The sequence below is a fragment of the Janthinobacterium sp. TND4EL3 genome (genome assembly GCF_900156175.1).
Taxonomy (GTDB): Bacteria; Pseudomonadota; Gammaproteobacteria; order Burkholderiales; family Burkholderiaceae_D; genus Janthinobacterium.
The window spans coordinates 113,131-228,473 of record NZ_FTMV01000009.1; the positions used below are offsets into that span (position 1 = coordinate 113,131).

Genomic DNA, 115,343 nt, shown 5'->3' on the forward strand with positions numbered 1-115,343 from the left:
TCGTGGGCGAAAATGGCAGCGGCAAGTCGACCATGCTCGAAGCGCTGGCCGTGGGGCTGGGCTTCGGCAAGGATGGCGGCACGCGCAACGTGCGCATCGCCCTGCCGTCGGACGAGGAATCGGGCTTGCATGCGCACTTGCGCCTGAGCAAGAGCTACAAAAAGCCCGACGACAGCTATTTTTTGCGCGCCGAGAGCTTTTTCAATGTTGCCACCTATATGGACGACATGCCCGAATACCTGGAAAGCTATGGCGGCAAGTCGCTGCACGCGCAATCGCACGGCGAAGCGTTCATGGCGACCCTGATCAACAAGCTGCGGGGCAAGGGTTTGTATCTGCTGGACGAACCCGAGGCGGCCCTGTCGCCAAGCCGCCAGCTGGCGGCATTGTCCGTGATCCACCAGCTGGTGCAGGACGATTCGCAACTGATCATCGCCACCCACTCGCCGATACTGCTGGCCTATCCGAACGCGAAAATCCTCAGCTTTACGGGCGGCGGCATCCACGAGGTGGCGTATGAAGACACGGAGCACTATGCCGTGACGCGCGATTTTCTGAATAACTACCCGAGGAGGCTGGAGCAGTTGTTTGAGGAGGAGTGAGGTGGTGGCTTGCTGCTTTGGTGATGTCGGCTTACGCCCTGCGGGCTAAGCCGACCTACGCCGACCTGCGCCAATCAACGCAAACGGCGACCTATCATAGGTCGGATTAGCGCGGCGCGCGTAATCCGACGCCACCATCGGCGCATCAGCAAGCCGCGTGGTTGACGGTGATCACGTGGACGGCCAGGCCGCCCAGCGACGTTTCCTTGTACTTGTCTTGCATGTCCGCGCCCGTCTGGCGCATGGTTTCGATGACTTCGTCGAGGCTGACGAAGTGCGTGCCGTCGCCCTTCAGGGCCAGCGAGGCGGCCGTAATGGCTTTCACGGCGCCCATGCCGTTGCGCTCGATGCACGGAATCTGCACGAGGCCGCCGATGGGGTCGCACGTCATGCCCAGGTGGTGCTCGATGCCGATTTCGGCCGCGTTTTCGATCTGTTCGTTCGTGCCGCCCAGGGCCGCCACCAGGCCGGCCGCCGCCATGGCGCAGGCCACGCCCACTTCGCCCTGGCAGCCCACTTCGGCGCCCGAGATCGAGGCATTGCGTTTGCACAGCATGCCGATGGCCGCTGCCGTCAGCATGAAGCGGCGCACGCCGCCGACCGGGTCGCTGGGGCGGCAATCCTGCGCGTAGTAGCGCAGCACGGCCGGGATGATGCCGGCGGCGCCATTCGTCGGCGCCGTCACCACGCGCCCGCCGGCCGCGTTTTCCTCGTTGACGGCCATCGCGTACAGGCTGACCAGGTGCACGGCGTCGTGCGGCAAGTCGTTGGCGCGGTTGTCCGACGCCTTCGCTTCCTGCGCCAATCGCCACAGCTTGGCGGCGCGGCGCTTGACGTTCAGGCCGCCCGGCAGGTTGCCCGTCGTTTCCAGGCCGTGCGCGATGCAGTCGCGCATGACGTGCCAGATGCGGTCCAGGCCCGCATCGAGCTCCGCCTCGCTGCGCTTGACGCACTCGTTCGCGCGCAGCATTTCCGGGATCGACAGGCCGCTTTCCACGCCATGCGCCAGCAACTGCTCCATGGTGTCGAAGGGGAAGACGACGCGCGCGCTGGCCGCCGACTCCACGGCAGCTTCGGCTTGCGCCGCAGTGTGAACTTCTTCCGCTTCGCGGATAAAACCGCCGCCGATCGAGTAATACACCTTGTCGACGCGGCTGCCATCAAGCAGTTTCAGCGTAAAGCGCATGCCGTTCGGGTGCTCGGGCAAGGATTCGCTCTTGTGCCAGATCAAGCCCGTGGCGGCCGTAAACGGCACCACGTGCGTGCCCAGCAGCGCAATTTCTCCGGCCGCCTCGATGGCGGCCAGCTTGCTGTCGACTTCGTCGGGCGCCACGTCCTGCGGCGTTTCGCCCATCAGGCCCAGAATGACGGCCTTGTCCGTGGCATGGCCCACGCCCGTCAGCGCCAGCGAGCCATACAGGGCCGCCTCGACGCCCACTACCTGGCCCAGCGGACCGTATTCGACCAGAAAACGCCGCGCCGCCACCATCGGCCCCACCGTGTGGGAACTCGACGGCCCGATGCCGATCTTGAATAGGTCAAATACGCTCATGTCCATGTAGTGTCTCTTTATATTAGTATGTTTTTATCAATTCTTGTGTGTGGCTCAGGCTGCCTTGGCGGCATGGCCCACGTCGACATTGGCCAGCATGTCCGTGACCATCTGCTCGACGCCGATCCGCGCCTTCCAGCCCCAGTCCGTGCTGGCCTTGCTGTCGTCCAGGCTTTGCGGCCAGCTGTCGGCGATGGCCTGGCGGCTGTCCGGCTTGTAGCTGATCTTGAAGTCCGGCACCATGTGCACGATGGCTTTCGCCAGCTGCTCGGGGTTGAACGACACGCCGGCCACATTGTAGGACGAACGGATCTTGATCGATGCCGCTGGCGCATCCATCAGTTCGATGGTGGCGCGGATGGCGTCGGGCATGTAGATCATCGGCAAGGTGGTGTTCGCATCGAGGAAGCAGTCATAGCGCTCGCCGCGCAAGGCCGCATGGAAGATGGCGATGGCGTAATCGGTGGTGCCGCCGCCCGGAGGCGACTTGTAGCTGATGATGCCCGGGTAGCGGATGCTGCGCACGTCCACGCCATACTTGTTGAAATAGTATTCGCACAGGCGCTCGCCGGCCAACTTGCTGATGCCGTACATTGACGTCGGGTCCATCACCGTCATCTGCGGGGTGTTCACTTGCGGCGTGTTCGGGCCGAAGGCGGCAATCGACGATGGCCAGAAGATGCGCAGCGGCTTGCCCGCTTCGCCGCGCTCGCGCGCCAGCTCCAGGATATTGAGCAAGCCATCCATGTTCAGGCTCCACGCCTTCAGCGGGGCCGCTTCGCCCGTGGCCGACAGCATGGCCGCCAGCTGGTACACCTGGGTAATGTTCTCGTCGGCGATGATCTTCGCCAAGCCGTCCTTGTCCAGTACATTCAGCTGCGCGTAGCGCTTGGCCTGGTACAGATTGTTCGTGCCGATGTCGCTGGCGATGACATTGTCCGCGCCGTGCTGCAGCGCCAGCGCGCCCACCAGCTCACTGCCGATTTGGCCGTTTGCGCCGATAACTAAAATGCGTTCCATGGTCTTGTCCTGATATCTTGTTAGTTATTGTTAGTTATTATTGGTTACTGGTAGCGGTCGTCGGCAGCAGGCCCAGTTCCTTGCCCGCCTGCTCGAAGGCGGCCAGCACCTGCACCAGCTGTGCGCGGGTGTGCGCGGCGGACAGCTGCACGCGCACCCTGGCCTGGCCCATCGGCACGACCGGGTAGAAGAAGCCCGTCACCAGCACGCCCAGTTCATACAGGCGGGCGGCGAATTTCTGTGCCACGGGCGCGTCGAACAGCATCACGGGAACGACCGGATGGGTGCCCGGCTTGATGGTGAAGCCGATGCGTTCGATCTCGCTGCGGAAGAAGGCCGTGTTGTCATGCAGGCGGTCGCGCAGTTCCGTCGACTTGGCCAGGCGCTCGAGCACCGACAGCGAAGCGCCCGCAATCGATGGCGCCAGCGTGTTCGAGAACAGGTAGGGGCGCGATTTCTGGCGCAGGGTGTCGATGACTTCCTTGCGCGCCGAGGTAAAACCGCCCATGGCGCCGCCCAGGGCCTTGCCCAGGGTGCCCGTGATGATGTCGATGCGGCCCATCACATTGTGGTGCTCGTGCGTGCCGCGGCCCGTCGCGCCCATGAAGCCGGAAGCGTGGCATTCGTCGATCATCACCAGCGCGCCGTACTTGTCGGCCAGGTCGCAGATCTTGTCGAGTTGCGCAATCGTGCCATCCATCGAGAACACGCCGTCCGTGACGATGACTTTATGGCGCTTGCCGGCGGCAACCGCCGCCTGCAGCTGCACTTCCAGGTCGGCCATGTCGTTGTGCGCATAGCGGTAGCGGCCAGCCTTGCACAGGCGGATGCCGTCGATGATGGAAGCGTGGTTCAGCGCGTCCGAGATGATGGCGTCGTTTTCATCGAACAGCGGTTCGAATACGCCGCCGTTGGCGTCGAAGGCTGCCGCGTACAAAATCGTGTCTTCGGTGCCCAGGAAGGCGGAAATCGCCTGTTCCAGTTCTTTATGTACGGTTTGCGTGCCGCAGATGAAGCGCACGGACGACAGGCCGTAGCCGTATTTTTGCGTGGCGGCAATAGACGCTTCCTGCGTCTGCACGTCGCCGGACAGGCCCAGGTAGTTGTTCGCACACATATTGATCAGGGTGCGGCCATCGTCGCACACCACTTCGGCGCCCTGGCGCGAGGCGATCACGCGCTCGGGCTTGTACAAGCCCTGCTGGCGCAGTTGATCGAGATTCTGTTGCAGACCGCTGAAAAAGGTGTTCTTCGCTTGCTCGCTCATGATATTCCTTGTGTCCCTGTTGTATGCGTGTTGTATTGGCCGCCATAGGGGAAAAGCCGTCGCTTGACCGGTGCGCGCGGTATGCTGTACCGTGAAGCGCTGTTTGAAGTCTACACGTTTCCGTGATTTCCTTCAAAATCCACTATTTCGAACTGAAATTCAATATAGTGGATATTACCCAAGCCTATTGAACTTTGCAAGCCACCTGCCGATGAAAACCAGCGTTTCGACCAATTCTCCCCCTGAAGTGGGTGCCACCCTGCAACGGCTGCGCCTGGCGCGCGGCCTGACACTCGAGGATTTGTCGCGCATCGCGGGCGTCTCGAAGTCCATGCTGTCGCAGATCGAGCGCGAAAAAGCCAATCCCACCATCGCCATCACCTGGCGCCTGGCCAACGCCCTGGGCGTGCAGATCGGCGAATTGCTGTCGAGCGCGGAAAAAGCCGTGGAAACCATCCGCATCACGGATGCCCACGAAACCCCCACCCTGCCCGGCGACCACGCTGGCTACGTGCTGCGCATCCTGGGGCCGATGGAACTGGCGGGCAAATACGAATGGTATGAAGTCACGCTGGCGCCCGGTGGCGAACTGGCGTCGCAGCCGCACGACCCGGGCACCACCGAGCATTTGACGGTGATCCATGGCAACCTGGAACTGGAAGTGGGCACGGCGAAGAAAAAGGTCAAGAATGGCGGCACGGCCCGCTATCCGGCCGACTTGCCGCATATCATCCGCAATCTTGGAAAAACCGAGGGCAAGGCGCTGCTGGTGGTGATCCATCGCTAAGGCACGCCAGCAGTGCGCAATATGTCCATATGGCTATGCTAAGATTTTAGTATAGACAAGATTTCCAGGCCTGGATGTCTTCGCAGAGCGTCGCGGCACATCCCGGCTCGTCCCGGCTCCGCCACTGCGCGCGCGGCATCCAGGCTTCCACTGTTTTTATGGAGCCCACGCGATGACCATTTCCGACAGCACCACCACCTTCCACCACAAGAAAGTCGTCCAGTAAGACCCGGACCTGCCCTTCGACGCCTCGCCCGGCATCGTCTACCGCCTGTCGCTCGAATACGACGACAAGCGCAAGATGGACGAGCTGATCGCCGGCTTCCTCGCCAAGGCCGACAAGGGCGCGCTCGAAGCGCTGATCATCGGCATGTGGGGCGACCCGTACGAATCGGGCGCCGACGAAGTGATGGCCGCGCTGATCGCCCACGCCGCCGAACTGCCCAACTTGCGCGCCCTGTTCATCGGCGACATGACGTATGAGGAATGCGAAATCTCGTGGATCGTGCAGGGCAGCTACAAGCCCCTGCTGGACGCCTTCCCGCTGCTGGAAGAATTGCGCATCCGCGGCGGCAATGAACTCGTCATCGAACCGTTCGCGCACCAGCACCTGCGCCGCTTCACCATCGAAGCGGGCGGACTCGATCAAAAGATCGCCGAGGCACTGGCGCAATCGAGCATGCCGCAGCTGGAACACCTGGAACTGTGGCTGGGCACGGACGACTATGGCTTCTCGGGCGACGTGGACCTGTACCGCAAGGTGCTGGCGCAGCTGACCGTGCCGACGTTGAAATACCTGGGCCTGCGCGACGCGGAAATCGCCGACGACCTGGCCGTCTGGCTGGCGGAAGAACCGCTGGTGGCGCAGCTCGACACGCTGGACCTGTCGCTGGGCACCATCGGCGACCTGGGCGCCGTGGCCATCCTCAATCACACGCAGCTGGGCGGCTTGACGCGCCTGGACCTGTCGCACCACTACATCTCGGAAGAAAACCAGGCGAAACTGAAGGCGCTGCCTTTCGAGGTGGTGCTGGACGACCCGCAGGAAGCGGACGAAGACGACGGCGAAAGCTACCGCTACGTGGCAGTCGGAGAGTAAGCGGATTCCCCCTTTGCACATGCCTCTCACCCTGCTGGCGACACAGGGCAGCAAGCGCGTGCGCCTGATGCAGGCGGCGTGCGCGCAACTGCGCCTGCCGCCTGCGCAGGTGCTGGAATGGCGCGACTGGCTGGCGCAGCCGGCGCTGCTGCAGCACGCCCTGCGCCAGCCAGGCATACTCAAAATCGAACCACCCGGCGACGATCCCGCCGCCCACCTGCTGTTGCTGCAGGCGGGCTGCCGCCTGCTGGGCCGCCCGCCCGTGCGCGCGCCCGAACACGGCGAACTGCTGGCCATGGATGCGTGGTTTGCCGGCTTTACTTCCGCCATGACTGCCCTGGCGGCGCAACTGCTTGAGCTGCCGCACACGCGCGTGCTCAATGCGCCGGGCGACATCAGCCGCATGACGGACAAGCTGGCCTGCCAGCGCCACCTGGCCGCGCACGGCATCGCCATTCCCACCCTGCTCGGCCCCGTGCACGGCTACGAGCATCTGCAGGCGCTGCTGCATGAACACCAGCTGGACCGCGTCTACCTGAAACCGCGCTATGGCTCGTCCGCGTCCGGCGTCGTCGCCTACCGGCGCAACCGGGCCGGGCGCCAGCAAGCCACCACCTCGGCCGCCTTGTCGCGGGCGGAAGGCCGGACGCGCCTGTTCAATGTCAAGCGCATGGCCCGCTACGAGACCACCGCCGACATCGCGGCCCTCGTCGATGCGCTGGCCGCGCAGGAACTGTACGCGGAGGCGTGGCTGAACAAGCCGCGCTGCGGCGACAGCCATTACGACCTCAGAGTCGTGACCGTGGCGGGCCAGCCCGCGCACCGCGTCGCGCGCATCGGCGACCGCATGATGACGAATCTGCACCTCGACAACCGGCGCGGCGACGCGTCCGGCCTCTTGAACGCAGCCGACCTGGACGCGCTGGAGCAAACCGCCGCCCTGGCCGCGCGCGCCTTCCCCGCCAGCCACGTGACGGGCTACGACCTGGTCGTGCGCCACGGCCAGGCCCGCGTACTCGAAGCGAACGCCTTCGGCGACCTGCTGCCCGGCCTGCTCTGGCAAGGCATCGATACCTACACGGCGCAACTGACCCATGCTTGAAGAAACACCGGCCATTCCCGACATGCACGCCGTCGTCGGCAGCCACGACATCGTCTTCCTCACGCTCGACACCCTGCGCTTTGACGTGGCGCAAGCGCTGTACGAGGCGGGCGAATTGCCCGTGCTGGGGCGTTTTCTGCCGCCGGGCGGCTGGGAACGCCGCCACTCGCCCGCCACGTTCACCTACGCGGCGCACCAGGCCTTCTTCGCGGGCTTTCTGCCCACGCCGGCCGCGCCGGGCCGCCACCCGCGCCTGTTCGCCAGTGCGTTTGCGGGCAGCGAGACGACCTCGCCAAACACCTTTGCCTTCGAGCAGGCGGACCTGCCCGCCGCGCTGGCCGCGCGCGGCTACCGCACCCTCTGCATCGGCGGCGTGGGCTTCTTTAACAAACAGACGGCGCTGGGCACGGTGCTGCCGTCGCTGTTCCAGGAAAGCCACTGGAGCGCCGGCATGGGCGTGGCCAGCCGCCACTCGACCGAAAAACAGGTGGCGCTGGCCACCCGCCTGCTGGCCGACAACGCACAGCGCACCTTCTTGTTCATCAACGTGGCCGCGTTGCATACGCCGAACCGCGCCTACCTGCCAGGCTGCCGCGCCGATTGCCTGGACAGCCACGCGGCCGCCCTGCGCTATGTCGACGGCGCGCTGGCGCCCTTGTTTGCCGCCTGCGCCGCGCGCGCGCCCACGTTTGCCATCGTCTGCTCGGACCACGGCAGCGCCTACGGCGAAGACGGCTACCGGGGCCACAGGGTCGCCCACGACAGCGTGTGGAACGTCCCTTACGCGCATTTTTTCATTGAACCAGATTCGGCAGCCTCAAAACAGCCACCCCAGGAGTCCCCACCGTGAACCCATCCGAACAGCCGGGCACGCTGGCGCAGCGCATGCGCCACACGCCCTACCAGGCGTATTCCTATTCGTATCCGCACAAGGCGGCCTACCGCGCCCTGCCGCAGGCGGCGCCCCTGGCGCCGCTGTGGGCGCGGCAAGACCGCTCCGCCCTGTTCGCGTATATCCATATTCCGTTCTGCGAGATGCGCTGCGGCTTTTGCAACCTGTTCGCCATGGCCCGCCCCAGCGCCGACATGGTCGAGCGCTACGTGCAGCAAGTGCTGGTGCAGATGCGCGCACTCAACGGCGCACTGGGCGAACGGCGCTTCGCCCGCTTCGCGCTGGGCGGCGGCACGCCCACCTACCTGTCGCCCGCGCAACTGGACACCCTGCTGTGCGGCGCGCGCGACATCCTCGGCATCGACCTGCAGCACACGCCGGCCGGCATCGAAGCGTCGCCCGAAACCATCACGGCAGAACGGCTGGCCGTGTGCCGCGCGCACGGCATCGACCGGGTCAGCCTGGGCATCCAGAGCTTTGCCGCCGGCGAGATGCGCGCGCTGGCCCGCCCGCAGCAAAACGCCACCGTCCAGCACGCCATCGGCCTGATACGCGACGCCGGTTTCCCCACCCTGAACCTGGACCTGATCTACGGCATCGCGGGGCAGACCGTCGCCAGCCTGCTCGCCTCCATCGACAGCGCGCTGGCCTTCCGGCCCGAGGAGCTCTACCTGTATCCGCTGTACGTGCGCGAGCAGACGGGTCTGGGCAAGATCGCGCGCCGCCAGGGCGCGCAGTCGCTGTCCCCCATCATGCTGGCGCAGGACGGCGACAGCCGCCTGGCCCTGTACGCGGCCGCGCGCGACCATTTGCGCGCCCGGGGCTACGAACAGGTCTCGATGCGCATGTTCCGCGCCCCCCACGCGCCGGAACAGGACGGACCGTCGTACTGCTGCCAGAATGACGGCATGGTGGGCCTGGGCGCAGGCGCCCGCTCGTACACGGCCAGCCTCCATTATTCGAGCGAGTACGCCGTGGCGCGCCTTGACACCATCAACATCATCGACAACTACCTGGCACTGGACGAGGCGCGCTTTGCGCAGGCCGAACACGGCTACCAGCTCGATGACGAAGAACAGCGCCGGCGCTACGTGATCCAGTCGCTGCTGACGGAACCGGGCCTGGACCGCGACGCCTACGCGGCGCGCTTCGGCAGCCGCTGCGAAGCGGACTTGCCCCAGCTGGCCGAGCTGCACGCGCTGGAATTGGCGGAGGAAGACGGTCCGCTGCTGCGCCTGAATGACCGGGGCTACAGCTACGCCGACACCATCGGCCCCTGGCTGGCATCGGGCACGGTGCGCGCGCTGATGGCCGAAGGCGGCCAGGCGTGCTGACGGCGCAAGCGCCAATGCTGTCGCTGCTGTACCGGGGTACGCTGGCCAGCTGCAATTACGCCTGCGGCTACTGCCCGTTCGCCAAGAAGCGCGACAGCCGCGCCGCGCTGGCCCGCGACGCGCGCGAAGTGGCCCGATTTACCGGCTGGGTGGCGGCGCAAGCGCGCCCCATCGGCGTGCTGTTTACGCCCTGGGGCGAAGCGCTGGTGCGGCGCCACTACCGCGTGGCCATGCAGACACTGGCGACGCTGCCCCACGTGCGGCAAGTGGCGCTGCAGACGAATCTGTCCGGCCCCCTGGACTGGCTGGAAAACATGGACGGGCTGGAGAAAATCGGCCTGTGGTGCACCTACCACCCGGACCAGACGACCCTGGCCCGCTTTCTCGCCCGCTGCGCGAAACTCGATACCATGGGCGTGCGCTATTCCGTCGGCGTCGTGGCCATCAACGAGCATCTGGACGCCATCCGCGCCCTGCGCGCCGCGCTGCCCGCCCACGTCTACCTGTGGCTGAACGCCTACGACCGCCGAGGCCCCGGCTATTACGGCGAACCAGACCTGGCTGAACTGGACGCCATCGACCCGTGGTTCGCGCAGAACCGCCGCCCTTCGCCCTCGCGCAACAAACCGTGCCTGGCGGGCGAAGCATCGCTGTCCGTCGATGGCGACGGCGAACTGGCGCGTTGCCATTTCGTGCCCGAGCGGCTGGGGAATCTATATGCGGATGACCTGACCGACATGCTGCAGGAACGCAGCTGCCCGCGCTTCAAGTGCGATTGCTACATCGGCTACGCGCAGCGCAAGGATTTGCCGTTTCAGGCGGTGTTTGGGGAGGGGGTGCTGGCGAGGATTACGGAATCAGGCCAGCGTAGGTCGGATTAGCGGCGGCACGCCGCGTAATCCGACACTTTGTTGGCGCTGGCGGTGTCGGATCACGCGCTGCGCGCTAATCCGACCTACCCGGTTTTACTGCGCCGCCACCTTGGCCGGCTCCGCCACTACCGGCGCCATCTTCAGCGAACGGCTGAGGAAGCCCCAGCGGTCGGCCACTTCTTCGATCTGCTTGGTCGTCGGCTTGCCGGCGCCATGGCCCGCCTTGCTGTCGATGCGGATCAGCACGGGTGCCGGACCGCCTTGCGCTGCCTGGGCGGCGGCGGCGAACTTGAAGCTGTGGGCCGGCACGACGCGGTCGTCGTGGTCGGCCGTCGTGATCATGGTGGCCGGATAGCAGCCGCCCGCCTTCAGGTTGTGCAGCGGCGAGTATTTCACCAGCGCCTTGAACTGCTCGGCATCGTCCGACGAACCATAGTCAGGCACCCAGCCCCAGCCCACGGTGAACTTGTGGAAACGCAACATGTCGAGCACGCCCACCTGCGGGATGGCCGCGGCGAACAGGTCCGGACGCTGCGTCATGGCCGCACCGACCAGCAGGCCGCCATTGCTGCCGCCGCCGATCGCCAGCTTCGATGGCGAGGTGACTTTGTTGTCCACCAGCCATTGCGCCGCGCCAATAAAGTCGTCGAAGACGTTTTGCTTGTTCAGCTTGGTGCCAGCCTGATGCCAGGCTTCGCCGTATTCTCCGCCGCCGCGCAGGTTGGCCATCACATAGACGCCGCCCATTTCCACCCAGGCAAGATTTGCCACGGAGAAGCTCGGCGTCAGCGACACATTGAAGCCGCCATAGCCGTACAGATAGGTCGGGTTGGAGCCGTCGAGCTTCATGCCTTTTTTCGAGACGATGAACATCGGCACCTTGGTGCCGTCGCGGCTGGTGAAGAATTGCTGGCGCGTTTCAAAGGCGTTCGGGTCGAAATCGACCTTCGGCTGGCGGTACACCGTGCTCTTGCCCGATTTCATGTCGTAGCGGTAGATGGTGGCCGGCGTCGTGAAACTGGTGAACGAGTAGAACGTTTCCGTGTCGCCACGCTTGCCCGCGAAACCGCCGGCCGAACCGATGCCCGGCAAGGCCACTTCGCGCACCAGCTTGCCGTTCAGGTCGACGATCTTGATTTGCGTTTGCGCGTCTTTCAGGTAGTCGAGTACCAGCTGGTTGTTGATCAGGTTGACGGCGACGAGGGTTTCGGCCGCTTGCGGCACGATTTCCTTCCAGTCGGCGGGCGCAGGTTTGCGCGTGTCGATGGCGATCACGCGCGATTTCGGCGCCTTGTTGTCCGTCTTGAAGAAGAACACGGGGCCGTCATTGTCGATGAACGAGTACGATGCGTCGAACGCTTCCAGCAAGCCGACCACCTTGGCGTTCTTCTGGCGCAAGTCCTTGTAGAACACGCGGTTCTTGCGTTCCGTGCCCTGCGTGGCCGTGATGATCAGGTAATTGCCGTCGTCGCTGACGGTGCTGCCGCCGAACGCCCATTCCTTCTGGTCGGGACGGTCGAAGACGAGCACGTCGTCGCTTTGCGGCGTGCCGATCTTGTGGAAGTACAATTTCTGGAAGTAATTGATATCGGCCAGCTTGGTCGCTTCGTTCGGCGCATCATAGCGGCTGTAGAAGAAACCCTTGTTGTCCTTGGTCCACGAGGCGCCCGAGAACTTGGCCCACTTGATGTGGTCCGTCAAATCCTTGCCCGATTCGATGTCGCGCACTTTCCACTCGTTCCAGTCGGAACCGGAGGCGGACGTGGCGTAGGCCAGGTATTTGCCGTTCGGGCTGATCGAGGTGCCGGCCAGCGCCACCGTGCCGTCGGTGGACAGGGTGTTCGGGTCCAGCAGCAAACGCGGCTCGTCGGACAGTTTTTTCACCGTGTACAGCACGGCCTGGTTTTGCAAGCCATCGTTGCGGCTGTAGAAGTAACGGCCGCCCTGTTTCGTTGGCGTAGAGAAACGCTCATAGTTCCACAGCTTGGTCAGCCGCTGCTTGATCGCCGCGCGCTCGGGAATCGTGCCCAGGTACGACTGCGTCAGCCTGTTTTGCGCCGCCACCCATTCGCCCGTCTCGGCGCTGTTGGCGTCTTCCAGCCAGCGGTAGGGATCGGCAATCGTCGTGGCGAAATAGCTGTCTTGCTGGTCGACTTTTTTGCTGACCGGATAGGTCACGGGAGCGCCGTCGCCGGCCGGGCAGGATTGCGCCATGGCATTGCCACCGAAGGCGGCCAGCAGGCTGAATATGAGGGTTGCACTACGTAATTGCATGGGTTGTTTGTCTCATTGTTGGATGTCGAGGAAAGCAGGCGGCTCTGCCAGACGCCGCGCCTGCCCATGGTGACTTTCGCCAAGAGAAATCATAGCGCGGATTGCCACTTTTAAAACACAGTTATCCGCCACAATTGCCGTCTTTTATTTGGGTAATTCTTGGATCTAGCCGTGATAAATCGCGTTTTCCGCCATGATCGGCAAACCGGCGACGATTGACGGCCAGGCAAGGAACATTGTCAATAGCAAATACATTTCATCAAGCCGTCATATTTCCTCTTTATTATCGGCAACATGTTCATGGCCCGTCCAGCGGCCATGCCCCCCACGCCCGCCTATGCACACTCTCGCCCTCCCCACCGCCCCCGCCGCGCCGGCCGCCGCGACGCCATCGAATGTGGCTTATCTGAAACCGCCTGCCGCCACGACGGGCATCGAAGGGACGGACGCCCTGCACGAGATCCTGGCCGGACGCAAGCTCAGCGCCCTGTTCCAGCCCATCATCCATATGCACAGCGGCGAAATCATCGGTTACGAGGGCTTGATACGGGGGCCGTCCGACAGCCCACTGCATGCGCCGATGAATCTGTTCAAGGTGGCGCGCGCGCACGACCTGACCCTGGAAGTGGAACACCTGTGCCGCCAGGTGGTGCTCGAACGCTTTGCCGAGCTGAAACTGCCAGGCAAACTGTTTCTCAACGTCAGCCCGGAATGCTTGCTGCTGCGCAATGCACGCCATGGCGAAACCCTGGAATACATCGAACACATCGGCATCAATCCGGACCGCGTCATCATCGAGCTGACGGAGAACCAGCCCACCTACGACTACGAGCTGATGCGCGAAGCGGTGCTGCACTACCGCAACATGGGTTTCCAGATCGCCATCGACGACCTGGGCGAAGGCTTTTCCAGCCTGCGCCTGTGGTCGGAACTGCGGCCCGAATATGTCAAAATCGACATGCATTTCATCCAGGGCATCAATAATGACCCCGTGAAACTGCAATTCGTGCGTTCTATCCAGGAAATCGCGGAAAAATCGGGCACGCTGGTGATTGCCGAAGGCATCGAGGCGCAGACGGAATTGCTGGTGCTGCGCGACCTGGGCGTGGCGTTCGGCCAGGGCTATCACCTGGGCAGGCCGAACATGGTGCCGGCGCGCGCGCTGCCGGCCGAAGTGGTGCAGGCGCTGGGGCGCAATGGCGTGGCCGTGTATCCGCAGCGCAGCAGCCTGGAAAAGAACGGTGCCACCATCCGCAAGCTGCTGCACCGCGTGGCGGCCGTCTCGCCGGACAAGAACAATAACGAGGTGTACGACATCTTCCTGAAGGAACCGAAGCTGATGATCATCCCCGTCGTCGACGACGGCGTGCCGCTGGGCCTGATCAGCCGCTTCGAAATGATCGACCACTTCGCCCGCCCCTACCAGCGCGAACTGTACGGCAAGAAATCGTGCAGCCTGTTCATGGACGCCACGCCCCTGATCGCCGACCACGAAACGAGCTTGCAGGAACTCAGCTACACCATGGTGCAGTCCGACGCCCACCATTTGTTCAACGGCTTCATCATCACCGAGCACGGCCGCTACCTGGGCATGGGCACGGGACACGACCTGATGCGCGAAATCACGCAGATGCAGATCAATGCGGCCCGCTACGCCAACCCGCTCACGCAACTGCCCGGCAACGTCCCCATCAACGAGCATATCGACCGTTTATTGCACAGCGGCAGCCGCTTCTGGGTCTGCTATTGCGACCTCGACCACTTCAAGCCCTTCAACGACGTGTACGGCTACCGCAAGGGCGACGACGTGATCCAGTTGACGGGAGAAATCCTCAGCGGCCATTGCGACCCCAACCGCGACTTCATCGGCCACATCGGCGGCGACGATTTCATGATCCTGTTCCAGAGCGAGGACTGGGAAGCGCGCTGCCAGGCCATGCTGGAGCGCTTTGCCGGCGCCATCCTTGCCTACTACAGCACGGGCGACTGCGAACGGGGCGGCTACATCAGCGAAGACCGGCAGGGCAAGAAAGTGTTTTATTCTCTGATCAGCCTGTCGCTGGGCGTGATCAAGGTCGAGGCGCACCAGTACTACACGCACCACCAGATCGCCACGCAGGCGGCGGAAGCGAAGAAGCAGGCAAAGAAAATCCACGGCAACAGCCTGTTCCTGGACCGGCGCCAGGGCCCGTAGCGGGCGGCGGAACGGGGATCAGAGGCGCACGAGGCCGGCAAACGCATTGCGGCTGCGCGCATCGGGCAGGAATGCCAGGCTGATGCGCGCGCCGTCGCGCCGCGCCAGTACCCGGTAGCCGCCCGGGGGCAAGTCCATGAACCGGCCGCTGCAGGCCGCGTCCGGCTCCAGGCCGCCGCCCGTGACGTCCTCGCCGGCGCCGATGAAGACGCGGCCCGAGACGACGGCGATATGCACGCTCGCCTGCGGATCGGCCACTGTGGCCAGCACCTCCAGCGCATACGCGCCGTCGCCGCCCAGATTGAAAAACGCCGCCTGGCCGGCGTTGACAGCCGCCAGTTCCGCGCAGGGGATGCTCCACCAGTCGCAGTCATCGTCGAGCTTGTGGCGCAGGCCGGCAGGATCGAATACGCACAGGGTGGCCGTATCGGTAAAGAAAGTGAAGGCGTCAGGCGCCATGGCCGGCATCAGTCCTGCCGCGGCGCCGGTCCCAGCAGCGGCTGGCTGGCCACGTATGCGGCGCTGGCCCCCGCATCCCACGGGAAATGGCCGTCGCGCGACGGCCAGACGATCTGGTACACGGTGAAATCGTTGCCCTGGTAATACCAGCGCGCGTAGCCGACCCAGTCGCGGTAGCGCGCCTCGGGCACGCGCACGAAGGCGCAAGGGTGGCCGTCGAGCAAGGCATCCGTGGTCTGCGTAAAATCCGCGATGGCGCCGTTGCGCGCGGCATCGAGCGCCACGTCGATGATCTGGTGGGCCGTCGCCTGCGGCAAGCCCATGATGAGAAATTCGGGCAAGCCGAAGCTGTGATAAGCGCCTATCGTGAACGTGTAGCCGGGCCCTTCTTCATCGCCGCCGATATGTACGCAATGCCAGCCATAGGTCGCGATGTCATCGATGACCTTTTGTTCAGATGCATCTTCGCCTGCCTGCCTCACCATGCTCAACCTTTCACTGTGCCGTGTCACGCTCCATGCCCCGTCAACGGGCATGCTGAACGGCAATTATCGCATGACAGGCTGGCGCGCGGCGGCAGCGGGTGCGCCTGGCGCCATTGCCGCGCCAGTTCCCGCGCCTCGTGCAGGGCATCGGGCGCCAGCCTGCCGGCCGTGGCGTCCCTGGCGCCGCCCGCCGTGCCGTCGCCGCCGTCGGCCGACAGCGCCAGCCACATGTAGGCGCGCACGGCATCCTTGTCCACGCCCCGGCCGCCGTTGTACATGCCGCCCAGGTTGTACTGGGCCAGCGCATGGCCCTGCTCGGCCGCGCGCGCGTACCAGTGCACGGCCAGGCCGTCGTCCTGCGGCACGCCATGGCCGTTCGCGTACATCACGCCCAGGTTGTTCTGCGCGCTGGCGTCGCCCTGCTCGGCAGCCGTGCGGTACCAGCGCACGGCACAGGCCTCGTCGCGCGTCACGCCCTGGCCGTTGGCGTACATCACGCCCAGGTTGAACTGGGCATTCGACGCGCCCTGGGCGGCGGCGCGGGCGTACCATTCGAGGGCCTGGCGCAAGTCGCGGGCGATGCCGCGCCCGCCCGCATACATGCCGCCCAGATTGTATTGCGCCATGCAGTGGCCCTGCAGGGCGGCGCGCCGGTACCAGGCGACAGCGCGTGCCTCGTCCTTGTCCACGCCCTGGCCCCGCGCCAGCATCACGCCCAGGTTGAACTGGGCGTCCGCATCGTCCTGTTCGGCCGCGCGCTGCAGCCAGGCATAGGCGCGCATCTGGTCGGGCGCCACGCCACGCCCTTCCGCATACGCGACGCCCAGCTGCCGCTGCGCCACCGCCAGGCCTTGCGCGGCCGCCTGGCGAAACCAGGCCACTGCCTGCGCATCGCTTTGCGCCACGCCCTGGCCCCGCTTGTAGACGAGGCCCAGGTTCAGCTGCGCCTGGGCGTCACCCTGCAGGGCCGCCTTGCGGAACCAGGCCAGGGCCAGCGCATCGTTCTTTTTCGCGCCCAGCCCCTGCGCATACGCTTCGCCCAGCAGCGACTGCGCGCTGGCCACGCCCTGTTCGGAGGCGCGGTAAAACCACGCCAGGGCCAGCTCGTCGCTTTGCAGCACGCCGCGCCCCTTGCGGTACATCTGCCCCAGGTTCTGCTGCGCCGAGGCATCGCCCTGGGCCGCCGCGCGGCGGAACCACAGCACGGCCTCGTCGTCGCTCTGCGCCACGCCGCGCCCGTGGTAATACAGGGCGCCCAGGTGGTTCTGCGCGAAGGCCAGCCCCTGCAGCGCCGCCAGGCGCAGCCAGACGAAGGCGCGCGCATCGTCATGCGGCACGCCCTCGCCTTTCTTGTACATCAGGCCCAGGTTGAACTGGGCATAGGGATTGCCCTGCTCGGCCGCCGTGCGAAACCAGATATACGCCTCGTGGCTGTCTCTGGCAGTATGGTGCTTGTCCATGTGCGCCCCCATCCACATTGCGCTTGCCGTCAGCACGCGCAAAACGGCGGCCCAGGGCGGCGAAATCGTGTGTTGCTTAAATTTTAAATTCGCTGGGCGCGAAGGACTTGAGCGAACTCAAAGGAAATAACAAAATTATATCATTTTGATGAGCCCGCTTCTGGGCGAAGCGGGCGGTGGCGCGCCAGGACCGGCGCGCGGCGGGCGCTGGCGGGAAATCAGCGGCGCGACGGGTGCTTTTGCAGGAATTGCGGCACTTTCGCCGCCGCCAGCTTGTTCAGCGACACGAGCAGCTCGGCGTCCACGTCGGCGATGCCGTAGCTGCTGCGCAAATGCCGGCCGATATGGATCAATACTTGCGCCGCCACTTCCGCATCGGACTCGGCCCTGTGGGCGGCGCTCTTGAAGGCGATGCCCAGCTGGCCCGACAGCAAGCCCAGCTTGTAGCTGGACAGGCCGGGAAACACGCGGCGCGACAGTTTCAAGGAACACACGAGCGACGCGTGCGCCGGTGTCAGGTTCAGCCTGGCGCTTTCCGCGCGCAGGAATTTTTCATCGAAGCTGGCATTGTGCGCCGACAAGGCATCGCTGCCGATAAAATCGAGCAGCTGCGGCACGACTTCGGCCACGGGCGGCGCCTGGTCCACCATGGCCTGGGTGATGCCCGTCAAGCCCGTGATGAACGAAGGAATGCGCGCATTGCAGTTGATCAGGGTCACGTAGCGGTCCGTGATCTGCCCGCCCTCGATGCGCAGGGCCGCCACTTCCGTGATGCGGTCGCCCATGTCGGGAGACAGACCGGTCGTCTCGAAGTCGATCATGACGATCGGTTTGTCAAACACATGCATGGGGCGCTCTTTCGTGGGTGCAACAGTGGGTGTATCGATACCATGCGCAGGGCAAGACGCGGCAACGCCGCCATGCACATTGTATCAGCCGAACTTGCGCACGGCGTCCAGCGCGAGACCCGCACCGATACTGCCGAACAGATCGCCCTCGACCTTGCGCGCGGCCGGCACCAGGGCGGCGATCTTTTCGCGCAGCAAGCGCACACCGGAAGAGCCGCCCGTGAAGAACACGGTGTCGACGTCTTGCGGCGCCACGCCCGCGTCGCGCAGCAGCCGCAGCACGGTTTCTTCCACGGAACCGCACAGGTGGCCGATGGCGTCGTCGAATTGCGTACGTTTGAGCAACAGGCTTTGCGCGGGCGACAGACGGTCCAGCTCCAGCTGCACTTCGGCCGCGTCGGACAAGGCAATCTTGCCCTCTTCCACCTTCATGGCCAGCCAGTGGCCGGCCCGCTCGTCGATCAGCGTTTGCAGCCGTTTCACTTTGTCCTGTTCACGCGCATCGCGGCACACGTCGGCCAGCTGCACCCAGATCTTCTTGGTATAGGCCAGGTTGATCGTGTGCCAGGTGGCCAGGTTGAAATAATAGCTGGATGGCACTTCGCTGTTATTGTGCAGGCGGCTGCCATAGCCGAGCAGGGGCATGACGGAAGACAGGCTCAGGTATTTATCGAAGTCCGTGCCGCCGATGTGCACGCCGCCCGTGGCGAGGATGTCGTCGCGGCGCTCGGTCTTCTTCGCCCGCTCGGGCGACAGGCGCACGAGCGAAAAGTCGGACGTGCCGCCGCCGATGTCGGCGATCAGCACCAGCTCTTCCTTGGCTATCTGCGACTCGTAGTCGAAGGCGGCGGCGATCGGCTCGAACTGGAAGGCGACGTCCTTGAAGCCGACGGAGCGGGCCACTTCGGCCAGGGTGTCCTGTGCCAGCTGGTCGGCCTGCGCATTGTCGTCGATAAAGAAGACGGGACGGCCGAACACGGCGGACGTGAATTCGCGGCCGGCCGACTGCTCGGCGCGGCGCTTCACTTCGCCGATGAATTGCGCCAGCAACATGCGAAACGGCAAGGCGCGGCCGCCCACTTCCGTCTGGCCATCGATGAGACTCGTGCCCAGCAAGCTTTTCAGCGAGCGCATCAAGCGCCCCTCGTAGCCGGCCAGATAGCCGGCCAGCGCCGCGCGGCCAAAACTGACTTCCTCGTCTTCCGCATTGAAGAAGACGACGGACGGTAATGTCGTCTTGCCATCTTCCAGGCCGAGCATGGTGCTCTGCCCGGGACGCGCCCAGCCTACCGTGGAATTTGACGTGCCGAAATCGACGCCGCAAGCATTGGCCATGTCGACCCTTCCCTGAATAAAGGGGCGTTATGTTATCAGAACGGACGCCATTGCACCAGCAAAATACTTGCGCCGCCGTCCAGACAACAAGCTTGCTCTGCATCAAGTACCCGCCGCGCGCAAAAGCTACTCTTGGGATTGATGTCAAGCAACTCAACATGCTTCCGGAGACCCATCGTGCCCCTCGCCCCCTTGTGCCCACGTCCTCACCTGCCCGCCGCCTGGCTGGCGGCCCTTCTCGTGTCCCTGGCCGGCTGCGGCGGCGGGGGCGCCACCGATACGCAAGCGTCCGCCGGCTGCTCGCTGCACGGCACGGCCGGCTGCGGCGGCACCCTGCCCGACCCCGTCGTGCCGCCCGTCGTGCCGCCCGTGAAGCCGCCCGTGATCCCTCCCGTCACCCCGCCGGTGACGCCGCCCGAGCCGGCCAGCCTGGCCAGCGCCGTCAACCTCGTGTTTTCCAGCACGGAACTGGCGTCGGCCGGCTTGCCCGGCGGCGAAGTGGCCGTCACGGCCCTCGTCAAGGACGGCGCCAACCTGGCCTTGCCAAATGCCAGGATTGCCTTTGCCGCCGATTCCGGCATCCTCGGCAGCGTCGACGCCGTGACGGACAAGAACGGCCAGGCGCGCGCCCTGCTGGGCACGGGCGGCGCCAACGGCAACCGCCCCATCACGGTGACGGCCACGGTGGGCGCGCGCAGCGGCAGCGGCACGGTGCGCGTCACGGGCAGCAGCGTGGAACTGCAGGGACCGGCGGCGCTGATGCTGGGCCAGGGCGCCGACCTCACCGTCACCGTGCGCGATTCGGCGCGCAAACCCGTGGCCGGCGCGGCCATCACCTACGGCACGGGCGCCGGCAACAGCCTGCGCGTGCGCGACGGCGGCGCCGCCCTCAGCAATGCGCAAGGCCAGCTGGTGCTGCGCCTGACGGCAGGCAGCCTGGGCAAGGACGCCGTATCCGTCGGCGCGCTGGGCGCCAGCGCCGCGCAAGCGTATGCCGTGGCCGGCAGCGACCTGCGCCTGACGCCGGCCGTGGGCCAGGACGCCGGCGGTGCGGACGTGCTGCCGGAGATCGCCACGCTGGCTTGCCAGGCCATCGACGTGCGCTACGACAGGGCGGGCGTGGCGCAGTCCGGCAGCGCCAGCCTGTCCACCACGCGCGGCAGCCTGTTCGGCGACAGCGCCTGCAGCCAGGCCCTGCCCGCCAGCTTGATCTTTAACAATGGCAACTTGCCACGCAGCTACATCCAGTCCGCCAACACGGGCGTGGCCACCGTCACGGCGGCCGTGGCGGGCGGCCCCTCGGCGCAGACGCGGCTGGAATTCGTCGCGCCCCTGAGCGGCGCCAGCAAGCTGGCCGTGCAGGCGGAACCGGCCGTGCTGCGCGCCAATGGCGCGGGTGCCGGCGACAACGCCAGCACCAGCATGAGCACCATCGGCGCCGTGGTGCGCGATGGCCCGGCAAACAACCTCGTCAAGAATGCGCCCGTCGTATTTACCATCTTGAGCGACCCCAGCGGCGGCTACCTGCGGCAGGCGGGGGCCGTGCGCACGGGCAGCGACGGCCTGGCGCGCGCCAGCTACGTGGCGGGACCGGCCGACAGCGGCCGGGACGGCGTACTGATCCAGGCGCGCATCGAGGGCGCCACGCAGGCGGCCGCCGCGGCCCTCGTGCGCCTGACGGTGGCGCGCCAGGCCCTGTCGATCCGGCTGGGCACGGGCAATCAGGTGCGCGAATACTCGGCCAGCGTGCTGCAGCAGGAGTTTTCCGTGTTCGTCTCCGACAGCGCCGGCAACGCCGTGCCCGGCGTCGCCATCACGGCCGCCGCCTGGCCCAGCCGCTATGCCAAGGGATATTATGAGTGGCAGCCGGACAAGCCGGAATTCCCCGACACGGGCGTGTGGCGCCTGGCCCTGCCCCACTACAGCTGCGCCAACGAAGACGTGCTGCGCAACGGCATCTACGACCCGGCCTATGACAGCAACGGCAATGGCGTGCTCGACCCGGGCATCCCGCTGACCGTCAGCGCCAGCGGCGTGAGCGACGCCCTGGGCATGGCCACTGTCACCGTCAGCTATCCGCGCAACTACGGTTCCTGGGTGCAAGTGGCGCTGACGGTACGGGGCACGGTGAGCGGCACGGAAGCGAGCACCAGGGCGGACTTGCCGCTGGCCACCCTGGCCAAGGACTTCAGCGCGCGCCGCGTGCCGCCGCCGGGGCGCGACAGCCCCTACGGCAGCGGCCCGTGCGACAGTCCAGACTGAGTGGACGGCACGCCACTTGCCAATAAATCATATTTTTTGCAACATGAGCAAGAAAACAGTCTTGCCATACGGCAATCTTTTGCGCTATGCTCATTCCGCCCGCCCAGGCCGCCACAAGCGGCCGGGCCTGCAGGAATACTTTGAGACAGGTTGCTTGCCAGACCAATATGCGAAAAAAGAATACTGTAGCCCGCACGCCCGGCACCACCCCTGCCGCCGGCATCCCCCCCGGCGCCGGAAGGCGCGTCACCTCGTATGACGTGGCCCTGCTGGCCGGCGTATCGCAATCGGCCGTGTCGCGCTGCTTCAAGCCCGGCGCCAGCATTTCCCCTGCCACCCACGCCAAGGTCATGCGGGCGGCCATCGCCCTCGACTACATCCCCAACGCGGCCGCGCGCAGCCTGATCACGCGCCGCTCGAACCTGGTGGCCGTCATCATTTCCAACCTGGCCAATCTGTACTATCCGCAAGTGCTGTCCGACCTGAGCCAGCAGATCGCCCGCCAGGGCAAGCGCCTGCTGCTGTTCACCCTGGAACGCGAAGCCGATATCGGCCGGGTCCTCAGCGACGTGTGGCAGTACCAGGTGGACGGCGCCATCGTGGCCGCCGGCCTGTCCGACGAACAGATGGCCGAATTCGGCCGGCGCGAGGTGCCGCTGGTGCTGTTCAACCGCAGCCCCCGCGAGCACGCCGTGCACGCCGTGCTGTGCGACCAGGCGGAAGCGGCGCGCCTGCTCGTGTCGCGCCTGGCCGACGCCGGCCACCGCCAGTTCGCCGTCATCGACGGCCCCGGCGACTCGGCCGTCGCGCAGGAACGCAAGGCGGGCGTGCTGGACCGCCTGTTCATGCTGGGCTTGCCCGCGCCCATCGTTGTCAGCGGCAACTACGATTACGCCAGCGGCGGACGCGGCTTGCGCAAGGTCATCGACCGCCTGGGCCGCGTGCCGGACGCCGTCATCTGCGGCAACGACATCATGGCCATCGGCTGCCTGGACACGGCGCGCCACCAGATGGGCATCCAGGTGCCGCTGCAGATGTCCGTGGCCGGCTTCGACGCGCTGGAAGCGTCGGGCTGGCTCAGCTACGACATCACCACCCTGCGCCAGCCCGTGCAAAAGATGGCTACCGATGCCGTCGCCATGCTGGGGGAATTGATGGAGCGGCGCGGCGGCAGCGCCGAGCGGCGCCGCTATTGCTCGTATCTGGTCGAGGGCAGTACGGCGCGCCTGACCAGCGAACCTCAGCGTTTCGGCATGATGGCCGCCGCTTAGAACGCCTGAGAAAACGCCCAAGACGTGGTTGCCGGGCTTGCTCTTGTCCTTCGCCGTACGCGCGTGCTGTCTTCGGGGCGGCGCCTGGCCCAGGGCGTTTTTCAGACGTTCTATTATCTGGAGCATAAAAAAACCTCGCATCGCTGCGAGGTTTTTTGCGTTACGCGGCAATGCATATCAACCGAAGATCTTGCCCTTGAGCATATTCAAGCCCTGGCTGACGAGGTCATTGCCTTCCGGTACTTGACCGTTCGGCGTCAGCTTGTCGATCAACTGGGGCAGCAAGGCGGCCAGGCCGCCCGAGGCCGCGTCCGGGGCGACGCCCGTTTTTTCCGCGATCTGGCTGATCGTGTCGGCGCCCAGCGCATCCTTGATCTGCTCGCCGGAGACGGGCGCATTGGCGCCGGTGCCGATCCAGCTGGCCACCTGGTCGCCGAGTCCGCTTTCCTGGAATTTCTGCAGCAGGCCGGGCAAGCCGCCATGCTGGTTGACCAGTTCCATCACGCTGGCCATCAGCCCCGACTGGGCTTCCCCATCCGCACCCTTGTTGCCCAAAGCGCTCATCGCCTGTCCCGCAAGTTGGTCTAGCAAACTCATCGTATTCTCCTGAACGCTGTCGATTAGTGCCGCGCGCAGCGGCGTCCGGTTTTTGTCGGCGGCACTTCGCCGCCATACACAACAATTATACTATGAATAATTACAATGTCACTTTTACAATTTAACAAGGGGTCAAGAACAGGCTCGGCAGTAGCGCCACCCACCTCCATCATATTTAGTTCGGCACAACATGCAAGCGTAAATTGACGATATACAAAACCGTGTAGAATTAATTTTCCTACTTACTGAGGAGTATCAACACATGAACATCAATAAAGCGGTAGACAAGGCCTACGAAAAAAAGACGTTCAAGGAAATCGCCGATGCCCCTGTCGATGCGCTGCAAGGCGTGAGCGAGAAGGATGCGGAGCTGCTCAAGCAGGCATTCAATATCAAGACCGTGCGCGACCTGGCGAACCTGAAATACGCCAAATGGGCGCGCGCCATCGTCACCCTGGCCGATACGGAAGAATAAGACCGCCATGCCGCAGGCAAGCCCGTCAGTACAGCCCGCCCTCGCCGGCGGGCTTTTTTATGCCATGGCGCCTGGCCAGCCGGTCGCCGCGCGGAGGCGCGCTTGCCCACCCCGCTGACCCTGCCCGGCATTTGCTGGCCCCTGCAAGCGAGCACGGGCGACCTTGGCGCGGCCACGCCGCACATCACGGGCCACTTTCGCGCAGGCGCCGGCATGGATGCCGTCAGCGTTTGCGACATATTACCTGCTGGAAAGTTCCGCAATGGCGCGGCGCGCCACTGGTGCCGCACGCACCAGTGCTACTGGGGCGCCAGGGCCGACCTGGCCGGCTGGCAAGCCACGGGCCACATGCGTTGCCGCCAGCACGCCAGCCCCATGGGCTATCTGCTGTATCCGGAATTGTTCGATCCCATGCAGTTCCACGCCACCACCTTGCGCCTGGGCCCGGAAGGCTCGCTGCAGCTGCGCGCCCGCGCCGATGACGGCGGCGCCCTGTACGCGCGCGACGCGGCCGCCGTGGCCATCGATTGCCGCGCACTGCCCGGCCTGTTTCACCCCGACATCGTGCAACTGAACATCCCGCCGCCCGCCGCGCAGGCCTACGCCGCCGCCCTGCGGGCCGGCGCGCCGCTGGGCTGCAGCGACTGCGCCTGCTGCGGCCACCCGCACCTGGACCTGGGCAGCTTCGCGCTGGCGCCGCACCGCCGCCACAGTTGCGGCCACTGCGGCCACGACGCCAGCTACAGCCCCGTGGCCATCGTCTCGTCCCCCCTGTGGCGGCTGCGCGCGTTCGCCCTGCGTCAACCGCGCCGCATCGCGCAATGGTTCTGAACGTGCGCCCGCCCACAGTCGGCCGTGGCGCTTGTGCGTAGACTGGGCGGATTGCCACTGCCAGGAATGCCGCCATGCCGCACGCTCAACCCCGCGACGACGATAGCCAGCCAGGCGACGAAGGAGATCTGTCCGACCTGCTCAGCGAATTGCGCATCCTGCTGCCCGGCGCGCAGATGCTGACGGCCTTCCTCATTATCCTGCCCTTCAACGGCGGCTTCGCCAAGATCGTGCAGGCGGAAAAGATCGTCTTCCTGCTGACGTTCTTCCTGTCCATGACCAGCCTCGTGCTCCTCAGCGCGCCAGCCATCCAGCACCGCGTCATGCGCCCGCTGCAGGACCGCGAGCGCTTCAAGCGCGTGGCTGACCGCATCATGATGGCGGGGGCGCTGTCGCTGGCGCTGGCTTTTATCCTCGGCACGAATCTGGTGATGTCGGAAGTCTTCGGCCACGTCGCCGGCATCATCGCCTGCACGCTGATGGGCACGCTCATCGCCTGCATGTGGTGGTGGCTGCCCTTGCACTTAAAGCACAGCAAGAAAATCTAGGCGGGGCTGGCGGCGCCGCTGCGCTGTTAGCGGAAAGGCGATCTTGCCGTCGCCCGAACTCGCATGGTCCACCTGGCCGTGCCACGGCACTGGCAGGCTGGAGGCGCTGCAGCAAACCCGGCCTCACTCACTCGCCCAACTGCAGGCACGAACCATTTCCGCCACAGCCATGCATTTCTCGCCTGCCTGTGGCGCAATCGCCGGCGTTCCGTGTTATCGTTAACAACAAGCGCCATCGCTGTTGTGTGCAGTGCAGCAGATTTTAGCCGTCGCCCGGCAGAGTTGGCCCGAATCTTTTACAATGTTGTCTTTGGGCAGTACTTATCGCCCGAAAATACCGGCCAGCCGTCGACTCTGGTGGCGCATTGCCACTTCCGGCCGGGCCATGGCGCACCTCTCCACCCTGTCATTCTTTACCCAACCAACAAGAACATGCACGCCTCCGTAGACCCATTGATTCCGCGCGTCACCGCGCCTTTTGGCGCCGGCTATGCCGACCTGGCCCTGGCCATCGGCGGCCTCGCCATCGGCACGGGCGAATTCGCCTCCATGAGCATCCTGCCCGTGGTGGCCGACGACCTGGGCACGACCTTGCCCCAGATGAGCCACATGATCAGCGCCTACGCGCTGGGCGTGGTCATCGGCGCCCCCCTGATCACGATCTTCCTGGCGCGCATGCCGCGCCGGCTGATGCTGATCTGCCTGATGCTGATGTTCGCTGGTGGCAACTTGCTCAGCGCCATCGCCCCCAACTATGGCTTGCTCGTCGTGGCCCGCTTCGTGGCCGGCATCCCGCATGGCGCGTATTTCGGCGTGGCAGCCCTGGTGGCGGCCGCCCTGGCCGAACCGGACCGGCGCGGCCAGGCCGTCGCCCGCGTGCTGATGGGTTTGACGGTGGCAAATATCTTCGGCGTGCCGCTGGCCACCTACATCGGCCAGACCCTGGGCTGGCGCTCGGCCTTTTTGCTCGTCGCCGCGCTGGGCTTGCTGACCATGCTGATGGTGCGCATCTTCGTGCCCATGGTCGCTGCCGGCGATTCCAGCCCGCGCCGCGAACTGGGCGTGTTCCGCCGCCTGCAAGTGTGGCTGACCCTGCTGATGGTGGCGATCGGCTTCGGCGGCATGTTCGCCGTCTACACGTTTATCACGCCCACCTTGCTGGAAATCACGAAAGTATCGCCCCTGGTCATCTCGATCCTGCTGGCCATCATCGGTATCGGCATGACTGTAGGCAATTTGATCGGCGGCTGGCTGGCCGACCGCTCGCGCCTGTGGACCATCTTCGGCGTGCTGCTGTGGAACGTGGCCGCCCTGGCCGCCTTTACTTATACCAGCAGCAATGTCTGGCTGACGGCGATCAACCTGTTTGCCATCGGCGCCGGCATCGCCGTCGCCCCGGCCGTGCAGACGCGCCTGATGGACGTGGCCGGCGACGCGCAGACGGTGGCCGCCGCCCTCAACCATTCCGCCTTCAACATCGCCAACGCCCTGGGCGCCTGGGCCGGCGGCATCGCCATCGCCATGGGCATGGGCTTGCGCTCGACGGGCTGGGTGGGCGCCATGCTGGCCTGCGGCGGCATCGTCGTGCTCGGTATTTCCGTGCTGGTGGAAAACCGCAGCCGCAACGTGGGCGGTGTGCAGCCGGCTTGATGCTTGTACATAGGTGGGATAATTTTCTCTGTCTAGTTATCATTTCCGATATCATGACTATAGATCGGATTTCGCAACTCCTGCGCATCCGATTTCTTTACATGATGAAGCGTGCAGACATGAACGAAGCAGTCATCGCCAGGTACAAATCTGAAAGCTGGCATCTGTGAATACAGCCACCATCTTCATTGACGAGGTTCTCGGTCGGGCGCAGCAAGGCATAACCGAGCCATTTATTTGCCGAGGCGACGACGGAGCGATTTACTTTATCAAAGGCAAGGGGGCTGGTCGACGCAGCCAGATTTGCGAGTGGGTCTCGGCGCAGCTGGCGACTGCATTTGGCCTTCCGATCGCAGAATATGCATTGGCCGAAGTGGCTGTGGAGCTTATTGAAGCAAATGTATTTCCCAATATCAGCCAACTCGGTAGCGGGATAGTCTTTGCATCGAGAGAACTTCCACATCCACAAGAGCTGACGGCGATCACACGAGACCTTGTGCCAGATCTACTGGCAAGCGATGTGTTGGTTTTTGATTGGTGGTTGCATAACGAAGATCGTCATTTGACCGAACGTGGCGGCAATCCTAACTTGCTTTGGGACATGCAGAACTCAGAATTGGTCGTGATTGACCATAACCAAGCCTTTGATCGGCATTTTAATCCTTGCAACTTCCTGAAAACGCATGTGTTTGCGAGCAGGTGGAACGACATTTTCAGCGACCATCTTCAACGCGAGCACTACGCAAACAAGTTAGAGGCAATTTTGCCAAGATTGGCGGGCATCCGTGCTAACATACCCGACTCTTGGTGGTATGTTGATGATGGCGTACCAGCAGATGTGACGTGGGATGAAATCGAGACCTGCCTGCAGCGTTGCCGCCAAGAAGATTTTTGGAATACCCCATGAAAAAATTCGCCTGCCAATATGCTCTTTTGCGATTTCGTCCATTTGTGGAAACCGGCGAGTTCGCCAACGTCGGTATTGCACTGATCGCGCCCGAGGCGCGTTTCTTTGGCTTCCGCATACTGAAGCGGTATGGCCGTATCACGCAGTTCTTTCATCAGCTTGACCGTCAAATCTACCTCGATGGCCGCCAACTTTTTAAAGAAGAGATGGATCGCTTCGCTCTTGAGCTTCGTCGACTGGCATTGGATGGCCGAAAAACGCAACCCGATATAGTGCTCGCAAGAAATCTGTTTGCTGAAGTGGTTCGCCCACGAGAAGCAATGTTGCAGTTTGCCGATCAGCGCGTCGTCCTGGCCGAAGATCCCAAGGCCAAACTTCTGCAGCTATTTGATCATTATGTCGAACGCAACTTTGTAACCAAGGAATATCAAGAGCGCTTATTGGAAAACAATGTTCGAAAACTCCTGTTCAACGCGCAAGTTGGAGCGCGCTATCAACGTGAAAAGGTTGGAACGGAAGATTTCGCCGTAAACTTCCCCTTTGTCGACATGGTTGAAGGCAAAGCTGAGCGAGTGATCAAGCCCTTATACCTTGCCCAAGGCGATAGCACCAAAATCCTCACACATGGCGGTCAATGGGTTGATAAAGTACGGCGTCTACGCAAACGCAATGCACTACCACCAAAAGTACTGTTCCCGGTCACTCAACCGCCAGCCAACACCAAGCCTTACTATGCATTCCAGGAGATTCGACAAGATTTGCTGACTGAAAATGTACAGGTCGTGGCCGCAGACGATGAACGTCAAATTCTCAAATTCGCTACTGACAGAAGCTGACTATAGCGCCTGATCATCATAGTAATCGCGATCTTGAACGTGGCAGTACCGCTCAAAATGCCCATGAATGTCCAGGATCGCTACTCCGCAATGGCAAACGCGACCGCCGCCTCGCAATGAATCGCCGTGGTATTAAATAGCGGCAAGTCGACATCGCCGGGCTGGATCAGCAGCGGTATTTCCGTACAACCCAGGATCACGGCCTGCGCGCCTTGCCGCCGCAGTTTCCCGATGATGCCCAGGAAGATGTTCCGGCTGGCGTCGGTAAAGATATTCTGCACCAGCTCCGTATAGATAATGTCGTGCAGGATTTCCTGGTCGGCCGCATCGGGCGTCACCGTGGCGACGCCCTGCTGCTCCAGCGCATCGTGATAAAAGCGGCCCGCCATCGTCTGCTTGACGCCCAGCAAGCCGACTTTCTTCAAGCCGGATGCCCGTACCCTTTTCGCCGTTTCCTCGACGATGCTGATAAAAGGCAAGCCGATGCGCGGAACGACGGCCGGCGCGAAGCGGTGGGCGCCATTCGCGCACAACAGGAAGAAGTCCGCACCCATGCCTTGCAGGCGCTGTCCTTGCGCGACGAGGAATTGCTCGATGGCGCGGGAATCGGGCTGCGCCGCGTGCGCGACGAAATCGGCCTGGTCCATGCTGACCAGCAGGATGCGCGCGCTGTGCGCGGGTCCGATGCGCGCCACCAGCAGTTCGTTGAGCAAGCGGTAGTATTCCAGGGTGGAAGCCCAGCCGATGCCGCCGATGAGTCCTATCGTCTTGTTTTGCACATTATTCCCAGCGAAAAGAATTGCGCAAATTATACGATAGCGATCATCCGCCATGAGTATGCCGACATTACGCGTCGATCCACGCAAACAGCGCCTTGTCCGGTGTCACGGATTGATGCCAGGCCGACTGCAGCTCCATGAGAAATCCCGCCAGGTCGAAGGGATTGATATCCGCACCCGCCCAAGGAGCCGTCTTCGACCACGCCACGGCAATATCCGACAAGTCGTCGGCCGCCATGCCCCCGATCGCCTGCGCCATGGCGTCCGTCAACACATAAAGCTCCCGCCCCTGCATCGGCGCAGGCCGGAGGGCCGGCGCTGTCGAGCGGGTCAGCAATTACCCAAGTGACATAAAATCCAGTTCGCCGGGCAAGGTGATGTCGGTGACGGGGAAGGCCTCAACCGCCTCCGTCCAGCTGGCGCATGCGCGCATGTCCGACGGGGAACAGACAAAGAGATCGACTTTTTTCATATTATCTTCAAGCATCAGCCTACATCGTGCCCATTCGACGTCTCGCGGGAATATCGCTGCTCAAACTCGGCAGCACTACCGGCCTCGGACCATAAGCCCGCAACGTAATCGAACTCCCGCTCGAACGGCGCCTCAAAATCGGCCACGTCCGTCGCATACTCGCAATTGCGGCTCAGCATGACCAGCCAGTCCGGGTAACCGAGCACCGGGTACAGGCGGGTCAGGATGGCATCGAGCGACGCCACGCTTTCCCGGCCCGCCAGGTAGGCGGCGCGCAATTCGACGATGTATTTTCCCGCCAGGAACTGGTCACTGAGCCGCTGCGCGCCCCGGTAGCGCTCGATGATGGCCTCGGCCAGCGGCAGCACCTCATCGCGGCTGCGGGCGCTGGCCAGCAGCACGACGTCCAGGTCGTCGCCTTCCTGGTCCAGGCGCAATCGCTCCACGGCCCAGTCGACACAGCGGTCCGCCGTGCCAAAACCCATGCGCAGCTGGAAAACGGCGATTTCAAGTTCTGTCAGTTGTTCCATGTCGTTCATATACGAATGCCGGCCTCACCCTGCCTGCAGCATCTTCTGCAACACCGCATCGAGCTCATAAAAATCCACGGGCTTGGTGAGATGTAAATCAAAGCCCGCGTCGGACGCCAGTTGGCGGTCCTTGTCCTGGCCCCAGCCCGTCACGGCCACGAGGATGGCGTGCTGGCCGCAGGGCTCGCTGCGCAGCAGCCGCGCCACGTCATAGCCGTTCATGTGCGGCAAACCGATGTCGAGCAAGATCACTTGCGGCAGGAAGGTTTGCGCTGCCGCAACGCCGGCAGCGCCGTCGTAGGCCGTGCGCACGTCGTAGCCGAGGATGTCGAGCGCCAGCGCCAGGCTGTCGGCCGCGTCGGCGCTGTCGTCGATGACCAGCACCTTGCCCTCGCGCGTGCCGGCCAGCAGGCGGCGGTCCGGGGCCACGGCAGGCTCCAGTGGCACGGCGGGCAGCGGCAAACGCAGCTCGAAGGTGCTGCCCTGCCCCACGCCGTCGCTGCGGGCGCTGATGCTGCCGCCATGCAATTCGGCCAGGCCGCGCACGAGGGACAGGCCGATGCCCAGCCCGCCCTGGGCGCGCGACAGGGCCGGCTCCAGCTGCGAAAACATGTCGAAGACGGTATCCAGGTGTTCGGGCGCAATGCCGATGCCCGAATCGCGCACGCTGATGCGCACGTCGTCGTCCGTGCAGGCGACGGCCAGCCCGATGACGCCGTTGGCGGGCGTGTACTTGACGGCATTGGTCAGCAGGTTGGCGATCATTTGCCCCAGGCGCGTGGCGTCGGCGTCGAGCCAGATCGGCTGCGGCCATTGCGCCACGTGGACCTCGTGGCCGGACTGCGCGGCCAGGCTGGCCACGCCGTGCAGGGCCGCTTCCACCACGGGTGCCAGCTCTACGCTGGCGCGGCGCAATTCCAGGCGCCCCCGCGTGATGCGCGACACTTCCATCAGATCGTCGACCAGGTGCGTCATGTGCCCCACCTGCCGCCCCAGCACGTCGCGGGCCCAGCGCAGCTGCGGATCGTCCAGCTGCGCCAGGCGCAGCACTTCCAGCACATTGCGGATCGGCGCCAGCGGGTTGCGCAGCTCGTGCGCCAGGGTCGCCAGGAACGCGTCCTTGCGCCGGTCGGCCGCCGCCAGCTGGTCGTTGAGCTCGCCAGCCTCCCTGCGCGCCAGCTGCAGCTGCTGCTCGTATTTGCGCCGGTCGCTGGCGACAAACACGGCGATTTCGTCGTAGGCCACGCCGTCGTGCATGCGGCGCACGGCGTTGAACAGCATGGGCAACGCCTGCCCCTGGCGCTGGCGCATGTCGAGCAGCACTTCCGACACGCTGCCCTGCACCTGCATCAGCGGCAGCCAGTGCGTCTGGTGGAACACGCGCCCGCCGATGGTCAGCAAGTCCTGCAGTTTCTTTTTCCCGAGCAATTCCCCGGCGCCATAGCCGAGCCAGCCGCAAAAGGTGGCATTCGCCTGCACGATGGTGCCGTCGGCCGTGCACAGCAGCAGACCGCAGGCCGCATGCTGGAACAAGGTACGGGTATCAGGCAAGGAAGGCATCGTGTCGCGCATTACAGCTGCAGGCCGTCGAGAAAGCCCCGGATGGCGTGGTAACTGGCGTCCGGTGCGCTCATGTGCGGGCAATGGCCCGCATTCTCGACCACGCGCAGGCTGCTGCGCGGCAGCATCTCGCGCAAATACGCGCCCACGGGCGGCGGCGCGATGAAATCGTCGCTGCATTGCACGATCAGGGCCGGCGTCGTGTTGTGCGGCAGGATGGCGCGGTGGTCGGACAAAAACGTGGCTTGCGCGAAATGCCGGGCGATGGCGGGGTCCGTGCGGCAAAAGCTGCTTGCCAGGTCCTCGCCCAGCGCCGGCTGGCCGGGCGCGCCCATGATGGCCGGCGCCATGCTCGCGGACCAGCCCAGGTAATTGCTGTCCATGGCGGCCAGCAGGTCATCGATATCGGCACGGCTGAAGCCGCCCCGGTAGCCGGCCGCCGCATCGTCGACATAGCACGGCGACGGCGCCAGCATGACTTGCGCGGCGAACAGCTCCGGCTCGGCGATGCTGGCCAGCAAGGCGCTCATGGCGCTGACGGAATGGCCCACGCAAATGACGGGACCACCGCCGACCGCATGGATGATGGTCCGCAAATCGTCGCCATGGGCGTCCAGGCGCGCATAGCGGTCGAAATCATAGGCGGCGAGGTCGGAAGCGCCGCTGCCGACGAGGTCGAACAGCACCGTGCGGTAACGGGGGCGGAACAGCGGCTCCAGGTAGCGCCACATGGTCTGGTCGCAGCCAAAGCCGTGCATGAATACCATCGTGGTCGCCGCACCCGCCTGCGGCGCGGCGCTGGGTTCGCTCACGCGGATATTATTACGGTCTTCTATACGCATGTTCGTCCTGAGTATTGCCACATGGAACTCAAATTGGCATCTTGCTAGCATCTTAACATGCGCGATTTGACCCTGGGCAACACCATAGGCGCTGGACAAGCGCCGTGCTACGGCGGATAATGAGAACGATTCCCATTATCAAAATGCCGGGCGCGTGCCTGGCTTTTACCTGTGCGCCCCGGTGGCGCCCGCTGGCGGCAACAAGCCGGTTTCTGTTGAAGGTTTGTACCGCATGCGCGCTTTCTGGACTGTCATACACCGCTGGGCCGGCCTCACCATCGCCCTCTTCCTCATCGTTGCCGGACTCACGGGCGCCGTCACCTCGTGGGACCATGAACTCGATGAATGGCTCAATGCCGACATCATGGACACGCCGGGCCGCGGCCCCCTGCAGGCGCCGTTTGCGCTGGCGCAAACGGTGGCGGCCGCAGACCCGCGCGTGGCAGTCAATTACATGACCCTGGGCCTGGAAGCAGGCCACGCGGCCGCCTTCATGGTGCGCCCCCTGGCCGATCCGGCCACGGGCAAGCCCTTCGCGCTCGGCTACGACACCGTCTACATCGACGCTGTCACGGCGCGGATCACGGGCACGCGCGATTCGACGGCCATTTCCCTGTCGCGCCGCAGCCTGATGCCCTTCCTGCGCCACCTGCACTACAGCCTGCACGTGCCCGCCTTCTGGGGCACGGACCGCTGGGGCTACTGGCTGATGGGGACGGTGGCCCTCGTGTGGCTGCTCGACAGCATGGTGGCCTTCTACCTGACCACGCCGCGGCGCCTGCGCGAACGGGCGGATGCGCCGCGCCACCGCGACGCCGCCAGCTGGCGGCAGCGGTGGAAACCGTCGTGGGCGGTGCGCTGGGCGGCCGGGGGCTACAAGCTCAATTTCGACCTGCACCGCGCGGGCGGACTATGGGCGTGGGCTGTCATCATCGTGATCGCCTTCACCTCGTTCTCGCTGAACCTGTACCGCGAAGTCTTCTATCCCCTCATGTCGCTGGTCTCCACCACCACGCCGGGACCCTACGAAACGCAGACGCCGGCGCCGTACGGCAGCTATATCACGCCCGTGATCGGTTTTGAACAGGCAGTAGACATTGCGAAAAAGCAAGCCGTACAGCGCGGCATCACGGCGCCCATCGGCGGCATTTATTATGGCGGCAATTATTCGTTCTACAACGTCTCGTTCTTCGACCCGGCCGACGAATTCGGCGCGGCCGGCATGGGCCTGTCGAATATCTACGTGGACGGCATGGACGGCAAGGTCATCGGCCAGCACCAGCCCTGGGAAGGCACGGCCGCCGACGTCTTCGTGCAGCTGCAATTCCCCCTGCACTCGGGGCGCATCCTCGGCTTGCCGGGACGCATATTGATGTCATTCATGGGCCTCATGGTGGCCATGCTGTCGGTGACGGGGATTGTTATCTGGGAGAGGAAGCGCCGGGCGCGCCGGCTGCAGGCGCATAAAGCGAAGGCGGTGGACACCCGTTCCTAGCACAAACGACGGCTTTCATTCACCGCGCCCCCGCGCCTCCGCCAGGCGCTCCAGCGCCAGCCGATGGGCCGTCTCCAGCGCCGCGCCGGCCGGCACGCCGATATCGGGCGTGACGCCGCTGCCTTCCCAGTTGCTCTTGCTGACAGGATTGATGGCGCGCCCGTTCGGGATGAAGGCGGCGAAATGCGGCCCCAGTTCCCGCATGCGGCCGGGATTGGCGCCGCCGCCCGTCGTCTCGCCCACCAGGGTCGCGCGCTTGAGCTGCTGCAGGTTGTAGCTGAATTCTTCCGCGCCGGAGAAAGTACGGGGTCCCGTCAGCACATAGACGGGCTTGTGCTGGCCGTAGCGCTTGCCCGGCACGCCGGTGTCGGTCCAGAACTGCTGCGTGCGATTGCCTTCGCGCCAGTACAGGTCATTCAAATGGGTGCGCTGCTCGAACAGATAGCTGCTCAGGAAGGCGACGCCGGCCGGGTCGCCGCCGCCATTGGCGCGCATATCGAGTATCAGCGCATCGCAGTCGGCCAGCCGCGTCATCGCCGCCGTGATCGCGGGCGCCGCGTCCTCGACGGGGAAGAAACCCTGCATGTCCAGGTAGCCGATGTTGCCCCCGAGTATCTCGACCTTGGCCACGCCATAGCCGCGCGCGGCCATCTGCCTGCGCATCTCGTCCTGCCGCTCCGGCGACGGGACCAGCTTGTGCGGCAAGGCAGTCTCGCTGGCATGCACGCGCAAGTGCTTGTCGTGGCCGAACGCGCGCAGGTCGGCGCTCAGCACATTGGCAAAGATCGTCGCATCGGTGATGCCGTCATAACCGCCCTCGCGCTGCCTGGCGCGCAGCGCCGCATCCATCTTGGCCGCCACCTCCGGAAACACATAATAGTCATTGAGCTGCTGGCGCAGGGTGTCGATCAGCTGGCCCCGCATGGCGGCATCCAGAACTGGCATTTGCGCGCGCGCGGCCCCGCAGAACAGGGTAAAAGCAAGCAAGGCTGCGGCGGCGGGGCGTGGCAATGGCATGGCGGCTCCGAAGGATGCGGGTGGGCCGATTCTACCGGATAGCGCCGCAGCCCTGGATACCGCTCAGGCCCGCTTAAACCGCGCTATCCCAAGGCGCGGACAATCTCACGGCACAGTTGATCAGCCCCACCATCGAATACGTCTGCGGAAAGTTGCCCCACATCTCTCCCGTCACGGGGTGCGTGTCTTCCGACAGCAGGCCCAGGTGGTTGCGTGCCAGCAGCATGGTTTCGAAGATCTTGCGCGCTTCGTCCTTCCTGCCGATGCGCGCCAGGGCGTCGATGCGCCAGAAGGTGCAGATGTTGAAAGCCGTTTCCGGTTTGCCGAAGTCGTCGGGCGCTTCGTAGCGGCGCATGTAGGGGCCGTCGCACAGCGATGCTTCCAGCGCATCGACGGTGGCGATGAAACGGGGGTCCATGGGGTCGATGAAGTTGACTTCCGCCATCAGCAGGACGGAGGCGTCAAGGTCGCGCCCGCCCAGGCTTTCCGCGAATGCCAGACGCTCTTCGCTCCATGCTTCGCGCAGTAATCTCTCGCGGATCAGCACGGCGCGGCTGTTCCAGTGGTCGGCGCGGTCCGGCAAGCCCAGTTTATGGGCGACTTTCGCCAGGCGGTCGCAGGCGGCCCAGCTCATCAGCATGGACGAGGTGTGGACGCGCGCCCGCGTGCGCAGCTCCCACATGCCCGCGTCCGGTTCCGCATGCAGCCGGAATGCCTGGTCGCCCACGGCTTCCAGCGCGGCAAACTCGGCTTTTCCCGCCCGGTGGAACAAGCGGTGGTCAAGGAAGGCCTGTGCCGCGCCGAGGACGATATTGCCGTACACATCGTGCTGGAAGTGTTCCTGCGCCTGGTTGCCTACGCGCACGGGGCCGTTGCCCCGGTAGCCGGGCAAGTGGTCGAGTATCGATTCGGGCAGCTGCTCTTCCAGGCCGATGCCGTACAGGGGCTGGATGTGGCCGCCTTTCGAGCGGGCGACGATATTCGTCAGCCAGCGCAGATACTCTTCCATCGTGCCCACTTCGGACAGGCTGTTCAATGCCCGCACGACGAAGAAGGCGTCGCGCAGCCAGCAATAGCGGTAATCCCAGTTGCGGCTGCTGCCCGGCGCTTCGGGGATGCTGGTGGTCATGGCGGCGATGATGGCGCCCGTGTCTTCATACAGCGACAGTTTCAAGGTGATGGCCGCGCGGATGACCACGTCCTGCCATTCCAGCGGCACGGCCAGGCGGCGCGTGTAGGTGCGCCAGTAATTGATGGTGTCCTTTTCGAAGACGCGCGCCGTCTCGTCGATCCCGCCGGCCAGCGTCTCATCGGGACCCAGCAGGAAGTTGGCGGTGCCGCCCAGCACGAAATACGTTTCGCTCAGCACATAGTTCAGCGACACGTCCGTATTCAGGCGCAAGGTCTGTTCCGGCCCCACGTAGCGGATGTGGTGGCTGCCCTGGGTGATCTGCGGCGCCAGCCGGCCCCAGTCGTAGCGGGGGCGCAGGCGGACGCGGATGCGCACGGCGTGGTCGAGCGGACGGACGCGGCGGATCAGCATCAGCGGGCGGAACATGCGGTCGCGGCTGAGGAAACGGGGCGCGAAATCCGTGATTTCCACGCCGCGCCCCTGCGTGTCGTACAGCCGCGTGCGCAGCACGGCCGTGTTCGGTTCGTAGAATTGCTCGCTGCGGGCAAAGTTTTCGATGTCGATGGCCCACACGCTGCCGTTTTCCGTGCCGTCCAGCAAGCTATTAAAAACGGGGTCGCCATCGAAACGGGGCAGGCAGGACCAGACGACCTGTCCTGCCTGGTCGATCAGGGCGTTGAAGGCGCAATTGCCCACCACGCCGCAGTTCAGGGACGCTTGCGCGGACGGTGGGCTGGCGGCGGTGTCATGCGATGTCGTCATGGGCTACTCCTTCGATGTCGGGGATAGGGAAGCGGCCAGCAAGGCGGCGCGCAAGGCGCCGGGGCTGGCCAGGCGCAGGGTGGCGGCGCTGAGGCCGCTGCCCACCTTGACGCCCTGCCCGCCTGCTTGTTGTACAAAGGCAAAGCCTGCCTCGTCGGTGGTGTCGTCGCCCGCGAACACGGGGCGGCGGCCGGCGAAGGGACTTTCCTGCAGGAAGGCAGCGATGGCGCCGCCCTTGTCCGTGGCGGCCGGCTTGGCTTCCAGGACCATTTTGCCATGCAACAGCAATACCCCCGGGCACGCTTGCACGGCGACGGTCATTTCCTGCAGGCATAACGGTTCAAGCTCAGGCGCCAGCCGGTAATGCAGGGCCACGGCGCCCCGCTTCCGCTCCACCAGCAAGCCGGGGTACATCGCCGCCAGCGCCCGGGCGCGCGCCAGCACAGGCGCCACGTCGGGCGTGGCCGCCACGTGCAACTGGCCATCGGCGCCGCGCCGCTCCACGCCATGCACACCGGCAACCGGCAAGACCAGGGGCGCCAGCATGGCGTCGATCTGCGCCACGGGACGGCCGGAAATGAGGGCCAGCGCGCCCCCATGGCGTTCGGCCAGCAGCGCCAGCGCTTCGATGACGCCGGGCGCCACGCGCACGCCGTCGGGCGTGGGCGCCAGGTCGACCAGGGTGCCGTCGAAGTCGAGGAAGACGGCTGTTCCGGGTGCACTGAGCAGCTGCAACAGGGCCGCGCTATCGTCACGAATATTAGCCATCACATGCCCTTGCGCCGCTTGATGCGGCTGTGGGCGTCGATCTTGGTCATGACCTTGTCGCGCTGGCGCAAGCGGGCCGCGTCCAGCAGCATGCGCCCGGCCCAGCGGTAGACATTGAAATGTTTCACTCGGGCACGCATGCTCTTCATGCGCTCGCGCTGTTCCACGGGCGGCATCACGAGGGCGCGGTACAGGGCCTCGGCGCCCTGCTCGATGTGGTAGGGATTGATGATCAGCGCTTCATGCAGCTCGCGCGCCGCGCCCGTAAATTGCGACAGCACCAGCACGCCCAGCTCGTCGTCGCGCGCGGCGATGAATTCCTTGGCCACCAGATTCATGCCGTCATGCAAGCTTGTCACCATGCACACTTCCGAGGCGCGGAAATAGCGCTGCAGATCATCCTGGCCATGGTGCTCCGCTTTCAGCAGGATGGGCACGTAGTCTCCGCTGCCGAAGCGGCGGTTGATGCGCTCGACCATCTTGCGCACCCTGGCGTCAAAGCTTTGATATTCGTCAAGCGAAGCGCGGCTGGGGGCGGCAATCTGCACGAACGTAAAATTGCCCACCATGCCGGGCTGCAATTCGAACATGCGCTCGACGGCCTGGAAGCGCTCGACGATGCCTTTCGTGTAATCGAGGCGGTCCACGCCGATGCCCAGCAAGTGATCGTCTGCCACGCCCAGTTCGGCCCGGATCTGTGCGCGGCACGCGGCCACGTCGGGCTGGGCCGGGTCATCCTCGGGCCAGGCGATCGAGATCGGGTAATCCTCGACCTGCGTCATCTCGCCGCCATACGAAATCGTGGAAGCCTCCGGCTCGATGCGGGTTTCCAGGTAGCGGTCCACCGTTTCGAGGAAATTCTTGCGGTGGAACGGCGTATGGAAGCCGAGGATCGTGCTGCCCAGCAAGCCGTCGAGAATTTCCTCGCGCCAGGGGCAGATGCCGAACGATTCCGAATTCGGCCAGGGGATATGCCAGAAAGTAATAATGGTCGCCTTCGGCAAGGCTTCGCGCACCATGCGCGGCAGCAAGGCAAAGTGATAATCCTGCACCAGCACGACGGGATTGTCCGTCTTCGCCTCGGCGATCACGGCATCGGCGAAGCGGCGGTTGACCTTAACGTACTGCTCCCAGTCGGACGAGCGGAACACGGGGCGCACGTGGGCGATATGGCACAGCGGCCACATGCCTTCATTGGCAAAGCCATAATAATAGCCCTGCTCTTCCTCGTCCGTCAGCCACACGCGGCGCAGGGTGTAGCTGGGCTTCTCGGGCGGCACGGCCACGTGGTCGAACTTATCGACCGTTTCGCGGTCGGCGGAACCGGCGCCATGCGCGATCCACGTGCCGGAGCACGCCCGCATCACGGCTTCCACGGCCGTCACCAGGCCGCTGGCCGGGCGCTGCACGGCGATCCCGCTCTCTGTGTTGGTGTGGATATACGGTTCGCGGTTGGACACGACGAGCACTTGATCTCCCGCAAGGTCCGCTTCCAGCAAGCCGCGCAGCTTTTCCGGCGTCCATTCCGACGTCCAGCCGTTATCGCCCTGGCGTTCCAGATGGTATTCCTGCAGCAATTCGCGCAAGTCGCCGATCAGCGGCGCCATTTCCGGCGGCGGCGCGGGCGCGGCGGCGGGTGCGGCGGCGGCCACCGTACCATTGCTTTTCGGCAACAATTCGCCCCGCAAGATATCCTTCACGGCCGACAGCCAGCCGCGCCAGCTCAGGTGGGCCACGAACACGGTCATCAGCGAAATGAGCACGGCCAGCACGGCCAGGAAGGCAAAAATAAAACGCTTGGTATCGGTATTGCGGCGCTCGACAAAGCTCATGTCCTGCACCAGCACCAGGCGGCCCAGCTGCGACGCGTCCTGCATGACGGGCGTTTCGCTGAGGTGGACCTGGCCTTGCGGCAGCTGCGCCAGCGATTTGTACAGGCCGCCCGTCGATGGCGTGCTCCAGCAGCCGATCGAGGCCGGGTATTGCGCGGAACGGTACAGCAAGTGGCCCCCGTTGTCGCAAAAGCCGATGGCGATCAGGCGTTCGTCGCGCGTGGCGCCCTGGAACAGTTCCTCGATGCGCGTGGCGTCGTGGGCGGGCAGGTATTCCGTGAGCGAGGGGCGGAGGGTTCCAGCGAGCAATTCGGCGCGGCTGTCGAGGTCGCGCACATACCAGCGCAGGGTGATATTGTCGAGCAGGGGTACGACGATATAGGCAAACAGTCCCAGCACCAAAGCCAGCGGCAGGATGAAGCGCAAGGACATGCGGAGCGATCGTAAAATCATCTGTTTCCTTTGCAAATACAACGTGGCAAGTATGGCCATGTTTCCAGTGGGGCGCCGTTCCCTTGCTTTCTGTCGTGAAACTTCAAGCGGCGGGCCGGGCCAGGTAGCGGCTTCCAGTATCTACCTTGCTGGCAACCTTATCCGTTCGGCAACGCACGTCCCCGTGACGTCATCTGCCCGTAAAATAGCCGCTTCCGACATCCATTTCACTTATCAATAAGGAGTTTTCGCCTATGGATCTCAGCACGTTTCACTCGCTGATGGGAGGCCCGCTGCGCTCGGCGCTGACCGTGCTCGTTTCCGCCCTGCTCGTCACCGTGGTCGCCATCGGCGTGCACCGGGCCGGCATCGGCTTGCTGAAAAGACTGGCCCAGGGCCACGCGCTGGCCAGCAACGTCGCGCGCGTGGCCTTCCGCGCCAGCCAGCTGTGCCTGATCGTCTTCGGCCTGCGCATGGTGCTGGCCAGCGCGCCCGACGACACGCCGGGCCTCGTCGCCATGTCGCACCTGGCCAGCGTGGCGCTGATCATCGCGCTGACCTGGCTGGCCATGCAATGCATCGAGTCGCTCAGCATCACGATTTCCCAGATCAATCCCGTCGACGCGGCCGACAACCTGCGCGCGCGGCGCCGGATCACCCAGGCCCGCGTGCTCACGCGCAGCGCGCATGCCATCGTCGTCCTCCTGGGCGTGTCCTTCGTGCTGCTGACCTTGCCCGGCGCGCGGCAGATCGGCGCCAGCCTGCTGGCCTCGGCCGGCGTGGCGGGTCTGGTAGCCGGTATCGCCGCCCGCCCCGTGCTCGGCAATTTCATTGCAGGGCTGCAAATTGCGTTTTCTCAACCGATCCGCATCGATGACGTGCTGATCGTCAATGGCGAATGGGGCACGGTCGAGGAAATCAAGGGCACCTACGTGGTCGTGCGCGTGTGGGACGAACGCCGGCTGATCGTGCCGCTGCAGTGGTTCATCGAAAATCCGTTCGAGAACTGGACGCATACCTCCTCGGACATCCTGGGCACCGTGTTCCTGTGGCTCGATTTCAGCATCCCTATCGAGCCCCTGCGGGCGGAACTGACGCGCATCTGCGCATCGGCCAAGCAATGGGACGGCCGCGTCTGCACCGTGCAGGCGACGGATTCGAACGAGCGGGCCGTGCGCGTGCGTTTCCTGATCAGCGCGGTGGATTCAGGCACGGCGTTCGAATTGCGCTGCATCGTGCGCGAACAGATGCTGGCCTTTATCACGACCAATTATCCGCACGGCCTGCCCCGCTTGCGCGCCACGCACGACCCCATCGAGCTGCACGCCATGCAGGCGCAGAACGATACGGTACAGTTGTACAAGGCGTAAAAATAGCCTGCGGCGCGCTGCCTTGGCCCATGCACCGCTACAATGGTTGGCATGAGCACCACCGCCTGGTTCATCCTGATCGGCTGCCTGATGCTGGCGCGTGGCCTGGGCGCCGACGGCATCGCGCGCCTGCCATTGACCTCGGCCATGGCGTATCTGGGCGTGGGCCTGCTGCTGGGTCCGATGTTCCTCGGCCTGTTTGCCTTCGACCTGCTGCAGCAGGCGCCCCTGCTGGAAACCCTGACGGAAATCGCCGTCCTCATCTCCCTGTTTTCCGCCGGCGTCAAGATGCCCGTACCGTTCAGCCTGGCGCGCTGGCTGCCCTCGCTGCGCCTGGCGTGGCTGTCGATGGCCGTCTCCGTGGCCCTGGTGGCGGCCTTTTCCTGCCTGGTGCTGGGCCTGCCGTTGGGCGCGGGCATCCTGCTGGGCGCCATCCTCGCCCCCACCGACCCCGTGCTGGCCACCGACGTGCAGCTGCGCCATGCGGGCGACAGCGAGCAATTGCGCTTCATCTTGACCAGCGAGGCGGGCATGAACGATGGCAGCGGCTTCCCCTTCGTCATGCTGGGAATGGGCTTGCTGGGCCTGCATGAACTGGGGCCGCACGGCGCCACCTGGCTGTGGCGCGATCTGTTCTGGGCCAGCGCGGGCGCCATCGCCCTGGGCGTGGCCGGCGGCGCCTTGCTGGCCTGGCTGGGCTGGCAGCTGCGCGCCAAGGAGCCCAAGCACGAAGTGCTCGATGACTTGGCGGGCCTGGGCCTGATCGCCCTCGTGTACGGCCTGGCCAGCGCCATGCATGCCTGGGGCTTCCTCGCCGTGTTCTTCGCCGGCGTGGCCCTGCGCCAGACGGAACTGGTGCTGGCCGGTGCGCCGAAGGACCGGCAAGGCTTGCTGCAGGCCGAGGAAACCCACGCCGTGTCCGCCGCCAGGCCGCACGACAGCGCCGTGCCCCTGACCGTCAGCGGCGAAGCGCTCGTCTTCAAGGAACACCTGGAGCGCCTGTCGGAACTGACGCTGGTGCTGCTGCTGGGCGGCGCCGTCACGGCTGCCGCCTGGAGCTGGCAGGCGTGGAGCGTGGCCCTGTTCCTGCTGCTGGTGGCGCGCCCCGCCAGCGTGATGCTCGGCTTGCTGGCCTCGGGCACCGGCGTGCGCCTGCGCAGCCTGGCCGCCTGGTTCGGCGTGCGCGGCATCGGCTCCCTGTATTACCTCTGCTACGCCATCGCCCACGGCTTGCCGCTCGCGCTGGCGCGCGAGCTGGCCGATATCGCCATCGTCGTCATCATCGTCTCCATCGTCGCCCACGGCCTCACGGTCAAGCCCCTGCTGCAGCAGCTCTGGCGCAAATAAGGGCGGCACGGCGCGATTGTCATTGCTGCACAGCAATGATTGCTCAATTAGCCGTGGCAAAGCGGAAAATATTGTTAAGATAATTAAAAACGGCCAAGAGAGAATCGATGAAACGAAGAAGTGTGCTGGGACTGGGCGTATCGCTGGCCCTGCTGCAAACGGGCTGCGCCACCGATCCGGCCAGGCAGGCATGGGAGCAGCAATTCGACGCCTTCATGCACGATGGCCTGGCGCGCACGGAAACGCCGGGCATGGGGGTGGCCGTCGTGCGCGGCGAGCAAACCCTGTTCGCGCGCGGCTATGGCTGGGCCGACATCGATGCCGGCAGGAAGGCCGACGCCAATACGGCCTTCCACACCGCCTCCGTCAGCAAGCTCGTCACGGCCACGGCTGTCATGCTGCTGCTGGAACAGGGCGCCTTCCAGCTCGACGACAAGGTGGCGGCCTACCTGGACTTCCCCCTCATGCATCCGAAGTTTCCCGACGTGCCCATCACCTTCCGCCATCTGCTCAGCCACACCTCGGGCATTTCCGACGCCGTGTACGACAAGACGACGGCGTTTGCCGTGCAGGGCGACCCGCGCTTGCCGCTGCGCGACTTCCTCAAGGGCTATCTGTCGCGCGGCGGTGCCTGGTACGACGCGGAGCTGTCGTTCGCGGCCCGCCCCGGCACGGAATGGCGCTACAGCAACGTCGGCGTGGCCCTGCTCGGCTACCTCGTGGGGCGCTTGAATCCCGACAGCCTCGACGTGCTCACGCAGGAGCAGCTGTTCGAACCGCTGGGCATGGATCACACGTCCTGGAGCCTGGCAGGCTTGCCCCGGCGCACCGTCGTGGCCCAGCCGTATGCCCCCAGGGAAGCGGGCGTGCAGGTGCTGCCGCCCGTCGGCTATCCGGACTGGCCGGCCGGCCTGCTGCGCAGCTCGGCGCAGGACTTCGCCCGTTTCCTGGCCATTTTCAGCAATGGCGGACGGGTCGATGGCCACCGCTACCTGCAGGATTCCACCTTACAACTGTTTTTCGCGCCCCAGGAAGCCAGCCTGCCGCCGGCCGAACTGGCCGCCCGCCAGGCCTTGATGTGGATCATGCGCGACGTCGACGGCACGCCGCTGGCCACCATGAGCGGCAACGATCCCGGGGCCGCCTCCATCGTCTGCGTGGACCGCGCCAGCAAGACGGCCGTACTGGCCTTCGCCAACGTCAGCGCCGACAAGGAATTTCGTACTTTTCAGAAGGAAGTCGTGCGGCGCCTGCTGGCGCATGGCGGCAGCGGCGCGCCGGCGAAACGGGCGGCAGCCAGGCAGGCGTTTGTGTGAGCGGACGCACGGTGGCGCGCGGGCAGCCAGGTATGCTGTGCCGGTCGGACCTTACCACTACCGGGAGACCAGCATGACCAATCGCATCGGCAACAAGGACGTGGCGCAGCAGCACAGCAAGAGTGAAAAAGCCCGCATCAGGGCGCAGAACATCGCCAGCGAAGCCGTGAAGCAGGCTGCGGCCAGGGACAAGTACCGCAACGCCGTCAAGGGCCGGCCGGGCCAGCCAGCGTCCGCCGGCTAGGCGCCGAACCAGCCGCGCAGCTTCTCGGCCGCGCGTTGCTTGACCTCGGCCGTGATGTAGGTGGCGACCGTGGCGACGGCCGCGGCCAGCACGGCCAGGTCGTCCGCATAGCCGACCACGGGCGTGATGTCGGGAATCGCGTCGATGGGCGAAATGAAGTAACCGAGCGCGCCATAGATGGCCGTCCTGGCCCACAGCGGGGTATTCGGCTGCTGGGCCGCGTAGTACAGCCACAGGGCTTTTTCGATGACTTCGCGTCCCGCCGTCTTGGCGAACTTGACGACCTTGTCCCAGAAGCTGTCTTCCGTGTACTTTTTTTCATACTGTTTGTTGGCCTGGGGGGCGTGGTCTTCTTCCAGATTCTTTTTTCTGCCAAACATCTGCTGCTCCTGTCTGCCGCGCACGGCGTTACGAATGCGCACCTTAGCATAACGGCGCGCCAGGCGCGCGGCGCCCCGGCAACGCACTTTACATGGAAAAGCATGGATATCTCCGCCACCACCACCGCCCGCGCCGCCGGCCTGCGCTACACGGGCGACCACCAGGGCGGCATCGCCCGCCTCGGCACGCCGGGGAAATTCCGCTATGCCGATGCGGACGGCCAGCCCGTGCGCGACGACGCCACGCTGGAACGCATCCGCGCCCTGGCCATCCCGCCGGCCTGGACGGACGTGTGGATCTGTCCGCGCGCCAACGGCCACCTGCAGGCGACGGGCCGCGATGCGCGCGGCCGCAAGCAATACCGCTACCATGCGCGCTGGCGCCAGGTGCGCGACGAAGTCAAGTACGAACGCATGCTCAGCTTTGGCCGCGCACTGCCCGCCATCCGCGCCGCCGTCGCGCGCGGCATGCAGCTGCCCGGCTTGCCCCGTGAAAAGGTGCTGGCCACCATCGTGCACCTGCTGGAATTGACGATGATGCGTATCGGCAACGAAGAATATGCGCGCGCGAACAAATCGTTCGGCCTGACCACCCTGCGCACGCGCCATCTGCAGGTCGACGGCAGCGCCGTGGAATTCCACTTCAAGGGCAAGAGCGGCGTGCGCCACGACATCCGCCTCAGCGACCGCAAGCTGGCCAGGGTGCTTGCGCGCATGCGCGAGCTGCCGGGGCAGGAACTGTTTCAATATGTCGATGAGAACGGCGAGCGCCACGGTGTCGACTCGGGCGACGTCAATGACTACCTGCGCGAAGTGACGGGCGAAGACTACACGGCCAAGGATTTCCGCACCTGGTCCGGCACCCTGCTGGCCGCCCTGGCCTTGCAGGCGTTCGAACAGGTCGATTCCCAGGCGCAGGCAAAGAAGAATATCGTGCAGGCCATCGAGTCGGTGGCAAAAAAACTGGGCAATACGCCGACGATCTGCCGCAAATGCTATGTGCACCCGGCCGTGCTGGAATCGTATCTGGAGGGCAGTTTGCTGGAAGGCATGCGCGCACGGGCGCAGCAGCAATTGCGCGAAGAGCTGCCCGCGCTGGCGCCGGAAGAAGCGGCCGTGCTCGCCTTGCTGCAGCAGCGGCTGCAAGGCGCCCCTTCAATCAAGCCTGGCGTCCCGGCTGGCACTGGGCCGACAGCTTGAAGGCATCGCTATTGCACAGGGACGTGCCGCCATGTCCCGCATCGCGCGCCACGGGTGCCGGCACCGTGCCGGCCTGCTGTGCCTCGCCCGTATGCACGAGCGTGGCCGCCAGGGTCGAGAAGGTAAACAGGCAGATCAGCAGGAATGGCTTGTTCAACTGGCGGGACTTGACTGGCTTGTGCATCGCATACTCCATCGGTGGGTTGTTGCAGCGTTGACATCATCATTGCGTGTTTCCAACATGCACACAATCGGACGGCACCGGCGAGATGGGTAGGACAAAGCTGACAGGCTCGGCAATAGCGACGCGTGGGCGACAGCACCTTGTCGCCCACGCGGTTTGAACACGGATACTTATTCGCGCTGCAATTCCCCAAGGGCCAGTTGATCGAACCAATGTGCGTAAATCGAACAAAAGCGTGACGTTGTCGCAAGGATCAATGCGCGGCAGGCGTGCTCAAAGTCGGGATACTTGGCAAGATAACGTGGATCGAACTGGCTGCCCGCAGGGACGCTATCGCGCCAAAATGCCCACTCCTGGTCTTCTTCGATGAAACTGGCCTTGCGCACGTCCCTTCCCGCATGCATGCCGAAATTCCGGTCATCGCGGTCTGGCGCCGCATCGAGCTTGTCGGCGGGTGCAGCGTGCTGATCCGCGCGATTGAGCTCCAGCGGCCAGGCACGCAAATTGCCCAGCGAGCGATGCCAGTCGCGGATCGCGCCCGGCGCCTCATTGCAACGCAAGGCTTGCGGATGGATATGATCGTAGTCCCACGGGCGGTTCACGTCTTCCATCTGCCCGGGCAGCGTTGGATCGTAATCGGGAAACCATCGCATGAGCCAGCCACGCTGCGCGTAGTCGACGAGGGCGCGCTTGTCCCACAGGCGGTCAAAGAAGCGCTGCCAGGCAAGGTGGCGGCGCCCCGTGAGCGTTGCCGCATCTGTGTCATCGGTGTTTGTTCCGTCCAGCTTCTGCCCTTGCAGCCATTCGCGCAAACCGGATTCAAGCTGGCTGAAATTGTCAGGCACCAGTCGCGAATAGTAATGCGTCCACAGCGATTCGGATCGCCAGAAATCGGCATGGTTTGGCCCCGGAAATCCTTTTTGCCCCGCCGTGACGCGGCTACGTATCAGTTGTGCCAGCACAGCAGGCGGCACCAGGGGCAACATCACCAGCCCGCCATGATGTATTGGCAACAAAAGCTGATAGCGCTTGGCATTGAAAAAATCAGGCAACAACATATCATCCGCAATCGAGTGCAGTGCTTCCCACAGGCGCGCCACGCACTGTTCGGGCGACTCGGCAAATTCGGCCATTGCCACGAGAAATCCCAGCGAGCGTCGCTGCTGGCTTGCCGATAGCTGGCCTACGCCTATCCCCGCCTTTTCCAGGCGCAGTATCCAGGCAGCACTGATAAAGAGCAGATCCAAGCCCTTGCCACCCGAAAATATGCCTGCGGCCAACGTCGGTGGTAATTTCCACGCCGCCTTGTCGTCCGGGCCTGCCAGGCGCACGAGGTCGAATAACTGCGTGATGGTGCCAAGGCGCGCCCGCTCCACGACGAAGGCTTGAAAAGCCTCCAGCCTGGCGGGGTCTTTCAAGGCGGAACGAAAAGTGGCAACATCGGGCGTCAACGGCGCTTTATCATTATTGCGGTCTTCAGAAAATGCCAGGTGCAAACGATACAGGAAGGTCACCATATGTTCAGGCGCCACGATACGTTGCTTGCCTAACAGGCTTTCCAATGCCAGCGTCGCACCGGGCCACACCGCCTTGAGTGAAGAATAGATCAGGTCCTCGGTACTGAGCGGAACGCCGGCCGTATTAATACGCACGAATAAAGTTTCAACCGCATCGACGGATGGGTCGCTGCGCTCCTGGGAATTAATTTCCTGCATTGCCATTGGTAATGCACGCTCGCGCATAATAATGGCGGGGATCGTTCTCATCCGCAATTCTGCGCTCAATGCATCGATAATCCATTCCAGACGGGGGCGGAATTCACCCTCCAACGCTTTTTTCCATTGAGCAACTAGACTACTGCCGTCATTTACCACGGCATCGTCATGCCACATGGGCAATGCCGATAATAAGCGCAGCAATTCCGCATGCCAGTCCGTGTGCACGGCAGCCTTCAATAAAATTGAAACCGGCATGGGACACACCGCGTCCCACGGCCACGCCAATTGCAGCGGCAAGGTTGCTCCACGGGCAGTCGGGTCCTGGGCCACCTTGCGAAAGCATGCCAATGCTGAACGGATTTGCGCGTGTTTCAGGCGCGTTTCCGGATCCCGTGCGCTGTAGCCCCAGGGATGGGAACGGGTCAGCAAGCGAAAGAGGAAGGCACGATCACCGCCGGGGCTGTTATTCCCCAGATCGAGCCACAAGGCCGGCCCTTCGCTATATTGCGGATTTGCCCACACATCCAGAAAGCCGATCGCCACAGCAGTGGCGCGCTGTTGGCCATCGAGCAAATGAAAACGGCTCCCCTGATTAATTTGCGCGGTATTGTTTCCCAATTTATACTCGGCATGCCCGAGCCGCTCATCATAAGGAGACAGCAGCAGCGATCCTATCGGAAAACCACGGATCAGCGAGTCCCAGAATGCTTCGACTTTGGCCGCCTTCCAGACGGCTCCGCGTTGCAGTGCGGGCAATTCAGCGTATATAGGCGCATTGTTTTCATTGTCGCGCCGAGGCAAAGTATCGTTAATTTGCCAGGACATGATTTCTTCCAATGTCAACAGATAGTTTGATTGGCCATCCCGCCCTGTATCATTCAACTTCATTTCAATCCCTACCATCTGAAAAAACCACGAGAGTAAGGAAGGGCTAGCTATTAATCCATCTTTTTATTTATTTTTTTGAAAATAAATGCTCTGTCACCGTTAAGCAGGGGATTTCCAGGAAGCTTGCTCTGTCCCGGCTGTCTGACTGTATATGGCAACGCTTGTCACGGCCGCCTGCGCGCATGGCTGCAGCCCTTTCACGGCGTGGCGACGTGCTAGCTGCCGCATTACCTGGCATGGCGCTGGATACTCGACGCCAGGCCCATCCCTGCAGCGCCTGCCGCGCCCGGGGCCGGCAGACGCCGCCACGTGCAATCTGACCGAATGCGCTGCGTGGAATCAGGATGGCAGGTCGGCCAATTCCCGCTCCGAAAACCCGGCCCGGCGCCGCGCTTCGAGGTTGAACGGGCCGCGCAGCGTGGGCGCTTCGTAGCGCAGCGCCAGCTCGGCGTAGGTGGCGCGCAGTTCCAGGCCCCTTTGATCGCACAGGTAGCCGTACCAGCGGTTGCCGATCTCCACATGCCCTACTTCGTCGCGCAGGATGATGTCGAGGATGGCGGCGGCGGCCATGTCGCCCGCCTGCGCCAGCTTGGCGCGCAGCGGCGGAATCGCGTCCAGGCCCCGCGCTTCCAAGGTGCGCGGCACCAGCGCCATGCGCGCCAGCACGTCGCCGCGCGTCTTGTCGACCATTTCCCACAAGCTGTCGTGGCCCGGGAAGTCGCCATACGCGTGGCCCAGCACCTGCAAATGCGCCTGCAGCATGGCGAAGTGTGTCGCCTCTTCCTTGGCCACGCGCAGCCAGTCCGTGTAGTAGTCAAAGGGCAGGTCGGGGAAGCGCCACAGGGCGTCGAGCGCCAGGTTCATCGCGTTGAATTCGATATGCGCGAGCGCGTGGACCAGCATGGCGCGCCCTTCTGGCGTGATCATCGAGCGCCGCCCCACGAGGCGCGGCGGCACCAGTTCCGGGCGTTCGGGACGGCCCGGCACGGCGCCCGTGGGCGCCAAGGCCGCCTGCACGTCGAGCGCCAGCGGCGCCTCGGCCATGGCGGCCACCATCGCCACCTTGGTGGCCGGGTCCGGTTCCAGCAGGCAGGCGAGCGCACAGGCGCGCAATTCCTGCGGTACGGTGAAAGTCAGAGGGGATGATGCGTGCATGGTGTTTCCTTGGTGCGCTGATGCCGGTAAGGGGCGCAGTGTATCAAATAGCCTGCCCCAGCAGCCAGTCCAGCAGCGCCTGCACCCGCGCCGGCAGCGGCCGCGCGGCATGCACGAGGTAATATGCCTGCGGGCTGGGCAAGGCAAAACCGCCGAACGGCAGCACCAGCTGGCCGCTGGCTATCCACGGCTGCACCAGCTGGCGCCGGCCCATGGCCACGCCCGCATGGTGGATGGCCGCCTGCGCGCACAGGTCGGCGCGGTCGAAGCGCAGGCTGCGCGCGGGCAAGCTCACCTCGGGCGCCCGCCCTTCCAGCCACAGGCGCCACTCGGCATCGGGCGCGCAGGCGGGCCAAGCCAGGGTATCGTGCAGCACCGTCGCGCCGGACAAGTTGTGCGCTGCCTCCAGCAAACCGTGTTCGCGCGCATAGTGCGGGCTGCAGACAGGCGCCAGCCATTCGTCCATCAGCTTGCGCGATGCCAGGCCGGGAAAGTGGCCATCGCCATAGTGCAAGGCCAGGTCGACCTGGCCGGCGCGAAAGTCCACGCTATCATTTCCCACGCGCAAGTCGAGCGACACCTCCGGATACTGCGCCGCAAACCCCGCCAGGCGCGGCACCAGCCAGCACTGCGCCACCGAGGGGCGCGCATGCACGGTGACGCCACCGGCCAGCGCATCGCCGCCGGCCAGCGCCGCATGCAGGCTGTCCCAGCCGATTTGCAGGGCGGCAAAGATGCGCTCGCCGTCGGCCGTCAGCTTGACTTGCCGCGTCAGGCGCTGGAACAGCCGCAGGCCCAGGGCCGCTTCCAGCCGCGCGATGCGGTGGCTGACGGCGCTGGGCGTGAGCGCCAGTTCCTGCGCCGCCAGCGCGAAGCTGGCGTGGCGCGCCGCCACGCGAAACGTGTGCAGGTTGGCGAACTGGCCGGCCGCGAGCGCGGCCCCGGGCGCTGCCCTGCCCGGCGCACCGGGCGGCATCACGCGGCTCCGGCCGCCAGCAAGGCCCGGCCACGGGCCACGTAGGCCGCCATTTCCTGCGCCGGCACCATGCTGCCGCCCGTGCCCCACACCAGGTGCGTGGCCTGCGCCAGCGTCGCCTGGTATGGCGGCGCGGCCAGCACGGCGGGGATGCCGGCGAAACCGGCCACGGCCGACGGCTCCAGGCGCAAGCCTTGCGTTTGCTCAAGCAGCGCCAGCAGGCGGTACAGTTCTTCATCCGTGACAGTGACATAGCCGTCGATCAGCCGCTGCATGGCGCGTCCGACGAAGCCGGACGGCCGCCCGACGGCCAGGCCGTCGGCGGCCGTGACGTTGTCGATGCCGATCTCCTGCACGCTGATACCCTCGTGCAAGCCCGTGTGCACGCCCAGCAGCATGCACGGCGAATGGGTCGGCTCGACGAAGACGCAATGTACAAAGTCGCCAAAAGCCAGCTTCAGGCCGAAGGCCACGCCGCCGGGGCCGCCGCCCACGCCGCACGGCAGATAGACGAACAGGGGATGATCTGCGTCAACGGTGACCCCGGACGCGGCGAACTGGGCCTTCAGGCGCTGGCCCGCCACCGCGTAGCCGAGGAATAAGTCGTGCGAGTTTTCATCGTCGACGAAGTGGCAGCTGGGGTCGCCCTCGGCCTGCTTGCGCCCCTCTTCCACGGCCACGCTGTAATCGGTTGCGTATTCGACGACGGTGACGCCATGGCTGCGCAATGTATCCTTCTTCCACTGGCGCGCGTCGGCCGACATGTGCACGGTGGCACGAAAGCCCAGGCGCGCGCTCATGATGCCGATCGACAAGCCGAGGTTGCCCGTGGAGCCGACGGCGATCGCATACTGGCCAAAGAAGGCGCGCACGGCGTCGCTGGCCAGCAGGCTGTAGTCGTCGCCCTCCTTCAGCAAGCCGGCATCGAGCGCCAGCGTTTCCGCGTGTTTCAGCACTTCATAGATGCCGCCGCGCGCCTTGATCGAGCCGGAAATGGGCAGATGGCTGTCCTGCTTGAGCCACAGCTGACCGTTCGTCATGTCTAATGCCGAATCCAGCGCCGCCTGCATGGCGGGCAGCGGCACGACGGGCGACTCGATGACGCCGCCGCTGGCCGCCGTTTCCGGAAACGCTTTCGCCAGGTAGGGCGCAAAGCGCGCCAGGCGCGCGCTGGCATCGGCCACGTCAGCCGCCGTCAAGCCCACGTCGTTCAAGGCCTCGGCCGCCGGCGCGATGGCGGGATTGAACCAGCTCAAGGGCTGCAAAGCCGTCAGTTCATTAATCAGGGGAAATTTTTCGCGCAGCGCGGCGATGGCGGGAGTGGGCAGCATGGCAAGCTCGTCTAGGAACAAGCCATGATTAGACCGCATCCGGGCGCGGCTGGCAAACGATGGTTGTTCAGGCAATGGATGACGGCAGGTCATCTGTGATGCGCCGGATCAAGCCGTTCTTCCCTATTTCAGTTTGATGTACAGATGCATGGCGGGATTCTTGTCGCTTTGAACTTCCTTGATTTCCACGAAAGGAAGACGGCGCACCAGTTCGCTCAATTTCTGGCATCCATAGTGGCGCGGATCGAAGGCCGGGTTATTCTTCAAGATCAGACTGCCGACGCTACCCAAGGACGCAAAACCATCGTCCCGCGCTGCGGCGATGATGGCCTTACGCAATACTTCCCGCGTATCGGCGTCGAGGGAGACAGGCGCCAGCGCCTGCAACGCTTTTTGCGGCTTGCCGGCCAATGGCGGCGGTGTCACGGGCCGCAAAATCTCCGTATAAACAAACTTGTCGCAGGCGGCGACGAAGGCCGGTGGCGTCTTTCTTTCACCAAAGCCATATACGGCCAGTCCCGATTCACGAATACGCGTGGCAAGGCGCGTAAAGTCGCTGTCGGACGATACCAGGCAAAAGCCGTCCAGCTTTCCAGAGTGCAGCAAATCCATGGCGTCTATGATCAACGACGAATCCGTCGAATTCTTGCCTGTCGTGTAGCTGAATTGCTGGATCGGCTGGATGGCCATCAAATGCAGGATCTCCTTCCATCCTTTCAGATTCGGCGTCGTCCAGTCACCGTAGGCGCGCTTCACCGATGCGGTACCAAAGGTGGATATCTCCGTCAGCAATTCCTTGATAATCGACGCCTGCGCATTGTCCGCATCGATCAACACTGCCAGCTTGGCGTTACTTGTCATATTTTTGGGCTACGAAAAGTTGTGATTTCAACCGTGGCTCACCGACGATGCGCACAGCGTCAGGTATCCGCCTTTGTTTGCAGTGCCTACTATGCAGCCGAATGTTCCGTTAAGCAAGATCCACAGCGGGCAGCCGTGATCGCTGCCCATAGCTAAATTTAATTCTTGAATGCACTATCGATTAAAGAAAAATTTCCACAAAGTCACAAAAATAAGTTATCTTAAAGGCAAATAAAGGAGACATTTTTTCTCTTTTCTACCGAGGCAAAAATGCGCTCCAAGAACGACAAAGTCATTGCAACGAATATGGATATCATCGACTGCGCAAGGCAGGACGATTTGACGGCCCAAAAGGTCGAGGTCGGCATTATTTTCCAGGAAATGCTCGATACGGCCACGGCCGCCGCCTACCTGGCCCGGAACAAGGTGCCGATCGCCACTGCGCTGCGCGTGCTGACGGGGTCACGGAGAAAGAAGAACGGCGGCGGAAATTGATGGCGCTGCGGCCGGTGGCCTGGGGATAGCCTGCTTGCACTGCTCAGGTTTTCAGGGGAAGGACCGCCACTTCATACCACACCCGCAAACCTCGCTCGACCTGGCTGACCGCCATCGTGCCCCTCGTTTCCGTGATGGTTTCGATGTTGACGGGCCGAACGCCCGTTTTCAGCAGCCATTCATTGGCCAGTACCAGCGAGCGGTCGATGCCATCGGAAAGAGGACTGCCCGTGGTCGCCGAGCGAAAATCTTTAAATGCGATCATGTACACCCTTATATCAGTCTGCCTGCCTTGCTGCGACGGCAACCGCCCTCGCTATCGCGCAACAGAACGCCATGCAGGATAACAAATTACCGGGAAGAAACATGCGCACATTGTCACGCCCGCCTGGCGCTCCCGGTCTGTTGCCAGGAGACGCCAGGCGGGCGCCATCGCTTGCGTGCCGGCCCTAGAACGTCAGCTGCAAGCCCACATCAATCGACCTGCCCTCGGCCGGCAAGGCTTGCAGCGCCCCGCCGTTCGCCTTCAGGCCGGACAAGTACACGCCGCCCAGCGGATCCGCATACGCGCGGTTGAACAGATTGCTGACACCGGCGCTCAGGCTGGCCATCTTGTTCAATGCCACGCTGCTGCGCAGGTTGACGAGGGCATAGCCGCCCGTTTCCGGTTCGAAGCGGCGCGCATCGACCTTGTCCTTGCGGGCCACGATCTTCGTTTCGATGCGGCTGTTCCAGGCGCCCAGCCTGTGCTCGACGGCCAGCAAGGCGTTGAACGGCATCATGCGGTACAGGTCGCCGCCATCGCTGCGCTTGCCCCGCGTGTATGCGGCATTGCCCGTCGCCATGAAGCGCCCCCAGCGCGCGCTGCTGGCCAGCGGCAACTGCCAGGCCACATTCGCGCCGTACAATTTGGCGTCGTGGTTGGCAAAGCGCAGCAGGTTGCCGTTGGCCCCCATTTTCATATACGGGTGGAAAGACGCCAGCACGTCGACGTCGATGTAATTGTCGACCTTGCTGTAATACGGGTTGACGCGCAGGAACCAGCCCTCTTCGCCGCCGCCATGCCAGTCGGCCGTGAACGCCGCCGTGTACGCCGTCTCGGGTTTCAGGTCGATACTGCCCACATAGCCGTTGCCGTCGCCAAACCAGTTGGTCATGGTCATGGCCATCGAGCCGCGGCCCCACGAGTAGCGCTCGTACAGGTTGGGCGAGCGCACCTTGCGCGCCAGCGCGAATGCGTAGCTGCTGGCAAGGTCCGGCGTGAAGGTGGCTTGCGCCGTGGCATCGATATTCGTGTCGCGCCGGCTGCGGCTGCGCGCATTGAAGGCCCTGGCCGCCATCAGGTCCGGCATGTTCATCATGTTGGTGCCATACGCCTGCACGTCGCCCGCATCCATGCGCACGGATTCGCCGCGCACGCCCAGCACGCTCGTCCAGCGACCATCGTGGCGCGTTTCCAGCTCGCCGAACAGCACGGTGCGGTCGCGCTTGCCATCATTGATGTTCAGGTAGGTGCGCGGCCCCATCATCATGGAACCGGGCACGGCCGGCCAGTGGTCGTCAAGGCGGAAGCCGTGCCATTCCTGGCCCAGGCGCAACTCGCCCGCCGCCGTCGGCAGGCTGGCCATCAGCGCATAGCCCGTGTTGCGGCCATGCGTAATCATCGGCATCGCCCCCTTGCGCTCGGGCGAGAAAAAGCCCATCTCGTGGTCCGTCTGCTGCCAGTAGGCACGCGCATCGAACACGCCCCAGGCAAACGTGCCCTGGTAAGCGAGGTTGGCGAACTGGCCGTGGTTGTCCGTCATGTCCATGTACTGGTTGGGGAAACCCTGGTACGGGATGTGCTGCACGCCGGCACGCAGGGTCAGCTGCTGGCCATCGCCCTTGGCCGCCAGCACGATGGCCTGGTTGATGCTTTCGTACATGCTGGCCAGCACTTTATTGCCGTGGCCATCTTCATAGCTGTGGCCGCGCGTGGTGGCGCCGCTGTAGCCGATGCTCAGCGTGTCGCTGGCGGCCGAGGCGTTCACGCTGGTCGCCACGCTGTTGTTGACGCTGCGCCCCGACACGGCAAGGCTGCCTTGCGTGAGCAGCCCTGCGCCCGGCTGGGCAAACACGGGCGCGTTCGATTGCACCTCGATGGTGCCGCCGATGCTGTCGCCGCCCGCGCTGACGGGGGTCACGCCCGCGATCAGGCGGATGCGCTGCACTTGTTGCGGATCAATGTAGGACAGCGGCGCATTCATATGATTGGCACAGGCGGACGTCAACTCCATGCCATCGATGCGAATCTTGAGGCGGTCATCGGCAAAACCATTGACGACAGGCAAGCCCGACACGCCACCGCCTGCCGCCACGCTGTAGCCGGGCGTGCTGGAGAGCATCTGCGCCGTGTCGGCGGCGGGACGGTAGCCCTCCCTGACGCCCGCGACGATGACTTTCATTTCAGGCATAACCTCTTCAGGGCGCGTTTGCGCCACGGCGGGCATGGCGATGGCGAGGGAAATCAAGAACGGTAAATGTTTCATGGTGCTGCTTTCAGTTTCTGTATGGGTAAGGCGAACGGACGCAAGCGCACGGCACGCGCGCGCAAGGCAGTTCAGGGAAAGGACAGATCAGAAAGCGGCGGGCGGGCCACGGGGCTGGACGGGCGTCCAGGCGAACAGCGGCGTGGCGGACTGGTAGAACAGCACGGGCAGCAAGCCCGTAATGAGCTCGCCGGAAGCGAGCACGAGAGAGGTGGGCGGAAGCGACAAGGTGTCCGCATGCATGCTGCAGCAAGGGCAATCGCCCATGCGCATGCTGCTCTTGGAAGTATCAGGCGCGTCCGTGGACAATGTTGCGGGCAACATGTTCATGCCGCCCGCCACCGAGCAGATTTCCAGGCTGGGCACGGCCAGGCCGCTGGCGACCGTCAGCGCGCGCGACACCGTAGGGGCGAGCGTGGCCAGGAAGATGGCGATACACGCGATCCACAGGACGATGCCGGCCTTGCCTTTGCTGATGAACATGGCAACATTGTATCAGGGCAAGGCCCTTGCGCACAGGGTCCAAGTCAAGCCTGGCTTACAAATCCAACTTCACGCTCAGCTTGATGGCGCGCGGCGCGCCCGAGGCCAGCCGCGTGCCCGCGCCGGCCCAGTAACGCTTGTCGGCAAGGTTTTCCACGTTCAGCTGCCACACGACGGCCTTGTCCAGCACGCGGCTCGCATAGCGGGCACCCGCGCTGAACAGGCTCACGCCGCCGAGAAAAGCCTGGTTCAGGTCGTTGACGGGACGGGCGCTGTAGTAATACGCGCCGCCGTTGACGGACAGGCCCGGCACGGCGTCAAACGCGTAGGCAAGAAAGGCGCTGGCCGTGCGCTTCGACGCGTTTTCCGGCGCCTTGCCATTGTAGTCGGCGTTGATGCGGGCAAAGCTTGGGTCGAGCAGCTGGGCCGACGTCTGCCAGGACAGCTGGCGCGTCAATTTTCCCTGCGTCGAGAGTTCCAGGCCGCGGTAGCGCTGTTCGCCATCCGACGTAAAGACATTGCTGCTATTCGTGTAATAGCCGGGGCGCGTGATGTCGAACAGCGCGGCGGAAACCAGGGTGCCGGCCGGCGTCAGCCAGCGCGCACCGAGCTCCTTCTGCTTGCTCACGCCGGGCGCCATCTTGACGCCCTGGTTGACGGTGCCCGTCGGGCCCGTCTCGCCCTCTTCCAGCCCCCGCGCCGTGGACGCGTACAACGACAGTTCGGGCGTGGCCTTGTAGATCAATGAGGCCATCGGCGTCGTCTTGCTGACATCGTAGTGGCTGGCGCCCTGGTCGCTCTGATAACTGCTGCGGCGCACGCCGATGACGCTTTGCCATTGCGGGCCGAAGACCATGCGGTCGAGCGCGTACAGGCCCGTGTCGCGCGTCTCCAGCGCGGCCGTCGTGGGCGCCGTCGGCTTGGGACCGAACACGACAGTCGTCACGGGCACGGGCTGGTACAGGTTTTGCGACGCGATCGTGTAATTGCTCTGGTAGATAGGATCTTGCGACTTGTCCGTGCGCGAGGCGCCCAGGGTCAGTTCATGGGCAACCGATCCGGTGTGGAAATTGCCGGCCAGTTCCGCGCGCAGCAGATCCGACGCCGTCACGCTGTGCTGGATATTGCCCGTGATGCGTCCCGCGCCCGTGGCCAGGGCCGCCGCGTTGTTCAGGCGAAAGATCGCCAGGCGGCGGTCGCGCGCCGTTTCCGAGTGGCCCGCCTCCACCGTCAAGGCCCAGCCGTCCGAGATGGCGTAGTCGGCGCGCAATTGGGCGTTTTTCGTCTGCGCCTCGAAATGCGACCAGTCGGGGCCGATCAAGTTGCGCGGGTCGACGGCGCGCGGCAGGCTGATCACGCCCTTCACGGTGGCCGGCAAGGCCACGCCCGCCTGCTCCGTCACCTTGCGGCGGTCGTATTCGAGGTCCGCCTTGAGCAGCAGTTTATTTGTCACGCGCCAGTCCAGCGCCGTGGAAACAAAGCTGCGGTTGCCGTTGCCGACATGATCGAGGTAGGAGCCCAGGGTGCCGCCGGCGGCGTTCACGCGCACGCCGAATTCCTGCTGCGCGCCGAAGCGGCGGCCCACGTCGACATGCGCTACGGCACTGCCACTGTCATCGAGGCTCAAGCCCATGCTGGTGACGGGCTTGCTGCCGGCCCGCTTCGTGACGAAGTTGACGACGCCGGCCGGCGACGTAAAACCGTAGTACAGGGCCGAGGCGCCCTTCAGCACTTCCACCCTCTCCTTGTTTTCCATGGGTACTTGCGAGAAATTCATGATGGGCATGGAACCGTTGAGGCGGTAATTCGTGCGGTTTTCCACGGCGATGCCGCGGATGACCAGCTGATCCCACGTGTCGCCGCCGTTTTGCTGGCGCGTCACGCCGGCAGTGTTGCGCACGGCATCGTACAGGCCGGACACGGCTTGCTGCTCCAGCAATTCGCGCGTGATCACGTTGACGGTCGACGGCACGTCCATGATGTTGGCGCCGCGAAAGCTGCCCGCCTCCGTCGTGACGGGCACCAGGCCGCGCGCGCGGGCGCCCGTCACCTGCACGGCTTGCATGACTTTCTCATCGCCAGCCGTCAGGTCGTCCTGGCCGCTGGCGCCATGGGCCGCGTGGGTGGCGAAGGCCAGCGACAAGGCGGCAGCCACTGGAAGTAGTTGCAAAAAAGGAAATACGACGCGCATAAAGACGGGACTTTCAACAGACAACATTAATAAAAGGAAACTTCAGGTTACGCGGCATGATATCCGTAACGAGAATCATTCGCAATGAATGAATGGCAATCCGTGCGATTGTGGGAGTTTCATGGGATAAACAGGTGCTTAAGGCGCCTGTTGTCACTTGAACACGTTTGAATTTTGCAGATGAGCTCGCAAAGAGGCATACTGACAGTCACGGCGCGCAGGACGCGCCGCCCAACAAGATACTAAAGGTAAGTTCGTGAACACAATCGACAAGAAAAGCGTGCAGACGAAAACATTTCGCTGGAAACGCTGGCAGCGCTGGGCCGTCGGCACCGGCTGCGCCCTCGCCGCCTACAGCGCGGCCGGCTTCTGGCTGGTGCCCTACGTCATTAAAGACCAACTGCCCAAATTTGCCGAGAAAGAACTCGCGCGCCAGGCCAGCATCGCCGACGTGCGCTTCAATCCGTTTACCCTGCGCCTGGAAGCGGAGCAGATCGCCTTCAGGGAAGCGCCTGGCGACCAGGCTGCGCCGCTGCTGTCCATCGGCGCCCTGGCCGTGCAGCTGGAATGGAAATCCATCGTGCGCCGCGCCTGGAGCCTGGCCGAAATCCGCATCACGGCGCCGCAGGCACATCTGACGATCACGCCGGACGGCAAGTTCAACCTGGCCGAAGTGCTTGCCACCTGGCAACGCAAGCATCCGGAAAAGAGCGAAGGCGGCATGCCGCGCCTCGTCATTGGGCACTTTGCGCTGGAACAAGGCAAAGTGGAATGGCAAGACCAGAAGGCGGGCTATACGGACAACTTCACCCCCATCGCCTTTTCGCTCGACAATATTTCGACCCTGCCAGACGCCAACGGCAGCTACACCTTCAGCGCCGATGCGGCGCGCGGCGGCAAGCTGCACTGGCGCGGCACGGCTTCGCTAAACCCCATCCGTGGCGATGGCGAACTGATCCTGACCGACGCCTCCCTGCCCGGCCTGGCCGCCTATTTGAAAGCGTACACGCGGGCGACGGTGGCCAGCGGCAAGCTGTCGGCGCGCCTGCCCTACGCCTTTTCCTATGCGGACGGCACGCTGGAAGCGACGCTCAAGGGCGCAGGCCTGGCCCTGCGCGACCTGGCCCTGGTGCGGGACGGCAAGGGAGAACCATTCACGGCGATGACCACCCTGGCCGTCACGGGCGCCGACGTGGACCTGGCGCGCCAGAGCGTCACGGTGGGCAAGATCAGCCTCGACGGCGGCAAGGTGGCCGTGCGCCGCGACAGCAAGGGCGAGATCGACGTGGCAAACCTGATGCTGCCTGGCACCCCTGCACCGGCAGCTTCCGCCGCGCCCGCCAAGCCGGGCAAGTGGAAAGTGGACTTGAAACAAGTGGCCCTGGCCAACGTGGACGTGTCCGCCATCGATGAAACCGTCTCCCCGGCCCTGCAGTTGAGCGCCAGACAGTTGCAACTGCAATTGCAATTGGGCCTGCAGCAGGGGCCAGCGGGCATGGCTACCGTGATCGACGGCGCCAGCTTTGCACTGGCCGATCTGGCCATGCAACGGGGCACGCAAACCCCGTTCAAGCTGGCCCAGCTGGGTTTTACTGAGGGCAAGATTGACCTGGCCGCGCATACCGTCCACCTGGGCGCCGTGACGGCCAGCGGCGCGCAGATCGACCTGGCGCGCAACCGCCACGGCGAGTTTGCGATTGCGCAAAAGCTGCCCGTATTTGCTGACAGCAAGGCCGACGCGGGCAAGGACGCCCCGTCCACACCGTGGACCACGACGGTGGACAAGGTCGAGCTGAGCAAGTTTGGCGCCCGTGTCGACGATGCGGGCACGGGCATCAAGGTCAATGTGCAGGATGCGCGTCTGTCGCTGCACAACGCCAGCAACGACATGAAGCAGGCGCTGCCGTTCGAACTGGGCGTGGGCCTGCGCGAGGGCGGACTGCTGACGGCCAGCGGCAAGTTCGTGCCGGGCACGGGCGCCGTCGATGCGCAGCTGAACCTGAAGCAGCTGGCCCTGGCGCCCGTGCAACCGCTGCTGGCGCAGCATCTGAAACTGAAGCTGGCGGGCGGCGCCGTGTCCGGCAGCGGCCGCCTGACGACGGGCGGCGGCGCGCCGAAGGCGCCCAAGCTGCGCTATGTGGGCGGCGTGGACATCGCCGGCCTCGTGCTCAATGAAACGGATGGCAAGCGCTTTGCTTCATGGAAGAGCGTGCGCGCCGACAAGCTGACGGCCAGCGTCGGCCCCGATTTTGTCGACATCCCCGAACTGCGCGTGGTGGAACCGAATGCCCAGCTGATCATCGAAAACGACCGCAGCCTGAACGCGCAGCGCCTGCTGGTGAAGGCGCCGGAGCCGGCCACGGCACCCGCTCCTGCTACCGCCACCGCCACCGCGCCAGCGGCCGACGCCGGTTTCCCCGTGCGCGTGCGCCGCGTGCGCCTGCAGAATGCCAAGCTGGACTTTGCCGACCTGAGCCTGCGGCCCCAGTTTGCGGCGAAGATCTATGAACTCAATGGCGTCGTCACGGGCCTGTCGACGAGGCGCGATGCGCGCAGCCAGATCGAACTGGACGGCCGCATCGACGAATTCGGCCTGGCGCGCGTGCGGGGACAGCTCAATCCCTTCGCCCCGACCGACAACACGGACTTGAACGTCGTCTTCAAGAATGTCGACATGGTCTCCGCCTCGCCGTACACGATGAAGTTCGCCGGATACAAAGTGGCCGAAGGCAAGATTTCGCTGGACTTGCAGTACAAGGTACGCAACCGCCAGCTCGACGGCACCAACCAGATCGTGCTCGACAAGCTGACCCTGGGCGAGCGCATCGACAGCCCGGACGCCCTGAAACTGCCGCTGGAACTGGCGCTGGCCATCCTCAAGGACAGCGACGGGCGCATCGACCTGGGCTTGCCCGTGTCGGGCGACATGAACGACCCGCAATTCAGCTATGGCGCCCTGATCTGGAAAGCCGTCGGCAATGTGCTGACGAAGATCGTCACGGCGCCGTTCCGCGCCCTGGGCAACCTGCTGGGCATCAGCGCCGACAAGCTCGAAGCCATCGATTTCGACGCGGGCAGCGCCGTGCTGCTGCCGCCCGAGCGGGAAAAGCTCAAGCAGGTGGCGCACATCCTGGCCAAGCGCGAACAGCTGAAGCTGGCCGTGCCGGGCCAGTACAGCGACACGGACGGGGCCGCCCTGCGCGCCCAGGCCGTGCGCCGCGCCGTCGCCGCCAAGGCCGGCATCAAGCTGGAAGCGGGCGAAGAAGCGGGACCGTTGAACCTGGGCGAACGCAAGATACGGGGCGCCCTGCGCGAGCTGTACGCGGAGCGCTTCGGCAAGGCCGAGCTGGACAAGCAAAAGAAAGCGGCGGAGTCGGCCGTACCAGCCACTGCGGCGGCATCCAGCGCCTCCGCGCCGGCGGCGGCCAAAATCCCCGTCCTGCAGCGCCTGGGGAAATTGATCGAGGGCGAGCCGCAAGTGGCCGACACGGGCGCCTTCTACAGCGGCTTGCGCGAGCAGCTGGAAGCCAAACAGCCCCTGCCTGCCGATGCCTTGAGCAAGCTGGGCGCCCAGCGCAGCGCAGCCATCCTGGCGGCTCTGCAGCAGGACGGCACGCCGCCGGCCAGGGTCAGCGCCGGTGCGCCGGAAAAAACAGACGCGGCACCGGGCAAGCTGGTGGGAGTGAAACTGGGATTGGCGGCGCAATAAAATAAGGAAACCATCTGACGCATGAAAAACCTCGACAAGGTAGCACCCTATACATGGTCTGTCGCGCAAGGCGACTGGGGCACAATGACAAGGTTACTCGCTGAAACAGCAATATCGGCCAAAGACAGCATCTCCTTTGCTGACAAGACGCTGCTGGCTAATTACGTCTACAAAAAAAATGGCACCTACAAGCTGATATATACGACTGTCGCGATGGATGGCAGTATTGAAAACTACGCCGAGGATGACGGCATTTTGCCGACACTGTTCCTGAGTCCGGATCAGGAAAATTATGTTTCCGTCATTCCCTATCATCCTGATAAAGAACTGGAAATCAGCATTCCCGTCTTTCATCGTGACGATGTGGAAATGCCAAAGGGCAACCGTCCATTTACCGGACACTTCATTGGAACGACGGGCTCACATTCGATATTTCACGATGTGGATTTTAACGATAAGAAACCGGACAAAATCCTGGCCATCGAGTTTATCAATGGGAAGCTGAAGAAGAAACACAATAGCAAGGTCCCCTTGCCCGCAAATAACCGCATTGCCATTTGCAACAAGGCGACCCACTTGCTGGCCAATGACGGCAGCATCCTGCTGCACCGGGAGGTCGATGAAAAAGGCAATGTCACGCGCTCGCGGGAGATTGAGGCGAAGGATATCCCAGTTTTGCAGATATTAAGCGCCTCCTTCGACAGGGATTCTTATCTGCTGGCGCAAGAAAACGATAAAATCATTATCGAAAAAATAGCTGCGTCCGGGGCAAGCGAGATCATTGAATTGGTGGACTTTGCCGATCCGCTGTTCAATACATGGCAGCCAGTCAACATCGCAGACGATACTTTTGTCACGCGGTTCAATACCGAGTTTGGAAACGGCTGGCTGACCACGCAAAATGATAAATTACTGGAAATATTCTATAGCAAAGGCGTGCAAGGCTACCGGAACCTGCTGACCAACGAGGTTCTGTCGATACCCGGTGACAAATTGATCATTTCCAGCATCAGCAAGACCACGGAGCGTGCCTATGCGGTCGTGCTCTACCCGCTGGCGGACGATACTGCGGAGAATGCCGAACTCATCGTCTTGAATCGCCGCTTGCCATAGCGTCGGGGCCCTCAATGGCAGCGCATCGGCGGCATGGCCAGTCCATGCCGCCGATGCGCTTCACTTACTTCTCCTCTTACTTCCCTTTCCCCGCCTCCTTCACCGCCTCGTCCGGCAAGGCAAACGCCACCAGGCTGTCGCCCATCTTGGTGCCCAAGGAACCATGGCCGCCGGCCATGACGACGACATATTGCTTGCCCGTCTTGTCGGAGACATAGCTCATCGGCGTGGCCTGGCCGCCGGCCGGCAAGCGGGCTTTCCACACGACCTTGCCATTGCGCACGTCATAGCCGCGGATGTAGTAGTCGAGCGTGCTGCTCAGAAACGCCACGCCGCCGCCCGTCGTGCTGATGCCGCCCAGGCTGGGCACGCCCAGCGGCAGCGGGATGGGCACGGGGGCGCTGTCCATGGTGGTGCCGTTCTTGTGCATCCACACTTTTTTCATGGTGCGCAAGTCGACGGCGGCCACGTAGCCCCAAGGCGGTGCCTGGCAAGGAAAACCCAGCGGCGACAGGAAAGGCTTGATTTCCACGGCGAACGGCGTGCCCGTCTGCGGCTGCAAGCCCATTTCCGTGCCGGAGCCACCCTGCACATTGGCCTGCGCGCGCGGCACCAGGCGCTCCAGGAAGCCCATGTAGTCGGGATTGACCAGTAGCAACTGACGGCCCGGATCGACGGCCGCGCCGCCCCACTCGAAGATGCCGAGCGGGCCAGGCGAGATGATGGCGCCCTTGATCTTGCCTTCGGCCACCGTCTGCGGCGTGAACGGCCCTTCATAGCGGTGCTGGCGGAAGATGATGCGGCAAGCCAGCTGGTCGAACGGCGTCGTGCCCCACATATCCGTCTCGCTGATGTGCTTTTTCGGCAGGAACGTCAGTTCCGAGAACGGCTGCGTGGGCGACAGGCGGTCGCCCGGAGCCGGGTTATTCGTCGGCACGGGTTTTTCCGGCGCCGGTACGACCAGGCTGCCGTCGCGGCGGTCGATCACGTAGATGTCGCCCCGCTTGGTGGTGGCGACGACCGACGGAATTTTACCTTTCGGCGTGTCGATGTCGACCAGGGTGGGCTGGCCGCCGATGTCCATGTCCCAGATATCGTGGTGCACGGTCTGGTAGACCCAGCGCACCTTGCCCGTGGCAAGATCGAGCGCGACGATGGCGCTGTTGTACTTTTCGCCGTTCGGATTGCGCCTGCCGCCCCAGGTGTCCGGGGTTTCATTGCCCATCGGCACGTACACCATGCCCAGCTTTTCATCGATGCTCGACACGCCCCAGGAATTGGGCGAGTTGTTGGTGTAGGTTTTTCCATCGGCAATCGGCGCCGTGTCGTCGGGGTTGGCGGCATCCCAGTTCCACAACAGCTTGCCCGTCACGGGGTCATAGCCGCGGATCACGCCCGATGGCTCCTCGGTGGAGTCGTTGTCCGTCACGCTGGCGGCCATCACCACCACGTTTTGCGCCACGGCCGGCGGCGAGGTGGGCATCAGAAAGCCCCGCTTCTTCATGGCCATGCCGTGATACAGCCCGATCACGCCGTTTTCTCCGAAGCTTTTGCACGCCTCGCCCGTATCGGCATTGACGGCGATCAAGGTCGCATCCATGGTGGGCGCGAAGATGCGGCGCGGGCACTCCATGCCGGCCGCCTCGGGCGCCGGATCGCCCTTGGCGCGGCCCGCGTTGACGTCCCAGTAGGCCACGCCGCGGCAGATCATGTGCTGGTAGCTCGACGCGTCGCGGTTGATCTTCGGATCGTGGCGCCAGATTTCCTTGCCCGTGTCCGGGTCCAGTGCGATGACGATGTTATGCGGCGTGCACAGGTACAGCATGCCGTTTACCTTCAGCGGCGTGACTTCGTTGGCGATCTCGCCCGGATCGTTCGGTCCCTTGAAGTCGCCCGTGTGGTAGACCCACGCCTGTTGCAGCTGCGCGGCGTTGGCCGGCGTGATCTGCGCGGCCGGCGCGTAGCGGTCGCCATAGCCGGAGCGGCCATACGCTGCCCAGTCGCCGGGCGCCACGCCGGGCGCATAGTCGCCCGCAGGCTTGCCCGCCATGTTCTCGGCCGGCACTTCGCCGTGCAGGGTGTAGTAATCCTGGAACAGCGAGAACACGCCCACGGCGGCCGTCAGCACCACGGCCGCCGTCAGGGCGCTCTTGCCCGCGTCGCGCGGCTTCGCGCCGGCGCTCAATGGGGGATCGAGGCGGCGGTCGACGAACGGCAGCAGCAGCCAGACGGCGGCGGCGAACCAGATGTCGAGACGGGGCAGCAATTGCCACCAGTCGAACTTCACTTCGATGACGGACCAGACCAGGGTGGCGAACAGCAGCAACGCAAGAAACAGCTGGGCGCTGCGCCGGCCCTGCCACACGAGCGCACCGGCAACGAGCATGCCGATGCCGGCCACGACGTAATACCAGGAACCGCCGAGGCTGACGAGCCAGGCGCCGCCGCCGGCAAGCGCCAGGCCCAGCAAGATGAAGATGACTGCGGTAAATACCAACAAGGGTCCAGGCCGGGCAGAGGCAGTCATGATGCTCCTTTACAAGAGTCAGTCGGCGGCACGCGCCTGCGCACCGTATTTGATGGCGATCAAGGCAATTCCATTTTTTCACTAATTGACAAAGCGTGGCACACGCGAGAGCGACAAGGCGCGCGGTGTTGCTTTTCCTCACCGATCCAGGCCCGCCCACTGCCTGCCGCGCGGCCAGGCGTACTCTTCTGTAGCGCGATTTTGACGAAGAACATAAAATAAAATAAATTCACAACAAATATCTCGAATAAAACAAATTTTTATCGTAAAATATAAATCAAGCACAACGGCACACCGGTTTTCCCGATTTTGACTTTTCCTGGAGCGGCGCCCATCATGACCATCGCTAAACGGCTGTACGCACTGATCCTCTCCGTCGTCCTGGGCCTGGCTGCCCTGACGGGCCTGGGCATCTATGAAATGGACCGCGTGTACACGGCGGCCAACTATGCCACCGTCAACACGGTGCCCAGCCTGCTGACCCTGAACCAGGCTTTCGTGCCGTTCACGCAAATGCGCACGGCCGTCTGGCAGCACATGGCCAGCAAGGATGCCGCCCAGCGCGACGCACTGGAAGCGGGCATCCGCGCGGCGCGCGCGGCAGTTGGCAAGGCGCTCGACAAGTATGAGCAGGAAAACCTGTCCGACGAGCAAGACAAGGCGCTGCTGGCCACGGACCGCGCCGTGCTGCTGCGCTACGACGCCATGCGCGAGAAGGTGCTGGCGCTGTCGAAGGCGGGCGAGCTGGACGCGGCGCGCGACCTGCTGATGCAAAACCAGCCCATCATCAAGGAACTGGTCGACGCCCTCGCCGCCCACCACCGCTACAACGAAAACCTGGCCAACAAGGGCGCGGCCGACGGCGCCGCCGCCATCGCCAGCGCGCGCTGGATTTCGCTCGGCCTGGCCCTGGCCGTGACGGCCCTGGTGGCAGGCATGGGCCTGCTGCTGGCGCGGCGCATCGGCGCCTCGCTGGCGGGCGCCGTCGGCGTGGCCCGCACCATCGCCGGCGGCGACCTCAGCGCGCGAATCCGCGCCACCTCGAACGACGAGGTGGGCCAGCTGATGACGGCACTGGCGGACATGAGCGACAGCCTGGTGCGCATCGTGGGCGAGGTGCGCGTCGGCACGGACACCATCAGCACGGCCTCGACCGAAATCGCGGCGGGCAACCTGGACCTGTCGGCGCGCACGGAACAGCAGGCCGGCTCGCTGGAGGAAACGGCTTCGGCCATGGAAGAACTGACGGCCACCGTGCGGCAGAACGCCGACAATGCGCGCCAGGCCCAGCAGATGGCCATCAGCGCCTCGGACAAGGCGGCGCACGGCGGCCAGGTGATGGGCGACGTGATACGCACGATGGAAGCGATCGACAGCGCCTCCAACAAGATCTCCGACATCATCGGCGTCATCGACGGCATCGCCTTCCAGACCAATATCCTGGCCCTGAACGCGGCCGTCGAGGCGGCGCGCGCCGGGGAGCAGGGGCGCGGCTTCGCCGTCGTCGCCTCCGAAGTGCGCAACCTGGCGCACCGCTCGGCCGCAGCGGCCAAGGAAATCAAGACGCTGATCAGCGACTCCGTGGAACAGGTGGGACAAGGCGGCAAGCTGGTGCAGCAGGCTGGCGCGGCCATGACGGAAGTGGTCGACACGGTGCGCAGCGTCACCGATATCGTCAGCGAAATCTCGGCCGCCAGCGTGGAGCAAAGCACGGGCATCGAGGAAATCAACCGCGCCATCACGCAGATGGATGAAGCCACGCAGCAGAATGCGGCCCTCGTCGAGGAAGCGGCGGCGGCCTCGCAATCGCTGCAGGAACAGGCGGGCAACCTGGCCGCCGTGGTGAGCACCTTCAGGCTGGCGCACGGCCAGGCCGGCGCACCGGCGCGCGCGGCGCCGCCTCAGGCACCCCGCGCACCGGCCGCCCGGCCGCCCGCAGCGCGCAAGCCGGCGCCGCTCAAGCTGGTCGCCACGCGCAAGCCGGCCCCGGCCAGAAGCACTGCCGCCGCCGACGACGGCGACTGGGAAGTCTTCTGAAGCAGCGGGCACGCCAGACGCAGAACCACATGCAGATACAGTACCGGAGCACCACCATGAACACCTTTTTCCTCACCTATCCCTTCATCCGCTGCGAAGACATTTCGCTGATGCGCCCGGCGCTGGCCATGGCGGGCCTGGCGCTCGTGCTGGCCGCCCTGCTCTGGCGCCGCATCCGCTGGCGCCAGGCCAGCCGGGGGCCGGATACCACGCAGGCCCATGTTGATCTGCATCAAGTGCTGCAAACGCGCAAAGCCACCCCGCCGGCCAAGGTGGCGGAATCGCCAGCGCCACAGCAGGAGCAGGAACGGCAGGAACGCGACGTGCCGCCCTTCGAGCAGGCGCGCCTGGACGCCATGTTCGGCCATGACCGGCGCCTGCAGGGCGAGATCCTGGCCCTGTTCGTGTCCGAGACGCGCGACCGCCTGGCCGGCATTGCCCATGCGCTGCGCTGCGAACGCGCCGCGCCGGCCCGCATCCTGGCGCAGGAAATCCTCGACGGCAGCCATGCCATGGGCCTGATGCCCTTGCAGGCGCTGGCCCGCCAAGCCGTGCATGCGGGGTTCTCCAACGATATCGCCGCGCAGCACCGCCTGCATGCCGACCTGCTGATGGCGCTCGACGCCCTGTCGCAGGCCGTCACGGCCCTGCAGACCAGCGCCGCCGAGACAAACGACAGCAGCGACATGGGGAGCCTGCCATGAGCGCGCACCTCGACCTGGCACTGCTGCGCGACGGCGCCATCCTGCCCTCGCCCGAATGGCGGCGCCAGCGGCTGGCGGCAATGTGCGCGCAGCAGGTGTCGCTCGACGAACTGGCCGAACAGATACGCTGCGACGCCCCCCTCAGCGGCCAGGTCATCGGCCTGGCCAACGGCGCCGTGCCGGCGGGCGGCCGCAAGCACGCTGCCGTCAGCGCGGCCATGCTGGCGGCAATCGGCCTGCCCGCCCTGCGGCAGGCGTTCGCCGCCCGGCCCGCGCCGCCGGACGCCTGTGCGCCATTCGACGGCGAGCGCCACGCGGCGCATGCGCTGGCCATGGCATGCGCGGCCCGCGTGGCGGGCGACGCACTGCAGCTGGCGCCCGCCGAAGACCTGTTCAGCTGCGGCCTGCTCGCCAATCTCGGCCAGCTGGCCCTGGCCACCTTGCGTCCGCAGGCATACGGGCAGCTCCTGGCCCAGCATGGCGGCGGCACGACCCGGCTGCTGTGCGAAGAGTCGCGCCGTTTCGGCCACCACCAGCTGGCCCTGTCGGCCATTCTCATGCGCGGCTGGGGCATGCCGGACATCCTCTGCGACGCGGTGCGCTGCCATGCCGCGCCGCCCGGCCTGGGCCAGGCAGGACGCATGACGGACCTGGCCTGGCTGCTGAAACTGGCCAGCGGCTTTGCCGACTTGATATTGATCAATGGCGCGGGTCCGCGCGGGCCGTCGCTGGCGGCCGCGCGGGCGCTGGGACTCGATGCGGAGCACATGGAAACACTGCTGCGCCACAGCGGCGCCGAGTGGAGCGAATGGCACGACATCCTCGCGCCAGCCGAACATGGCGTCCACATGCGCTTGCGCAGCCGGTCCCGGCCCGCCACCCGCATGGCCTTTAGTGAATTCATCTAATTTGTTGAAATTGATTTTTTGAGCGCGATTGCGTATCATTCCCTTCAACTACCCATTCGACCATAAAGCTCATCATGCACACAGCCGACGTTTGCACTACACAAAAGGCCGCCGAAATCCTCGGCATCTCGGTCACATCGGTGCAACAACTGGTCGAGGCCGGCGTTATCGAAGCCTGGAAGACCAAGGGCGGCCACCGGCGCATTCCCCTCGCGGCCGTGGAAGCCTACAAGGGCAATCCGGGCCAGCAGGAGCAGCGCACGGTGCGCGCGACCCGCCCGGGGCCGACGGGCCGCCCGCCGTCCATCCTCGTCATCGAGGACAATCCGATCGAACGCGCGCTGTACGAAAAACAGATCGGCTCCTGGGGCTTGCAGGCGGCATTGCGCTTTTGCGAGAACGGCTACCAGGCGCTGATGGAAATCGCCCGCGACCAGCCCGACATCCTGCTGGCCGACATCGTCATGGAGGGCATCGACGGCTACGAGGTGATCCGCACCATCCTGGCCGACCCGCTGCTGGCGGAGATGCACATCGCCATGCTGTCGAGCCTGACGTCGGAGGAACTCGAGGAACGGGGCGGCGTGCCGCCCGGCGTGGTGTTCTTTGCCAAACCCGTCAATTACGACGAGCTGCGCGGTTATCTGCGCGCCTGCTGCGCCGGCCATGCGCGGCGCAACAGCCTGGCCGCCTAATTCACCGCCTTTGTCCGGGAGTCCAGCATGCCAGCCTATCGCCACATCGATCCCGCCGTGCTGTTCCAGGCCACCGGCCATGACCTGGAGATGTTCCGCGCCCTGTCCCAGACCTATCTGGACACCTCGCCTGCCATGTACGCGCGCGTGGAGCAGGCCGTGCGCAGCGGCGCGGCGCAAGCCATCGTGCATGCCTGCCATACCTTGCGCGGCACCGTGGCCCTGCTGGGCGCCCGCGCGCTGACGGCGCGCCTGGCGGACCTGGAACAGCTGGTGCGCCACCAGGGCTTGGCCGCGCCCGGCTGGCTCGATGAAACGGCGGCGCTGCTGGACGCCGTGGAACAGGAGGTACGCCGCAGCATGCTTGACTACACGGGCGCGCCGGCATGAGCGCGCGCCGGGCCGTCCTGCGCCTGGTGCACCGCTATCCGCCGCGCGCCACGGCGGCCGTGGCAGGCCTGGTGCTGGTGGGCCTGCTGGCGGTGTGCATCGTCGTTTCCGGCGTGCTGCTGCACCGCGAAGCCGTCGAAGACTGGAAACGCGACCTGTCCAACCTGTCGCTGCTGCTGGCGGAAAACACGGCGCAAAGCATGACGGCGGCCCGCCTCGTGCTCGACAGCGTCAGCAACGAAGTACAGGCGGCCGCCCCGGCCGACGGGGCCGCGCTGGCCGCCGCCGTCGCCAACCCTGCCATGCATCAGTTGCTGCGGCACAAGATCGGCGGCGTGCCGCAAGTGGACGTGGTGTCGATCGCCGGCAGCGACGGCGCCGTGCTGGTCTTCAGCCGCGCCTACCCGGCGCCGCCCATCCGCCTCGACGAGCGCGATTATTTCGATTACCACCGCCGCCACCCGGACGGCGGCATGCACGTCAGCGCGCCCGTGCAAAACAAGGGCAACGGCGCCTGGACCTTCTATATCAGCCGGCGCATCAGCGGGCCGGACGGCCGCTTCCTGGGCGTGGTCCTGGTCGGCCTGTCGTGCGATTTCTTCAGCAAGTTCTTCCAGAACACGAGCATCGGCGAACACACGGCCTTTTCCCTGTACCGCAACGACTACACGCTGCTGGCGCGCTGGCCTGCCGCCCCCGCCATGATGGGCAAGCGCAACCTGACGGGCAGCACCTACCGCCTGCTGGAACAGGGCAAGACGCACGGCGTGCTGCAGGTGGACTTGCCGCGCGCGGCCGACCAGGGCCGCCCCGTCGACCGCCTGGCCGGCATCCGCCTCGTGCGCGACTATCCGCTGGCCGTCAACGTCACCGTCACGGACGAAGTCTATCTGGCGGGCTGGCGCCGCATGCTGCGCACCATGGGCGGCGCGGCGCTGGTCAGCCTGCTGGCGGTGGCGCTGGCCGTGGGGCTGATCATGGGCCTGCTGCGGCGGCGCGAGCGCGATACGGCCAAGGCGCTGGCGCTGCAGGCGCACGCGGAAGCGGCGAACGCCGCCAAGTCGCGCTTCCTGGCCATCATGAGCCATGAAATCCGCACGCCGATGGCCGGCATCGCCGGCATGGCCGAACTGCTGCTGGAAACCCCGCTCGATGCGACGCAGCGCCACTATGCCGGCAACGTCAGCAACGGCGTGCACGACCTCATGCACATACTCAACGACATCCTCGACCTGTCCAAGGCCGAAGCGGGCCAGATGGGCGTGGAACTGCGCGACTTCGATCCGCGCCTGCTGCTCGACGACCTGCTGGTGCTGCACCGCGCACAGGCGGACCGCAAAGGCTTGCAGCTGGTGGCCGAGGTGGACACGCGCGTGCCGCGGCAAGTCTGCTCGGACCGCACGCGCATCGCGCAGATACTGGGCAACCTGGTCGGCAACGCCATCAAGTTCACGGCGTCGGGACAGGTGACGGTGGACCTGCAGCTGGCGCCCGCAGCGCCGGACAGCCCGGACACGGCCACGCTGCTGTTCCAGGTCAGCGACGGCGGCATCGGCATGACGCCCGAACAGCTGGAACGCGTGTTCCAGCCGTATTGCCAGGCCGACGCCAGCATCAGCGGCGCATATGGCGGCACGGGACTGGGCCTGGCCATCTGCCAGCAGCTGGTCGGACTGCTGGGCGGCGAAATCGGCTGCGACAGCACGCCCGGCGCCGGCTCCCGCTTCACCGTGCGCATCCCGTGCGGCCTGGCCGCGGCAGCGCAGGCGGCTCCCCCGGACGAGACGCCCGCCGCGCCGCCCGCCGCGCCGCAAGCGGAGCCAGCTCCCGCCCCTGCCGCGGTGCAGGAGACGGAGCCCGTACCCGCGGCCCGCATCCTGCTGGTCGAGGACACGGCGCTGAACCGCCAACTCGTCTGCCTGCAGCTGGGCGGACGCGGCTACACCATCGATACGGCGGAAAACGGCGAGCTGGGCCTGCTGGCCCTGGCGGCACGACGCTACGACCTGGTGCTGATGGATTGCATGATGCCCGTCATGGATGGCTACCAGGCTTGCCAGGCGCTGCGCGCGCGCGAGCTGCGCAGCGGCGCCGCGCGCACGCCCGTCATCGCCCTGACGGCGGGCGTCACCGACGACGACCGGCAGCGCTGCATGGACGCCGGCATGGACGATTACCTGTCCAAACCCTTCACGGCGGCCCAGCTGCGCGACCTGGTGGAGCACTGGCTGGCGGGCCATGTTGCACCACCAATATCATGAGCAAATACAACACTTACAACGAATAATTCAATTTATTCGATAAAATCATTTATATTCGATATAATTGACCGCAGAGAAGTAATGCGGCCCCGGTCTACGCCCGCCATCGCGGCGGCGGTCAGGGGAGACATACTGTGGGAGGCGGCATGCGGCACGACATCACACCACGATTGAAATGGCAGGCCCTGCCCTGGGAGCGGCTCGACACGCGCATCGTCCTGTCCGTTTTCGTGGCCCTGCTGCTGGCCGGCCTGTGGGCCGTGACCCTGCTGCAGCTCGACCACGCCCGCGACCGTGCCATCGCCGACGCCCAGCGCGATGCGCGCAGCATGGCGCGGGTCTTCGACGAACACGCGATACGCACGATCGAGGGGGCGGACCAGGCAGTCACCTACCTGCGCGGCCGCTACAACGCGCTGGGCGACAAGCTCGACATCGTCACGGACCTGCAGCAGGGGCTCAATCCCGGCCCCCTGTACAACCTGTTCAGCATAGTCAACGAACGGGGCGACACTGTCCTGACAAGCAAGACGTTCAAGCCCATCAATCTGGCCGACCGCGAGCACTTCCAGGTGCACGTGCGCGGCGACAGCGGCGAACTCTACATCAGCAAGCCCGTGCTGGGCCGCGTCTCGAAAAAATGGTCGATCCAGCTGACGCGCCGCATCAACCACCCCGACGGCAGCTTCAAGGGCGTGGTGGTGGCGTCGATGGACCCGTATTACTTCACGCGCCTGTATGACGAGGTCGACCTGGGCAAGAACAGCTCCATCGCCCTCATCGGCACCGATGGCGTGATGCGGGCGCGCCGCGTCGGCAGCGTCAACACCATCGGCCAGGATGTCGGCGACAGCGAGCTGTTCGCGCAAATGCGCGGCAAGACACGCGGCAGCTTCCTGCAGCGCAGCCCCATCGACGGCACCCTGCGCTACTACGCATTTGAAAAACTGGCGCACTATCCGCTCTACATGCTGATCGGCCTGGACCGCGACACGGTGCTGGCCGACTACGCCTCGCGCCGCGAACAGGCGCTGCTGATGGCGGCCGTCACGAGCGCGCTGATCGTGCTGTCGTGGGCCGCGCTGGTGCTGCTGATCGGGCGCCTGATCGACAGCCGCGCCAGGGCCATCGCCGCCAGCGAAGCCAAGTCGCGCTTCCTGTCGAACATGTCGCACGAGCTGCGCACGCCGCTCAACGGCATCCTCGGCTTTTCCGAACTGCTGCTGGAACAGCTGCAGCAGCAGCCTGGGCTGGCCGGCCACGCACACGCCATCCGCGCCAGCGGCCGCCAGCTGCTGTCGCTGGTCGAGGCGACGATGGAACTGAGCGCCCTCGAAGGCGGCCAGCTCAGGCTCAAGAGTGCGCCGGAACCGCTGTCCGGCGTGCTGGCCCAGGCGCTGGCGCCATTCCGCCAGCGCGCCGCGGACCAGGGCATCGCCCTCGCGTGGAGCGCCACCGCCGATACGCCGTCGCACATCGTTTGCGACCGTCCCCGCCTGGTACGGCTGCTCGCCATCCTGCTCGACAACGCGCTGCACTTCACGCCGGCCGGACGCATCGACGTGCGCGTGGCGCGCCAGGACGGGCAGCTGCGCATCGCCGTGTGCGACACGGGCGTCGGCATCGCACAGGCGCACCAGGCCAGCATTTTCGAGAAATTCTCGCAGGCCGATGACGCCCCCAGCCGCGCGCACGGGGGCGCGGGCCTGGGGCTGGCCATCGCCAGCCACCTGGCGGTCCTGATGGGCGGAAGCATCATGGTGGTATCGGCGCCCGGCCAGGGCGCCGTGTTCAGCCTGTGCCTGCCGCTGACGGACACCGTGCAAGCGGCAACCCGCTTCGACAAATTGGCCACACTATCAGCTGAGTAGTCACCGGGAAAAGTTGTTCTTCTTCCATATCCGGTATAGCATCGTTACATTGATCCGATTACCAGGTGGCAACGCAGTGCACAGACGACTGATTGAGTGGCTTTTTCTTCTCCTCGGACTGCTGATCATCGGCGTCACCCTCGCTTATCTGCACCTGGCCGAAACGGCACGGCACGCGGCGGCGGAACGCGAGCGGCTGGACGTGCTGACGGCGCTGCTGGCAAAAAACATCGAAGTCGACCTGGCCGCCACCAACCTGGTGCTCGAAGGGGTGATCCGCGACTTTCTCGGCCCTGCGGCGGAGACGGGCGCCAGCCAGGCCCTGCCCCGGCGCCTGACCGCCCTGGTCGACGCCATGCCCGGCGTGCGCACCATGTTGGTGCTCGACGCCAGCGGCAAGCCGCTCGCCACGAACATCCCGGAACTGATGCAGCAGGATTTTTCGCGCCGCGGCTACTTCCAGACGGTGCGCGACGCGCCCGACGCGCACATGCTGTACCTGTCGCCGCCTTTCCGCTCGTTCAAGAACGACCTGGTGATGACGGCGGCGCGCATGGTGCCGGACCGGCAGGGCCGCTTCGCCGGGCTGGTGATGGCCACCTTCGACCCCGAATATTTCACGGGCAAGTTCCGCACGGCCATGTATGCGGCCGACGTGTGGGCCGTGGTGCTGCATGGCGACGGGCGCCAGTTCCTCAACTATCCGGCCAAGGGCGCCGTCGACGGCAGCAACCTGGACGTGCCCGGCAGCTTCCTGCGGCGCCTGCGCGACAGCGGCCAGCCATCGGCGGTGCTCGATGGCGTGCTGGTGCCCGGCCAGCCCGCCAGCCCGCCGCGCATGATGGCGATGGCCACGATCGCGCCGCCGGCGCTGCACATGGACCGCGCGCTGATCATCGGCCTGAGCCGCGAGGAGGCGGCCATCGCCGCCCCGCTGCAGCGCCAGGCGGCCGGCTATGCCATCTTCTTTGCCATCCTGGCTGCCACCGGCAGTGCGCTGCTGTACTGGAGCCAGCGGCGCCGGCGGCACCTGGCCGCCTGGCGCGCGCGGCAGGAAAGCGAGCGGCAGGCCATGCAGGCCGTGTCGGACAGCGAGACGCGCTTTCGCACGCTGATCGAGGATGCGCCGCTGGCCATCGCCATCCTGCGGCATGGCCGCTTCGTCTATTCGAACCCCCGCTACCGCCACCTGCACGGCTACGCCCTCGAAGATGACTTGAGCGGCCTGCCGTGGCGCAGCATGCTCACGGCAGAATCGCAGGCGGCGCTGGCGAGCAGCGAGGCGCTGATCGAGGCCGACTCCGCCAGCGAGCAGGTATTCGAAGCCGTCGGCCTGGACAAGCAGGGACGGCCCGTGCCCGTCTTCAAGACGACGGCGCGCGTCATGCTCAAGGATGGACCGGCAACGCTGATTTTTGTCCAGGACATATCGGCGCAAAAGCGGGCCGAGGAAGCCATGCTGCTGGCCCGCGACGGGGCCGAGGCGGCCAACCGCAGCAAAGCCGAATTCCTCGCCAACATGAGCCATGAAATCCGCTCGCCCCTCAATGCCATCCTCGGCATGGCCTGGCTGCTGGAAAGGGGCAGCCTCGATGGCGAGGCGCTGCTGATGGCGCGCAAGATCCGCGCCGCCGGCCAATCGCTGCTCGGCATCATCAACGATGTGCTGGACGTGTCGAAAATCGAAGCGGGCCATATGCACATCGAACAGGCGCCGTTCCGCCTGGCCGAGGTGATCGAGAAGATCGCCGCCAGCATGGGCGTGGCCGTGCATGACAAGCCCATCACCGTGCACATCGGCCCCCTGCCCGACGGCGTCGACCATATGCTGGGCGATGCGCTGCGTCTCGAGCAGGTGCTGGTCAACCTTACCAGCAACGCCATCAAGTTCACGCCGCAGGGTTCGGTCGAGCTGCATACGGCGCTGGAAAGCCGCGACGGCGACGCCGCCGTGTTGCGCTTCAGTGTGCGCGACACGGGCATCGGCATCGCCCCGGAAGTACAGGAAACCATCTTTTCCGCCTTCACCCAGGCCGACACCTCCACCACGCGCCGCTTCGGCGGCACGGGCCTGGGCCTGACCATCTGCCGCCAGCTGGTGCGCCTGATGGGCGGCGCCCTGAGCCTGAAAAGCGCCCTGGGCCAGGGCAGCGAATTCAGTTTCACGGCGCCGCTGCAACTGCTGCCCGCCCGTCCGCGCAACGTGCCCGACATGCAGGGCCTGCACGTGCTGCTGGCCGACGGCAACGCCGCCACGCGCGCAATGGTCAGCGCCGTGGCGCAGGGCCTGGGCTGGAGCGTGCATGCGGTCCCTGGCGGCGAGGCGGCACTCGACTACGCGCTCGACTGCGCCGAAGGCGCCCGGCCCGGCGTCGTCCTGCTGGCCGCGCACCTGCCGGACATGGATGGCGAAGCCGTCGCGCGCGCGCTGCGCGAGCACTTGCCGCCGCAGGATTGCCCCGTCGTCATCCTGGCAAACAGCGGCACGCCGGCCACGGCGCCGGCCCGGCGCCACACCGACCCGGACAATCCGGCCGATGCCATCCTCAACGAACCCGTGACGGCTTCGAGCCTGTACAACGCGACGATGGACGCGCGCCAGCGGCGCGCCGAACTGGCGGGCCTTGACGCCAGCGACGACGCCCCGGAAGAGCGCCAGCTCGCCGGCGTGCGCGTGCTGGTGGTCGACGACAGCGAAATCAACCGCGACGTGGTCAACCATATCCTGCGCGACCAGGGAGCCCTGCCCTCGTTCGCCTGCGATGGCAGGCAGGCGCTGGACTGGCTGCTGGCGCACCCCGCCGACGTCGACATCGTGCTGATGGACGTGCAGATGCCCGTCATGGATGGCTTGCAGGCCACGCGCGCGCTGCGCCAGCTGCCGCAATTCCACGACCTGCCCGTGGTGGCGCTGACGGCGGGCGCATTCCAGACGCAGCAGACGGCGGCGCTGGACGCGGGCATGAACCATTTCATCAGCAAACCGTTCGACGTGCCGCAGACCATCGCCCTGATCGCGCGCGTGCACCGGCGCCATGTGCAGGGCTTGCCGGCCCTGCCGCCGGCCATCAGCGCGCCAGCGATGCCCGTGCCGCCGTCCGGCGCGGCGCCCGTGATTGACCTGGCGCAAGGACTGGCGCAGTGGCTCGACGAAGCGCCGTACCGCCTGCACCTGTCGCGCTTTGGCGCCACGTACCACAACACGGTCGCCACCATGCGCGCCCTGCTGGCGGCCAATGCGCGCGGCGATGCCGCCGCCCTGGCGCACAAACTGGCGGGCGTGGCGGGCAGCCTGGCCCTGCCCGCCACCCTGCACGCGGCCCAGCGCGCGGAGCAGCTGCTCCATGCCGGCAACGATGCGGCGGCCGCGCTCGACACCCTGGAGCAGGCGCTGGCGCACGCCATCGATGCCGTCGCGGCATTCACGGCGCAGACGCCGCCGCCCGGCCAGCCGGCCACGGCCGCCAGCGCGCCGGCAGGCGTGCTGCTGGCCCGCTTGCTCGACGCGCTCGACCGCGACGATCCGGCACCGGCCGAAGCGCTGCTGCAGGAACTGGCGCAGGTGCTGCCATCGTCCCGCCTCGACGCCCTGCGCAGCCATCTTGCCGACTTTGATTTTCGCGGCGCCGAACGGGCCACGCGCCAGCTGGCCGACGGCCTGGCGGCGGGAGTGCCGGGATGAAGCTGCCGACCGTGCTGGTGGTCGACGACGAGCCGACCAATCTGAGCCTGCTGCGCTCCATCCTGGCCGATGCGTATCACCTGGTCTTCGCCTGCAATGGCAGGGATGCGCTGGCGGCCGTGCTCAAGCACCGTCCGGCGCTGGTGCTGCTCGACGTGGGCCTGCCGGACATCGACGGCTATGCGCTGTGCCCCCGGCTGCGCGAAATCGATCCCACGCAAGCGATGCAGGTGATCTTCGTCACGGCGTATGGCGGCGCGCAGCAGGAATCGGCCGGTTTCGAGGCGGGCGCCGTCGACTACATCGTCAAGCCCGTGTCCGCGCCCATCGTGCGCGCCCGCGTGGCGGCCCACCTGTCGCTGGTGCGCGCGACGGCGCTCGAGCGCAGCTACCGCGACGCCATCGAAATGCTGGGACATGCGGGCCACTACAACGATACGGACACGGGCGAGCATATCTGGCGCATGGCCGCCTATGCGGCGGCGCTGGCCCGCGCCGCCGGCTGGGATGCCGAACGCTGCGCCCGGCTCAAGCTGGCTGCCGCCATGCACGACATGGGCAAGCTGGGCATTCCCCAGGCCATCCTGCGCAAGCCGGGACCGCTCGACGATGCCGAATGGGTCATCATGCGCACGCATCCGAAAATCGGCTACGACATCCTGTCGCGCAGCGAAGCGCCCGTGTTCAAGCTGGCGGCCGAGGTGTCGCTGCGCCACCACGAGAAATGGGACGGCAGCGGCTACCCCGACGGCCTGCGCGGCGAGGAAATACCGCAGTCGGCCCGCATCGTCGCCCTGGCCGACGTCTTCGACGCGCTCAGCATGTGCCGCCCCTACAAGCCGGGCTGGGCCGTTGACGACATCATTGGCCACCTGAAGGCGGGCGCCGGCAGCCATTTCGACCCGTGGCTGGCGCAGCTGTTCGTCGAACTGATGCCGCAACTGCTGGCCATCAAGGAACAGTTCCACGACGTGGAGACGGTCGCATGACGCCGGTGCCATGCCAGAAAGTTACCCTGGCCGCGCACACCGATGGTAAACTTGCTAACAAGAAAACTTGGGGAACGCTATGATCTGGTGCAGGAATTTGCTGCTGAAAGCCTTCATGCTGGGCATGCTGCTGTTCGTCGTGGGCGAATCGCTGTCCTATTGGGCGCCGGAAATCAAGAAGCTGCTGGCCTGGCGCCCTTTCTGACGGCAGTTCAACCTTCCCGGCCGTCCACCCGGGCGCGCCACAGGTAAGGCGCATACACGACGGCGTACAGCACGAAGGCCAGCGTCCAGCACAGGCCCGCCGCCAGCAGCGCGGGCATGGCCAGCGCTGCTGGGCCGACAGCGGCCAGCAGGCGCGCCAGCGCACCCAGCTGTATCAGCCAGTACATCGCCGCCTCGGCCCTGCCGCCCTTCAGCGCACGCCCCGTGTGGCCCAGGGTGGTGCGGGTCATCATGCCGATGATCAATCCCGCCATCGAACCCACCGTCAGCGCGTGAAAGGCGGCGCTGGCCGGCAACAGGTGCAGGCTGGCGGCCGCCAGCAGCGCAAAACCGATGCCTATCCACGCATACGACAGGTGCAGGATCCACAGCAGCGGCACGCGCACGGTGCGCTGCGGCTGCCAGGCCAGCAGGTTGGCCAGCGACACGCCGCTTGCCGCCAAGGCCAGCGGCGCCGTCAGCCAGGCCGGCGCGCCCGCCAGCCACGCGATGGCGGCCGCCGCCATGCAGGCCACGGCGACCAAGGCCCGCTGCGGACTGGCCACGGGCGTGCTGCCAGGTGCGCCATTGCGGGTGAACATGGGGATGACGCGCGCGCCGATCACCGATTCGATCAGCACGATGATGAAAATGGCCGCCTGCACGGGCACAGACAGCGACAGCGGCAGAGCGCCCAGCACGGCCGCGTGGAACAGGCCATTGGCCAGCGCCAGCAAGGCCAGCAAGCCGACGAGGAACAGGTTGCGCGTATTGCCCGAGCGGCGCAGCACCTGGTACAGGGGCCATGCGGCCAGCGGCAGGAACGCCCAGTCGATCAGCGCCGCCGCCACGCCGGGAAAGCACAGCATGGCCACGCGCCCCGCCAGCCACAGCGCCACGAGCGCCATCAGCGGGGCGCCGTGCGGCGTGGGCAAGCCCGTCCAGTTGCGCCCCGCCGTGTACAGGAAACCGACCACGACGGCCAGCGCGAAGCCGAATACCATCTCGTGCATATGCCAGCCCAGGCCCACCTGCAGGCCGCCCGCCAGCAGGCCGAAATAGCTGGCCAGCCACAGGGGAACGCTGATGGCCGCAAACACGGCCGCCAGCAGGTAGAACGGACGGAAACCCAGCTGCCAGACGGCGTGGCCGGCCTGCCATGGCGCCGCGCCGGAGGCGGCGGCAGAGGAAGAAGGTTCGCTGATCGGGGTGATGGCCATGATGGAGTCGCCTTTAAAGATATATTCCATATACTACTTTAAAAGCGAGATACCCGCTATCGGCATAAAGGACTAGATGTGGGGGCCTGACCCGGCGGATCAGGCTCCACTACCGGGCTACTTGCCCTGGCGGTGCTCGACCGCGTACACGGCCGCCTGCACGCGGCTGGTGAGGTTGAGCTTTTTCAGCACATTCTGCACGTGGATCTTGACCGTGCTTTCGGCCAGGTCCAGGGCGCGCGCGATGCCCTTGTTGCTTTCGCCGCGCGACAGGCAGTCGATGATTTCCTTTTCGCGCGGCGTGAGCTTGTCGAGCTCCGACACGGGTTCCTCGCGCCGGGTGCCCGCCTGCAGCTGCGCCACCAGCTTGCCGGTCATCGCTTCGGCGATGACGACTTCGCCGGCGGCCGCGCGGCGGATGGCGCGCACCAGGTAGTCAGCGTCGATATTCTTGATCAGATAGCCGCAGGCGCCCGCGCGCAGGGCCGTGGCCAGGTCTTCCGCGTCTTCCGACACGGTCAGCATGACGATGGCCGTGTCGGGACAGTCGTGCTGCATCAGCTGCAGCGCTTCCACGCCGGACATGCCGGCCATGTTCAGGTCCAGCAGCACCACGTCGGGCTGCAGCTGGATGGCGCGCTTGATGCCTTCCACGCCGTCGGCGGCCTCGCCCACGACGGAAAACTCCGTGTGGCGCTGCAGCAGCGAGCGTATGCCGCTGCGGAACAGCGCGTGGTCGTCCACCAGCATGACGGTGATCGGTTTATCGGTAGTCTCCATTTTTTTTTGTACTTTCAGATAGTGGCTTAGGCGGCGCGCCGCTGCGCGCGCGACAAATGCAGTTCGACGGTCGTGCCGCCGCCGGGGCAGGCATGCACGTCGAACGTGGCGTCGATGCGCTGCGCGCGCTCGCGCATGATATGGATGCCGACATGGCTGTCGCCCTTTTCCAGCACGGCGCAAGCGTCGAAGCCGACGCCGTTGTCGCTGATCGTCAGGGTAAAGTCCTGGTGATCGGCGAGGCGCACCTCGACATGGCTGGCCTGGGCGTGCTTGCGGATGTTCGACAGCGCTTCCTGCACGATGAATAATAGCTGCAATTGCTGCTCGCGGGGGAATGGCGCGCCATCGACGTCGGCCAGCAGTTCGGCGTCGATGCCCGTCTGGCGGCGGAATTTATCCACCGCCGCGCGCAGGGAGCCGATCAGGTCGTCCTCCATCAAGCGGCTGCGGAAGTTCGCCAGCAGTTCGCGCACGTCCTCGTAGCTTTCCTTCACGCCCGCATGCAGGGCCGGCACGATGCCCGCCACCTCGTCGAAGCGCGCATTGCGCACGGAGTCGTCGAGCATCTGCACCTGCAGGTTGAGGAAATTGAGGCTTTGCGCAATGCTGTCGTGCAGACCCTGGGCCACCAGATTGCGCTCTTCGGAAATGGCCATTTCGCGTTCGCGCGCGGCCAGGCGCAGGTTTTCCAGCGCAATGCCCAGCAGCTGGCCCAGGGTTTCCAGCAAGGCCAGCTCGCGCGCGGAAAACACGCGCGCATGGCGGAAATGCAGGTTGAAGAAGCCCAGGTGCTGCTCGTGCGCGTGGATATGGAAGACGGAGACGGTGGCAAAGCCCTCGCGGTGGCAGCGCAGCTCGTGCGCCTTGTCGATGCGGCGCATGTCGTGCACCTTCGCCACCTTCATCTCGACGGCCGTGCCGCACAGGCAGTCGCCCACCTTCAGGCAGTGCTCGGACGCCACCAGCTCCTCGGACAGGCCCGTATGCACCACCATGTGCAGGTTGCCCCGCTCGGCGTCGAGCACGCGCACGGTGGAGCCGTCGGCCTCGAAATAATCGACGATGCGCTGCATGAAGCCGCCGCAGATGTCTTCCAGGGGCTGCGGGCGCTGCAAGAAGGCCGCGCTTTCATACAGCAGCGCCAGTTCGCGGTTGCGGTATTCGAGCGTGGCCGTCTTGCTGCGCACGCCCTCTTCCAGGTTGCCGTACAGGGCCTGCAGGCGGTCGGCCATCTGATTGAAGCCGCTGGCCAGCTGGCCGAATTCATCATTGCTCTCGACAGCCAGGCGCACGCTGAAATCGCGCTCCTTCATGCGCTGCATGCCCAGGCGCAGCCGCGTGACCGGTTCGATGATGAGCATGAACATCAGATAGATCATGCTGACCGTGCCGATGACGGCCATGCCGACGAGGATCAGCTGCGAGGCGCGCAGCCAGAAGGTGCGCTGTTCGCTGTCGTGCTCGATCAGGCGCACCAATTGATCGACCTGGCTCACGAAGGCATCGGCGTCATGCCCGAACTGGCGCGCGCGCACGGGCGTATCGGCCGCCAGCGCGGCCGGGCGAAGACTGCCGCGCCAGTCCTGGCCGATGCGTTCGAATTCCGCCTTGATGGCGGCGCTGGGGGGCAGGAACAGGGGGCGCTGCGGGTCGCCATGGGCGATCTTTGCCAGGGTCTCGTCGATCAGCAGCACCTGGCGCTGCGCCTGCTGGGAGGCGTCGCTGGCGATCAGCAAGGTCAAACGATAGGTCTGCATGCGCAGCCGGCCCGTCTCGTTGATGGCGGCCGAACTGCCTTCCAGCTGCCAAGACAGGAACAGGGTGCAGCCGATGGCGCTCAGGGCCAGCACCAGCATGAGCAGCAGCGCGCCGACGATCTTGGTCGACAGCTTCTGCCAGGAAGAAAACATCGCCTTGAATTTCATAGATCCTTTTGCTTTAACAAGCCCATTCTTAGCGCCACGACACCTGACAAAACCGTAGCGAGCGTCAGTGATTTGTGGCCGAGAAGCGCAACCGTACTCTAGTACGGTGAGCATCGCCGGCCGCAAAGCGCGACGCGCAGTAGGTTTGGTCAGGTGTCCATCCTAGCCACCGGTTTGGGCCATGAACCGGATAATCTTGTCCGGCTGCGTATTGAAATCATGCTGCTGCGGCTTCAGTTCGATGGCGGCGCGGATCGCCGCTTCCAGTTCCGCATCCGTGGCCCCGCCGCGCAGCATGGGGCCCAAGGCGAATTTTTCTTCCTGTCCCAGGCACAGGTACAGAGTACCATCGACGGACAGGCGCACGCGGTTACAGGTGGCGCAAAAATGCTGCGACATGGGCGTAATAAAACCGATGCTGGCGCGCCCGTCCGGCGTGGCCAGGTAGCGCGCCGGCCCGCCACCCAGCTCCATCGCCTGCGGCACCAGGCCGAAGCGGGCCGCCAGCTGCTCGCGCACGGGGCCCAGCGGCATGTAGCTGGCATTGCGGCCCGTGCTGCCCATCGGCATGGCTTCGATCAGGCGCAAAATAAACTGCTGCTCGATGCAGAAGGCCGCCATGGCCTCGATCTGGCCGTCATTGACGCCGCGCATGGCCACCATATTGATCTTGATCGGATCAAAACCGGCCGCCTTGCCCGCCACCAGGCCATCGAGAATGGGCTGCAGGCTGTCGCGCCCCGTGATCTGCTCCATGCAGGCGCGGTCGAGCGAGTCCAGGCTGACGTTGATGCGGTCCACGCCCGCCGCGCGCAAGGCCACGGCATGCTTGCCCAATTGGGTGGCGTTGGTCGACAGCGACAGGTCGTCCAAACCGGGCAGCGCGGACAGCTTTTGCGCCAGCTCCGGCAAGTTGCGCCGCAACAACGGTTCGCCGCCCGTCAGGCGCACGCGACGCGTGCCGAGCCGCACGAAGATGCCCAGCAGGCGTTCGATTTCGTCGAACGTCAGCCAGTCCTTCGGCTCCTCGAAGCCGCGAAATCCCTTGGGCATGCAATAACTGCAACGCAAATCGCATCGGTCGGTGACGGACAGCCGCACATAATCGATAGCACGGCCAAAACGGTCCTGCAACTTGACGCTACCCATGACGCTACTCCTGATTCTTCCGTGATTGTAAAGGCTGGGGCACGATCTGGCTGTGCCCCAGAAGGCCTAGCGGCCTACGCCTTCCGGTCTATTGCACTAATGGACTGGCTGTGCCTTCGAGCTCGATGCCGGCGATATCGGCCCGCCCCACCAGCAAATGCAGGTACTGGTGCACGCCGCGCTGCCACGCCGCCCGCGACAGGCGGTCGGCGATCTGCGCCTGCACGGCTTCGTAGGCGATGGCCTGGCCTTCGACCCGGCGCTGCACCTGCACGATGTGGTAGCCGAAGCGCGTTTCGAGCAAGTGGCCTGCCAGCGCACCCTCTTCCAGGCGGAACACGAGCGCATCGAATTCCGGCACGCTCTGGCCCGGCGACAGCTGGCCCAGGCTACCGCCCAGGGCGCCGGACGGGCAGTTCGAGTACTGCGCCGCCAGTTCGCCGAAGCGCCCGGGCGCCAGTTTGAGGGCGTCGAGCACGGCTTGCGCCGTCGTGCGCAGCAGCTCCAAAGGCGCCTCCGGCGTCACCTGGAACAGGATGTGGCGCGCCTCGACCAGCGCCCCGCTGCGAAACAGCTGCGGGCGCTGCGCATAAAAGGTGCGGCAAGCCGCATCGTCGGCCGGCGGCACGCGCACTTCCTGCGCAAACAGCGCCTCGATGCGGTCGTCATCGCTGCCGCCCTGCACGCCGAGGCGCTGCGCCTCGTCTTGCAGCAGCCGGCGCAGCACCAGTTCATGCACGGCCTGTTTCAGCGGGTTGCCGGCGCCGTCGTGATGCGGCAGTTCCTGCGCGATGTCGGCATCGTCGATATCGATGCCATTGACGGAGATTCCCATCTTACTTTCCTTCCATAATTAGCCTGAAAAATCGTAGCGAGCGGAGATGAGTTGCGGCTGAGAAGCGCAGCTGTGCGGATGCACAGTGAGCATCGCAGGCCGCAAATCGCTACGCGCAGTAGATTTTTTATGGCGTTTTTTAGCGGCGGCGCACCAGCTGATAGGCGCGGCCCAGATATCCGATGGCGCCAAAGCCGCTCCATACGTGCACCAGACGGGTGAACGGGAAGATGACGAACAGCGACATGCCCATGAACAGGTGCAGCTTGAACACCAGCGGCGCATCGACGATGAAGCTGGCCGCGTCGCCGCGCAAGGTCACGATGTGCTGCGCCCAGGTCATCAGCAAGACCATCATGTGGCCATCCATGTGCGACGCCGAGACGAAGATCGACGACAGGCCCAGCAGCAAGGTCAGCAAGATCCACACCATCACCAGCTTGTCGCCGGCCGTGGTGACGGCGCGCAGGCGTGCATTGCCGAAGCGGCGCGCCAGCAGGATCAGGATGCCGGCCAGGCACAGGCCGCCCATCACCCCGCCGGCCGCCATGGCCACGCCCTGCTTCAGGCTGTGCGACACGCCCAGCGTATCCCACACCCAGACGGGGGTGAGCAGGCCGGCCGCATGGCCGAACAGCAGGCCGATGATGCCGATGTGGAACAGAATATTGCCCAAGCGCAGGCTGCCGCGGTGCAGCAGCTGGCTGGAATCGGACTTCCACGTGTATTGCTCGCGGTCGAAACGGATCAGGCTGCCCAGCAAAAAGACGGCCAGCGCGATGTACGGGTAAATCCCGAAGATGAATTGATGCAGGTAATTACTCATGATGTACTCTCCTCATGCGGACGCGGTGGGCCATTCAGGCGGCGCGCCGCGGCTGCGGGTGAAAATGCACGGGATGGACGCCGCCCGCGACCTGGCCCAGACCTTGGCCCATACTTTGGCGCAGCAGCGGCTCGACGCCGTCCGCACCGGGGCCGAAGGTTTCCAGCGCTTCGTCCATGTCGCGCACTGGCGGTTCGGCCAGCATTTCGGCCGCCACGGGGCTCAGGCGTTCGAGCACCGTGAAGACGGGCGCATACGGGCTGCCGTTGGCCGCCAGCTTGCGGCCGATGTGCGCCAGCACGTGGACGGCGTCGCCCAGCAGCGGTGCCGATGCCGCCTCGTCGAGCTGCGCCAAGAACTCCAGGAACAGGGGCACGAAGTCGGGCAAGTCGTCGCCCACCATCTGCAGGCCGTGGCGCTTGTATTCCTCCATCAGGTCGACCATGGCCTGGCCCCGGTCGCGCGATTCGCCGTGGATATGCTCGAACAGGTGCAGCGAGTGCGATGGATTGCGGTCGAAGGTGGCCACATACTGCTGCTGCAGGTCGATCAGGCTGCTGCTTCCCAGGTGCGCCAGCAGCGGGCGCAGCAGCGCCTGCCACTCGGGCGCCGCGTCCAGTGCCGTATCGAGCTGCGGCAGGTGCGCGATCAGCTCAGGCTCCGGATACAGCAGCAGGCGAGAGAGGACTTGATAGTGATGCATGGCGTTGTTCATATCGGTTCCTTAGGCGCCTGGCGCCGTTTTGCGCGACTTCGGCATCTGCATGAAGATGGCCGAACCGTGTTTTTTCTTGCCGAACAAGGTCGGCTCGCTGCTGCCGTCCGAGCAGCCGTTGCCGAAGCTGAAGCCGCACGAACCCTTCTCGTTGAAGCTGTCCTCGGCCATTTCCTTGTGGCTGCTGGGGATGACGAAGCGGTCTTCGTAATTGGCGATGGCCATGATGTGGTACATGTCCTCCACCTGCGCCTGGGTCAATCCCACCTGTTTCAGCACCGTCAGGTTCTCCACCTTCTCGACCGTCTTGCTGCGCATGTAGGCACGCATGGCCAGCATGCGGTCCAGCGCCGAGACGATGGGCGGCTGGTCGCCGGCCGTCAGCAGATTGGCCAGGTACTGCACGGGAATGCGCAGGCTTTGGGTGTCCGGCAGCATGCCGTTCACGCCCAGCTTGCCCGATTCGGCGGCCGCCTGGATAGGCGACAGCGGCGGCACGTACCACACCATCGGCAAGGTGCGGTATTCAGGATGCAGCGGGAACGCCACTTTCCACTCGACGGCCATCTTGTAGACGGGCGACTTGACGGCAGCATCGAGCCAGAGGTCCGGGATGCCCTGGCGGCGCGCCTCGGCGATGATGGCCGGGTCGTGCGGATCGAGGAACAGGTCGAGCTGGGCCTGGTACAGGTCCTGCTCCTGCGGCACGGAGGCGGCAGCCTCGATCTTGTCGGCGTCGTACAGCAGCACGCCCAGGTAGCGGATGCGGCCCACGCACGTTTCCGAGCACACGGTAGGCTGGCCCGCCTCGATGCGGGGGAAGCAGAAGGTGCACTTTTCCGCCTTGCCGGACGACCAATTGTAGTAAATCTTCTTGTACGGGCAACCGGAGATGCACATGCGCCAGCCGCGGCACTTGTCCTGGTCGATCAGCACGATGCCGTCGTCTTCGCGCTTGTACACGGAGCCGGACGGGCACGACGCCACGCACGTCGGGTTGAGGCAATGCTCGCACAGGCGCGGCAAGTACATCATGAAGGTGTTTTCGAACGTGCCGTACATCTCCTTCTGCATGTTGTCGAACAGCTTATCCTTGCTGCGCTGGGCAAACTCGCCGCCCAGGTCATCTTCCCAGTTCGGGCCCCACTCGATCTTTTCCATCTTTTTCCCCGTCAGCACGGAGATGGGACGGGCCGTGGGCGGCGTCTGCGACAGCGGCGCGCTTTGCAGGTGCTCGTAGTCGTAGGTGAACGGCTCGTAGTACTCGTCGATGGCGGGCAGGTTCGGATTGGCGAAGATATTGGCCAGGATCTTCAGGCGGCTGCCCTGGCGCGGCTCGATCTTGCCAGAGTCCGTGCGGCGCCAGCCGCCATTCCACTTGTCCTGGTTTTCCCACTGCTTCGGATAGCCGATGCCTGGCTTGGTTTCCACGTTGTTGAACCATGCGTACTCGACGCCGTCGCGGCTGGTCCACACGTTCTTGCAGGTGACGGAACAGGTGTGGCAGCCGATGCACTTGTCCAGGTTCAGCACCATGCCGATTTGCGCTCTGATTTTCATACCATGCTCCCGTCTTCTGTTTCCAATGGCCCTTCGAGCCAGTCAACCTTGTTCATCTTGCGCACCAATACGAATTCATCGCGGTTGGAGCCCACCGTGCCGTAGTAATTGAAGCCGTAGGCCAGCTGGGCGTAGCCGCCGATCATGTGCGTCGGCTTGGGGACGGCGCGCGTGACCGAGTTGTGGATACCGCCCCGCTTGCCCGTCATCTCCGCGCCAGGCACGTTGATGATCTTTTCCTGCGCGTGGTACATCATCGTCATGCCGGCCGGGATGCGCTGGCTGACGATGGCGCGCGCCGTCAGGGTGCCGTTCACGTTGAAGACCTCGATCCAGTCGTTGTCGACGATGCCGGCAGCCTTCGCGTCCGTCTCCGACAGCCACACGTGCGGTCCGCCGCGCGACAGGGTCAGCATGCGCAGGTTGTCCGAATACGTGGAGTGGATGCCCCACTTCTGGTGCGGCGTCAAAAAGTTCAGCGCCAGTTCCTTGTTGCCGTTCGGCTTGGTGCCCAGCAGCGCTTCCGTCGTCTTCGTGTTAATCGCCGGCTTGTACACGCACAGTCCCTCGCCGAAGTCGCGCATCCACAGGTGATCCTGGTAGAACTGCTGGCGGCCCGTCAGGGTGCGCCAAGGGATCAGTTCATGCACGTTGGTATAGCCGGCCGTGTAGCTGACTTCCTCGCTTTCCAGGCCCGACCAGGTGGGTGAGGAAATGATCTTGCGCGGCTGCGCCTGCACGTCGCGGAAGCGGATGCTGTCATGCTCGCGCGGCAGCGCCAGGTGGGTGTGGTCGCGGCCCGTGATGGCCGATAACGCAGCCCAGGCCTTGACGGCCACGTGGCCATTCGTTTCCGGCGCCAGCGACAAAATCATCTCGGCCGCATCGATGGCCGTATCGAGGCGCGGCTGGCCCTGCGACACGCCTTCATCGAGCACCGTGCGGTTGATGCCGCGCAATACGTCGACTTCATGGCCCGTTTTCCAGGAAATACCCTTGCCGCCATTGCCGATGGTTTCCAGCAGCGGTCCGATCGAGGTGAACTTCTTGTAGACATCGCGGTAATTGCGCTCGACCACCGTCATGTTCGGCATGGTCTTGCCGGGAATGGCTTCGCATTCGCCGGCGCGCCAGTCCTTGGGATCGAAAGGCTGGCCCAGTTCGCCCGGGGTATCGTGCATCAGCGGCGTCAAAATGATGTCTTGCTGGGTGCCCAGCAGCTCGCCGCCGATTTCCGAGAATTTCTCGGCCAGCCCCTTGTAGATTTCCCAGTCCGACTTCGATTGCCACAGCGGCTGCACGGCTTCGGACAGCGGATGGATGAACGGATGCATGTCCGACGTATTCAGATCGTCTTTTTCATACCAGGTGGCCGTCGGCAGCACCACATCGCCATACAGGCAGGTGGTCGACATGCGGAAGTCCAGCACCACCAGCAGATCGAGCTTGCCTTCGGCGGCCGGGCGCACCTTCACCTGCTTCGGCGTGATGCAGTCGTCTTCGTCGCTGAGCAAGCCGTTCTGCGTGCCGAGCAGGTATTTCAGGAAGTACTCGTGGCCCTTGCCCGAGCTGCCCAGGATGTTCGAGCGCCAGACGAACATATTGCGCGGGAAGTTGGCCGGGTTGTCCGGGTCGTCGCACGAAAACTGCAGCTGGCCCGCCTTGATCTGGTCGAGCGCATACGCAGCCGGCGCCTGCCCTGCCGCCTTGGCAGCCTTGGCCACTTCCAGCGGATTGGTCTGCAGCTGCGGCGCCGATGGCAGCCAGCCCATGCGCTCGGCCTTGGCGTTGTAGTCGAGCAGGGTCAGGTCGCCCGTGCCGCCGGCCGCCGATGGCGAAGCGATGTCGCCCGTTTCCAGCTTTTCGTGGCGCCACTGGCTCGTGTGGGCATAGAAGAACGAGGTGCCGTTCATCTGGCGCATCGGGCGTACCCAGTCCTGGGCGAAGGCCAGGGGCGTCCAGCCCGTCTGCGGACGCAGTTTTTCCTGGCCCACGTAATGGGCCCAGCCGCCGCCCGACTGGCCGATACAGCCGCACATCATCAGCATGTTGATGATGCCCCGATACGTCATGTCCATGTGGTACCAGTGATTCAGGCCGGCACCCACGATGACCATGCTCTTGCCGCGCGTCTGGTCCGCGTTTTCCGCGAACTGGCGCGCCACGGTGATGACGTCGGCGCGTTTCACGCCCGTGTGCTTCTCTTGCCACGCGGGGGTGTAGGGCACGTCGTCGTCATAGCTCTCGGCCACGTTCTCGCCACCGAGGCCACGGTCGATGCCGTAGTTGGCCAGGGTCAGGTCGAACACGGTGGTGACGAGGCCCGTCGTGCCGTCGGCCAGGCGGATGGTTTTCACCGGCACCTTGCGCAGCAGCATGTCGGACGCGTCCTTGCCGCCGAAGTAGGCGAAACCCACTTCCGTGACGGCGTCGCTGTCGTTGATCATGGAGAGCATCGGCACGATGGGCGCGCCGCTGCCGCCGGCCTTCTGTTCCAGGTTCCATTTGCCCGATTCGCCCCAGCGAAAGCCGATGGAGCCGGCCGGCGCGGTGATGGTACCCGTGGTTTCGTCGATGACGAGGGTTTTCCATTCCGGGTTGTTGGTTTCGTCGAGGTTGTTGTCCAGGTGCGAGGCGCGCAGGAAGTAGTCGGGCACCAGGGTGCCGTTATGCTCCTTGAGCAGCACCAGCATGGGGAAGTCCGTGTACTGGCGCGCATAGTCGCGGAAGTAGGCGCTCTGCCCTTCCGAGTGGAATTCCTTCAGGATGACGTGGCCCATGGCCAGCGCCAGCGCGGCATCCGTGCCCTGCTTGGGCGCCAGCCAGATGTCGCCGAACTTCACCATTTCGCCATAGTCGGGCGAGATGGCCACGGTTTTTGTGCCCTTGTAGCGCACTTCCGTGTAGAAGTGGGCATCGGGCGTGCGCGTCATCGGCACGTTCGAGCCCCACACCATCAGATAGGTCGAGTTGTACCAGTCGGCCGATTCCGGCACGTCCGTCTGCTCGCCCCACACTTGCGGGCTGGCGGGCGGCAAGTCGCAGTACCAATCGTAAAAGCTCAGGGCCACGCCGCCGATCAGCGACAGGTAGCGCGTGCCGGAAGCGTAGCTGACCATGGACATGGCGGGAATCGGCGAGAAGCCGACGATGCGGTCCGGGCCGTATTTCTTGATCGTCAGCGCGTTCGCGGCGGCGATGATTTCATTCGATTCTTCCCACGTGGCGCGCACGAAGCCGCCCAGGCCGCGGATGGATTTGTACTGCTGCGAGCGCACGGGGTCCTGGCTGATCCAGTCCCAGGCCGTGACGGGGTCCATGGTCTTGCGCGCTTCGCGCCACATTTCCATCAGGCGGCCGCGCACCATCGGGTATTTCACGCGCTGGGCCGAATACACGTACCAGGAATAGCTGGCGCCGCGCGGGCAGCCGCGCGGCTCGTGGTTGGGCAGGTCGGGCCGCGTGCGCGGATAATCGGTTTGCTGGGTTTCCCAGGTGATCAGGCCATTCTTGACGTACACCTTCCAGCTGCACGAGCCGGTACAGTTCACGCCATGCGTGGAGCGCACGATCTTGTCGTGCTGCCAGCGCTGGCGGTAGGCGTTTTCCCAGGTGCGGTCTTCGTCGACCACGGTGCCATGGCCGTTGGAAAACGGCTCGGCGGGCTTGCTAAAAAATTTAAGACGGTCCAGAAAGTGACTCATGCTACCTCCACATTGCGCCGCAGGAGCGGCGCCAGGTCATAAAAACGCTGCAAGCCGGATGGCCCACGCGTCGATACAAGCAGTCTATCGACGCACCGTGCGCGACGGTATTGGCAAGAAGTCGGTTTCCGGCACCAGGAATGCATAGGCGCGTAGTCACCCGGATAGTCACTATTGCCTATGGGCGCCGCGACCGAGCTGCGGTATACCTGTCGGCATCGTTCAACACAGAGAAAGAGCATCATGCCAATTACCGATTACGCCAGCCTGCTGCGCAGCGCCCGCAACCAGGAGCAGCCGCAACGCCTGCTGTTCACCTTTACCCAGGCGCAGGCCCAGCCCGGCGGCCAGGGCCGCTCGCTGACGCCCGTGATGTGCGCCGACAAGCTGCCCGATAAACTGGGCAGCTTTGAGGCGCTGGAGGAGGAATCGAAACAGATGCAGACGCACTGGGACGTGGTCTTCGTGGCGGGACTGGCGGGTCGCGAGGGCCAGCCGCCCGCCCCGGAGGATTGCGAAGCACCCCTGCGCGCCATGGTGGCGGCGATCGAGCAAGGCCGCGTCGACAGCCTGCTGGCGTTTGACCGCAGCGGGGATTTACTGCGTTTTAGCTGAATCCGGCCACGGGCGCTCATGCAAATGACGCGCCCGCTCGATCGGGCAGACCAGCGGCAAAAACTGCTGCTGGCGCGCCGAATACGCCATCAGCGCCCCGCTGTCGATATCAAAATACCATCCGTGCAATTTCAATACGCCCTGCTCCACCCGGCGCTTGAGCCACGGGTAGGTCAGCAGGTTGTCCAGCGACTGCAGGATGCTGGCCAGTTCGCACGCGTGGTGCTGTTCCTCCGACGAGCGGTGCGCCAGCTCGCGCCGCACGCGCTGCGCCACGGGTTCGGCGATGCGCATCCACTGTCCCACGAAGTCCGTTTCCTGCCCTTCCGCGCGCGGCTGCGGTTCCAGCAGCGCGCGGATGCCGCCGCAGCGCGCATGGCCCAGCACGATGACCCTGGCCACTTCCAGCTTGCAGACGGCGAATTCGATGGCCGAACTGACGCCGGGCGGCGCGTCGGGCGTGCACGGCGGCACCAGATTGGCGATATTGCGCACGACGAACATGTCGCCCGGGTCGCTGCCCGTCAGCAGCATGGGATCGACCCGCGAATCGCAGCAGCCGATCAGCAAGGTCGAAGGCCGCTGCCCGTCGCGCAGGCTGTCGTACAAGGTTTGCGGCTCGCTGAAATACTGCTGCTGAAACAGGCTGAAGCCGTTGACGAATTTTTCCAGTTCTTCCATGACTACCTCTGATACTGTAAACAACGCCTGACAAGTGCGACCTGCCAGGCGTTTTGCTCAATTAGCAAGGCATCGGCGCATTCTTGCGGGCGTAGCACCACCAGGTGATGGCGATGCAGCTGACATAAAAGCCGATGAAACACCACAGGGCCGCGTCGGGGCTGCCCGTCAGCGCAATCGAGGTGCCATAGCTTTTCGGGATGAAGAAGGCGCCGTAGGCCGCCACGGCCGACGTGAAGCCCAGCACCGCCGCGCCTTCCTTGTTGGCGTCGACGATCGCTTGCTCCTGCGCCGCCTTGCCCTTGCCGGCCGCCGCCCGCTGGTGCTCCGTCAGGAAAATCACGGGGATCATGCGGAAGGTCGACGCATTGCCGATACCGGTGCCGGCGAACAGCAGCATGAACATCCAGAAGAAGCCACTAAAACTACCACCCACGCCGGCCTGCGGCATGAAGTACAGCACGCCCAGCACGGCGCCTATCATCAGCACGAACGACCACAGGGTGACGCGGGCGCCGCCCAGTTTGTCGGAAATCACGCCGCCGGCGACACGTGCCAGGGCGCCGACCAACGGGCCCAGAAAGGCGTAATCGAGCGGGTTCACGTCGGGGAACTGGATCTTGATCAGCAGTGGGAACGCGGCCGAATAGCCGATGAAGGAGCCGAAGGTGCCCGTGTACAGCCAGCACATGAGCCAGTTGTGCTTGCGCTTGAAGATCACGGCCTGCTCGGAAAACGAAGCCTTGGCCGAAGCCAGATCATTCATGCCGAACCAGGCCAGCAAGGTACTCAAGGCGATGAACGGCACCCAGATGAAGCCCGCGTTCTGCAGCCACATCTCCTTGCTCACGCCATTCTTGACCCAGGTGAGCGAATCGCCGCCCCAGGCGCCGAAGACGGCGAACGTGATCACCAGCGGCACGACGAACTGCACCACCGACACGCCCAGGTTGCCCAGGCCCGCATTCATGCCCAGCGCGAAGCCCTTGCTCGCCTTTGGATAGAAAAAGCTGATGTTGGCCATCGACGAGGCGAAATTGCCGCCGCCGAAGCCGCACAGCAGCGCCAGGATCAGCATGGTCGGGTAGCCCGTGTTCACGTCCTGCACGGCCAGGCCGATGCCGATGGCGGGAATCAGCAGCGAACCCGTGGAAATGGCCGTCCAGCGCCGGCCGCCGAAGATCGGCACCATGAACGAATAAAAGATGCGCAAGGTGGCGCCGGACAGGCCCGGCAAGGCCGTCAGCCAGAACAGCTGGTTGTTACTGTAGGTGAAACCGATGTTGGGCAGGTTGACCACCACCACGCTCCACACCATCCACACGGCGAACGCCAGCAGCAGCGCGGGAATCGATATCCACAGATTGCGCGCGGCCGTGGCCTTGCCCGTGCTTTGCCAGAAGCTCGGTGTTTCCGGCTCCCAGGTATTGATCATATAGCGGCTCATGCTTTAACTCCTGCAGGTTGAGTAGTTGGTGCCGCGCGCAGCGGCTTGAACGAGAAATGCATCCAGACGAGGGAAACGCAGACGGTGCCGTACAGCAGCATGAAGGAGCTCGAACGCACGCCCGTCAAATCCACCAGGGCGCCGAACATCACGGGCAGGATGAAGCCGCCCAGGCCGCCGGCCAGGCCGACTACGCCCGAGACGGCGCCGATGTTGTCGGAAAAATCATCGCCGATGAACTTGAAGACGGACGCCTTGCCGACAGCCATGGCAATGCCGACGATGAACAGCAGCACGGTGAACCACAGCGGCGACAGGCCGATATGGAAGGCCATAGGCCCCGTGACGGTCTCGATCACCATCTGCGTTTGCGGATACGACAGCAGGAAGAAGCACACCCAGCACACCCACATCACGGCCCAGGTGACTTTCGCCGCACCGTATTTGTCCGAGATCCAGCCGCCCAGCGCGCGCAGCACGCCGCCCGGCAGCGAGAAGCAGGCGGCCAGCAGCGCCGCGTGCTTCAAATCAAAACCGTATTCGGCCACGTAGTACTTCGTCATCCACAGGGCCAGCGCCACGTAGCCGCCGAACACCACCGAGTAGTACTGGCAGTAGCGCCACACGCGCGGGTCCTTCAGCACCTTCATCTGTGCGGAAAAGCTTTCGCCCGAGGGCGCCAGGTGCGATTTGTCCGTGTACGAAAACAGCCAGAAGATGATGGCCGTGGCCAGCATGGCCACCGCGTACACCTTGGGCAGCATCTGCCAGCCGAAGGCGGCGACGATGCCTGGCGCGACGAACTTGGTCAGCGCGGAACCGGAGTTGCCGGCGCCGAAGATGCCCATCGCCAGGCCGCGGCGCTCCTTTTCGTACCAGCGCGCCACGTAGGGCGTGCCGACGGAAAACGAACCGCCCGCCAGGCCCACGAACATGCCCAGCACGAGAAAATGCCAGTAGGCGGTAGCGTAGGAAATCAGGTAGATCGGCACCACGCTGGCCAGCATCAGCAGGAAGAAGACGCGGCGTCCGCCGTATTTGTCCGTCCAGATGCCCAAGGGCACGCGCACGAGGGAACCCGTCAGCACGGGCATGGCGGCCAGCAGGCCGAATTGTGTTTCAGTCAAGCCCAGGCTGGTCTTGATGGGGATGCCGAGCACGGCAAACATCATCCAGACCGCAAAGCAGATGGTAAATGCGAAGGTACTGCTGATTAATACGGACGCCTGCTTGCGCCGCATGCCCGGTTCGACTGCCTTGTTACTGCTGTTACTGTTCTTGTTAGTGCCATCTAGGGTAGCCACGATGTTTCTCCATGAATGCACTGGCCGTCTGGCCAGCCGTCCCGACCAGCTTACGTGCCAGCGGTGAAAGGCACTATCGGTCACAGGGTGATTCTGGAAAGGCAATCTGGATAGCCGCATCGGCAAAAGTGACTAGATGGCGGGGGATGGATCTAGCCTGGATGGCCGGTGTTTTACAAAAGGATGTATTTTGGGCACACTCGGCGCATGGAGAAAAGGAGCGGCATGGAGAACAGGCACGAAGCAGACGAGATCATCACCCGCGTGGCCGAAGCTGGCGACGTGGACGCCATGCTCGCTTGCGACGCCTATGCGCAGGCGCACCCGGAGCGCGGCGAGGCCGTGCGCGCCGCCGTCGGCAAGGGCCACTGCCAGGTGGCCATCCGGGCCGGCCTGGTGGCAGGCTATGTCGTCACGCATGGTGACTTCTTCGGCTACAGTTTTGTCTCGCTGGTGGTGGTCGCGCCCGCGCAGCAGCGCTGCGGCGTGGGACGGCGCCTGCTGGCCGCCGCGGCCGCCGCGTGCCAGACAAGGAAGCTATTCACCTCGACGAACGCGTCGAACGGCGCCGCGCAAGGGCTGTTCGCCAGCGCGGGCTTCGTGCGCAGCGGCCGGATCGACCATCTCGACGAGGGCGACCCTGAGCTGGTGTACGTCAGATTCCTGCCTTAGGCCCGTCTCATCCCGACGGCGTATGGCGCCGCGCGCCAAAGGCGGCTATGCTGGCGCCACCGTCAATCACGCCCCTCACATCACGCATGGATTATCTGAGCATCAAGCATGTCCACATGGGCTGCGCCGCCGCCAGCGGCGCACTGTTCCTCTTGCGCGGCGCCTGGATGCTGCGCGCCTCGCCCGCCTTGCAGCAGCGCTGGGTAAAGATCCTGCCGCACCTGATCGACACGGCCCTGCTGGCCAGCGCCATCGCCCTGGCCGTGTGGAGCGGCCAGTCGCCGGGCAGCCAGCCCTGGCTGGCCGCCAAGCTGTGCGCGCTGCTGGCCTACATCGTGCTGGGCACCATCGCCCTGAAACGGGGCAAGACGCCGGCCGTGCGCGGCGCCGCCTTCGCCCTCGCCGTGCTGGTCTTCGCCTACATCGTCGCCGTGGCCGTGAGCAAGCAGGCCTGGCCACTCTGATGCATCAAAAAATGTAGCGCAGGGTGACGCCGGCAGTACAGATTGCCAAGCACGCCCTTGGCCATGGTCGTCAGGAAGGCCCGTGACGCGCGCGGCGCGCTCTGCACGTGCTTAGTTGACGCGGTTTCTTTCCAGAAGTTTCTTGCCTGTGGCATCCTTTAGCCACCATTCACTCACCTCGAGCGCCTTGTTCTCGATGCTGGCATTGGCCAGCAAGGGATTCTTCTTCAGGTAGACGATATCTTCCTCGAAATTGTCGTGTATCGAAGCCACTTCCAGGAAACGGTTGGCATCCAGACGTCCCAGGTAGATGACCTTGCCAGCCACGACGTCAAACTCAATCGCCTTCGGCGACGATTCGGAGTACTTGGACCGGCTTCCATAGTCAAGCAGCCAGATGAGGATGCGGTAGCGTCCCGGCGTCAGCTGCAGCGCAAAAGTGCTGCCCTTGCCCGTAGGCACTTTTGGCGCGACATTCTGCAAGGAGACCTGGCCGGCGGGAACATGGCTGGATAACCACAGATCTTTGTCCTTGTTGGCGGCAAGGTCGCTGCTGACAATGCCGAATCTGGCGCCATGCGCCTCGAAGACGGCGCGCTCGAACACGGTGCCGACGACAACGCCCTTGGCAGGGTCGGGGGTCGTGTAGGTAAACGCAGGCGCGCTATTGCGGCCAGTGACGCAGCCGGACAACAGCGCAGGCAGCAAGACGGCGCACGCCAGCGCGCGCAGCATGGTGGTTCGGACAAACATGGATGATCCTGGATGAAATGAAGAAAATGGGTAACGAGTAATGGGCCAAGGGCGACAAGCGCACCTGTGCCTGCCTGGGCATCGAAAAATATTTCCGCATGGGAATATTTTTAGTGTATCCGCTTGGCAAGAAAATGTCTAGTTGATAAGTAGGCGAAGGGCACAGTACGATTTCTGCAGAGCGCGGCAAGCTGCACGACGATGATAGTATTAACAACATCATGCACGAGCTGGCCATCCCGGCCATGCCGCCCCATTGAAAGGCAACCATGCTGCTATCTGAACTGCTGACCAAGCTGACCTGCGGTGAGCTGGAAGGAGAGGAACTCGACGAAGCCGTCGCCGCCATCACCGCCGCGCCCTCCGCGCCGCGCGACGAGTGGATCGACAGCGATGCCCAGGCCTATGCGCTGGAGATCCTCTCGCAGCTGGGCGGCTATATGGCGTCGAGCGACAAGCTCGACGAGCTGCACGAACAGATACAGGACATGTTCGACGACTTCCCCGACTTCCCGTACGAACTGCTCAAGGACAGTGACAATAGCGCGCTGCCCTATTTCGAGTGGCTCGATACGGAACTGGCGCAGCGCGCCGTGGACGAAGGCGGCTATGAGCTGATCCAGATCGACGGCAACGGCTCCGACGAAATGGATGCGCTGCTCGTGTACCGGCGCGATACAAGCGACATCATCCAGGCGGCGGCATTGATGGGCGTGACGATAGGCCGGCCGCTCACCTACTATCGCGGCATCGAAGCGATGGCGGGCAAGCGGCCGGGCTAGGAACCCACGCCTATTGCATCGGCAAGGTATTCACATCGACGGCGGGTGGCAGGCCCGTGGCCGGGCGCGTGAAGTTCTGGCTGGTTTTCACATAGTCGGCAAAGAAGCCGCCGTTATGCAGGTAGAACTTGCCGTTCTCCACGCCGCCCGCGTAATCCATGCGCTGCGCATTGGTGGCCGTGGCGTCGCCCGTGAAGCGCCCCCCCGTCACTTCCGACCAGGTACCGGCAACGTTCCTCGCCCACTGGTTGCCGAACTGGACGCGGCGCTCCGTGTAGCCCAGGGTATCGATGAAATTCTCGAGGAAGGAATGCACGCCCGTCAAGTACGTGGAAATCGCCGGCCGCTTCCAGGTGGCGATGTAGCGCCACTTGCCCGTTTCCGGAGCAAAGAACCAGGCCGAGTAATCGCTGCCGCCATTGCCGTCGGGCCGCGCGCGCGTGATGAAACGGTAGGTCGTGCCGGCCGCCCAGTTATACGACAGATAGGTCTGGCCGCCCGTGCCCTCGCCGCCGAACGCATTGTCGACCACGCCGGCGCCCTTGCTGACCAGGGTGGTTTTCGCACCATTTTCGGCATCCCACACGGAGAACAAGATCCAGCGCTCGCTCGGCGATTTCACCTGGATGCCCATGTAGCCCTGGCCAAAGCCGTTGGCCATGAAGTAGGAGCCGATGGCATCCTGCCCCTTGGGTATCGTCATCTCGTTATAAAAATACTCGGTATTGGCCGGCACCGTGTAGCCCATGTGCACGGACGGTCCGCGCCGCGACCAGTAGTAATTGGCAGGGTCATTCGCGTAGGCCAGCGCCGCGTTCGACGTCACCTTCAACGCCGCGACGTCGCCGAACGTGGCCTTGACCCGGGACAGTCCCTGCAAGTCCACCTTCACATAGCCGGCTGCCGCCACGTTCACCGTGCCGACGGCATAGGTCTTGCGTTCCTTGCCGGCCAGCTTGACGTCGAACGGCGTGCCGTTGATCTTCACGCGGATGGTGCTGTTGCCGCCATCGGCCAGGCTGGCGTCAAGCGCCACCTGCACGGGCCCCGCCCCGGCCACGCGGAAGTAGGTGCTGGCGACGGCAGCGGGGTTACTCCAGCCGGCCAGGCCACGCTCGTTGATGACGGCGCCCTCATTCCCGCTCGTGATGAAGGCGTTGCCGGCCAGTTCCACGGTGGAAGATGTGGCGGGCGCGGCCACCGTGGCGGCCAGCAAGGCGGTGCCGCCCGAGCCGGTGGCGGTGGCGCCGCCGCAGGCCGCCAGCAGTATCGGCATGGCGGGAAGGAATGCAAAGAGCAATGAACTTCTGTGTTTCATCAACGTCTCCTGGTGGTGAGTCTTTGCGGCGGGCGAACAGGGACCTGCGCGCCTGCGCCGCGGTTGAAAAACGGATCGGGCAAGAAAAAACCCGCTACGGCAACTGGTGCGGTAGCGGGTCGTTAAGGCTTAGTACTTGCCGTCGAGGGCGAAGATCGGCTTGCGCGATTTCCACTGCCCGCCCGTGAAGTCCGGGAAGTCCAGGGTCTGGAAGTTGGCGGCGATCGATTGCTCGGACAGCGGCGTGATGGCGCTCCACGTCACGGCATCGTAGATATCGATCGGCATCGGCGCGTTGGCCTTGAGTGCTTCGACAAAGGCGTGGATGACGAAGAAGTCCATGCCGCCGTGGCCCGCGCCTTCGGCTTGCGCCGCATACTTGCGCCAGACGGGGTGTTCATACTTGTCCTGGTAAGCCTTGAAGTCGTCCCACTGGTGCGGCTTGCTGACGCCTTCGATATGGATGGAATTGTTCAGGTCCATCCACAGGCCGTCCGTGCCTTGCACGCGGAAGCCCAGCGAATACGGGCGCGGCAGGCTCGTGTCGTGCTGCAGGATGATGGTTTCGCCGTTTTCACACGCCAGCGTGGTGGTGACGACGTCGCCCAGCTTGAACTTCACCTTGGCGTTCGCATGCTGCGCGCCGCCCGGCTGCTTGACGATGTAGTCGTGCAGGCCGCGCGCCTTGGTGGCGAAGGCGTTAATGCGCGTAAAGCGGTTGCCGCGGTTGATGTTGGTATACATGGCGCAGGGGCCGATGCCGTGGCTCGGATACAGTTCGCCGTTTCGGTCGACCGAGTGCTGCGTGCGCCAATGGGCTTCCGACCAGCCCTTCTCTCCGAATTCCACGCCGCCGCCATACGGCTTGGCGGGATTGCCGCTGTTGAATTTCACGGCGCGCAGATCATGCTGGTAGCCGCCCTGCAGGTGCAGCAGTTCGCCGAACAGGCCCGCGCGCACCATCTGCAGCGCCGCCATCACGTCACGGCGGTAGCACACGTTTTCCAGCAACATGTAGGGCGTGCCCGTCTTCAGCTGGGTGTTGAGCACATCCCAGTGGTCTTGCAGGGTGATGCCGGCCACCACTTCGCAGCCGACGGCGATCTTCGCCTGCATGGCGGCAATCGCCATCGGCGCATGGAACTCCCATGGCGTGGCGATGATCACGCCATCGAGGCCGCCCGCGTCCAGCATGCGCTTGTAGGCTTTCTGGTCGCGGTCTTCGCCATACGTGCGCGGACGCGGCTTGCCGGCTTTGTCCACCTGGCCCAGCGCGTGTTTCAGCATGATCGGCTCGATATCGCACAGGGCGACCACTTCCACGTCGTCGCGGCGCACCAGTTCGGCCAGCAGCACCTGCCCGCGCATGCCCGTGCCGATCAGGCCCAGGCGGACCTTGTCGCGGCCGGCGGCGGGAGCGGCAGCGGCTTCACCAGGCAGCAGTGCGCTGCCGGCCATGGCGCCACCGGCCAGCGCGGCGCTGGCGGACAGGAAATTGCGGCGATTGAATTGTGTCGTCATTGGTCTCTTCTCACTTCCGTTGGTAATCATGGTCACCGGCCCGCCGCAAGGCAGGCCGGCATGCGGTTAATAGGTGTATTCCGCCGTGAAGCGCACGGAACGCGGCGCCGTGCGTCCATCGACCTGCAGGTAATTGCGGGAGATGGCGCCATGGTCTTCGCGCGTTTCGGTGTAACGGGTCACGGTCTGGCTGTTGAACACATTGAACACGTCCACTTTCAGGCTCAGGCCTTTGACGGCGCTGGGAGTATAGGCCACATTCATGTCCAGCTGGGCTTGCCATGGCAGGCGGCCCTGGCTGCCGCGCGGCGCCGGCTTGCCATTGCAGTAGAAGTAGGAATCGCCGTAATTGTTCTCGAACTTCAGGTTATCGGGCAGCGCGCCGATGCAGTTGCGCGGCGCACCCGAGATCAGCGACAGGTTGGCGCCCACCATCACGTCCGGGATGAGCTGCATGAAGCCGTAGGCCTTGAAGGCGTGGCGGTGGTCGCCCGGCAGGTAGCCATACGCGTTGTACATCAATTCCTTGTGGTCGTCGCTGACCGTCAGGCCCACGTCGCCGCCGCCGATGCTGTCCGTCTGGCCTTCCATATTGCCCTTCAGGCCGGACAAGGTGTAGGTCAGCTTGCCGTACCAGCCATTCGTGTACGGGTGCTCGATGAACATGTTCAAGGCGCGGTAGGTGCGCGATGGCAGCGGGTTGCCCCACTCCGCCGCCGAAATATCCACGCGGCGCAAGCCCTTGCCATCGTCAAAGTCCACCATCAGGCTGTTGTCGCGGCCCGGGTTGATGATGGCGCACTGGAAGCCGCTCCAGTTGCCCGTATCGACGCCGTTGCGCGTGGCCCAGGCTTGCAGCGGACGCTCGTCGCAGCTGTCGTCGTTGGTGTCGTTCAGCTTGCGGTACAGGAAGCTGGCGCCCACCACCAGCTTCTTGCTCAGGGCGCGTTCGAAGCCCAGCGAGAATTCATCCTGCGACAGCGGTTTCAAGCCGATGGCCGTCACTTCGCGCGCATCGCGGCTCTGTCCATACGCGTTGTTGGCCGAATACGGCTTGCTGATGGCGTGCAGGCCCGTCGGCGCGCCCGTGACGGGATCGACGCCCGTGTAGGTGAACATCTCGCTGGTGGCCAGGAAGGGGCTGGCCATGTTGCTCGACAAATTCGACGGCACCGGCAAGTGGTAACGGCCGCCATTGGCGAAGAATTTCAGGGTGCCGTCGCCCAGGTAATCCCAGGTGGCGCCCACGCGCGGGGCGATCATGTTGCGCTGTGAAATGAAGGCCACGCCATCGGTGCTGTAGTTGGTGAACTGTTCGCGGCGCAGGCCCAGGTCCAGCAGCACTCGTTCCGTGACCTGGTAGTGATCCTGAATGTACTGCGCCGATTGCACGCTGGTCGGACGCGCCAGGTTGGCGTTCAATTCCTTGCTGACGTAATAGCCATCCTTGCCGTAGCCGTTACCCTGTGCCGGCGTTTCAAAGGCGCCGTTGATCAGGAGCGTCGGATCCTTGACCTTCTCGTACCTCCAGCGGTAGCCGCCGGCCAGGCTCAGGCCCACCTTCGATTCCACGTCGATGCGGTCGATGCCGCCGCGCAGCGAATGCTTGCCCAGCTTGTATTCCAGGTCCAGGCGCTTGGCCTTCTGGCGGTCTTCCGACGACGGATCGACCAGAGTACCGGTCACCGTTTGCGGATTGGTGTACGTCAGGCCAGGCACCTGGGTCGATTCATTCGACGACGTTTGCGCCAGCAGCGGATTGTAGCCTTCCGGGGTACGGCGGTGCGAAGTGCGCGACTGCCCCATCATCGCCGTCACCGTCAGGTTATCCGTCAGGTAGCCCGTGTACTTGAAGATGTCGACATTCGCGCCCGGCGCGGCCGACGAACCGCAGCAGTTGATGGTGGTCTCGCTGCCGCCACCAGGCACGTTGTTGCGTTTCAAGGTGGCATAGTCGAAACCATAGCTCTGGCTGTCCGTAGTCGTGCGGTCATACAGCTTGGTATATTCAAAGTGATGGTCGTCCGTCAGGTTGTAGTCCAGCTTGGCCATCATGCGGTCAACCTTGCTCTTGCTCTCGCGCCAGCCGTTCGGCAGCACCTTGTCCACCAGGTCGTCGCGCGCACCGGCGACGGCGCCGCCGTCCGTGCGCGTCTGTTCCAGCGCCACGAAGGCGAACAGCTTGTTCTTGATCAGCGGTCCGCTGCCGTACAAGCCGACGACCTTGCTGGTGCTGCCGTTATCGCGGTTCCAGTACTTCAAAGTGCCATCCGTCTCCGGATTGGCGCCCGTGTTCGGGTAATACCGGTTTTCCGTCGTGCCCTTCAGCGCGCGGGGGATGATGGAGACCTTGCCGCCGAATTCGACCTTGTTGCCGCCGCTCTTGGTGGTGATATTGATCACGCCGCCCGTGGAGCGGCCGAATTCCGAACCATAGCCGCCCGACAGCACCTGCAGGTTGGAGATCGCGCCGAACGGCAGCTCCGACGCGCCCACCTGGGTCAGGAGATTAGTGATGGGGAAGCCGTTGACATAGAACGCGTTTTCCGACTGGCCCGAGCCGCCGATCGATGGCGCATTGCCATACACGCTGTTGGTGCCCCGCGCCACGCCCGGGGTCAGCTGCACGATGGAGGCCACGTCATTGCCGACTGGCAGCGCCTTCAATTCCTTGGCCGTAAAGATCACGCCATTGTTCGTGTTCGACACGTCGATCGGATTGCGCGATGCCTTCACCACGACGGTCTGTTCCTGCCCCACTGGGCCAGTCGCGCTGGCCGGGCCGAAATTCGCTTCGGCGCCCGCGCCGATCAAGGCTTCGACTTCCTGCGACGCTGCCACCGAACCGGCGCGCAGCACGCGCACCGCATAGCGGCCCGGCGGCATGGAGTTGGCCACATAGCGGCCCGCCGCGTCGGGCGTCAGGCTGCGCTGCACGCCCGTCGCCAGGTTTTCCAGCACCACGGTGGCGCCGGCCGGCGCGCTCACTTCGCCGAAAATGGTGCTGGTGGCGTTCGACTGCGCCCAGGCCTGGCCCGGCACGCCGGCCGCCAGTGCGATCACGATCGCGGCGGCGCGGCTGATGTCGCGCAATTTGAGTCGGGTGGTATGCATGTGTCTCTCCGTCTATATCGAGGGTTATACGCGCCCTCCCCGCTCCAGGGAGAAGCCGGGGAATGCAATTTTTATGGTGAGCGTCGGAAGGTAAAGCCAGGCAGCCGTCCCTTCCGGGAAATCAGTCCGTATCGGCTGATTTTCGTTTTCTTGGGATCACTTTAAAAAGAAAAATAAGTATCGTCAATAAAAAGAAAGTTAAACCGCAAATTTATCGCTAAAACGAGCAAATAAATGCAATTTATCTTTCGATTTAATGAGCGTTGCGTCAACCAGCTTTCGTTATCGTGGTGTGGCAGCTACACGCGCATGGCAGGAGGCAGTCAGGAGGGCGCAATTCGCCCAGCAATCGGGAGAAGAAACGCGAAAGACGACAGGGAAATCGCCTTTCACTTACGTTTATCTTTCGTATCGGGCATTTCGGAATATTGTCTTTTTCTTTTTATGGCAATACCCCGGCCGGCAACCATGCCGAGTGCACTGGCAGGCCGGGACATTGTCATGTTTTAAAAGAACTTGTAGCTGGCCGAGAGCGCAAACTGGCGGCCGAACAGGTCCTGGCTATGGTTGTAGCCTTCCCAGCCGTTCGGGTCGTAGTAGGGCTGCTTGTTGAACGCGTTCTTCACGTTCAGGCCCACGTCCAGGTTCTTGAACGGCTTCCAGCTGAACGCCAGGTTCACCGTCGTGTACGACGGTGCGCCCTTGCACTGGCCGGCCGGCAGTGATACCGAGGCGGCGGTGCAGTTTTCCGGCGTGTTGTCCTTGTCCCAGGGGCCGTAGGCCCAGCGCGTCTTGCCCGAGTAGTTGATGAAGACGCTGCTGACGAAGTTGCGGTAGCTCCAGTCCGCATTGACTGTGGCGCGGTAGCGCGGCGAATCGTAGTAGCCGACGGTATTGCCCTTGATGTCGCTGCCGTCTTCGCCGTCATGGGTATCGCGCTTGCGGATGGTGGCGGCGATGCCGGTACTCAGCTTGCCCCAGTCGCCGAGCGCAAAGCGCGTGCGCGCGTCGATGTCCACGCCGTCCATCAGGGTGCGGCCGCGGTTCGAATACGAGTTGATCAAGCCGCCCAGGTTGCCCACGGAATACTTCGGCACGCCGCCCGCGCACACGCCCGCGTTGGCCGGATTGGCGCACATGGCTGCCACCGCCGCCATATTGCCCCGGTCCGTGTCCGTCAAGTCGTTGCGGATGGCGCTCGATGTACCGGCCAGGGTCGGGCCGTACTTGTCCACCAGTTCCGTAAACAGCTCGTTGAAGTCCTGGCGCACGATCTCGTCGCGGCGGTTGATGAACCAGTAATCGATGGAGATGCTCACGTCCTTGGCCGGCTGCAGCACCAGGCCCACGGTCGAAATCTTGGCCTTTTCCGGACGCAGGTTCTGGTTCGGCGGCGTCAGGCCGCCCACCGTCGTCGAGCAGTTCGAATTGAGCAGGCTCTTGCCCAGGTCCGCATCCGTCGCCACGGTGGACTTCATCAGGGCGCGCGCCATCGCATTCGTTTCATCGCAGCGCACCGTGTCGCGGATGCCGCCCACCTGGGCAAACACGCCGCCCGAGCCCGATTCAGCCAGGTTGGGCGCGCGGAAGCCTTCCGAATACGTCCCGCGCAGCATCAGGTCGGGCCGCGCGCGCCAGATCACGCCCAGCTTGGGCGCCAGGTTGGCCGAAAAATGCGGGTATTTGTCCAGGCGCGCGGCCGCATTGACTTCCAGTGTGTCGGAAAGCGGCAGCACCACTTCGCCAAACACGGCGGCGATGGTGCGCTTGCCGTCGAACCAGGAACCGCCCTGCTGCGTGATCAGGCCATTGGCCGCGTCCGCGTTGCCGGGTGTGAGGAAGCTTTCGCGCATGACGTTGGTGCCCACGGCGGCACGCACTTCGCGCCCGCCCAGCTTGAACAGCGTGCCTTCCAGCTTCGCGTCCCAGGTCATCAATTTGGTCCAGGATTCGATGGCAAAGGTCGGGTAGGCGGCGCGCAGCAGCGCCGCATTGGCCTCGCTGATTTCGCCGAACTTGTAGGCAGGATTGTCGGAGATATATGTGCGGCCGCTGACGGGATCTTTCGTGAACGGGCCGAACGCCTGCTTGAAGCCATTGATATTCAGGTTCGCCGTCTGGAACAGCGTGGAATGGCTGCCCGCCACGCTGAGCGCCGTTTCAAAATCCCAGCCGCCGCCGATGCTGCCGCGCAGGCCGACGAGCGCGCGGTAGTTTTCATCGACATTCTTCTGGCCGAAATGGCCCGTCGCATCCTGCAGCAGATAGTTCAGGCCTGCCGCGCCGCCCATCTTGGCCACCATGTCGGCATCGAGCTTGCCCTTCAGGTAGACGTTGTTCGGGCTCAGGAAAGGCGTGGCGAAGGTGTTCAGGGTCGTGCCCGTATTGCGCGCGAACCAGTTGTTCGTGCTGCCGCTGTTGAAGCTGGACGGGCCATTCTCGCCGCGCATCTTGATGTGGGTGAACGCACCTTCCGCGAACGCTTCCAGGTCGCCGCCCAGTTTCAGCCGGCCGCTCAGGTAGGCCGTGGCGCGCTCCGAGGTGGGGCCCGTGTCGAGCTGGTTGGGCAGCGCATTCCATACGCAGCGCGTGCCCGACGCCTCGGTGATGCTGTTGTTGCAGCCCGGCGCGGCGCGCTGGGTGCGGGCATTGTTGTTGGCCTTGTCGAAGACAAAGAAGGTCCCCGGGTTCATCACGCCCGGCTCGCTGCCGACGCCCACGCGCATGTTGGGGATGAAATTGGGATTATTAACATAGAAATATGATGGGCGCTTCTGCCAGGTGTCGGCCAGCGCGATGCGGTCGCGCTGGTAGACGTTGACGGAACCATAGATGTTGTAGCCGTCGCTGGCCAGGTCGCCCATGCCATACAGCACGCTGGCCTAACGCTCGCCATAGGCCTTCACGCTGGGCGAAAACTCCCCGTTGGCGCGCGCTTCCAGGCCCTGGTAGGACTTTTTGGTGATCACGTTGATGACGCCGGCCACGGCATCGGAGCCATACACGGCCGACGCGCCATCCGTCAAAATCTCCATGCGCTCGATGGCGGCGGCCGGAATTGCGTCGATATTGACGAACATGGTCTGGAAGCCGGCCGGCGCACCATAGAACGACAGGCGGCGGCCATTGAGCAGCACCAGCGTGCCCTGCGCGCCCATGCCGCGCAGGTTCGCCTGCGAACCGCCGTCCGAGCCCGTGAACATCGAGCGGAAGTCCTGCTGCGCCGGGCGGGCGGCGGGCAGGTTGTCGAGCACTTGCAGCAAGGTGAGCGCGCCCATGTTTTCGATCTGCTTGGCGTTGATCACCTGCACGGGCGACGCCGTTTCCGCGTTGATGCGCTTCAGGCTGGAACCCGTCACTTCGACGCGCGCCAGTTTTTCCTCCTCCGCTGCCAGCGCCGTCGACGCCAGCGCGGTTGAGCCAAGTCCGACCGCCACCATGGCGGCCACCATTTTTTTCATATGCATGCTCGTCTCCCTTTTTATAAGTAATTGATGTTGCAGGCTGCAAGAGCCCCTCCCCGGTCCGAAGAGGGGCTCCTTGTTAGTGAAATGATTGAAGTAGTTAGCGCGGCTTGACGGTCGCGCCTTGCGTGCCGGTCAGTACGGCGTTGGCCCAGTTGCCGCAGACCTGGGCCGGGCGGGCGCCGCGCGCGCCCAGGGTGCGCAAACTGAGCTGGCTCAGGCCGCGCACGTCGATTTCGGGCTTGACCACCCCGGGAGCCGTGACCAGGCCGCTGTCATACAGCAGCCGCTCGCCGCTCCAGACCTGGAATTGCAAGCCGCCGGCGCTGCGGCAGCTATCGTCCACGCCCAGGTCGGCGCGCAGCAGATTCCAGTTGCCCGCCAGTTGCAAGTCGATGCGGCTGGCAGGCCCCACGCCGAGGCCCTTGCGGAACCACAGCCCGTTCATGCGCATTTCGGCGGCCTTTCCGGCCGGCCGGTCTTTCGCGACAGTCTTCGGCAGCGCCAGGTCCGACAGGTAGCGCTGCACCTCCTCGCCTTCGGCAACGCGGTGTTCGAGCACGCGGAATTCGGACAAGGTCACGGGCGCCACGTCGGTCGCCAGTGCCGCGTCGAACGCGCGCGCCACAGGACCGGCCTGCGCCGCCGTGACCATCGGGTCGGTGGACGCTGCGCCATCGCCTTCCGGATTTTGCGTGCTCATGACGCGGAAGCGCAGCAAGCGCCCGGCCGTGGCGGGGAAATTGATCGTCTGCTTGCCCTGTTCCAGCTTGAGGGTGCCCCGCGCAAGCGCCGCGCCCCATTCGCCGTTGTTGTCGCCGATGTAGATTTCGTAGTCTCGCACCTGGCCATGCTTCCAGTGCTGGTCGTTGCGCGGCGCCAGTTCGATGCCATCGACCAGGCGGCGTTCCGTAAAGCCGATCACCCATTCATGCGGACCGCTTTTCACGGACGGGCTGCGCACGGTACGGAACCACGTCTCGGGCTTGCCGTCGAAGGCGTTTTCCAGCGGGTAGCCGCTTTCTTCCGCAGGACGCGCCACCACCTGCATGGCGTCGGCCGGCAAGGCGCGGCCCGGCACGGGGGCGGCCGGGAAGTCGGCATCGATACGCGCCACGGCCAGCGCGCCGGCCACCTGCAAGGCCAGGGGCTGGCGGATATCCTGCGCCGCCACTTTCACGTGCAGGGTGCCCTGGCGGTCGGCAGGATCAAAGAACCAGGCATCAAGCGCCTTGTCGTAGGCGGCGCGGTCGGCGGATGCCGCGAGCAGCCGTTCGCCCGCCTTGACGGCGGCAGGTCGCTGGCCCGCCAGCATGCGCAGCGCATAGCCGCGGCGCGCTTCCTGGCCCTGGTAGCTGCCATCGACGGCGCCGATGTCGACCTGCACGTCGGCGCCCGTCTGGCGCATGCGGATGACTTGCTGGCTGAAGGCGCCGCCCTGGTACTGGCGCGTGTTGCCATCGTCTTCATACAGCGTGTACTCGGAGTCGCCGTGCGGATAAACGTCCAGCGTGAGCTGGTCCTTCGGTTTCTGGCCGTCGTACAGCATTTCCGGATACATGGGCAGGATGGCGCCGGCGCGGACAAAAACCGGCAACTTGTCCAGGGTCACCTGCAGGTCCAGGTCCCGTCCCTTGGCGTCCGCCGTGGCCTGGCGGCCATCCCAGTAGTCGTACCACGTGCCCTGCGGCAGATGAATGCCCTTGCGCCAGCCGCCGCTGACGGCCTGGCTGCGATAGACGGGCGCCACCAGCACGTCACGCCCCAGCAGGAACTGGTATTTGTAGGCTTCCGTGTAGGCGGCCGGGTCTTGCGGATAATCCCACATCAGGCCGCGCACCAGCGGCGCGCCCGATTGCTCCGCTTCGCGCACCAGGGTATACATATACGGCGTCAAGCGCATCTTGAGCTTCAGATAGCGGCGGTTGATGTCGCGGTACGGCTCGTCGAACCACCACGGATGCTTGCGCTCGGCCGCGGCCCAGCCGGACATGCCCATCAGGACGGGCGTAAAACTCTTCCACTGCAAGTCGCGCAGATAGGTTTCCGGGCTGCCGCCGAAGATGGCATCGACGTCGCCGGACGCATACGCCTGGCCGGACAGGCCCGAGCCGATCAGGGTCGGGATATGCCAGCGGATGTAGTCCCAGCTGGCGCTCTGGTCGCCCGTCCACGCCACGGCGTAGCGCTGGATGCCGGCCCAGCCCATCACCGTCCACAAAAACGGCCGGCTGTCGGAGTTGTTCAGGATGCCGTCGTAGGCCGACTTGTTCGCATCCATGGCAAATTGATATCCCTTGCCGGTCCACGCCACGTCCAGCTTTTGCACGCGGCTGCCCGCCTGGCCCACTTCCCAGGCGATCTTGTCGACGCCGTTTTCCGTCCACAGGCCCGTGCGAAAGCCATAGCCGGCCAGGCCCTTCACCGTTTCCGGCAGATTCGTGTAGCCGCAGCCGTAACCGTCGTTGGGCAGGATCCAGCCACCCGGCATGTCGTGTTCGCGGTACTGGCGCGCCACGGTTTCCACCACGTCCGGCGTCTTGCCCGTGGGGCCGTCCGTCCAGCCTTTGGGTACGGAACCGGGCTTTTTCACGTTGTCGCCATCGTTGTAGCAATCGGCGTCGCCGTATTCGAGCGCCCAGCGGGGCAGCATGCGCGCGCGGCCCGTCAAGTCCGTGTAGCGGGCGACGACGTCGCGCAGGTCCTTGCCGACGAAGAAATACGCGTCGAAGCGGCCTTCCGCGTGCTGCAGCGAGATCTGCTGGCTGTCGCGCAAATCGTAATTACCGTCGGACCAGGTATTGCGCAACACGCCCCAGCCTCGTGAACTCATCAAAAATGGCGCGGGATTCGGACGGTCGCCCTCTTCCCAGCCGCCCGAATACGACACGGGCACCTGCTTGCCCCGGAATTCGAAGCGTCCATTCTGCTGGCCGCCGCCGAAATAACGCTCGCCCGGCTGGCTCGACAGCACCTGCACGCCCTGCTTGTCGTCGAGCGACAGCGGCTGCACCTCGCGCCACAGCGGCACCGCATCGCCCTTGCGGTACAAGGTAAAGCGCAAGGGTTTGCGGTCGATGCGCAGGCTCAGGACTTCGGTGCTGATCACGATATGGTCGGCCTGCTCGCTGACCTGGTAGGCCACCTGCGCGGCCGGCTGGCCCACGACGATGGGCGCTGCCTTGTCGCCCGGCCCCGTCAAGCCTGCCTTGCCGCCCGCCTGGATGCGCAGCACGTCCGCCTGCGGCAGGCTGATACGCAGCTGCACGCCCGTGTCGCTGCGCACGTCCCAGCGCAGGCCCTCGCCCTTGGCCACGTCGGCTGGATGCACGGCGGACAGGCTCTGCAGATTGCCGATGGGCGCGGCCTGCAGGCCAGGGGCGGCCAAGGTGGCAAGGGCGGCGAGAACGCAGGCGGCAAGGGCGCGGCGGGGAAGCGGGAGAGGTTTCATCAGACGGCTTTCAGGATCGAAGTGATGGAAATACTTTAAGAAGAAAAATAAATATCGTCAACCAAAAGAAAGTTAAAGCGTCAATTTATTAATAAAATGCCCAAAATTGGCGCATTTATCTTACGTTTCACCAAAATGTCACAAAACATACTTTCGTTATCGTGGCATTTCAGCGACAAGCCGCGCAGCCACGGGCTTTTGCGCTGCACTGCAGCACGCCTGAAGCCCGTTAAAACGACATTATTTCGCAAGCCACACAAGTATTTACTTTCGTTTTACTTTCGTATTTGACTTTTCGAAATTTAGTATTTATGCTTTCTCCAACAAACACTTTACTGACCTCTCATGACTACCCTTCTTCAGCGTGACATTCAAACCTGGCGCGACATCGGCGGCCTGCACACGGCCGAGGAAATCGCCCACCAGCCCGCCATCTGGCGCGCGCTGGCCGGCATTTTGCGCAAGGAGCAAGCCAGCCTGGCTGCCTTCCTGGGCGACGCGCTGTCCAATCCGCAGCAGCGCGTCATCCTGACGGGCGCCGGCAGCTCGGCCTATGTGGGCGAAATCGTCGTCGACACCCTGAACGCGGCCTGGCCAGCGCAGATCCGCGCCATCGCCACCACCACCCTGCTGACGCACCATGAGCTGTACCTGGAAGCGGATGCGCCCACCCTGCTCGTCTCGTTTGCCCGCAGCGGCGACAGCCCGGAAAGCCTGGCGGCCGTGGAACTGCTGCGGCAGGTCGTGCCCGGCGCGCGCTTCCTGAACATCACCTGCAACGCCGATGGCAAGCTGGCACGCCAAGGCGCCAACGATGTCAATACATACAACCTGCTGATGCCGCAAGGCAGCTGCGACCGCGGCTTCGCCATGACCAGCAGCTTTAGCAGCATGCTGCTGGCAGCCCTGTCGGTACTGGGCAAGGACGTCGACGTGGCGCGCCTGGACACCCTGGCGCAGCTGGGCGAAGACGCCTTGCGCAACTGGTCGGCTCCCGTGGCGGAGCTGGGCTCGCAGCCGGTACAGCGCGTGGTCTACCTGGGCAGCGGCCCGCTGGAAGCGCTGGCCAAGGAAGCGGCCCTGAAAATCCTGGAATTGACGGGCGGCCGCGTGATGGCGATGGCAAATACCGCGCTGGGCTTTCGCCACGGCCCGAAATCGGCCGTTACCACGGAATCCCTGGTGATCCTGCTGCGCAGCAGCAAGCCGCTGGCGCGCCAGTACGAAGACGATCTATTGAAGGAACTGCAGCGCGACAGCGTGGCGCAGCGCTGCCTGACGGTGGGTATCGGCGGCGACCTGTCGGCCGACGCGCCGGCCTGGCCCGACGCCTGGCTGGCCCCGCTGTGGCTGCTGATGGCGCAGCAATATGCGCTGCACCAGTCCGCGCTGCTGCAACTGCGCCCCGACAATCCATTTGCCGGCGGCATCGTCAACCGTGTCGTGCAGGGCGTCACCATCTATGGCCATGACCAATTCTAATCACACCGCCGGTTATCACGGCATCGACATCGGCGGCAGCAAGATGGAGCTGGTGGGCTTTCATGACGACGATGGCGTGCTGACGGAAGCGTTCCGCGAGCGCGTGGCCACGCCGGGCGACGATTTTGCCGCCTTCGTGCAGGCGATCGTCGACCTGGTGGCGCGCGGCGACGCGGCGCTGGGCACGACGGCGCCTGTCGGCATCGGTTTACCCGGCGTGATCGACAGCGCCAGCGGCCGGCAACTGAGCTCCAACGTGCCGGCCCTGAACGGCCGCCTGGTGGCGCAGACCCTGCAGCAGGCCTTAAAACGTCCAGTCGCCATCGGCAACGATTGCCAGTGTTTCGCCCTGTCGGAAGCGCAGGGCGGCGCGGCCGACCATGCCGCCAGCATGTTCGGCGCCATCCTCGGCACGGGCGCCGGCGGCGGCTATTGCGTGGGCGGCCGGCTGCTGCGCGGCTTTAACGGCGTGGCCGGCGAATGGGGCCACTGGAGCCTGCCCGCCACCCTGCTGGCGCAGCACGGTTTGATCGACTACGCCTGCCCGTGCGGCAAGACGGGCTGCCTGGAACGCTACGTCTCCGGCCCCGCCATGAGCAAGTTGTATGCGCATTTTGGCGGCGAAGGCACAGAAGCGCTGGCCACGCTGGCCATTATCGGCCGCGCCAACATGGGCGACGCCATTGCCCAGCGCACGGTGGCCGTGCACCTCGACGTGCTGGGCCACGCCCTGGCCGGCCTGGTACTGGCCTACGACCCGCACGTCATCGTGCTCGGCGGCGGCCTGTCCAAGCTGCCGCACCTGTACGACAAGCTCCCGGCCGCCGTGAAGCGCCATTTGTTCCCCGGCGTGCACGTGCCGCCCATCCTGCCGCCCCGCTTTGGCGACGCCGGCGGCGCGCGCGGCGCGGCCCTTTTGATACGACAACATATAAAGGCGTCAACATGATGAAGCAAGCGGAAAACCCGGGTTTTACCCTGTCGCCCATCCAGCAAGTGATCAAGGCGCACCGCCGCGGCGAGCGCGTGGGCCTGTACGCCGTCTGCTGCAGCCACCCGAGCGTGCTGCGCGCCGCCATGCGCGTGGCCAGCGAGTACGACACCGTGTTGCTGGTCGAGGCCACGTCGAACCAGGTCGACCAGTTCGGCGGCTACACGGGCATGACACCAGCCGTTTTCCGCGACACCATGCTGGCACTGGCCCGCGAACAGGGTTTCCCC

Annotated in this window: 94 protein-coding genes (2 of these 94 only partly in view); 43 read left to right on the top strand and 51 right to left on the bottom strand. The window is 64.6% G+C overall.

The genetic code is table 11. From position 1 onward, the window contains the following. Nucleotides 1–602: the 3' portion of an AAA family ATPase gene (locus BXA07_RS15580; protein WP_076568817.1), read on the top strand. Its footprint begins 139 nt before the window's first position; only the last 602 of its 741 coding nucleotides appear in the window; its start codon lies off the left edge, out of view; its stop codon occupies nt 600–602. A gap of 145 nt (nt 603–747) precedes the next feature. Here BXA07_RS15580 and BXA07_RS15585 read toward each other — a convergent pair whose 3' ends face one another. Genes BXA07_RS15585 through kbl form a run of 3 tightly spaced genes read right to left on the bottom strand, consistent with a single transcriptional unit; the run spans nt 748 to nt 4,441 of the window. After that, nucleotides 748–2,160 carry an L-serine ammonia-lyase gene (locus tag BXA07_RS15585; protein WP_076568818.1) on the bottom strand — a complete coding sequence of 471 codons (1,413 nt, stop codon included), beginning with the start codon at nt 2,158–2,160 and terminating at the stop codon, nt 748–750. Between the two features lie 48 nt (nt 2,161–2,208). Next, the gene (locus BXA07_RS15590; protein WP_076568819.1) at nt 2,209–3,174 is read right to left on the bottom strand and encodes an NAD-dependent epimerase/dehydratase family protein; all 966 of its coding nucleotides are present in this window, start codon (nt 3,172–3,174) and stop codon (nt 2,209–2,211) included. 37 nt (nt 3,175–3,211) lie between these two features. Beyond that, nucleotides 3,212–4,441, bottom strand: a complete 1,230-nt coding sequence (gene kbl, locus BXA07_RS15595) for a glycine C-acetyltransferase (protein ID WP_076568820.1) — start codon at nt 4,439–4,441, stop codon at nt 3,212–3,214. A 211-nt stretch (nt 4,442–4,652) separates the two neighbouring features. On the opposite strand from kbl, the gene BXA07_RS15600 reads away from it, so the two are divergent. From BXA07_RS15600 to BXA07_RS15625, 6 genes are all read left to right on the top strand, one after another. Then, nucleotides 4,653–5,228: a helix-turn-helix domain-containing protein gene (locus BXA07_RS15600; protein WP_076568821.1), complete on the top strand. Its 576-nt coding sequence runs from the start codon at nt 4,653–4,655 to the stop codon at nt 5,226–5,228. 271 nt (nt 5,229–5,499) lie between these two features. After that, on the top strand, nt 5,500–6,327 hold the full coding sequence (locus BXA07_RS15605; protein WP_280175061.1) for an STM4015 family protein: 828 nt from the start codon (nt 5,500–5,502) through the stop codon (nt 6,325–6,327). Between the two features lie 19 nt (nt 6,328–6,346). After that, entirely contained in the window at nt 6,347–7,429 is a 1,083-nt protein-coding gene (locus tag BXA07_RS15610) for an STM4014 family protein (RefSeq protein WP_076568823.1), read from the top strand. Then, on the top strand, nt 7,422–8,279 hold the full coding sequence (locus BXA07_RS15615) for an STM4013/SEN3800 family hydrolase (RefSeq protein ID WP_076568824.1): 858 nt from the start codon (nt 7,422–7,424) through the stop codon (nt 8,277–8,279). The genes BXA07_RS15610 and BXA07_RS15615 overlap by 8 nt, the downstream gene beginning before the upstream one ends. Further along, nucleotides 8,276–9,655 (top strand): STM4012 family radical SAM protein, encoded by a 1,380-nt coding sequence (locus BXA07_RS15620; RefSeq protein WP_212592315.1) that lies wholly within the window; start codon nt 8,276–8,278, stop codon nt 9,653–9,655. The genes BXA07_RS15615 and BXA07_RS15620 overlap by 4 nt, the downstream gene beginning before the upstream one ends. After that, a complete protein-coding gene (locus BXA07_RS15625; RefSeq protein WP_212592316.1) occupies nt 9,649–10,536 on the top strand; it encodes an STM4011 family radical SAM protein in 888 nt (295 codons plus the stop codon). Before BXA07_RS15620 ends, BXA07_RS15625 begins: the two co-directional genes overlap by 7 nt. An 84-nt stretch (nt 10,537–10,620) precedes the next feature. On the opposite strand, the gene BXA07_RS15630 is transcribed toward BXA07_RS15625, so the two are convergent. Further along, nucleotides 10,621–12,801, bottom strand: coding sequence for a prolyl oligopeptidase family serine peptidase (locus BXA07_RS15630; protein ID WP_170909672.1), 2,181 nt, complete (start codon nt 12,799–12,801; stop codon nt 10,621–10,623). A gap of 337 nt (nt 12,802–13,138) precedes the next feature. On the opposite strand from BXA07_RS15630, the gene BXA07_RS15635 reads away from it, so the two are divergent. Continuing rightward, nucleotides 13,139–14,995: a GGDEF domain-containing protein gene (locus BXA07_RS15635; RefSeq protein ID WP_244556295.1), complete on the top strand. Its 1,857-nt coding sequence runs from the start codon at nt 13,139–13,141 to the stop codon at nt 14,993–14,995. Nucleotides 14,996–15,013: 18 nt separating this feature from the next. Here BXA07_RS15635 and BXA07_RS15640 read toward each other — a convergent pair whose 3' ends face one another. From BXA07_RS15640 to BXA07_RS15660, 5 genes are all read right to left on the bottom strand, one after another. Continuing rightward, nucleotides 15,014–15,454, bottom strand: coding sequence for a DUF6386 family protein (locus BXA07_RS15640; RefSeq protein WP_139335601.1), 441 nt, complete (start codon nt 15,452–15,454; stop codon nt 15,014–15,016). Between the two features lie 8 nt (nt 15,455–15,462). After that, complete coding sequence (locus tag BXA07_RS15645; RefSeq protein WP_076568826.1) at nt 15,463–15,939, bottom strand: DUF4262 domain-containing protein; 477 nt, start codon at nt 15,937–15,939, stop codon at nt 15,463–15,465. A 23-nt stretch (nt 15,940–15,962) separates the two neighbouring features. Next, the gene (locus tag BXA07_RS31630) at nt 15,963–17,399 is read right to left on the bottom strand and encodes a tetratricopeptide repeat protein (RefSeq protein ID WP_076568934.1); all 1,437 of its coding nucleotides are present in this window, start codon (nt 17,397–17,399) and stop codon (nt 15,963–15,965) included. 218 nt (nt 17,400–17,617) lie between these two features. Next, complete coding sequence (locus tag BXA07_RS15655) at nt 17,618–18,247, bottom strand: 3'-5' exonuclease (protein ID WP_170909673.1); 630 nt, start codon at nt 18,245–18,247, stop codon at nt 17,618–17,620. Between the two features lie 84 nt (nt 18,248–18,331). Beyond that, on the bottom strand, nt 18,332–19,582 hold the full coding sequence (locus tag BXA07_RS15660; RefSeq protein ID WP_076568827.1) for an Hsp70 family protein: 1,251 nt from the start codon (nt 19,580–19,582) through the stop codon (nt 18,332–18,334). A 177-nt stretch (nt 19,583–19,759) separates the two neighbouring features. Here BXA07_RS15660 and BXA07_RS15670 point away from each other — a divergent pair, with 177 nt between their 5' ends. Both BXA07_RS15670 and BXA07_RS15675 read left to right on the top strand, forming a co-directional pair. Then, nucleotides 19,760–21,844, top strand: a complete 2,085-nt coding sequence (locus BXA07_RS15670; protein WP_170909674.1) for an Ig-like domain-containing protein — start codon at nt 19,760–19,762, stop codon at nt 21,842–21,844. Between the two features lie 167 nt (nt 21,845–22,011). Next, on the top strand, nt 22,012–23,115 hold the full coding sequence (locus BXA07_RS15675) for a LacI family DNA-binding transcriptional regulator (RefSeq protein ID WP_083708307.1): 1,104 nt from the start codon (nt 22,012–22,014) through the stop codon (nt 23,113–23,115). Between the two features lie 177 nt (nt 23,116–23,292). On the opposite strand, the gene BXA07_RS15680 is transcribed toward BXA07_RS15675, so the two are convergent. Beyond that, a complete protein-coding gene (locus BXA07_RS15680; protein ID WP_076568830.1) occupies nt 23,293–23,712 on the bottom strand; it encodes a YidB family protein in 420 nt (139 codons plus the stop codon). 262 nt (nt 23,713–23,974) lie between these two features. Here BXA07_RS15680 and BXA07_RS15685 point away from each other — a divergent pair, with 262 nt between their 5' ends. The 6 genes from BXA07_RS15685 (at nt 23,975) to BXA07_RS15710 (ending at nt 28,959) form a co-directional block, all read left to right on the top strand. After that, the gene (locus BXA07_RS15685; RefSeq protein ID WP_076568831.1) at nt 23,975–24,187 is read left to right on the top strand and encodes a hypothetical protein; all 213 of its coding nucleotides are present in this window, start codon (nt 23,975–23,977) and stop codon (nt 24,185–24,187) included. Between the two features lie 102 nt (nt 24,188–24,289). Further along, complete coding sequence (locus BXA07_RS15690) at nt 24,290–25,018, top strand: hypothetical protein (protein WP_076568832.1); 729 nt, start codon at nt 24,290–24,292, stop codon at nt 25,016–25,018. A gap of 74 nt (nt 25,019–25,092) precedes the next feature. Beyond that, nucleotides 25,093–25,566: a DUF6328 family protein gene (locus BXA07_RS15695; RefSeq protein ID WP_076568833.1), complete on the top strand. Its 474-nt coding sequence runs from the start codon at nt 25,093–25,095 to the stop codon at nt 25,564–25,566. Between the two features lie 432 nt (nt 25,567–25,998). Beyond that, a complete protein-coding gene (locus tag BXA07_RS15700; protein ID WP_083708309.1) occupies nt 25,999–27,216 on the top strand; it encodes an MFS transporter in 1,218 nt (405 codons plus the stop codon). A 166-nt stretch (nt 27,217–27,382) separates the two neighbouring features. After that, nucleotides 27,383–28,123 carry a HipA family kinase gene (locus BXA07_RS15705; RefSeq protein ID WP_083708311.1) on the top strand — a complete coding sequence of 247 codons (741 nt, stop codon included), beginning with the start codon at nt 27,383–27,385 and terminating at the stop codon, nt 28,121–28,123. After that, complete coding sequence (locus tag BXA07_RS15710) at nt 28,120–28,959, top strand: DUF3037 domain-containing protein (protein ID WP_076568836.1); 840 nt, start codon at nt 28,120–28,122, stop codon at nt 28,957–28,959. Before BXA07_RS15705 ends, BXA07_RS15710 begins: the two co-directional genes overlap by 4 nt. An 80-nt stretch (nt 28,960–29,039) precedes the next feature. Here BXA07_RS15710 and BXA07_RS15715 read toward each other — a convergent pair whose 3' ends face one another. From BXA07_RS15715 to BXA07_RS15735, 6 genes are all read right to left on the bottom strand, one after another. Further along, on the bottom strand, nt 29,040–29,738 hold the full coding sequence (locus tag BXA07_RS15715) for an aspartate/glutamate racemase family protein (protein ID WP_076568837.1): 699 nt from the start codon (nt 29,736–29,738) through the stop codon (nt 29,040–29,042). A gap of 67 nt (nt 29,739–29,805) precedes the next feature. After that, complete coding sequence (locus BXA07_RS15720) at nt 29,806–30,012, bottom strand: hypothetical protein (protein ID WP_139335604.1); 207 nt, start codon at nt 30,010–30,012, stop codon at nt 29,806–29,808. Between the two features lie 63 nt (nt 30,013–30,075). Then, on the bottom strand, nt 30,076–30,210 hold the full coding sequence (locus tag BXA07_RS31635; protein ID WP_280175060.1) for a hypothetical protein: 135 nt from the start codon (nt 30,208–30,210) through the stop codon (nt 30,076–30,078). A gap of 14 nt (nt 30,211–30,224) precedes the next feature. Further along, a complete protein-coding gene (locus tag BXA07_RS15725) occupies nt 30,225–30,740 on the bottom strand; it encodes a hypothetical protein (protein WP_139335605.1) in 516 nt (171 codons plus the stop codon). Nucleotides 30,741–30,764: 24 nt separating this feature from the next. Next, entirely contained in the window at nt 30,765–32,300 is a 1,536-nt protein-coding gene (locus tag BXA07_RS15730) for an ATP-binding protein (protein WP_076568937.1), read from the bottom strand. Between the two features lie 11 nt (nt 32,301–32,311). Continuing rightward, the gene (locus tag BXA07_RS15735) at nt 32,312–33,142 is read right to left on the bottom strand and encodes an alpha/beta fold hydrolase (protein ID WP_076568840.1); all 831 of its coding nucleotides are present in this window, start codon (nt 33,140–33,142) and stop codon (nt 32,312–32,314) included. A 232-nt stretch (nt 33,143–33,374) separates the two neighbouring features. On the opposite strand from BXA07_RS15735, the gene BXA07_RS15740 reads away from it, so the two are divergent. Beyond that, nucleotides 33,375–34,637, top strand: a complete 1,263-nt coding sequence (locus tag BXA07_RS15740; protein ID WP_076568938.1) for a PepSY-associated TM helix domain-containing protein — start codon at nt 33,375–33,377, stop codon at nt 34,635–34,637. 15 nt (nt 34,638–34,652) lie between these two features. Here BXA07_RS15740 and BXA07_RS15745 read toward each other — a convergent pair whose 3' ends face one another. The 4 genes from BXA07_RS15745 to BXA07_RS15760 form a co-directional block, all read right to left on the bottom strand. Then, complete coding sequence (locus BXA07_RS15745; protein ID WP_083708317.1) at nt 34,653–35,654, bottom strand: S41 family peptidase; 1,002 nt, start codon at nt 35,652–35,654, stop codon at nt 34,653–34,655. 73 nt (nt 35,655–35,727) lie between these two features. Then, a complete protein-coding gene (locus tag BXA07_RS15750) occupies nt 35,728–37,548 on the bottom strand; it encodes a glycoside hydrolase family 15 protein (protein ID WP_076568841.1) in 1,821 nt (606 codons plus the stop codon). A gap of 3 nt (nt 37,549–37,551) precedes the next feature. After that, nucleotides 37,552–38,316, bottom strand: a complete 765-nt coding sequence (gene otsB, locus BXA07_RS15755; RefSeq protein ID WP_076568842.1) for a trehalose-phosphatase — start codon at nt 38,314–38,316, stop codon at nt 37,552–37,554. Next, nucleotides 38,316–40,601 carry an alpha,alpha-trehalose-phosphate synthase (UDP-forming) gene (locus BXA07_RS15760; RefSeq protein WP_076568843.1) on the bottom strand — a complete coding sequence of 762 codons (2,286 nt, stop codon included), beginning with the start codon at nt 40,599–40,601 and terminating at the stop codon, nt 38,316–38,318. The genes otsB and BXA07_RS15760 overlap by 1 nt, the downstream gene beginning before the upstream one ends. Before the next feature lie 233 nt (nt 40,602–40,834). On the opposite strand from BXA07_RS15760, the gene BXA07_RS15765 reads away from it, so the two are divergent. The 4 genes from BXA07_RS15765 (at nt 40,835) to BXA07_RS30820 (ending at nt 44,857) form a co-directional block, all read left to right on the top strand. Continuing rightward, on the top strand, nt 40,835–41,950 hold the full coding sequence (locus tag BXA07_RS15765) for a mechanosensitive ion channel family protein (protein ID WP_076568844.1): 1,116 nt from the start codon (nt 40,835–40,837) through the stop codon (nt 41,948–41,950). Nucleotides 41,951–42,001: 51 nt separating this feature from the next. Continuing rightward, complete coding sequence (locus BXA07_RS15770) at nt 42,002–43,297, top strand: cation:proton antiporter (protein WP_076568845.1); 1,296 nt, start codon at nt 42,002–42,004, stop codon at nt 43,295–43,297. A 107-nt stretch (nt 43,298–43,404) separates the two neighbouring features. Then, nucleotides 43,405–44,613 (top strand): serine hydrolase domain-containing protein, encoded by a 1,209-nt coding sequence (locus tag BXA07_RS15775; protein ID WP_083708319.1) that lies wholly within the window; start codon nt 43,405–43,407, stop codon nt 44,611–44,613. Nucleotides 44,614–44,686: 73 nt separating this feature from the next. Further along, nucleotides 44,687–44,857, top strand: coding sequence for a hypothetical protein (locus tag BXA07_RS30820; protein ID WP_170909675.1), 171 nt, complete (start codon nt 44,687–44,689; stop codon nt 44,855–44,857). Here BXA07_RS30820 and BXA07_RS15780 read toward each other — a convergent pair. Beyond that, nucleotides 44,854–45,237, bottom strand: coding sequence for a YkvA family protein (locus BXA07_RS15780; RefSeq protein WP_076568847.1), 384 nt, complete (start codon nt 45,235–45,237; stop codon nt 44,854–44,856). The genes BXA07_RS30820 and BXA07_RS15780 overlap by 4 nt on opposite strands. 102 nt (nt 45,238–45,339) lie before the next feature. Here BXA07_RS15780 and BXA07_RS15785 point away from each other — a divergent pair, with 102 nt between their 5' ends. After that, complete coding sequence (locus BXA07_RS15785) at nt 45,340–46,437, top strand: DNA topoisomerase IB (RefSeq protein WP_076568848.1); 1,098 nt, start codon at nt 45,340–45,342, stop codon at nt 46,435–46,437. Here the strand turns inward: BXA07_RS15785 and BXA07_RS15790 are convergent. From BXA07_RS15790 to BXA07_RS15815, 6 genes are all read right to left on the bottom strand, one after another. Continuing rightward, nucleotides 46,397–46,621: a hypothetical protein gene (locus tag BXA07_RS15790; RefSeq protein ID WP_139335607.1), complete on the bottom strand. Its 225-nt coding sequence runs from the start codon at nt 46,619–46,621 to the stop codon at nt 46,397–46,399. The genes BXA07_RS15785 and BXA07_RS15790 overlap by 41 nt on opposite strands. A 170-nt stretch (nt 46,622–46,791) precedes the next feature. Continuing rightward, nucleotides 46,792–49,227 (bottom strand): DUF262 domain-containing protein, encoded by a 2,436-nt coding sequence (locus tag BXA07_RS15795; RefSeq protein ID WP_170909676.1) that lies wholly within the window; start codon nt 49,225–49,227, stop codon nt 46,792–46,794. 339 nt (nt 49,228–49,566) lie between these two features. Continuing rightward, the gene (locus BXA07_RS15800) at nt 49,567–50,382 is read right to left on the bottom strand and encodes a ferritin-like domain-containing protein (RefSeq protein WP_076568851.1); all 816 of its coding nucleotides are present in this window, start codon (nt 50,380–50,382) and stop codon (nt 49,567–49,569) included. 43 nt (nt 50,383–50,425) lie between these two features. After that, nucleotides 50,426–51,358 (bottom strand): DNA-binding transcriptional regulator DsdC, encoded by a 933-nt coding sequence (gene dsdC, locus BXA07_RS15805; RefSeq protein ID WP_076568852.1) that lies wholly within the window; start codon nt 51,356–51,358, stop codon nt 50,426–50,428. Beyond that, nucleotides 51,358–52,689 (bottom strand): D-serine ammonia-lyase, encoded by a 1,332-nt coding sequence (locus BXA07_RS15810; RefSeq protein WP_076568853.1) that lies wholly within the window; start codon nt 52,687–52,689, stop codon nt 51,358–51,360. The genes dsdC and BXA07_RS15810 overlap by 1 nt, the downstream gene beginning before the upstream one ends. A gap of 123 nt (nt 52,690–52,812) precedes the next feature. Next, complete coding sequence (locus BXA07_RS15815) at nt 52,813–53,550, bottom strand: NYN domain-containing protein (RefSeq protein ID WP_076568854.1); 738 nt, start codon at nt 53,548–53,550, stop codon at nt 52,813–52,815. 306 nt (nt 53,551–53,856) lie between these two features. Between BXA07_RS15815 and BXA07_RS15820 the strand changes: the two genes are divergently transcribed. Further along, nucleotides 53,857–54,045, top strand: a complete 189-nt coding sequence (locus BXA07_RS15820) for a hypothetical protein (RefSeq protein ID WP_139335608.1) — start codon at nt 53,857–53,859, stop codon at nt 54,043–54,045. A 43-nt stretch (nt 54,046–54,088) separates the two neighbouring features. Here BXA07_RS15820 and BXA07_RS15825 read toward each other — a convergent pair whose 3' ends face one another. The 4 genes from BXA07_RS15825 to BXA07_RS15840 all read right to left on the bottom strand — a co-directional run bounded on the left by BXA07_RS15825 (nt 54,089) and on the right by BXA07_RS15840 (nt 59,274). Continuing rightward, nucleotides 54,089–54,310 (bottom strand): hypothetical protein, encoded by a 222-nt coding sequence (locus BXA07_RS15825; protein WP_076568856.1) that lies wholly within the window; start codon nt 54,308–54,310, stop codon nt 54,089–54,091. Between the two features lie 184 nt (nt 54,311–54,494). Next, the gene (locus BXA07_RS15830; protein ID WP_076568857.1) at nt 54,495–56,573 is read right to left on the bottom strand and encodes a TonB-dependent receptor; all 2,079 of its coding nucleotides are present in this window, start codon (nt 56,571–56,573) and stop codon (nt 54,495–54,497) included. Nucleotides 56,574–56,660: 87 nt separating this feature from the next. Next, the gene (locus BXA07_RS15835) at nt 56,661–57,056 is read right to left on the bottom strand and encodes a DUF2946 domain-containing protein (RefSeq protein WP_076568858.1); all 396 of its coding nucleotides are present in this window, start codon (nt 57,054–57,056) and stop codon (nt 56,661–56,663) included. A gap of 55 nt (nt 57,057–57,111) precedes the next feature. Then, the gene (locus BXA07_RS15840; RefSeq protein WP_076568859.1) at nt 57,112–59,274 is read right to left on the bottom strand and encodes a TonB-dependent siderophore receptor; all 2,163 of its coding nucleotides are present in this window, start codon (nt 59,272–59,274) and stop codon (nt 57,112–57,114) included. Between the two features lie 229 nt (nt 59,275–59,503). On the opposite strand from BXA07_RS15840, the gene BXA07_RS15845 reads away from it, so the two are divergent. Together BXA07_RS15845 and BXA07_RS15850 are read left to right on the top strand one after the other, a co-directional pair. Next, entirely contained in the window at nt 59,504–62,956 is a 3,453-nt protein-coding gene (locus tag BXA07_RS15845) for a DUF748 domain-containing protein (RefSeq protein ID WP_244556296.1), read from the top strand. Between the two features lie 21 nt (nt 62,957–62,977). Beyond that, nucleotides 62,978–64,069 carry a hypothetical protein gene (locus tag BXA07_RS15850; protein WP_076568860.1) on the top strand — a complete coding sequence of 364 codons (1,092 nt, stop codon included), beginning with the start codon at nt 62,978–62,980 and terminating at the stop codon, nt 64,067–64,069. A gap of 76 nt (nt 64,070–64,145) precedes the next feature. Here the strand turns inward: BXA07_RS15850 and BXA07_RS15855 are convergent, their stop codons facing one another. Beyond that, nucleotides 64,146–66,596 (bottom strand): membrane-bound PQQ-dependent dehydrogenase, glucose/quinate/shikimate family, encoded by a 2,451-nt coding sequence (locus BXA07_RS15855; RefSeq protein WP_076568861.1) that lies wholly within the window; start codon nt 66,594–66,596, stop codon nt 64,146–64,148. 336 nt (nt 66,597–66,932) lie between these two features. On the opposite strand from BXA07_RS15855, the gene BXA07_RS15860 reads away from it, so the two are divergent. From BXA07_RS15860 to BXA07_RS31110, 10 genes are all read left to right on the top strand, one after another. Next, nucleotides 66,933–68,633, top strand: a complete 1,701-nt coding sequence (locus tag BXA07_RS15860) for a methyl-accepting chemotaxis protein (protein ID WP_076568862.1) — start codon at nt 66,933–66,935, stop codon at nt 68,631–68,633. A 56-nt stretch (nt 68,634–68,689) separates the two neighbouring features. Beyond that, nucleotides 68,690–69,337 (top strand): Hpt domain-containing protein, encoded by a 648-nt coding sequence (locus BXA07_RS15865; protein WP_076568863.1) that lies wholly within the window; start codon nt 68,690–68,692, stop codon nt 69,335–69,337. Further along, a complete protein-coding gene (locus BXA07_RS15870) occupies nt 69,334–70,245 on the top strand; it encodes an HDOD domain-containing protein (RefSeq protein WP_076568864.1) in 912 nt (303 codons plus the stop codon). The genes BXA07_RS15865 and BXA07_RS15870 overlap by 4 nt, the downstream gene beginning before the upstream one ends. 74 nt (nt 70,246–70,319) lie before the next feature. Beyond that, nucleotides 70,320–70,940, top strand: coding sequence for a response regulator (locus BXA07_RS15875; RefSeq protein WP_076568865.1), 621 nt, complete (start codon nt 70,320–70,322; stop codon nt 70,938–70,940). A 27-nt stretch (nt 70,941–70,967) separates the two neighbouring features. Beyond that, nucleotides 70,968–71,330 (top strand): Hpt domain-containing protein, encoded by a 363-nt coding sequence (locus BXA07_RS15880; protein WP_076568866.1) that lies wholly within the window; start codon nt 70,968–70,970, stop codon nt 71,328–71,330. Next, the gene (locus BXA07_RS15885) at nt 71,327–73,591 is read left to right on the top strand and encodes a hybrid sensor histidine kinase/response regulator (protein ID WP_076568867.1); all 2,265 of its coding nucleotides are present in this window, start codon (nt 71,327–71,329) and stop codon (nt 73,589–73,591) included. Before BXA07_RS15880 ends, BXA07_RS15885 begins: the two co-directional genes overlap by 4 nt. Before the next feature lie 146 nt (nt 73,592–73,737). Beyond that, nucleotides 73,738–75,462 carry a cache domain-containing sensor histidine kinase gene (locus BXA07_RS15890; RefSeq protein ID WP_244556297.1) on the top strand — a complete coding sequence of 575 codons (1,725 nt, stop codon included), beginning with the start codon at nt 73,738–73,740 and terminating at the stop codon, nt 75,460–75,462. 76 nt (nt 75,463–75,538) lie between these two features. After that, on the top strand, nt 75,539–79,144 hold the full coding sequence (locus BXA07_RS15895; RefSeq protein ID WP_076568868.1) for a response regulator: 3,606 nt from the start codon (nt 75,539–75,541) through the stop codon (nt 79,142–79,144). Next, entirely contained in the window at nt 79,141–80,133 is a 993-nt protein-coding gene (locus BXA07_RS15900) for a response regulator (protein ID WP_076568869.1), read from the top strand. The genes BXA07_RS15895 and BXA07_RS15900 overlap by 4 nt, the downstream gene beginning before the upstream one ends. A 67-nt stretch (nt 80,134–80,200) precedes the next feature. Beyond that, nucleotides 80,201–80,338 carry a hypothetical protein gene (locus BXA07_RS31110; RefSeq protein ID WP_212592318.1) on the top strand — a complete coding sequence of 46 codons (138 nt, stop codon included), beginning with the start codon at nt 80,201–80,203 and terminating at the stop codon, nt 80,336–80,338. Between the two features lie 7 nt (nt 80,339–80,345). Here BXA07_RS31110 and BXA07_RS15905 read toward each other — a convergent pair whose 3' ends face one another. The 9 genes from BXA07_RS15905 to BXA07_RS15945 all read right to left on the bottom strand — a co-directional run bounded on the left by BXA07_RS15905 (nt 80,346) and on the right by BXA07_RS15945 (nt 93,054). After that, on the bottom strand, nt 80,346–81,557 hold the full coding sequence (locus BXA07_RS15905; RefSeq protein ID WP_076568942.1) for an NnrS family protein: 1,212 nt from the start codon (nt 81,555–81,557) through the stop codon (nt 80,346–80,348). A 117-nt stretch (nt 81,558–81,674) separates the two neighbouring features. Then, a complete protein-coding gene (locus tag BXA07_RS15910) occupies nt 81,675–82,337 on the bottom strand; it encodes a response regulator (RefSeq protein WP_076568870.1) in 663 nt (220 codons plus the stop codon). A gap of 26 nt (nt 82,338–82,363) precedes the next feature. Then, nucleotides 82,364–84,265 (bottom strand): type IV pili methyl-accepting chemotaxis transducer N-terminal domain-containing protein, encoded by a 1,902-nt coding sequence (locus BXA07_RS15915; protein WP_076568871.1) that lies wholly within the window; start codon nt 84,263–84,265, stop codon nt 82,364–82,366. A gap of 162 nt (nt 84,266–84,427) precedes the next feature. Continuing rightward, on the bottom strand, nt 84,428–85,414 hold the full coding sequence (gene moaA, locus BXA07_RS15920; RefSeq protein ID WP_076568872.1) for a GTP 3',8-cyclase MoaA: 987 nt from the start codon (nt 85,412–85,414) through the stop codon (nt 84,428–84,430). 88 nt (nt 85,415–85,502) lie between these two features. Then, a complete protein-coding gene (locus BXA07_RS15925; RefSeq protein ID WP_076568873.1) occupies nt 85,503–86,249 on the bottom strand; it encodes a peptidylprolyl isomerase in 747 nt (248 codons plus the stop codon). Between the two features lie 139 nt (nt 86,250–86,388). Further along, complete coding sequence (gene narI, locus BXA07_RS15930) at nt 86,389–87,075, bottom strand: respiratory nitrate reductase subunit gamma (protein ID WP_076568874.1); 687 nt, start codon at nt 87,073–87,075, stop codon at nt 86,389–86,391. A gap of 34 nt (nt 87,076–87,109) precedes the next feature. Further along, complete coding sequence (gene narJ / locus BXA07_RS15935) at nt 87,110–87,778, bottom strand: nitrate reductase molybdenum cofactor assembly chaperone (protein WP_083708331.1); 669 nt, start codon at nt 87,776–87,778, stop codon at nt 87,110–87,112. Between the two features lie 21 nt (nt 87,779–87,799). Next, a complete protein-coding gene (gene narH, locus BXA07_RS15940) occupies nt 87,800–89,350 on the bottom strand; it encodes a nitrate reductase subunit beta (RefSeq protein WP_076568876.1) in 1,551 nt (516 codons plus the stop codon). Then, complete coding sequence (locus BXA07_RS15945) at nt 89,347–93,054, bottom strand: nitrate reductase subunit alpha (RefSeq protein WP_076568877.1); 3,708 nt, start codon at nt 93,052–93,054, stop codon at nt 89,347–89,349. The genes narH and BXA07_RS15945 overlap by 4 nt, the downstream gene beginning before the upstream one ends. A gap of 243 nt (nt 93,055–93,297) precedes the next feature. Here BXA07_RS15945 and BXA07_RS15950 point away from each other — a divergent pair, with 243 nt between their 5' ends. Then, nucleotides 93,298–93,669, top strand: a complete 372-nt coding sequence (locus BXA07_RS15950; protein WP_076568878.1) for a ribonucleotide reductase subunit alpha — start codon at nt 93,298–93,300, stop codon at nt 93,667–93,669. Here BXA07_RS15950 and BXA07_RS15955 read toward each other — a convergent pair. The 3 genes from BXA07_RS15955 to BXA07_RS15965 all read right to left on the bottom strand — a co-directional run bounded on the left by BXA07_RS15955 (nt 93,652) and on the right by BXA07_RS15965 (nt 97,038). Next, nucleotides 93,652–94,350, bottom strand: a complete 699-nt coding sequence (locus BXA07_RS15955) for a carbonic anhydrase (protein WP_076568879.1) — start codon at nt 94,348–94,350, stop codon at nt 93,652–93,654. The genes BXA07_RS15950 and BXA07_RS15955 overlap by 18 nt on opposite strands. A gap of 61 nt (nt 94,351–94,411) precedes the next feature. Next, a complete protein-coding gene (locus BXA07_RS15960; RefSeq protein ID WP_076568880.1) occupies nt 94,412–95,797 on the bottom strand; it encodes a NarK family nitrate/nitrite MFS transporter in 1,386 nt (461 codons plus the stop codon). Then, nucleotides 95,794–97,038 carry an MFS transporter gene (locus BXA07_RS15965; RefSeq protein WP_076568881.1) on the bottom strand — a complete coding sequence of 415 codons (1,245 nt, stop codon included), beginning with the start codon at nt 97,036–97,038 and terminating at the stop codon, nt 95,794–95,796. The genes BXA07_RS15960 and BXA07_RS15965 overlap by 4 nt, the downstream gene beginning before the upstream one ends. A gap of 288 nt (nt 97,039–97,326) precedes the next feature. Here BXA07_RS15965 and BXA07_RS15970 point away from each other — a divergent pair, with 288 nt between their 5' ends. Further along, on the top strand, nt 97,327–97,773 hold the full coding sequence (locus BXA07_RS15970; RefSeq protein WP_076568882.1) for a GNAT family N-acetyltransferase: 447 nt from the start codon (nt 97,327–97,329) through the stop codon (nt 97,771–97,773). 86 nt (nt 97,774–97,859) lie between these two features. Further along, the gene (locus BXA07_RS15975) at nt 97,860–98,237 is read left to right on the top strand and encodes a SirB2 family protein (protein ID WP_076568883.1); all 378 of its coding nucleotides are present in this window, start codon (nt 97,860–97,862) and stop codon (nt 98,235–98,237) included. Nucleotides 98,238–98,348: 111 nt separating this feature from the next. Here the strand turns inward: BXA07_RS15975 and BXA07_RS15980 are convergent, their stop codons facing one another. Beyond that, complete coding sequence (locus tag BXA07_RS15980) at nt 98,349–98,990, bottom strand: hypothetical protein (RefSeq protein WP_139335609.1); 642 nt, start codon at nt 98,988–98,990, stop codon at nt 98,349–98,351. Between the two features lie 269 nt (nt 98,991–99,259). On the opposite strand from BXA07_RS15980, the gene BXA07_RS15985 reads away from it, so the two are divergent. Next, nucleotides 99,260–99,772: a hypothetical protein gene (locus tag BXA07_RS15985; RefSeq protein ID WP_076568885.1), complete on the top strand. Its 513-nt coding sequence runs from the start codon at nt 99,260–99,262 to the stop codon at nt 99,770–99,772. Between the two features lie 10 nt (nt 99,773–99,782). On the opposite strand, the gene BXA07_RS15990 is transcribed toward BXA07_RS15985, so the two are convergent. The 3 genes from BXA07_RS15990 to BXA07_RS16000 all read right to left on the bottom strand — a co-directional run bounded on the left by BXA07_RS15990 (nt 99,783) and on the right by BXA07_RS16000 (nt 105,725). Further along, nucleotides 99,783–101,090, bottom strand: a complete 1,308-nt coding sequence (locus tag BXA07_RS15990) for a DUF3472 domain-containing protein (protein WP_244556298.1) — start codon at nt 101,088–101,090, stop codon at nt 99,783–99,785. A gap of 129 nt (nt 101,091–101,219) precedes the next feature. Next, a complete protein-coding gene (locus BXA07_RS15995; RefSeq protein WP_076568886.1) occupies nt 101,220–102,611 on the bottom strand; it encodes a Gfo/Idh/MocA family protein in 1,392 nt (463 codons plus the stop codon). 66 nt (nt 102,612–102,677) lie between these two features. After that, complete coding sequence (locus BXA07_RS16000; RefSeq protein WP_076568887.1) at nt 102,678–105,725, bottom strand: TonB-dependent receptor; 3,048 nt, start codon at nt 105,723–105,725, stop codon at nt 102,678–102,680. Nucleotides 105,726–105,959: 234 nt separating this feature from the next. Here BXA07_RS16000 and BXA07_RS31115 point away from each other — a divergent pair, with 234 nt between their 5' ends. Further along, nucleotides 105,960–106,235 carry a hypothetical protein gene (locus BXA07_RS31115; protein ID WP_212592319.1) on the top strand — a complete coding sequence of 92 codons (276 nt, stop codon included), beginning with the start codon at nt 105,960–105,962 and terminating at the stop codon, nt 106,233–106,235. On the opposite strand, the gene BXA07_RS16005 is transcribed toward BXA07_RS31115, so the two are convergent. The 3 genes from BXA07_RS16005 to BXA07_RS16010 form a co-directional block, all read right to left on the bottom strand. Then, nucleotides 106,232–108,601, bottom strand: coding sequence for a TonB-dependent receptor domain-containing protein (locus tag BXA07_RS16005; RefSeq protein ID WP_244556299.1), 2,370 nt, complete (start codon nt 108,599–108,601; stop codon nt 106,232–106,234). The genes BXA07_RS31115 and BXA07_RS16005 overlap by 4 nt on opposite strands. Nucleotides 108,602–108,607: 6 nt before the next feature. Beyond that, nucleotides 108,608–109,192: a TonB-dependent receptor plug domain-containing protein gene (locus BXA07_RS31355; RefSeq protein ID WP_244556300.1), complete on the bottom strand. Its 585-nt coding sequence runs from the start codon at nt 109,190–109,192 to the stop codon at nt 108,608–108,610. 97 nt (nt 109,193–109,289) lie between these two features. Then, nucleotides 109,290–112,640, bottom strand: coding sequence for a TIM-barrel domain-containing protein (locus BXA07_RS16010; protein WP_076568888.1), 3,351 nt, complete (start codon nt 112,638–112,640; stop codon nt 109,290–109,292). Between the two features lie 345 nt (nt 112,641–112,985). Here BXA07_RS16010 and BXA07_RS16015 point away from each other — a divergent pair, with 345 nt between their 5' ends. The 3 genes in view from BXA07_RS16015 to BXA07_RS16025 are tightly spaced (each overlapping or abutting the next) and all read left to right on the top strand, a layout consistent with a single transcriptional unit that may run on beyond the window. Then, complete coding sequence (locus BXA07_RS16015) at nt 112,986–114,122, top strand: AgaS family sugar isomerase (RefSeq protein WP_076568889.1); 1,137 nt, start codon at nt 112,986–112,988, stop codon at nt 114,120–114,122. Then, on the top strand, nt 114,109–115,071 hold the full coding sequence (locus tag BXA07_RS16020; protein ID WP_076568890.1) for an ROK family protein: 963 nt from the start codon (nt 114,109–114,111) through the stop codon (nt 115,069–115,071). Before BXA07_RS16015 ends, BXA07_RS16020 begins: the two co-directional genes overlap by 14 nt. Next, a protein-coding gene (locus BXA07_RS16025; protein WP_212592328.1) for a D-tagatose-bisphosphate aldolase, class II, non-catalytic subunit crosses the window boundary here: on the top strand, nt 115,071–115,343 show its 5' portion. It continues 1,071 nt past the right edge of the window; only the first 273 of its 1,344 coding nucleotides appear in the window; the start codon lies at nt 115,071–115,073; its stop codon lies off the right edge, out of view. The genes BXA07_RS16020 and BXA07_RS16025 overlap by 1 nt, the downstream gene beginning before the upstream one ends.

Bases quoted from the DNA above. Each gene is read 5' to 3' on its own strand.
- BXA07_RS15585 (WP_076568818.1), bottom strand. From the start codon at position 2,160: ATGGACATGAGCGTATTTGACCTATTCAAGATCGGCATCGGGCCGTCG.
- BXA07_RS15590 (WP_076568819.1), bottom strand. From the start codon at position 3,174: ATGGAACGCATTTTAGTTATCGGCGCAAACGGCCAAATCGGCAGTGAG.
- kbl (WP_076568820.1), bottom strand. From the start codon at position 4,441: ATGAGCGAGCAAGCGAAGAACACCTTTTTCAGCGGTCTGCAACAGAAT.
- BXA07_RS15600 (WP_076568821.1), top strand. From the start codon at position 4,653: ATGAAAACCAGCGTTTCGACCAATTCTCCCCCTGAAGTGGGTGCCACC.
- BXA07_RS15610 (WP_076568823.1), top strand. From the start codon at position 6,347: ATGCCTCTCACCCTGCTGGCGACACAGGGCAGCAAGCGCGTGCGCCTG.
- BXA07_RS15615 (WP_076568824.1), top strand. From the start codon at position 7,422: ATGCTTGAAGAAACACCGGCCATTCCCGACATGCACGCCGTCGTCGGC.
- BXA07_RS15630 (WP_170909672.1), bottom strand. From the start codon at position 12,801: ATGCAATTACGTAGTGCAACCCTCATATTCAGCCTGCTGGCCGCCTTC.
- BXA07_RS15635 (WP_244556295.1), top strand. From the start codon at position 13,139: ATGCACACTCTCGCCCTCCCCACCGCCCCCGCCGCGCCGGCCGCCGCG.
- BXA07_RS15640 (WP_139335601.1), bottom strand. From the start codon at position 15,454: ATGGCGCCTGACGCCTTCACTTTCTTTACCGATACGGCCACCCTGTGC.
- BXA07_RS15645 (WP_076568826.1), bottom strand. From the start codon at position 15,939: ATGGTGAGGCAGGCAGGCGAAGATGCATCTGAACAAAAGGTCATCGAT.
- BXA07_RS31630 (WP_076568934.1), bottom strand. From the start codon at position 17,399: ATGGACAAGCACCATACTGCCAGAGACAGCCACGAGGCGTATATCTGG.
- BXA07_RS15655 (WP_170909673.1), bottom strand. From the start codon at position 18,247: ATGCATGTGTTTGACAAACCGATCGTCATGATCGACTTCGAGACGACC.
- BXA07_RS15660 (WP_076568827.1), bottom strand. From the start codon at position 19,582: ATGGCCAATGCTTGCGGCGTCGATTTCGGCACGTCAAATTCCACGGTA.
- BXA07_RS15675 (WP_083708307.1), top strand. From the start codon at position 22,012: ATGCGAAAAAAGAATACTGTAGCCCGCACGCCCGGCACCACCCCTGCC.
- BXA07_RS15680 (WP_076568830.1), bottom strand. From the start codon at position 23,712: ATGAGTTTGCTAGACCAACTTGCGGGACAGGCGATGAGCGCTTTGGGC.
- BXA07_RS15685 (WP_076568831.1), top strand. From the start codon at position 23,975: ATGAACATCAATAAAGCGGTAGACAAGGCCTACGAAAAAAAGACGTTC.
- BXA07_RS15695 (WP_076568833.1), top strand. From the start codon at position 25,093: ATGCCGCACGCTCAACCCCGCGACGACGATAGCCAGCCAGGCGACGAA.
- BXA07_RS15700 (WP_083708309.1), top strand. From the start codon at position 25,999: ATGCACGCCTCCGTAGACCCATTGATTCCGCGCGTCACCGCGCCTTTT.
- BXA07_RS15710 (WP_076568836.1), top strand. From the start codon at position 28,120: ATGAAAAAATTCGCCTGCCAATATGCTCTTTTGCGATTTCGTCCATTT.
- BXA07_RS31635 (WP_280175060.1), bottom strand. From the start codon at position 30,210: ATGAAAAAAGTCGATCTCTTTGTCTGTTCCCCGTCGGACATGCGCGCA.
- BXA07_RS15725 (WP_139335605.1), bottom strand. From the start codon at position 30,740: ATGGAACAACTGACAGAACTTGAAATCGCCGTTTTCCAGCTGCGCATG.
- BXA07_RS15730 (WP_076568937.1), bottom strand. From the start codon at position 32,300: ATGCCTTCCTTGCCTGATACCCGTACCTTGTTCCAGCATGCGGCCTGC.
- BXA07_RS15735 (WP_076568840.1), bottom strand. From the start codon at position 33,142: ATGCGTATAGAAGACCGTAATAATATCCGCGTGAGCGAACCCAGCGCC.
- BXA07_RS15740 (WP_076568938.1), top strand. From the start codon at position 33,375: ATGCGCGCTTTCTGGACTGTCATACACCGCTGGGCCGGCCTCACCATC.
- BXA07_RS15745 (WP_083708317.1), bottom strand. From the start codon at position 35,654: ATGCCATTGCCACGCCCCGCCGCCGCAGCCTTGCTTGCTTTTACCCTG.
- BXA07_RS15750 (WP_076568841.1), bottom strand. From the start codon at position 37,548: ATGACGACATCGCATGACACCGCCGCCAGCCCACCGTCCGCGCAAGCG.
- otsB (WP_076568842.1), bottom strand. From the start codon at position 38,316: ATGGCTAATATTCGTGACGATAGCGCGGCCCTGTTGCAGCTGCTCAGT.
- BXA07_RS15760 (WP_076568843.1), bottom strand. From the start codon at position 40,601: ATGATTTTACGATCGCTCCGCATGTCCTTGCGCTTCATCCTGCCGCTG.
- BXA07_RS15765 (WP_076568844.1), top strand. From the start codon at position 40,835: ATGGATCTCAGCACGTTTCACTCGCTGATGGGAGGCCCGCTGCGCTCG.
- BXA07_RS15770 (WP_076568845.1), top strand. From the start codon at position 42,002: ATGAGCACCACCGCCTGGTTCATCCTGATCGGCTGCCTGATGCTGGCG.
- BXA07_RS15775 (WP_083708319.1), top strand. From the start codon at position 43,405: ATGAAACGAAGAAGTGTGCTGGGACTGGGCGTATCGCTGGCCCTGCTG.
- BXA07_RS30820 (WP_170909675.1), top strand. From the start codon at position 44,687: ATGACCAATCGCATCGGCAACAAGGACGTGGCGCAGCAGCACAGCAAG.
- BXA07_RS15780 (WP_076568847.1), bottom strand. From the start codon at position 45,237: ATGTTTGGCAGAAAAAAGAATCTGGAAGAAGACCACGCCCCCCAGGCC.
- BXA07_RS15785 (WP_076568848.1), top strand. From the start codon at position 45,340: ATGGATATCTCCGCCACCACCACCGCCCGCGCCGCCGGCCTGCGCTAC.
- BXA07_RS15790 (WP_139335607.1), bottom strand. From the start codon at position 46,621: ATGCACAAGCCAGTCAAGTCCCGCCAGTTGAACAAGCCATTCCTGCTG.
- BXA07_RS15795 (WP_170909676.1), bottom strand. From the start codon at position 49,227: ATGAAGTTGAATGATACAGGGCGGGATGGCCAATCAAACTATCTGTTG.
- BXA07_RS15800 (WP_076568851.1), bottom strand. From the start codon at position 50,382: ATGCACGCATCATCCCCTCTGACTTTCACCGTACCGCAGGAATTGCGC.
- dsdC (WP_076568852.1), bottom strand. From the start codon at position 51,358: ATGCCGCCCGGTGCGCCGGGCAGGGCAGCGCCCGGGGCCGCGCTCGCG.
- BXA07_RS15810 (WP_076568853.1), bottom strand. From the start codon at position 52,689: ATGCTGCCCACTCCCGCCATCGCCGCGCTGCGCGAAAAATTTCCCCTG.
- BXA07_RS15815 (WP_076568854.1), bottom strand. From the start codon at position 53,550: ATGACAAGTAACGCCAAGCTGGCAGTGTTGATCGATGCGGACAATGCG.
- BXA07_RS15820 (WP_139335608.1), top strand. From the start codon at position 53,857: ATGGATATCATCGACTGCGCAAGGCAGGACGATTTGACGGCCCAAAAG.
- BXA07_RS15825 (WP_076568856.1), bottom strand. From the start codon at position 54,310: ATGATCGCATTTAAAGATTTTCGCTCGGCGACCACGGGCAGTCCTCTT.
- BXA07_RS15830 (WP_076568857.1), bottom strand. From the start codon at position 56,573: ATGAAACATTTACCGTTCTTGATTTCCCTCGCCATCGCCATGCCCGCC.
- BXA07_RS15835 (WP_076568858.1), bottom strand. From the start codon at position 57,056: ATGTTCATCAGCAAAGGCAAGGCCGGCATCGTCCTGTGGATCGCGTGT.
- BXA07_RS15840 (WP_076568859.1), bottom strand. From the start codon at position 59,274: ATGTTGTCTGTTGAAAGTCCCGTCTTTATGCGCGTCGTATTTCCTTTT.
- BXA07_RS15850 (WP_076568860.1), top strand. From the start codon at position 62,978: ATGAAAAACCTCGACAAGGTAGCACCCTATACATGGTCTGTCGCGCAA.
- BXA07_RS15855 (WP_076568861.1), bottom strand. From the start codon at position 66,596: ATGACTGCCTCTGCCCGGCCTGGACCCTTGTTGGTATTTACCGCAGTC.
- BXA07_RS15860 (WP_076568862.1), top strand. From the start codon at position 66,933: ATGACCATCGCTAAACGGCTGTACGCACTGATCCTCTCCGTCGTCCTG.
- BXA07_RS15865 (WP_076568863.1), top strand. From the start codon at position 68,690: ATGAACACCTTTTTCCTCACCTATCCCTTCATCCGCTGCGAAGACATT.
- BXA07_RS15870 (WP_076568864.1), top strand. From the start codon at position 69,334: ATGAGCGCGCACCTCGACCTGGCACTGCTGCGCGACGGCGCCATCCTG.
- BXA07_RS15875 (WP_076568865.1), top strand. From the start codon at position 70,320: ATGCACACAGCCGACGTTTGCACTACACAAAAGGCCGCCGAAATCCTC.
- BXA07_RS15880 (WP_076568866.1), top strand. From the start codon at position 70,968: ATGCCAGCCTATCGCCACATCGATCCCGCCGTGCTGTTCCAGGCCACC.
- BXA07_RS15885 (WP_076568867.1), top strand. From the start codon at position 71,327: ATGAGCGCGCGCCGGGCCGTCCTGCGCCTGGTGCACCGCTATCCGCCG.
- BXA07_RS15890 (WP_244556297.1), top strand. From the start codon at position 73,738: ATGCGGCACGACATCACACCACGATTGAAATGGCAGGCCCTGCCCTGG.
- BXA07_RS15900 (WP_076568869.1), top strand. From the start codon at position 79,141: ATGAAGCTGCCGACCGTGCTGGTGGTCGACGACGAGCCGACCAATCTG.
- BXA07_RS15905 (WP_076568942.1), bottom strand. From the start codon at position 81,557: ATGGCCATCACCCCGATCAGCGAACCTTCTTCCTCTGCCGCCGCCTCC.
- BXA07_RS15910 (WP_076568870.1), bottom strand. From the start codon at position 82,337: ATGGAGACTACCGATAAACCGATCACCGTCATGCTGGTGGACGACCAC.
- BXA07_RS15915 (WP_076568871.1), bottom strand. From the start codon at position 84,265: ATGAAATTCAAGGCGATGTTTTCTTCCTGGCAGAAGCTGTCGACCAAG.
- moaA (WP_076568872.1), bottom strand. From the start codon at position 85,414: ATGGGTAGCGTCAAGTTGCAGGACCGTTTTGGCCGTGCTATCGATTAT.
- BXA07_RS15925 (WP_076568873.1), bottom strand. From the start codon at position 86,249: ATGGGAATCTCCGTCAATGGCATCGATATCGACGATGCCGACATCGCG.
- narI (WP_076568874.1), bottom strand. From the start codon at position 87,075: ATGAGTAATTACCTGCATCAATTCATCTTCGGGATTTACCCGTACATC.
- narJ (WP_083708331.1), bottom strand. From the start codon at position 87,778: ATGCATCACTATCAAGTCCTCTCTCGCCTGCTGCTGTATCCGGAGCCT.
- narH (WP_076568876.1), bottom strand. From the start codon at position 89,350: ATGAAAATCAGAGCGCAAATCGGCATGGTGCTGAACCTGGACAAGTGC.
- BXA07_RS15945 (WP_076568877.1), bottom strand. From the start codon at position 93,054: ATGAGTCACTTTCTGGACCGTCTTAAATTTTTTAGCAAGCCCGCCGAG.
- BXA07_RS15950 (WP_076568878.1), top strand. From the start codon at position 93,298: ATGCCAATTACCGATTACGCCAGCCTGCTGCGCAGCGCCCGCAACCAG.
- BXA07_RS15955 (WP_076568879.1), bottom strand. From the start codon at position 94,350: ATGGAAGAACTGGAAAAATTCGTCAACGGCTTCAGCCTGTTTCAGCAG.
- BXA07_RS15960 (WP_076568880.1), bottom strand. From the start codon at position 95,797: ATGAGCCGCTATATGATCAATACCTGGGAGCCGGAAACACCGAGCTTC.
- BXA07_RS15965 (WP_076568881.1), bottom strand. From the start codon at position 97,038: ATGCGGCGCAAGCAGGCGTCCGTATTAATCAGCAGTACCTTCGCATTT.
- BXA07_RS15970 (WP_076568882.1), top strand. From the start codon at position 97,327: ATGGAGAACAGGCACGAAGCAGACGAGATCATCACCCGCGTGGCCGAA.
- BXA07_RS15975 (WP_076568883.1), top strand. From the start codon at position 97,860: ATGGATTATCTGAGCATCAAGCATGTCCACATGGGCTGCGCCGCCGCC.
- BXA07_RS15980 (WP_139335609.1), bottom strand. From the start codon at position 98,990: ATGTTTGTCCGAACCACCATGCTGCGCGCGCTGGCGTGCGCCGTCTTG.
- BXA07_RS15985 (WP_076568885.1), top strand. From the start codon at position 99,260: ATGCTGCTATCTGAACTGCTGACCAAGCTGACCTGCGGTGAGCTGGAA.
- BXA07_RS15990 (WP_244556298.1), bottom strand. From the start codon at position 101,090: ATGAAACACAGAAGTTCATTGCTCTTTGCATTCCTTCCCGCCATGCCG.
- BXA07_RS15995 (WP_076568886.1), bottom strand. From the start codon at position 102,611: ATGACGACACAATTCAATCGCCGCAATTTCCTGTCCGCCAGCGCCGCG.
- BXA07_RS16000 (WP_076568887.1), bottom strand. From the start codon at position 105,725: ATGCATACCACCCGACTCAAATTGCGCGACATCAGCCGCGCCGCCGCG.
- BXA07_RS31115 (WP_212592319.1), top strand. From the start codon at position 105,960: ATGCAATTTATCTTTCGATTTAATGAGCGTTGCGTCAACCAGCTTTCG.
- BXA07_RS31355 (WP_244556300.1), bottom strand. From the start codon at position 109,192: ATGCATATGAAAAAAATGGTGGCCGCCATGGTGGCGGTCGGACTTGGC.
- BXA07_RS16010 (WP_076568888.1), bottom strand. From the start codon at position 112,640: ATGAAACCTCTCCCGCTTCCCCGCCGCGCCCTTGCCGCCTGCGTTCTC.
- BXA07_RS16015 (WP_076568889.1), top strand. From the start codon at position 112,986: ATGACTACCCTTCTTCAGCGTGACATTCAAACCTGGCGCGACATCGGC.
- BXA07_RS16020 (WP_076568890.1), top strand. From the start codon at position 114,109: ATGACCAATTCTAATCACACCGCCGGTTATCACGGCATCGACATCGGC.